The sequence below is a fragment of the Micrococcus sp. 140720015-1 genome (assembly GCF_053627595.1).
In genome coordinates this window covers 112538-225494 of record NZ_JBSEYC010000005.1, presented here as the reverse complement: position 1 = coordinate 225494, position 112957 = coordinate 112538, and the positions used below count along the sequence as shown (strand labels likewise).

The 112957-nt window shown below is 73.2% G+C and carries 103 protein-coding genes and 2 tRNA genes (2 of these 105 cut by a window edge); 35 read left to right on the top strand and 70 right to left on the bottom strand.

The annotated features are described in order from the left end of the window. On the bottom strand, positions 1 to 516 hold the start of the coding sequence (locus ACUXPL_RS10165) for an NAD(P)H-quinone dehydrogenase (RefSeq protein WP_454183655.1). 915 nt of this gene lie to the left of the window's left edge; only the first 516 of its 1431 coding nucleotides appear in the window; it begins with the start codon at positions 514 to 516; its stop codon lies off the left edge, out of view. 73 nt (positions 517 to 589) lie between these two features. Here ACUXPL_RS10165 and ACUXPL_RS10160 point away from each other — a divergent pair, with 73 nt between their 5' ends. The 6 genes from ACUXPL_RS10160 (at position 590) to ACUXPL_RS10135 (ending at position 6323) form a co-directional block, all read left to right on the top strand. After that, entirely contained in the window at positions 590 to 1435 is an 846-nt protein-coding gene (locus ACUXPL_RS10160; protein WP_454183653.1) for a purine-nucleoside phosphorylase, read from the top strand. Continuing rightward, on the top strand, positions 1435 to 3165 hold the full coding sequence (locus ACUXPL_RS10155) for a phospho-sugar mutase (RefSeq protein WP_454183651.1): 1731 nt from the start codon (positions 1435 to 1437) through the stop codon (positions 3163 to 3165). Before ACUXPL_RS10160 ends, ACUXPL_RS10155 begins: the two co-directional genes overlap by 1 nt. Before the next feature lie 20 nt (positions 3166 to 3185). Next, positions 3186 to 3875 carry a deoxyribose-phosphate aldolase gene (deoC, locus tag ACUXPL_RS10150; RefSeq protein WP_101962495.1) on the top strand — a complete coding sequence of 230 codons (690 nt, stop codon included), beginning with the start codon at positions 3186 to 3188 and terminating at the stop codon, positions 3873 to 3875. A gap of 58 nt (positions 3876 to 3933) precedes the next feature. Beyond that, a complete protein-coding gene (locus ACUXPL_RS10145) occupies positions 3934 to 4239 on the top strand; it encodes a hypothetical protein (RefSeq protein WP_454183649.1) in 306 nt (101 codons plus the stop codon). Between the two features lie 78 nt (positions 4240 to 4317). Beyond that, a complete protein-coding gene (locus tag ACUXPL_RS10140; protein WP_454183647.1) occupies positions 4318 to 5385 on the top strand; it encodes an acyltransferase family protein in 1068 nt (355 codons plus the stop codon). Next, positions 5382 to 6323 carry an arsenate-mycothiol transferase ArsC gene (locus ACUXPL_RS10135; protein ID WP_454183645.1) on the top strand — a complete coding sequence of 314 codons (942 nt, stop codon included), beginning with the start codon at positions 5382 to 5384 and terminating at the stop codon, positions 6321 to 6323. Before ACUXPL_RS10140 ends, ACUXPL_RS10135 begins: the two co-directional genes overlap by 4 nt. A 10-nt stretch (positions 6324 to 6333) precedes the next feature. On the opposite strand, the gene ACUXPL_RS10130 is transcribed toward ACUXPL_RS10135, so the two are convergent. Continuing rightward, positions 6334 to 7668 (bottom strand): O-antigen ligase family protein, encoded by a 1335-nt coding sequence (locus ACUXPL_RS10130; protein WP_454183643.1) that lies wholly within the window; start codon positions 7666 to 7668, stop codon positions 6334 to 6336. Positions 7669 to 7794: 126 nt separating this feature from the next. Between ACUXPL_RS10130 and ACUXPL_RS10125 the strand changes: the two genes are divergently transcribed. Then, entirely contained in the window at positions 7795 to 9186 is a 1392-nt protein-coding gene (locus ACUXPL_RS10125; RefSeq protein ID WP_454183641.1) for a polysaccharide biosynthesis tyrosine autokinase, read from the top strand. A 109-nt stretch (positions 9187 to 9295) separates the two neighbouring features. On the opposite strand, the gene ACUXPL_RS10120 is transcribed toward ACUXPL_RS10125, so the two are convergent. Next, entirely contained in the window at positions 9296 to 9856 is a 561-nt protein-coding gene (locus ACUXPL_RS10120; RefSeq protein ID WP_454183639.1) for a hypothetical protein, read from the bottom strand. A 308-nt stretch (positions 9857 to 10164) separates the two neighbouring features. On the opposite strand from ACUXPL_RS10120, the gene ACUXPL_RS10115 reads away from it, so the two are divergent. Both ACUXPL_RS10115 and ACUXPL_RS10110 read left to right on the top strand, forming a co-directional pair. Continuing rightward, entirely contained in the window at positions 10165 to 11052 is an 888-nt protein-coding gene (locus tag ACUXPL_RS10115; RefSeq protein ID WP_454183637.1) for a nucleotidyltransferase family protein, read from the top strand. Continuing rightward, the gene (locus ACUXPL_RS10110; RefSeq protein WP_454183635.1) at positions 11042 to 11374 is read left to right on the top strand and encodes a PqqD family protein; all 333 of its coding nucleotides are present in this window, start codon (positions 11042 to 11044) and stop codon (positions 11372 to 11374) included. The genes ACUXPL_RS10115 and ACUXPL_RS10110 overlap by 11 nt, the downstream gene beginning before the upstream one ends. A gap of 6 nt (positions 11375 to 11380) precedes the next feature. Here the strand turns inward: ACUXPL_RS10110 and mfd are convergent, their stop codons facing one another. Beyond that, entirely contained in the window at positions 11381 to 15037 is a 3657-nt protein-coding gene (gene mfd / locus ACUXPL_RS10105; protein ID WP_454183633.1) for a transcription-repair coupling factor, read from the bottom strand. Then, positions 15034 to 16098: a MauE/DoxX family redox-associated membrane protein gene (locus ACUXPL_RS10100; protein WP_454183631.1), complete on the bottom strand. Its 1065-nt coding sequence runs from the start codon at positions 16096 to 16098 to the stop codon at positions 15034 to 15036. Before ACUXPL_RS10100 ends, mfd begins: the two co-directional genes overlap by 4 nt. Positions 16099 to 16284: 186 nt before the next feature. Here ACUXPL_RS10100 and ACUXPL_RS10095 point away from each other — a divergent pair, with 186 nt between their 5' ends. Then, the gene (locus ACUXPL_RS10095; protein WP_454183629.1) at positions 16285 to 16812 is read left to right on the top strand and encodes a DUF2505 domain-containing protein; all 528 of its coding nucleotides are present in this window, start codon (positions 16285 to 16287) and stop codon (positions 16810 to 16812) included. Then, positions 16809 to 17471, top strand: a complete 663-nt coding sequence (locus ACUXPL_RS10090; RefSeq protein ID WP_454183627.1) for an arsenate-mycothiol transferase ArsC — start codon at positions 16809 to 16811, stop codon at positions 17469 to 17471. The genes ACUXPL_RS10095 and ACUXPL_RS10090 overlap by 4 nt, the downstream gene beginning before the upstream one ends. 47 nt (positions 17472 to 17518) lie before the next feature. On the opposite strand, the gene pth is transcribed toward ACUXPL_RS10090, so the two are convergent. The 3 genes from pth to ACUXPL_RS10075 all read right to left on the bottom strand — a co-directional run bounded on the left by pth (position 17519) and on the right by ACUXPL_RS10075 (position 20236). Further along, positions 17519 to 18094, bottom strand: coding sequence for an aminoacyl-tRNA hydrolase (gene pth, locus ACUXPL_RS10085; protein WP_454183625.1), 576 nt, complete (start codon positions 18092 to 18094; stop codon positions 17519 to 17521). Positions 18095 to 18101: 7 nt separating this feature from the next. Then, a complete protein-coding gene (locus ACUXPL_RS10080) occupies positions 18102 to 18740 on the bottom strand; it encodes a 50S ribosomal protein L25/general stress protein Ctc (protein ID WP_180537022.1) in 639 nt (212 codons plus the stop codon). Positions 18741 to 18925: 185 nt separating this feature from the next. Beyond that, complete coding sequence (locus tag ACUXPL_RS10075) at positions 18926 to 20236, bottom strand: O-antigen ligase family protein (RefSeq protein WP_454183622.1); 1311 nt, start codon at positions 20234 to 20236, stop codon at positions 18926 to 18928. A 169-nt stretch (positions 20237 to 20405) separates the two neighbouring features. Here ACUXPL_RS10075 and ACUXPL_RS10070 point away from each other — a divergent pair, with 169 nt between their 5' ends. Continuing rightward, on the top strand, positions 20406 to 21812 hold the full coding sequence (locus ACUXPL_RS10070; RefSeq protein WP_454183620.1) for a polysaccharide biosynthesis tyrosine autokinase: 1407 nt from the start codon (positions 20406 to 20408) through the stop codon (positions 21810 to 21812). A 164-nt stretch (positions 21813 to 21976) separates the two neighbouring features. On the opposite strand, the gene ACUXPL_RS10065 is transcribed toward ACUXPL_RS10070, so the two are convergent. The 5 genes from ACUXPL_RS10065 to ACUXPL_RS10045 form a co-directional block, all read right to left on the bottom strand. Further along, the gene (locus ACUXPL_RS10065; protein WP_454183618.1) at positions 21977 to 22735 is read right to left on the bottom strand and encodes a hypothetical protein; all 759 of its coding nucleotides are present in this window, start codon (positions 22733 to 22735) and stop codon (positions 21977 to 21979) included. 96 nt (positions 22736 to 22831) lie between these two features. Further along, entirely contained in the window at positions 22832 to 24265 is a 1434-nt protein-coding gene (locus tag ACUXPL_RS10060) for a sugar nucleotide-binding protein (protein WP_454183616.1), read from the bottom strand. Between the two features lie 13 nt (positions 24266 to 24278). Next, positions 24279 to 25274, bottom strand: coding sequence for a dTDP-glucose 4,6-dehydratase (gene rfbB, locus ACUXPL_RS10055; RefSeq protein ID WP_454183614.1), 996 nt, complete (start codon positions 25272 to 25274; stop codon positions 24279 to 24281). A 4-nt stretch (positions 25275 to 25278) separates the two neighbouring features. Continuing rightward, the gene (locus ACUXPL_RS10050) at positions 25279 to 25956 is read right to left on the bottom strand and encodes an alpha-1,2-fucosyltransferase (RefSeq protein WP_454183612.1); all 678 of its coding nucleotides are present in this window, start codon (positions 25954 to 25956) and stop codon (positions 25279 to 25281) included. A gap of 285 nt (positions 25957 to 26241) precedes the next feature. After that, positions 26242 to 27084 (bottom strand): alpha-1,2-fucosyltransferase, encoded by an 843-nt coding sequence (locus ACUXPL_RS10045; RefSeq protein ID WP_454183610.1) that lies wholly within the window; start codon positions 27082 to 27084, stop codon positions 26242 to 26244. A gap of 103 nt (positions 27085 to 27187) precedes the next feature. Between ACUXPL_RS10045 and ACUXPL_RS10040 the strand changes: the two genes are divergently transcribed. Both ACUXPL_RS10040 and ACUXPL_RS10035 read left to right on the top strand, forming a co-directional pair. Further along, positions 27188 to 28177: a hypothetical protein gene (locus ACUXPL_RS10040; protein ID WP_454183608.1), complete on the top strand. Its 990-nt coding sequence runs from the start codon at positions 27188 to 27190 to the stop codon at positions 28175 to 28177. A gap of 82 nt (positions 28178 to 28259) precedes the next feature. Further along, positions 28260 to 29198, top strand: coding sequence for a glycosyltransferase family 2 protein (locus tag ACUXPL_RS10035; protein WP_454183606.1), 939 nt, complete (start codon positions 28260 to 28262; stop codon positions 29196 to 29198). Between the two features lie 3 nt (positions 29199 to 29201). Here the strand turns inward: ACUXPL_RS10035 and galE are convergent, their stop codons facing one another. Genes galE through ACUXPL_RS10015 form a run of 4 tightly spaced genes read right to left on the bottom strand, consistent with a single transcriptional unit; the run spans position 29202 to position 32627 of the window. Then, entirely contained in the window at positions 29202 to 30170 is a 969-nt protein-coding gene (gene galE, locus ACUXPL_RS10030) for a UDP-glucose 4-epimerase GalE (RefSeq protein WP_454183604.1), read from the bottom strand. Next, on the bottom strand, positions 30167 to 31147 hold the full coding sequence (locus ACUXPL_RS10025; protein ID WP_454183602.1) for a glycosyltransferase family 2 protein: 981 nt from the start codon (positions 31145 to 31147) through the stop codon (positions 30167 to 30169). The genes galE and ACUXPL_RS10025 overlap by 4 nt, the downstream gene beginning before the upstream one ends. After that, positions 31144 to 31656, bottom strand: coding sequence for an acyltransferase (locus ACUXPL_RS10020; RefSeq protein WP_454183600.1), 513 nt, complete (start codon positions 31654 to 31656; stop codon positions 31144 to 31146). The genes ACUXPL_RS10025 and ACUXPL_RS10020 overlap by 4 nt, the downstream gene beginning before the upstream one ends. Then, entirely contained in the window at positions 31653 to 32627 is a 975-nt protein-coding gene (locus tag ACUXPL_RS10015) for a glycosyltransferase family 2 protein (RefSeq protein ID WP_454183598.1), read from the bottom strand. Before ACUXPL_RS10015 ends, ACUXPL_RS10020 begins: the two co-directional genes overlap by 4 nt. A 74-nt stretch (positions 32628 to 32701) precedes the next feature. On the opposite strand from ACUXPL_RS10015, the gene rfbA reads away from it, so the two are divergent. After that, the gene (gene rfbA / locus ACUXPL_RS10010) at positions 32702 to 33571 is read left to right on the top strand and encodes a glucose-1-phosphate thymidylyltransferase RfbA (RefSeq protein ID WP_396747616.1); all 870 of its coding nucleotides are present in this window, start codon (positions 32702 to 32704) and stop codon (positions 33569 to 33571) included. Further along, entirely contained in the window at positions 33568 to 34830 is a 1263-nt protein-coding gene (locus tag ACUXPL_RS10005; RefSeq protein ID WP_454183596.1) for a glycosyltransferase, read from the top strand. Before rfbA ends, ACUXPL_RS10005 begins: the two co-directional genes overlap by 4 nt. A gap of 97 nt (positions 34831 to 34927) precedes the next feature. Here ACUXPL_RS10005 and ACUXPL_RS10000 read toward each other — a convergent pair whose 3' ends face one another. From ACUXPL_RS10000 to ACUXPL_RS09955, 10 genes are read right to left on the bottom strand one after another with little or no spacing between them, the layout of a single operon-like run. After that, the gene (locus ACUXPL_RS10000; protein ID WP_454183594.1) at positions 34928 to 35650 is read right to left on the bottom strand and encodes a GDSL-type esterase/lipase family protein; all 723 of its coding nucleotides are present in this window, start codon (positions 35648 to 35650) and stop codon (positions 34928 to 34930) included. Beyond that, positions 35647 to 36768 (bottom strand): glycosyltransferase, encoded by a 1122-nt coding sequence (locus ACUXPL_RS09995; protein WP_454183592.1) that lies wholly within the window; start codon positions 36766 to 36768, stop codon positions 35647 to 35649. Before ACUXPL_RS09995 ends, ACUXPL_RS10000 begins: the two co-directional genes overlap by 4 nt. A gap of 9 nt (positions 36769 to 36777) precedes the next feature. Then, entirely contained in the window at positions 36778 to 37740 is a 963-nt protein-coding gene (locus ACUXPL_RS09990) for a glycosyltransferase family 2 protein (RefSeq protein WP_454183590.1), read from the bottom strand. A gap of 16 nt (positions 37741 to 37756) precedes the next feature. Beyond that, positions 37757 to 38794, bottom strand: coding sequence for a glycosyltransferase family 4 protein (locus ACUXPL_RS09985; RefSeq protein WP_454183588.1), 1038 nt, complete (start codon positions 38792 to 38794; stop codon positions 37757 to 37759). Continuing rightward, positions 38791 to 39927, bottom strand: coding sequence for a glycosyltransferase family 4 protein (locus tag ACUXPL_RS09980; RefSeq protein ID WP_454183586.1), 1137 nt, complete (start codon positions 39925 to 39927; stop codon positions 38791 to 38793). Before ACUXPL_RS09980 ends, ACUXPL_RS09985 begins: the two co-directional genes overlap by 4 nt. Further along, positions 39918 to 42161: an N-acetylneuraminate synthase family protein gene (locus ACUXPL_RS09975; RefSeq protein WP_454183584.1), complete on the bottom strand. Its 2244-nt coding sequence runs from the start codon at positions 42159 to 42161 to the stop codon at positions 39918 to 39920. The genes ACUXPL_RS09980 and ACUXPL_RS09975 overlap by 10 nt, the downstream gene beginning before the upstream one ends. Beyond that, positions 42158 to 42949 carry an acylneuraminate cytidylyltransferase family protein gene (locus ACUXPL_RS09970; RefSeq protein ID WP_454183582.1) on the bottom strand — a complete coding sequence of 264 codons (792 nt, stop codon included), beginning with the start codon at positions 42947 to 42949 and terminating at the stop codon, positions 42158 to 42160. The genes ACUXPL_RS09975 and ACUXPL_RS09970 overlap by 4 nt, the downstream gene beginning before the upstream one ends. Continuing rightward, a complete protein-coding gene (locus ACUXPL_RS09965; protein ID WP_454183580.1) occupies positions 42946 to 44067 on the bottom strand; it encodes an RNA-binding protein in 1122 nt (373 codons plus the stop codon). The genes ACUXPL_RS09970 and ACUXPL_RS09965 overlap by 4 nt, the downstream gene beginning before the upstream one ends. Next, the gene (locus ACUXPL_RS09960; RefSeq protein WP_454183578.1) at positions 44064 to 45125 is read right to left on the bottom strand and encodes a CgeB family protein; all 1062 of its coding nucleotides are present in this window, start codon (positions 45123 to 45125) and stop codon (positions 44064 to 44066) included. The genes ACUXPL_RS09965 and ACUXPL_RS09960 overlap by 4 nt, the downstream gene beginning before the upstream one ends. Further along, complete coding sequence (locus ACUXPL_RS09955) at positions 45122 to 46045, bottom strand: glycosyltransferase family 2 protein (protein ID WP_454183576.1); 924 nt, start codon at positions 46043 to 46045, stop codon at positions 45122 to 45124. The genes ACUXPL_RS09960 and ACUXPL_RS09955 overlap by 4 nt, the downstream gene beginning before the upstream one ends. A gap of 169 nt (positions 46046 to 46214) precedes the next feature. Here ACUXPL_RS09955 and ACUXPL_RS09950 point away from each other — a divergent pair, with 169 nt between their 5' ends. Beyond that, complete coding sequence (locus tag ACUXPL_RS09950) at positions 46215 to 47339, top strand: PqqD family peptide modification chaperone (RefSeq protein WP_454183574.1); 1125 nt, start codon at positions 46215 to 46217, stop codon at positions 47337 to 47339. Between the two features lie 51 nt (positions 47340 to 47390). Here ACUXPL_RS09950 and lepB read toward each other — a convergent pair whose 3' ends face one another. From lepB to rsmI, 12 genes are all read right to left on the bottom strand, one after another. Next, positions 47391 to 48143, bottom strand: coding sequence for a signal peptidase I (lepB, locus tag ACUXPL_RS09945; protein ID WP_454183572.1), 753 nt, complete (start codon positions 48141 to 48143; stop codon positions 47391 to 47393). Positions 48144 to 48145: 2 nt separating this feature from the next. Further along, on the bottom strand, positions 48146 to 49126 hold the full coding sequence (locus tag ACUXPL_RS09940; RefSeq protein WP_020627447.1) for a ribose-phosphate diphosphokinase: 981 nt from the start codon (positions 49124 to 49126) through the stop codon (positions 48146 to 48148). A gap of 118 nt (positions 49127 to 49244) precedes the next feature. Next, on the bottom strand, positions 49245 to 50738 hold the full coding sequence (gene glmU, locus ACUXPL_RS09935) for a bifunctional UDP-N-acetylglucosamine diphosphorylase/glucosamine-1-phosphate N-acetyltransferase GlmU (RefSeq protein ID WP_454183570.1): 1494 nt from the start codon (positions 50736 to 50738) through the stop codon (positions 49245 to 49247). Between the two features lie 37 nt (positions 50739 to 50775). After that, a tRNA-Gln gene (locus tag ACUXPL_RS09930) sits at positions 50776 to 50847 on the bottom strand. Between the two features lie 64 nt (positions 50848 to 50911). Then, on the bottom strand, positions 50912 to 52405 hold the full coding sequence (locus ACUXPL_RS09925) for a sugar transferase (RefSeq protein ID WP_454183568.1): 1494 nt from the start codon (positions 52403 to 52405) through the stop codon (positions 50912 to 50914). Between the two features lie 142 nt (positions 52406 to 52547). Then, complete coding sequence (locus ACUXPL_RS09920) at positions 52548 to 54389, bottom strand: ABC-F family ATP-binding cassette domain-containing protein (RefSeq protein ID WP_454183566.1); 1842 nt, start codon at positions 54387 to 54389, stop codon at positions 52548 to 52550. Between the two features lie 65 nt (positions 54390 to 54454). After that, the gene (locus ACUXPL_RS09915) at positions 54455 to 55423 is read right to left on the bottom strand and encodes a 4-(cytidine 5'-diphospho)-2-C-methyl-D-erythritol kinase (protein WP_454183564.1); all 969 of its coding nucleotides are present in this window, start codon (positions 55421 to 55423) and stop codon (positions 54455 to 54457) included. Next, complete coding sequence (gene rsmA, locus ACUXPL_RS09910; protein ID WP_454183562.1) at positions 55420 to 56343, bottom strand: 16S rRNA (adenine(1518)-N(6)/adenine(1519)-N(6))-dimethyltransferase RsmA; 924 nt, start codon at positions 56341 to 56343, stop codon at positions 55420 to 55422. Before rsmA ends, ACUXPL_RS09915 begins: the two co-directional genes overlap by 4 nt. A gap of 60 nt (positions 56344 to 56403) precedes the next feature. Continuing rightward, positions 56404 to 58224, bottom strand: a complete 1821-nt coding sequence (locus ACUXPL_RS09905) for an ABC transporter ATP-binding protein (protein WP_454183560.1) — start codon at positions 58222 to 58224, stop codon at positions 56404 to 56406. Between the two features lie 24 nt (positions 58225 to 58248). Further along, entirely contained in the window at positions 58249 to 59202 is a 954-nt protein-coding gene (locus tag ACUXPL_RS09900) for a TatD family hydrolase (protein ID WP_454183558.1), read from the bottom strand. A 120-nt stretch (positions 59203 to 59322) separates the two neighbouring features. Next, positions 59323 to 60810 carry an NAD-dependent succinate-semialdehyde dehydrogenase gene (locus ACUXPL_RS09895; protein ID WP_065573326.1) on the bottom strand — a complete coding sequence of 496 codons (1488 nt, stop codon included), beginning with the start codon at positions 60808 to 60810 and terminating at the stop codon, positions 59323 to 59325. A gap of 183 nt (positions 60811 to 60993) precedes the next feature. Beyond that, complete coding sequence (gene rsmI, locus ACUXPL_RS09890; protein ID WP_454183556.1) at positions 60994 to 61878, bottom strand: 16S rRNA (cytidine(1402)-2'-O)-methyltransferase; 885 nt, start codon at positions 61876 to 61878, stop codon at positions 60994 to 60996. Between the two features lie 67 nt (positions 61879 to 61945). Between rsmI and ACUXPL_RS09885 the strand changes: the two genes are divergently transcribed. From ACUXPL_RS09885 to ACUXPL_RS09875, 3 genes are all read left to right on the top strand, one after another. Further along, a complete protein-coding gene (locus ACUXPL_RS09885) occupies positions 61946 to 62818 on the top strand; it encodes a hypothetical protein (RefSeq protein ID WP_454183555.1) in 873 nt (290 codons plus the stop codon). A 54-nt stretch (positions 62819 to 62872) separates the two neighbouring features. Beyond that, complete coding sequence (locus tag ACUXPL_RS09880; protein ID WP_454183553.1) at positions 62873 to 64486, top strand: dolichyl-phosphate-mannose--protein mannosyltransferase; 1614 nt, start codon at positions 62873 to 62875, stop codon at positions 64484 to 64486. Between the two features lie 67 nt (positions 64487 to 64553). Further along, on the top strand, positions 64554 to 66392 hold the full coding sequence (locus ACUXPL_RS09875; RefSeq protein WP_454183551.1) for an AMP-dependent synthetase/ligase: 1839 nt from the start codon (positions 64554 to 64556) through the stop codon (positions 66390 to 66392). A 75-nt stretch (positions 66393 to 66467) separates the two neighbouring features. Here the strand turns inward: ACUXPL_RS09875 and ACUXPL_RS09870 are convergent, their stop codons facing one another. Genes ACUXPL_RS09870 through ACUXPL_RS09860 form a run of 3 tightly spaced genes read right to left on the bottom strand, consistent with a single transcriptional unit; the run spans position 66468 to position 69643 of the window. Continuing rightward, positions 66468 to 67688, bottom strand: a complete 1221-nt coding sequence (locus tag ACUXPL_RS09870) for a TIGR01906 family membrane protein (RefSeq protein ID WP_454183549.1) — start codon at positions 67686 to 67688, stop codon at positions 66468 to 66470. A 47-nt stretch (positions 67689 to 67735) separates the two neighbouring features. Next, positions 67736 to 69295, bottom strand: a complete 1560-nt coding sequence (gene ahcY, locus ACUXPL_RS09865) for an adenosylhomocysteinase (protein WP_225348319.1) — start codon at positions 69293 to 69295, stop codon at positions 67736 to 67738. A 45-nt stretch (positions 69296 to 69340) separates the two neighbouring features. Next, positions 69341 to 69643 (bottom strand): DUF3499 family protein, encoded by a 303-nt coding sequence (locus ACUXPL_RS09860; RefSeq protein ID WP_020628239.1) that lies wholly within the window; start codon positions 69641 to 69643, stop codon positions 69341 to 69343. A 62-nt stretch (positions 69644 to 69705) separates the two neighbouring features. Between ACUXPL_RS09860 and ACUXPL_RS09855 the strand changes: the two genes are divergently transcribed. Further along, complete coding sequence (locus tag ACUXPL_RS09855) at positions 69706 to 70251, top strand: hypothetical protein (RefSeq protein WP_406905739.1); 546 nt, start codon at positions 69706 to 69708, stop codon at positions 70249 to 70251. A 55-nt stretch (positions 70252 to 70306) separates the two neighbouring features. Here the strand turns inward: ACUXPL_RS09855 and ACUXPL_RS09850 are convergent, their stop codons facing one another. Beyond that, entirely contained in the window at positions 70307 to 70834 is a 528-nt protein-coding gene (locus ACUXPL_RS09850) for a WhiB family transcriptional regulator (RefSeq protein WP_454183546.1), read from the bottom strand. Between the two features lie 172 nt (positions 70835 to 71006). On the opposite strand from ACUXPL_RS09850, the gene ACUXPL_RS09845 reads away from it, so the two are divergent. Next, the gene (locus ACUXPL_RS09845) at positions 71007 to 71630 is read left to right on the top strand and encodes a hypothetical protein (protein ID WP_454183544.1); all 624 of its coding nucleotides are present in this window, start codon (positions 71007 to 71009) and stop codon (positions 71628 to 71630) included. A 27-nt stretch (positions 71631 to 71657) separates the two neighbouring features. Here the strand turns inward: ACUXPL_RS09845 and ACUXPL_RS09840 are convergent, their stop codons facing one another. Next, positions 71658 to 72218, bottom strand: coding sequence for a GtrA family protein (locus ACUXPL_RS09840; RefSeq protein WP_098093447.1), 561 nt, complete (start codon positions 72216 to 72218; stop codon positions 71658 to 71660). A 166-nt stretch (positions 72219 to 72384) separates the two neighbouring features. Between ACUXPL_RS09840 and ACUXPL_RS09835 the strand changes: the two genes are divergently transcribed. From ACUXPL_RS09835 to manA, 4 genes are read left to right on the top strand one after another with little or no spacing between them, the layout of a single operon-like run. Beyond that, positions 72385 to 73590, top strand: coding sequence for a 5-(carboxyamino)imidazole ribonucleotide synthase (locus ACUXPL_RS09835; RefSeq protein WP_454183542.1), 1206 nt, complete (start codon positions 72385 to 72387; stop codon positions 73588 to 73590). Beyond that, positions 73587 to 74144 carry a 5-(carboxyamino)imidazole ribonucleotide mutase gene (gene purE, locus ACUXPL_RS09830; RefSeq protein ID WP_002854497.1) on the top strand — a complete coding sequence of 186 codons (558 nt, stop codon included), beginning with the start codon at positions 73587 to 73589 and terminating at the stop codon, positions 74142 to 74144. The genes ACUXPL_RS09835 and purE overlap by 4 nt, the downstream gene beginning before the upstream one ends. After that, positions 74144 to 75757 carry an LCP family protein gene (locus ACUXPL_RS09825; RefSeq protein ID WP_454183541.1) on the top strand — a complete coding sequence of 538 codons (1614 nt, stop codon included), beginning with the start codon at positions 74144 to 74146 and terminating at the stop codon, positions 75755 to 75757. Before purE ends, ACUXPL_RS09825 begins: the two co-directional genes overlap by 1 nt. A 41-nt stretch (positions 75758 to 75798) precedes the next feature. Next, positions 75799 to 77043, top strand: a complete 1245-nt coding sequence (gene manA, locus ACUXPL_RS09820; protein ID WP_454183539.1) for a mannose-6-phosphate isomerase, class I — start codon at positions 75799 to 75801, stop codon at positions 77041 to 77043. Positions 77044 to 77066: 23 nt separating this feature from the next. Here manA and glpX read toward each other — a convergent pair whose 3' ends face one another. Beyond that, positions 77067 to 78089, bottom strand: a complete 1023-nt coding sequence (gene glpX / locus ACUXPL_RS09815) for a class II fructose-bisphosphatase (protein ID WP_144786304.1) — start codon at positions 78087 to 78089, stop codon at positions 77067 to 77069. 107 nt (positions 78090 to 78196) lie between these two features. Here glpX and ACUXPL_RS09810 point away from each other — a divergent pair, with 107 nt between their 5' ends. The 3 genes from ACUXPL_RS09810 to ACUXPL_RS09800 are packed head-to-tail and all read left to right on the top strand — an operon-like array spanning position 78197 to position 80932. After that, the gene (locus ACUXPL_RS09810) at positions 78197 to 78787 is read left to right on the top strand and encodes a DUF4245 domain-containing protein (protein WP_454183536.1); all 591 of its coding nucleotides are present in this window, start codon (positions 78197 to 78199) and stop codon (positions 78785 to 78787) included. Beyond that, complete coding sequence (locus ACUXPL_RS09805; protein ID WP_236252094.1) at positions 78784 to 79455, top strand: carbonic anhydrase; 672 nt, start codon at positions 78784 to 78786, stop codon at positions 79453 to 79455. The genes ACUXPL_RS09810 and ACUXPL_RS09805 overlap by 4 nt, the downstream gene beginning before the upstream one ends. Positions 79456 to 79510: 55 nt before the next feature. Beyond that, on the top strand, positions 79511 to 80932 hold the full coding sequence (locus ACUXPL_RS09800; protein ID WP_251650289.1) for a class II fumarate hydratase: 1422 nt from the start codon (positions 79511 to 79513) through the stop codon (positions 80930 to 80932). Between the two features lie 90 nt (positions 80933 to 81022). On the opposite strand, the gene ACUXPL_RS09795 is transcribed toward ACUXPL_RS09800, so the two are convergent. Both ACUXPL_RS09795 and ACUXPL_RS09790 read right to left on the bottom strand, forming a co-directional pair. Further along, complete coding sequence (locus tag ACUXPL_RS09795) at positions 81023 to 81526, bottom strand: prepilin peptidase (protein ID WP_454183534.1); 504 nt, start codon at positions 81524 to 81526, stop codon at positions 81023 to 81025. Positions 81527 to 81868: 342 nt separating this feature from the next. Continuing rightward, on the bottom strand, positions 81869 to 83317 hold the full coding sequence (locus tag ACUXPL_RS09790) for a PhoH family protein (RefSeq protein WP_454183532.1): 1449 nt from the start codon (positions 83315 to 83317) through the stop codon (positions 81869 to 81871). Positions 83318 to 83545: 228 nt separating this feature from the next. Between ACUXPL_RS09790 and ACUXPL_RS09785 the strand changes: the two genes are divergently transcribed. Then, a complete protein-coding gene (locus tag ACUXPL_RS09785; protein WP_454183735.1) occupies positions 83546 to 84187 on the top strand; it encodes a rhomboid family intramembrane serine protease in 642 nt (213 codons plus the stop codon). On the opposite strand, the gene ACUXPL_RS09780 is transcribed toward ACUXPL_RS09785, so the two are convergent. Next, complete coding sequence (locus ACUXPL_RS09780) at positions 84166 to 84939, bottom strand: isoprenyl transferase (protein WP_041105013.1); 774 nt, start codon at positions 84937 to 84939, stop codon at positions 84166 to 84168. The two genes, ACUXPL_RS09785 and ACUXPL_RS09780, sit on opposite strands and share 22 nt — an antisense overlap. 105 nt (positions 84940 to 85044) lie before the next feature. Between ACUXPL_RS09780 and trhA the strand changes: the two genes are divergently transcribed. Beyond that, positions 85045 to 85764, top strand: coding sequence for a PAQR family membrane homeostasis protein TrhA (gene trhA, locus ACUXPL_RS09775; protein WP_180536978.1), 720 nt, complete (start codon positions 85045 to 85047; stop codon positions 85762 to 85764). A 153-nt stretch (positions 85765 to 85917) separates the two neighbouring features. Here the strand turns inward: trhA and ACUXPL_RS09770 are convergent, their stop codons facing one another. Continuing rightward, on the bottom strand, positions 85918 to 86322 hold the full coding sequence (locus ACUXPL_RS09770) for a hypothetical protein (RefSeq protein ID WP_036339985.1): 405 nt from the start codon (positions 86320 to 86322) through the stop codon (positions 85918 to 85920). A gap of 48 nt (positions 86323 to 86370) precedes the next feature. After that, positions 86371 to 87363, bottom strand: coding sequence for a mycothiol conjugate amidase Mca (gene mca / locus ACUXPL_RS09765; protein ID WP_080694998.1), 993 nt, complete (start codon positions 87361 to 87363; stop codon positions 86371 to 86373). A gap of 117 nt (positions 87364 to 87480) precedes the next feature. On the opposite strand from mca, the gene ACUXPL_RS09760 reads away from it, so the two are divergent. From ACUXPL_RS09760 to ACUXPL_RS09750, 3 genes are all read left to right on the top strand, one after another. Then, positions 87481 to 87927: a DUF4307 domain-containing protein gene (locus ACUXPL_RS09760; RefSeq protein ID WP_454183529.1), complete on the top strand. Its 447-nt coding sequence runs from the start codon at positions 87481 to 87483 to the stop codon at positions 87925 to 87927. A 258-nt stretch (positions 87928 to 88185) separates the two neighbouring features. After that, positions 88186 to 88680, top strand: coding sequence for a transcription elongation factor GreA (greA, locus tag ACUXPL_RS09755; RefSeq protein WP_180536975.1), 495 nt, complete (start codon positions 88186 to 88188; stop codon positions 88678 to 88680). Between the two features lie 96 nt (positions 88681 to 88776). Further along, positions 88777 to 89415: a GPP34 family phosphoprotein gene (locus tag ACUXPL_RS09750; RefSeq protein WP_454183527.1), complete on the top strand. Its 639-nt coding sequence runs from the start codon at positions 88777 to 88779 to the stop codon at positions 89413 to 89415. Between the two features lie 10 nt (positions 89416 to 89425). Here ACUXPL_RS09750 and ilvA read toward each other — a convergent pair whose 3' ends face one another. From ilvA to ACUXPL_RS09650, 20 genes are all read right to left on the bottom strand, one after another. After that, a complete protein-coding gene (ilvA, locus tag ACUXPL_RS09745; protein ID WP_454183525.1) occupies positions 89426 to 90757 on the bottom strand; it encodes a threonine ammonia-lyase in 1332 nt (443 codons plus the stop codon). Next, positions 90757 to 91974, bottom strand: a complete 1218-nt coding sequence (locus tag ACUXPL_RS09740) for an AI-2E family transporter (RefSeq protein ID WP_454183523.1) — start codon at positions 91972 to 91974, stop codon at positions 90757 to 90759. The genes ilvA and ACUXPL_RS09740 overlap by 1 nt, the downstream gene beginning before the upstream one ends. Then, positions 91971 to 92942, bottom strand: a complete 972-nt coding sequence (locus ACUXPL_RS09735; RefSeq protein ID WP_454183521.1) for an aldose 1-epimerase family protein — start codon at positions 92940 to 92942, stop codon at positions 91971 to 91973. Before ACUXPL_RS09735 ends, ACUXPL_RS09740 begins: the two co-directional genes overlap by 4 nt. 123 nt (positions 92943 to 93065) lie before the next feature. After that, positions 93066 to 93938 (bottom strand): Bax inhibitor-1/YccA family protein, encoded by an 873-nt coding sequence (locus ACUXPL_RS09730; protein ID WP_180536971.1) that lies wholly within the window; start codon positions 93936 to 93938, stop codon positions 93066 to 93068. Positions 93939 to 94123: 185 nt separating this feature from the next. Next, positions 94124 to 94200, bottom strand: a tRNA-Leu gene (locus tag ACUXPL_RS09725). Between the two features lie 91 nt (positions 94201 to 94291). Then, positions 94292 to 95707, bottom strand: coding sequence for an NAD(P)/FAD-dependent oxidoreductase (locus ACUXPL_RS09720; RefSeq protein ID WP_454183519.1), 1416 nt, complete (start codon positions 95705 to 95707; stop codon positions 94292 to 94294). A 53-nt stretch (positions 95708 to 95760) separates the two neighbouring features. Further along, the gene (locus tag ACUXPL_RS09715; protein ID WP_454183517.1) at positions 95761 to 97359 is read right to left on the bottom strand and encodes a DUF501 domain-containing protein; all 1599 of its coding nucleotides are present in this window, start codon (positions 97357 to 97359) and stop codon (positions 95761 to 95763) included. A gap of 50 nt (positions 97360 to 97409) precedes the next feature. Continuing rightward, positions 97410 to 98228: an FtsB family cell division protein gene (locus ACUXPL_RS09710; RefSeq protein ID WP_454183515.1), complete on the bottom strand. Its 819-nt coding sequence runs from the start codon at positions 98226 to 98228 to the stop codon at positions 97410 to 97412. 135 nt (positions 98229 to 98363) lie between these two features. Next, positions 98364 to 99641 carry a phosphopyruvate hydratase gene (gene eno, locus ACUXPL_RS09705; RefSeq protein WP_454183513.1) on the bottom strand — a complete coding sequence of 426 codons (1278 nt, stop codon included), beginning with the start codon at positions 99639 to 99641 and terminating at the stop codon, positions 98364 to 98366. Positions 99642 to 99818: 177 nt separating this feature from the next. Beyond that, positions 99819 to 100625: a MazG nucleotide pyrophosphohydrolase domain-containing protein gene (locus tag ACUXPL_RS09700; protein WP_454183511.1), complete on the bottom strand. Its 807-nt coding sequence runs from the start codon at positions 100623 to 100625 to the stop codon at positions 99819 to 99821. A gap of 7 nt (positions 100626 to 100632) precedes the next feature. Further along, positions 100633 to 101844 (bottom strand): adenosine deaminase, encoded by a 1212-nt coding sequence (locus ACUXPL_RS09695; RefSeq protein ID WP_036336747.1) that lies wholly within the window; start codon positions 101842 to 101844, stop codon positions 100633 to 100635. Between the two features lie 24 nt (positions 101845 to 101868). Beyond that, positions 101869 to 102516: a DedA family protein gene (locus ACUXPL_RS09690; protein ID WP_036336738.1), complete on the bottom strand. Its 648-nt coding sequence runs from the start codon at positions 102514 to 102516 to the stop codon at positions 101869 to 101871. Positions 102517 to 102520: 4 nt separating this feature from the next. Next, positions 102521 to 103855, bottom strand: coding sequence for a thymidine phosphorylase (locus ACUXPL_RS09685; protein WP_454183509.1), 1335 nt, complete (start codon positions 103853 to 103855; stop codon positions 102521 to 102523). Between the two features lie 74 nt (positions 103856 to 103929). After that, positions 103930 to 104361 (bottom strand): cytidine deaminase, encoded by a 432-nt coding sequence (locus tag ACUXPL_RS09680; RefSeq protein ID WP_454183507.1) that lies wholly within the window; start codon positions 104359 to 104361, stop codon positions 103930 to 103932. Between the two features lie 2 nt (positions 104362 to 104363). Then, complete coding sequence (locus ACUXPL_RS09675) at positions 104364 to 105671, bottom strand: ABC transporter permease (RefSeq protein ID WP_070709655.1); 1308 nt, start codon at positions 105669 to 105671, stop codon at positions 104364 to 104366. Next, positions 105668 to 107083, bottom strand: coding sequence for an ABC transporter permease (locus ACUXPL_RS09670; protein WP_454183504.1), 1416 nt, complete (start codon positions 107081 to 107083; stop codon positions 105668 to 105670). The genes ACUXPL_RS09675 and ACUXPL_RS09670 overlap by 4 nt, the downstream gene beginning before the upstream one ends. After that, the gene (locus tag ACUXPL_RS09665; RefSeq protein ID WP_454183502.1) at positions 107080 to 108678 is read right to left on the bottom strand and encodes an ABC transporter ATP-binding protein; all 1599 of its coding nucleotides are present in this window, start codon (positions 108676 to 108678) and stop codon (positions 107080 to 107082) included. Before ACUXPL_RS09665 ends, ACUXPL_RS09670 begins: the two co-directional genes overlap by 4 nt. Before the next feature lie 126 nt (positions 108679 to 108804). Next, the gene (locus ACUXPL_RS09660) at positions 108805 to 109962 is read right to left on the bottom strand and encodes a BMP family lipoprotein (RefSeq protein ID WP_454183500.1); all 1158 of its coding nucleotides are present in this window, start codon (positions 109960 to 109962) and stop codon (positions 108805 to 108807) included. A 145-nt stretch (positions 109963 to 110107) separates the two neighbouring features. Beyond that, positions 110108 to 111364, bottom strand: a complete 1257-nt coding sequence (locus ACUXPL_RS09655; RefSeq protein WP_061866929.1) for an amidohydrolase — start codon at positions 111362 to 111364, stop codon at positions 110108 to 110110. A 61-nt stretch (positions 111365 to 111425) separates the two neighbouring features. Further along, positions 111426 to 112577 (bottom strand): mannose-1-phosphate guanylyltransferase, encoded by a 1152-nt coding sequence (locus ACUXPL_RS09650; protein WP_002856569.1) that lies wholly within the window; start codon positions 112575 to 112577, stop codon positions 111426 to 111428. A 247-nt stretch (positions 112578 to 112824) separates the two neighbouring features. Here ACUXPL_RS09650 and sdhC point away from each other — a divergent pair, with 247 nt between their 5' ends. Beyond that, positions 112825 to 112957 carry the beginning of a succinate dehydrogenase, cytochrome b556 subunit gene (gene sdhC, locus ACUXPL_RS09645; protein ID WP_010079344.1) on the top strand. The gene runs 272 nt beyond the window's last position, so 133 of the gene's 405 nt are visible here — the first part of the coding sequence; it begins with the start codon at positions 112825 to 112827; the stop codon falls past the right edge of the window.

Sequence of the window (112957 nt, the reverse complement as noted above, 5' to 3'; positions counted from 1 at the left end):
GATCCGCTCGCCGTCCGGGACGGCGGTGGGCAGCTCGCGGGGGCTCGCGCCGACGGCCACGAGGATCGCGTCCGAGGTGATGATCTCGGGCTCGGCGCCGGCGTCGGCGTCGTCGAGGGCGCGGACGGACACCTCGTGGGGGCCGACGACGCGGCCCACGCCGTCGATCACCCGGACGCCGACCCGCTCGAGGCCCGCGCGGATGTCCGAGGACTGCTCGTGGGCCAGGTTCAGGATGCGGCGGCCGACCTGGCCCATGTCCGCGTGGACGTCGGCCCCGCCGAGGTCGACGTCCAGGTCCACGGAGGCGCCCACGCGGCGCATCGAGTCGGCGGCGGCGATCAGCGTCTTGGAGGGGACCACATCCGTGAGGACGGCCGCGCCGCCCAACCCCTGGCGCTCGACCAGGGTCACGCGGGCGCCCAGCTTCGCGGCCACCATGGCGGCCTCGTAGCCGCCGGGGCCGCCGCCGATGATGGTCAGGGACGGGATGAAGGTGCTGTTTTCCTCGGTCACGGGCTCCATTGTGTCCGCCGCGGACGGGAAAGTCCTAGCCTGCGCCCACGGGACACCGCCTAGACTCCACGACGTGACCGACCAGACCAGCATCCCCTCCCCCGACTCCCCCCTGAGCGGCGACCATCCGGGCTTCGCCGAGGCCCGCGCGGCCGCCGACACCATCGCCCGGGCGACGGGTGTGGCGGAGCACCGCGTCGCCGTCGTCCTCGGCTCCGGCTGGGGCGAGGCCGCCGGCCTGATCGGCGACGAGGTCGCCGCCGTGCCGCTGGCCGAGGTGCCCGGCTTCCACGCCCCGAAGGTGCCCGGTCACAACGGGGTGATCCGCTCGGTCCGGCTGCCGGACGGCACGCACGCCCTCGTCTTCGGCTCGCGCACGCACTTCTACGAGTCCCGCGACGCCCAGGCCGTGGCGCACACCGTCCGCACCGCCGCTGCCGCCGGGGCGCGCACCGTGGTGCTGACCAACGGCTGCGGCGGCCTGGACCCGGAGATCGCCCCGGGCACCCCCGTCCTGATCGCGGACCACATCAACCTCACCGGCGCCACCCCGCTCGCCGGCGCCACGTTCGTGGACCTGACCGACCTCTACTCCCCGCGGCTGCGCGCGATCGCCCGCGAGGTGGACCCGTCCCTGCGCGAGGGCGTGTACGTCCAGTTCGCCGGCCCGCAGTACGAGACCCCCGCCGAGGTGCGGATGGCGCGCACCCTCGGCGGCGATCTCGTCGGCATGTCCACGGCGCTGGACGCGATCGCGGCTCGTCACGCCGGGCTGGAGGTGTTCGGCATCTCGCTGGTGACCAACCTCGGCGCCGGCATCTCGGAGACGCCGCTGTCCCACGCCGAGGTCGTCGAGGCCGGTCAGGCCGCCGGCCCGCGTATCGCGCGCCTGCTCGCGGACATCGTGGGGCGGCTCTGATGTCCGCGCATCCCCCGCATGACGACGTCGCCGCGCTCCCGGAGGACGTCCTCGGCCGGGCTGAGCGGTGGGCGGCGGAGGACCCCGATCCCGCGCACCGGGACACCCTGCGCGCCGAGCTCGACGCGGCCGCCGGCGTCGGCCCGGAGGCCGCGGCCGCCCGGGCGGTGCTCGCCGCCCGCTTCGCCGGGCCGCTCGCCTTCGGCACCGCCGGCCTGCGCGCCGAGGAGGGCCCGGGCGAGTCCCGCATGAACCGGCTCGTGGTGCGCCGCACCGCGGCGGGTCTGGCCGCCCACCTGTGGGACGGTGTCGGACGGGACGCGGCCCCGCCGCTGGCCGTCGTCGGGTACGACGCGCGGCGCGGCTCGGCCGCCTTCGCCGCGGACACGGCCGCCGTCCTGACGGCCGCGGGCGTGCAGACCGTCCTGCTGCCGGACCCGCTGCCGACGCCGGTGCTCGCCTTCGCGGTGCGCCATCTCAGCGCGGACGCGGGCGTGATGGTCACGGCCAGCCACAACCCGCCCGCGGACAACGGCTACAAGGTCTACCTCGGCGGGCGGCTCACGGACGAGGCGGGTCGGGGGGCGCAGATCGTCTCCCCCGCGGACGCGGAGATCGCCGCCCGCATCGACCACGCGGCGTGGGCCGCGGACATCCCGCTCGCCGACGACGGCTGGACCGTGGCCGGGCCGGACCTGCTGGAGGCCTACCGCGCGGCGGCCCTCGGCGTGCTCGACGACGACCGGCACGGCCACCGCGACCTGCGCGTGGTCTACACGCCCCTGCACGGGGTGGGCGGCGCCGTGGTCCCGGGCCTGCTCGAGGACGCCGGCTTCGGCCCCGTCCACGTGGTGGCCGAGCAGGCCGACCCGGACCCGGCCTTCCCCACGGTCACGTTCCCCAACCCGGAGGAGCCGGGGGCGATGGACCTCGCCCTCGCCCTGGCCGCCGAGGTGGACGCGGACCTGGTGATCGCCAACGACCCCGACGCCGACCGCCTGGCCCTGGCCGCGCCCGTCACCGACGCGGACGGCGTCCGCACGTGGCGGATGCTCTCGGGCGACGCCGTCGGGACGCTGCTGGGCGCGCACGCGATGCCGGCCCTGCACGCGGCGGGCCGCAGCGCCGCGAACTCCGTGGTCTCCTCCCCGCAGCTGGCCGCCCTGGCGGAGGCGAACGGGGTGACGCACCACGTCACGCTGACCGGCTTCAAGTGGATCTCCCGCGCCCCGGACCTCGGCTTCGGCTACGAGGAGGCCCTCGGCTACTGCGTGGACCCGGACATGGTGCGGGACAAGGACGGCATCACGGCCGCCCTCATGGCCGCGGAGCTGGCCGCCGCCCTCGCGGCGCAGGGACGCGGCCTGACGGACGCCCTGGCCGACGTCGACGCGGTCACCGGCGCCATGCCCAGCGCCCAGGTCTCGGTCCGCGTGGCGGACCTGTCCCTGATCGCCCGCACCATGACGGCCCTGCGTCAGCAGGCGCCGGCCACGCTCGCGGGCGAGCCGGTCACCGTGCGCCGGGACCTGGCCGCCGGCGGGGACGGGCTGCCGCCCACGGACGCGCTGCTGTTCGCCACCGACTCCGGCACCCGCGTGCTCGTGCGCCCCTCCGGCACCGAGCCGAAGCTCAAGTGCTACCTCGGCACCAGGGACGCCGACCCGGCCGCGGCCGCCGAGCGGCTCGAGGTGCTGCGCGCCGAGGTGACGGCCCTCGTGGGCGGCTGAGCCTCGGTAGGCTGGCGGACATGACCGTCTCCCTCACCACCGCCGAGCTGGCGAAGTACATCGACGCGACCGCCCTGAAGGCCGACACCTCGGAGGCGGACGTGCGCCGCCTCGTGGCCGAGTCCCGCGAGGCCGGGGTCAAGAGCGTGTGCATCAACCCCGTGTGGGTGCCGCTGGTGGCCGCCGAGCTCGCTGGCTCGGACGTGCTGACCTGCACCGTGATCGGCTTCCCCCTCGGCGCCAACGCCTCGGAGGTCAAGGCCTTCGAGGCCCGGCAGGCGATCGAGGCCGGCGCGGACGAGGTGGACATGGTCCTCGACGTCGCCGCGGCCCGTGCCGGGGACCGCGCCCGACTCGTCTCGGACGTCCGCGCCGTGGCCGAGGCCGCGCACGCGGACGGCCCCGCGGGCGACGGCGGGGCGCTGCTCAAGGTGATCGTGGAGACCGCCCTGCTGGACGACGACGCGATCGTCCTGGCCTGCGAGGCCGCGGTCGAGGCCGGGGCGGACTTCGTGAAGACCTCCACGGGCTTCTCCACCGCGGGCGCCACCGTCGAGCACGTCGCGCTGATGCGCCGCACCGTGGGCGAGGGCATCGGCGTGAAGGCCTCCGGCGGGGTGCGCACCCGCGCAGACGCCCTGGCGATGATCGAGGCCGGCGCCACCCGGATCGGGGCCAGCTCCGCGCTTGCTATCCTGGGATCCGACTGACTCGCATCACTTCGGCCGGGCGTCCGCCCCGGCCGGGACCGCACCGAAGGAGCATCACGTGATCCGCAACGGCAAGGCCATCGACCACTCCAACGTGGGCGGCGTCTGGGGTTCCCTGATCGCCTTCATCGTCGCCTTCGGCGCGTTCCTCGGCTGCCTCTACGCCATGGGGTTCTGGTCGCTCGAGTCGGTCTGGGTCCCCGGCCTGATCGCGCTGGCCCTGGCCACCGTGGCCTTCATGATCCCCAAGGCGTTCCTGGGTCGCAGCGACACCGTGGACACCACCGCCATCCACACCCGTCCCGCCGTCGAGCACGCCGCCACCGGCGCCCACGCCGTCGAGACCGGCGCCGCGCACCGCTGAGCCGTCCCGGAGCCGAGGATCGCTGACACCGGTCGTCCGGCCGCCGCGCGCCGAAGGGCGTCCACCCGCAACACGGGGGTGGACGCCCTTCGGCTTGTCTCCATCGCGGCGGTGGTGCTGGGTCACGCGTACCTGACGGACCTCACCTTCAGCCGGTACCTGGAGATCTGGCGGATGCCGCTGTTCTTCTTCCTCACCGGCTACTTCTGGACGCGTGGCCGCCCCTGGGCCACGGACGTGCGGGGCCGCTTCCGGAGCCTGATGGTGCCGTACCTGGTGTGGGCGGCGCTCATGTCCGTGGCCGCGTTCGCGTGGTTCGCCGACGACCCCGACCTCCTGCGGCGCCTGATGATCACCGGCTGGTACGGGGGCGCGGACCAGGAGCCCCCGTGGTGGGCGTTCTGGTTCATCTCCGTCCTGTTCTTCACCACGGTGCTGCGCCGATTCCTCGAGCGCTTCCCGTCCGCCGTCGCCTGGGCCGTGGGCCTGGCCGGGCTGGCGTGGGCCCACCTCGTGCCGGACTCCGCGATCGCCCGCACGCCGCTGGGCGTCGGGCTGGCCCTGCCGTGCCTGCTGTTCGTCCTCAGCGGCGAGACGTTCCGGCGCCGCGTCCAGCCGCACGTGCGGCGCCATCGGACGCTCATCGGCCTCGGCCTGGTGCTGCTCGGGCTGGTCGCGGTCCGGCTGGGACTGGAGCCGCCCAACATCAAGTTCGGCGGCTTCGGCACGCCGGTGCTCACCCCCGCCGTGGGCGTCCTGATGTCCGCGGGGATGGTGCTCGTGTTCGGTTCCACGGTGGAGGGACTGCTGCGCTCCTTCGCCCGACGCACCGGGACGGGTCAGGCCCTGCGCCGCGCCATCACCGCCCTGGTCCGGACGGGCACGGTGGTGGTGCTGCTGCACGGCTGGGTGCTGATGTGGATCATGCGCCACGGCGTGGAGGACAACGCCGCCAAGTTCGCCCTCGCGCTCGCCCTCAGCTGGCTGGCAGGCCTCGCCCTGCTCGCCACCCCCCTGTCCAAGCCGTTCACGGGGGCGCGCCGCCGTTGGCACCCGGTGCACCGCCTGCGACGCGTGGAGCCCCCGCACCCCGTCACGTCCGCGCTGCCGCGCGTCACGACCGCCTCGGAGAGGACACACCCATGAGCAGGGATCATCGCCCCCCGATCCGCAATCCGTTCCTGCCGCCGGCGCCGGAGGAGCCCGAGGTGCCCGCCCGCGACGGCGGCCACCCGACGGGTGACGGCGGTGGCGCCGGCGCCCCGGCGGCCCCCACGGCGCGGGAGGATCGCCTCGCCGAGTTCCGGCTCGGCCCGGCATTCCGCCCCCACCCGGCCGACCCCGCCGCGCCGCGGCAGCGTGCGACGCCGGCCGAGCGTGCGGTGGCTCCCGTGCCCGCCGCGGCCGCTGAGCCGGCCTCGCCTGCCTCACCGGCCGACCGTGCCCCCGGCCCCCTGCCGAGCGCCCGCGTCCTCGTCGTGTGCACGGGCAACATCTGCCGCTCCTCCTACGTGGAGTACGCGCTGCAGGCGCAGCTCAACGTCCTGCTCGGCGACCGAGCCCGCGCGGAGGTCACGAGCGCGGGCACGGAACCGAACCAGGCGCTGACCGTCCCCGGTCCGCTGCTCGACCTCGCGCCGAGCCGCCGAGTCCGCGCGGCGTTGACGCACCATCGACCGCAGCAGCTGACCGGGCGTTCGCTGGCGGGCCAGGACCTCGTCCTGACCGCGACGGACGACCACCTGGACGAGGTGCTGCGCGAGGACCCCGCGGCGGTGCGCCGGACCTTCACGATCCTCGGCATCGGCACCCTCCTGCGCGACCACGGCGAGGAGCTCGCCGATGCGGTCCCTGCCGGCGCGGGCGTCACCGCGCTCGTGACCGCGCTGGCCGAGCTGCGCTCCCGCCTGATCGTCCACGGGGAGCGGCCGGACGCGGATCTGCCGGACCCGTTCCGCGGCCCCGCCGAGGGCTACGCCGCGATGGCGCAGACCGCGCAGCCGATCGTCGAGCTGCTGGCGTGGGAGATCGCCCGGGCCCTGGACGGAGACCTCGTGGAGGACGAGGAGCCGACGGGCGCCTGACCGGCCGGCCTCAGAGATCGGGGACGGCGTGCCCGCCGGAGGACGGGGCGCGCTGCCCCCGGCGCGCCGCGGCCAGCACCCGACGACGGCGCCGCTCGAGCACCTCGCTCTCGAGCGGGGCGTCCCGCTCGTCCAGCCAGAGGGTCACGCCGGTGGCGACGACGAGCATGCCCGGGATCGTGATGAACACCTCGCCCAGCTGCGTCGCGGTGACGAACACGACGACGGCCGCCGCCTCCACCGCCACGCGCGAGGGGGTGCGCAGCCGGGCGCTGAACAGGCGCAGTCCGAAGAACGCGTAGGCGCCGAGGACGGCGAGGAGGAGCACGACGCCGCCCTCGGTGTAGAGGCCCGCATAGGAGTTGTGGTAGTGCCACGTGGCACCGCCGAAGTCCACGTACGCCGTGGTGAGGCCCCGGCCGTACCACGGTGTCTCCGCGACGCGCACGGCCGTCTCGGCCTGGATGTTCGAGCGCAGCCAGTCCGTGCCGGTGCGGTCCGCGAAGACGGCGATGCGGGCCAGGTTCTCCTCGGCGAACGCGACCGCCCAGGCGAGGACCGCCAGCAGGACCAGGCGCAGACCCGCCGCCAGCCGCGGCGTCAGCCAGAGCCACACGACGGCGCAGGCGAAGCCCGCCATGGAGGTGCGGGAGCCCGTGAGGACGACGCACACCGCGGCGGCGACGAGCAGGATCAGCTTCCACCGCCGCGTCCGCACCAGGGCGAGCGCCAGGACCGGCAGGGCCGCGTAGTAGAGGCCGGCCACGTTCTTGTCCGCGAGGACGCCGGTCAGGAAACTGCCGTAGGGCGCGGGGACGAGGCCGGCGTAGAAGAGGGGCACGTTCAGGGCCAGGGCGGCGCCGAGCCCGACGGCCAGCGAGCGCAGGCTGAGCCGGCCGCCGGCGATGCAGCCGACGAGCCCGACGAGGGCCGCCATCCGCACCCACCGGCGCAGCCACTCCAGGTCCGGGATGCCCTGGGACACGGAGACGATCGCGAGGAACAGCAGCACGGCGGCGGCGAGCACGGCGGTCAGCCCGAGGGCGGAGACATCGCGGCGGGACCGTCGGCACAGCGCCAGGGCCAGCAGCAGGAGCATGCCCGCCTCGTTCAGCGGGAGCGCCACGGGGCCGAGGGGGACGCCGAACGCCTCCATGGCCAGCAGGGCACCGAGCAGCAGTTCGGGGATGCGCAGGGGCTCGCGGGGGACCGCGGCGTCCTGGTCGGCCGACCACGCGGACGTACCGCGGGCGGCGGCGCGGGCGCGCCTCTCCCGCTCCGCCTGCAGGGCCACGTAGCGGGGGTCGGAGTGCCGCGGCCCGTGCGCGTCCTGCCCCACCGTCATGACCGCTCCTCCATCGACCTGCCGGGACGCATCTCCGCCCCACGCTCAGCGTAGACGAGTGCAATGGAATGGGCTGTACCGCTTGTTAGAGTGAGCTGAGTCGCTGCCCTTCGATCCTGGGACCCCATGAACGTCATCGATTTCCTCCGTGTGCTGCGCGCGAACCGCCTGGTGATCCTGGGGTGCGCCGCCCTGGGCCTGGCGATGGGCCTCCTCTATTCGCTGCTGCAGCCCACGCTGTACACCGCGACCTCGACCGCGTTCGTCACCGTGGAGGGGGAGGCGAGCATCTCCGGCGCCGAGACCGCCCAGACCCGCGCCCAGTCCTACATCCCGCTGATCAACAGCCGCACGGTCCGTGAGCGGATCGCGGCCGAGGGCTTGGACACCGCCGGCGCGACCATGAGCGCCGCCCTGGTGCCGAACTCGAACCTCATCACGGTGTCCGCCGTGGCCCCCGATGCGCAGCAGGCCGCCGCGCTGGCCAACGGGGCGCTCGTGGCGACCGCCGACGTGGCGAACAAGCTCGATCCGACGTCCAACGTCACGGTCACGGCCTTGGAGGACGCCCTCGCGCCGGCCGCCCCCTCGAGCCCGGACCACGTCCGCCACCTGCTGTACGGCCTGGGCGCAGGCCTCGTCCTCGGCCTGATCGTCGCGTTCCTGCGGCGGCTGCTGGACGTCAATGTGCGGACGACGACGGACGCCCAGGTGGCGGGCGGGGCGGGTCTGCTCGGCGCCATCCCCCTGGATCCCAGCATGAAGGCGGAACGCACGGCACCGAGGGCGCCCCTGTCCCCCCGCGCGTCGGAGGCGGTGCGCCAGCTGCGGACCAATCTGCGGTTCGCGGCGGTGGATGATCCGCCCCGCACCATCGCGTTCACCAGCTCCAACCCCGGCGAGGGCAAGTCGACGGTGATCGGCAACCTGGCCCTGACCGTGGCGGCCGCCGGCCAGCCGGTGATCCTCATCGACGCCGATCTGCGTCGCCCCCGTCAGGCAATGCAGTTCGGCGTCGACGGCCGTGTGGGCCTGTCCGAGGTCCTCAACGGGGACGTCGCCCTCCAGGACGTGCTGATCCCCGTGGGTGAGGACGGGCTGCTCCTCCTGCCGGCCGGCCGCACTCCCCCGAACCCGTCCGAGCAGCTCGGCTCCGAGCGGATGAGGGATCTACTCACCGCCCTCGCCGAGACGCACATGGTGCTCGTGGACGCCCCGCCCGTGCTGCCCGTCACGGACTCCACGCTGCTCGCCGCGGCGGTGGACGGCACCGTCCTGGTGGTCCGCCACGGCAAGACCCGCAAGGAGCACCTCGAGGTGGCCCGGGACATGCTCGCGGGCGTCAACGCCCGCGTGCTCGGCGTCGTGCTCAACGGCACCCCGGCCTCCGGTGTGGGCTCGGACTTCTACGGCGGGGGCTACGGCGCGGACGGCGGCAGCTACGACGTCTACTACCAGGCGCCCCGGGACGCCGCCGACGCCGCGGCCGGGACTACGGGCGACACATCGCGCGGTTGACCACGCGCCGCCCCGTGGCCAGGTTGTCGCATCGACGACGCAGGCCCGGAGGATGCAGAAGGGCCCCGCCTCTGACGAGGCGGGGCCCTTCGAGGTGGTGCTCCGACGATCAGCAGCCCGCCGTGGGCGGGGTGGTCTCGAAGCAGTTGCTGAAATCGACGACGCCGCCGTTGCACAGATCCGCGCCCTCGGGGGCGTCCTTCGGCAGGGCCAGCTGCAGCTTGCCCTTGACGCAGCCGGACTCCTGGGCCGAGTTGCCGGTGTTGTTCACCACGTAGTAATAGGTCTTGGACTCGCCCGGCTGCAGGAGCAGCTCGGGGTCCATGGCGGCCAGTCGCTTGCCTCCCCTGCACGGGCTGGCGGTGTAGAGACGCGCCTCGCCATTCCGGGTGGTGTGGCCCCCGAACACCACGGTCACCGTGCCCGGGTTGACGTACACGGCGGTCGGCGACGTGTTGGTGAAGGTGATGGTGAAGCCGTAGGCCTGCTTGATGCCATCGGGGTGGCCACCGCCCGGGAACTTCTCGGCGGTGCCCGAGGTCACGTCGACACAGCCGGTCGGGGAGGCGGCGGCGAACGGGGCGGCGGCGACGGCGGCGACCGCCGGAACCGACCACGCGATGCCGGCAGTCACCTTGCGGCGGGAGAGGGTGGAGGAGTTCTTCTGCATGGCTTCACTCGTTTCGAGTCGAGGTGTGGCTTTCGCGGCCGAACGGGTCAGGAGTCACGCGAGTGGACGGAGCGCCGCGGCCTTCTCGGGGAGCATCAGCTGTGGGGCTCCTCAGTTGATTCTAAACAGGCTGCACAGCCTAGCGCCAGTCCATTCGCATGTGCCTGAGGGGCGCCCGAGATGCCACCCCCGGAAACAAGCGGATTCCGTGCATCGACTCGCGAATGCACGCGAACTCCACTGAGGGCAAGCTGTGTACCAAGCACGGTCGACGGCGGCCCTCCTGTCGGTGGACTAAGCTCGCGGCCATGGGGGAACCAGCGACGGGACCGCGACCGGCCGCCCCGCCTTCCTTGGACCTCGAGGTCCGCGTCCGCCTCGCCCACGCCCGCATCGCGCATCTGCTGGACCGGGCCGGCATCCGCGGCCTGCACCTCAAGGGCTACGCCACCGAGCCCGGCGTCTACCCCGATCACCGCCGCAGTTCGGACGTGGACCTGCTGGTCCATCCGGCCGATGCCGCCGCCGTCACCGCGCTCCTGCGCTCCCACGGCTGGGAACCGGTCGCCACCTTCTCGGAGGGGTCGATCTTCCAGCACGCGGCCACGCTCTGGCACGACCAGCTGGGGTATGTGGACGTGCATCGGCTCTTCCCCGGCCTCGGCGCGACCCCCGAGGCGGCCTTCGACACCCTGTGGAGCGAGCACATCCACCTCGTGATCGCCGGCCGGCCCGTCCCGGTGCCGAGCCCGCGCCACCAGCGGCTCGTCGTGATCGTCCACGCGGCCCGCGACCCGTTCCGCGGTGGCCTCGACGTCCGGCACATCCGGGAATCCCTCCCCGCCGAGAGCTGGGCCGCCCTGCGCGAGGAAGCCCACCGGCTGGACGCGGGCGCGGCCTGGCACGTCGCCACGGGCGAGGCCGCCGACGGCGTCGACACCCGGCAGCTGGCCCTCTTCGCGGCGCTGCACGAGAGCCAGAGCGGTCTCGAGCTGTTCCGCACCCGGTGGCGGTCGGCCGCCACGGTGCGGGAGCGGGCCGTCCTCGTGGCCCGCACGATCCCGGTGAACCGCCCCCATCTGCAGATGCGCCTGGGCCGGCCGGTCACCCGTGCGGACCTGTGGCGCGAGCAGCGCGCCCGGCTCGGCGCACTCGCCGCATGGGCCTGGACGAGGGCGGTGCGCCGTGACCGTTGAGACCACCGAGGGCTGGGCGCTCGCCCCCGGCATCGCATGGGCCCGCATCGCCGGCGGCCAGGCCGCCGTCATGACGCTCGAGGCCGGTCAGCCGCTGCTGTTGGGCGCCTCGGGCGACGTGGTCTGGGACGTCCTCGTGGGCGGCCGCACCCCGGAGGACGACCTGGTCGCGGATCCGCCGGTGCCGCTGTCGACGACGGACGTGACGGTCCAGGTCGCGGAGGCGTTCGGCCTCGCCCCCGCCGACGTCGCGGCCGACGTCCACGCCTTCCTCGAGATGCTCGAGGCGCACGGCATCCTCGTCCGCGTGCGAACGGCCTGACCCGTCTCAGCCTTCCGGCGCGAAGACCGCGTCGACCACCTGCTGCGCCCACTCGAGCAGCGGGACGTCCACGAGGTCCTGACCCATGACCGGCTTGGTCTTGGGCCGCGGGATGAGGACGCCGTTCAGGGCCGGCTTGACCTGGGCGCCCTTGTACATGCGGGTCAGGCGCATCTGACGGGACTCCGGCAGGTCCGCGGCGGGGCCGAACTTCACGTTCTGCCCCAGCAGCATGACCTCGGTGACGCCCGCGGCCCGCGCCCGGTTGCGGAACCGGGCGACGGCGACGAGCGCCTTCACCGGATCCGGCAGCGGGCCGTAGCGGTCCTTGAGCTCCTCCACCACGGCGTCCACGGCGGCGTCGTCCGCGGCCTGGGCGAGGTTGCGGTACATCTCCAGGCGCAGCCGCTCCCCCGGCACGTAGTCGTGCGGCAGGTGGGCGTTGACCGGCAGCTCCACCTTCACCTCGGCGGGCGCGGTGTCCTCCTCGCCCTTGAAGTCGGCCACGGCCTCGCCCACCATCCGCAGGTAGAGGTCGAAGCCCACGCCGGCGATGTGCCCGGACTGCTCCCCGCCCAGCAGGTTGCCGGCGCCGCGGATCTCGAGGTCCTTCATGGCCAGCTGCATGCCCGCGCCGAGCTCGTTGTGGGTGGCCACGGCCTTGAGCCGTTCGAGGGCCACCTCGCCCAGGGGCTTCTGCGGGTCGTACAGGAAGTACGCGTACGCCCGCTCGCGGCCACGGCCCACGCGGCCGCGCAGCTGGTGCAGCTGCGAGAGGCCGTAGCGGTGGGCGTCCTCCACGATCAGGGTGTTGGCGTTGGCGATGTCCAGGCCGGTCTCGATGATCGTGGTGGAGACGAGCACGTCGAACTTCCGCTCCCAGAAGTCCACCATGATCTGCTCGAGCCGGGCCTCGCTCATCTTGCCGTGGGCGACGGCGATCCGCGCCTCCGGCACCAGCTCGGCGATGCGCTTGGCCACCTTGTCGATGGTGGTGACGCGGTTGTGCACGTAGAACACCTGGCCCTCGCGCATCAGCTCGCGGCGGATGGCGGCGGTGACCTGCTGGTCGGAGTACGGGCCCACCGAGGTGAGCACGGGGTGGCGCTCCTCCGGGGCGGTGGCCAGCGTGGAGGTCTCGCGGATGCCGGTGAGGGACATCTCCAGGGTGCGCGGGATGGGCGTGGCGGACATGGCGAGCACGTCCACGTTGGTGCGCATCTTCTTCAGCGCCTCCTTGTGCTCGACGCCGAAGCGCTGCTCCTCGTCCACGATCACCAGGCCCAGGTCCTTGAACTGCACCTGGTCGGAGAGTAGCCGGTGGGTGCCGATCACCACGTCCACCTCACCGTGGGCGAGCCCCTCGACGACCTCCTTGGACTCCTTGGCGGTCTGGAACCGGGAGAGTGCGGCCACCTTCACGGGGAAGCCGGCGAACCGGTCGGAGAACGTCTGGTGGTGCTGGCGGGCGAGCAGCGTCGTCGGGACGAGCACGGCCACCTGCTTGCCGTCCTGCACCGCCTTGAACGCGGCGCGCACGGCCACCTCGGTCTTGCCGAAGCCGACGTCGCCGGAGACGAGCCGGTCCATGGGGACGGCCGCCTCCATGTCCTTCTTGACGTCCTCGATGGTGGTCAGCTGGTCCGGCGTCTCGATGAACGGGAACGCCTCCTCCAGCTCGCCCTGCCACGGGGTGTCCGGGGCGAACGCGTGGCCGCGCGAGGCCATGCGGGCCGAGTACAGGCGGATGAGCTCGCCGGCGATCTCGCGGGTGGCGCGCTTGGCCTTGGACTTGGTCTGCGCCCAGTCCGAGCCGCCCATCTTGGACAGCGACGGCGTCTCCCCGCCCACGTAGGTGGAGATCAGGTCGAGCTGGTCGGTGGGCACGAACAGCCGGTCGCCGGGGGCGCCGCGCTTCGAGGGCGCGTACTCGAGCACGAGGTACTCGCGGTAGGACTCCTCGGCGCCGGGGGCGGTGCGCGGGCCGCCGGTGACCTTGCGGCGCTGCAGCTCCACGAAGCGGGCGATGCCGTGCTGGGAGTGCACCACGTGGTCACCGGGCTGCAGGGTCAGCGGGTCGACGGCGTTGCGCCGCTTCCGGGCCAGCCGCGCCCCGGGGGCGCGCGTGCCCGCGGTGCGGTGCCGGCCGAAGAGGTCGTGCTCCGTGATCAGGGCGATCTGCGCGTCCGGGATCGTGAAGCCGGAGCCGACGGGCGCCGTCGCGATGGAGACCTGCCCCGGGGCGAGGTCCGCGGGCAGGGGCCCGTCCACCACGGAGGCCGTGAGGCCGGCCTCCGCGTTGAGCTCGGCGAGACGGCGGGCGGAGCCGGGGCCGTCGGTGAGGACCACGGCATGCCACCCCTCCGCAAGCCGGACACGGGTGTGCGCGACCATGGCCTCGATGTCGCCCGAGAAGGTCTGCGGGACGCCGAGGGTGGCGCGCAGGGTGGCGGCGTCGGGCAGCAGCTCGGCGTCCGAGACCAGCGCGGTGACGGACCAGAACCCCTGGTCCTGCTCGAGGGCGGCCGCGCGGAGTTCGGCCACCGTGAGGAAGCCGCCCGCGGCGGACTGGTCCGCCCCGGCCACGTCCACCGGGGCGACCGCTCCCTGTGCGGCGCCGGCCCACGCGGCCTGGAGGAACTCCTCGTTGGTGGCCAGCAGGTCGTCGGCGCGGCCGCGCAGGCGCTCGGGCTCCACGAGGACGGTCAGCGACCCGGTGGGCAGCATGCGGGGCAGCGACGTCATGGCCTCGGCCAGCAGCGGGGAGAGGGACTCCATGCCCTCCACGGCCACACCCTCGGCGATGCGGTCCAGCATGTCCGCGGCGGCGGGCATGGCCGGGATCAGCTCCTTCGCGCGCCGGCGCACGTGGTCCGTGATCAGCAGCTCGCGGCACGGGGGCGCGTACAGCTCGGAGGGGTGGCCCGAGCCGTCCTCCGTGGTGTCCTCGAGGGAGCGCTGGTCCGCCACGGAGAACCAGCGCATCTGCTCCACCTCGTCGCCGAAGAACTCGATGCGCACGGGGTAGTCCTCGGTGGGCGGGAACACGTCGATCAGCCCGCCGCGCACGGCGAACTCGCCGCGACGGCTGACCATGTCCACGCGTGAGTAGGCGGCGTCCGCGAGCGCGGCCACCACGCCGTCGAAGTCCCGCTCCTCCCCCGTCCGCAGGGTCACGGGGCTCAGCTCGCCGAGCCCGGCCACGAGGGGCTGCAGCACGGCGCGCACGGGGGCGACGACGATGCGCAGCGGACCCTCCGCGTGCTCCTCGGGGTGGGCGAGGCGGCGCAGCACGGCCAGACGTGCGCCCACGGTGTCCGAGCGCGGGGACAGGCGCTCGTGGGGCAGCGTCTCCCAGGACGGGAACAGCGCGGCGGCACCGGCGGGGGCCCAGGCGGCCAGGTCGGTCACGAGGTCCTCGGCCTCGCGGGTGGTCGCGGTGACCACGAGGACGGCGGCGCGCTCGCCGTGGCCCTCGGCCAGCGCCTCGGCCAGGACGGTCAGCAGGGGCGCGCGAGCGCCGTCGGGCAGGCCGATCTCCAGTTCGACGCCCCGGGCCTCGAGCGGCCGGGCGGCGGAGGCGGCGGCCGCCTCGAGCGCGCGTTCGGCGCGCAGGCGCGGCAGCAGCGGGGCGAGGACGGGGGTGGTCTCAGGGACGCTCATGCGCGGACCTCCGGGGTGGCGGCGGAGCCGTCCGTGGCGGCGGGCAGTTCGGTGGTCATGATCTCCCGGATCTCTTCGAGGAAGGCGAGGACGTCGTTGGCGCCGCCCACCGGGCCGCCGGCGGTGAGCCGGTCCGTGCCGAGCAGCACCGCGGTGGGGAACGAGTGCAGACCGAGGGCCTGCGAGGCGGCGCCGGCCGGGTCGGCGAGCACGAGCGACGCGTCGACGGCGCCGCTGTGGATCGCCCCCTCGGCGCCGGGGGCGTGCTGGGGCATGAGGACCCGCAGCCGGACCGGCCCGAGCGCGTCCTTGAACTCGTCCAGCCGGTCGATCACCCGCGTACAGGAGCCGCACCCCGTGGACAGGCGCAGGGCCACCACGGCCCCGTCCGCGACCAGCCGGTGCAGACCGGTGTACTCGCCGTCCGCGACCACGACGGCGTCCGGGAACGGGTGGCGTTCGGGCTCGACGCCGTCAGCCGGGTCGACGGCGGCCGGGACCTCGGGCGTGGGCGTCGCCGCGGCGGCGTCGGGTGCGGCCGGGACGGACTCACGCCCGGCCAGGAACGCGGCGGTCGCGAACAGCACGGACACGAGCAGGGCCCACGCCCACGCGCCGGCGCCGAAGGCGGTGAGCGGCTGCCAGGCCAGGCCCGCGCCGTGCACCGCCAGCGAGACGATCCCCTCGGCCAGGGCCAGGACGGCGAGGGCCAGGAAGACGACGTTGCGGACCACGGTGGTGCGGGAGATCGGGGCGGCCGAGGCCTCGCCGAAGCAGCCGCACGAGACGCCGTCGTCCTGGGCCCGGACCACGAGCGCGAGGAAGGCGGCGAAGAGGGCCACGGCCACCAGGCCGACGACGGGACGCAGCAGGGTGAAGGGCTGCAGGAGGGCGGCGGCGAGCAGCAGCTCGAGCCAGGGGAACGCGCGCGCCAGGGCGGGGGCCGCGAACGGGCGGGGCACCCTGAGTCGGGTGAACGTGGCCTGCACGTCCTCGCCGGAACGGAGCTTCGCCGTCCCGCTCAGGAGCAGGATGAGGGCCACGGCCCAGAGTGCCGACATGGCGGACACACCTTCCAGGGGGGGTTCACGAGGGGTCGCGCGGCCGGTCCCGGCGCCGTGCACGGGACCCGGGTCGCGGAGGCCAGCATATAAGGTGAGCGATGGACGCCCATCGCCGTCGGCGAACCGGCGCCGGCCCTCTCGCGGCCCGCCGGGCGCGGCCCGACTTGACCCCGAGGAGACACCGTGGCCTTTTCCGCTCAGCAGTCCATCCCGCACCCGCCGGCGGCCGTGGCAGCCGCCCTGGCGTCCGAGGACTTCCACCGTTCCGTGGTCGAGTCCTTCAGCGGCTCCCTGGTCTCGTTCTCCGTGGAGGGCTCCCCGGAGGGCGCGATGACCGTCACCGCCGTGCGCTCCCTGCCCGCGGACCGGATCCCGGACCGTGTCCCGGACATGGCCCGCAAGCTCATCGGCTCCGCCCTCCAGGTGGAGCAGGTGGAGCGCTGGGACGCGCCCGCCGCGGACGGCTCCCGCGCCGGCACCACCACCATCACCGTGCCCTCCGCCAAGGCGACGGCGGACGGCGCCCTCCGCCTGACCGCCGCCGGTGAGGGTTCCCAGTTCTCCGTGGACGGCACCCTCGTCTGCCGGATCCCGCTGGTGGGCTCGAAGCTCGCGGCGAAGGCCGAGCCGATGGTGGGCAAGGTCGTCAATCACCAGGCCCGGGCGCTGTCCTCGTGGCTCGAGCGTGACGGCGGAGCCACGCGCGGTTGATCTCGTTCTCCCGTCGCCCGGCGCTGTCGAGCCCGTCTCCGCCGGCCCGGCGGGGACGTCGGGCGCTGCCGGCGCCGGACGCCGTGCTCATCGTGTGCACCGGCAACGTGTGCCGCTCGGCCTATGCGAGCCGGGCCCTGCAGGGCCGGCTGGCGGCTCTGGTCCCCGGCCGGGTGGAGGTCGGCAGCGCCGGCTCCCAGCCGAACCAGGCCCTGACGGTGCCGCCGCCGCTCGTGCGGCTCGGCGCCGAGGCCGGCGTCACCGGGCTGGAAGGCCACCGTCCCGCCGCGTTGCAGCCGTTCATGGTGGCGGAGGCGGATCTCGTCTTGGCCGCGGCTCAGGAGCACATGCGCTTCGCACTCCAAGAAGTGCCGCAGGCCGTCGCGCGGGTGTTCACCGTGCTGGAGCTCGCGGCGCTGGTCCGCGCGATGGACCAGCGGGACGGGCGGGACTGGATCCCCGCCGGTCGCGGAGTGCGTGCCTTCGCCGCCGAGGCGGCCCGCCACCGGGCCCTCGCGCGGTCGACCGCCCAGCCCCTCGACGTCATGGACCCGTTCCGCGGGCCGGTGGAGGGGTACGCGGAGATGATCCAGATCATGGATCCCGCCCTGGAGACCATCGCGGACGCCCTGGCCCGCGCCGTGAGCCTCGCGGACTGAGTGTGGGGTTGCGCCCCGCGCGTCGAGCACGTCGCGGGGCGGGAGGCTCAGTGGAACGTCTGCTGGGCGGCTTCGAGCCCGTCCGTGACGAGCTTCTCGACGGCGTCCGCCGCGCGGTCCACGTGCAGGGGCAGGACGTCCTGCTCGGGCTTGGTGAAGGGGCGCAGCACGAAGTCGGCCACGTCCATGCGGCCCGGGGGTCGGCCGATGCCGACGCGCACGCGGGCGTAGTCCTTCGTGCCGAGCGAGGCGGTGATGGACTTCAGGCCGTTGTGGCCGCCCTCTCCCCCGCCGCGCTTGAGACGCAGGGTGTCGAACGGGATGTCCAGCTCGTCATGGACCACCACGAGGTCCTCGTGGCCGATCCCGTAGAAGGACGCCAGCGCGGAGACGGGGCGTCCGGAGACGTTCATGTAGCCGGTGGACTTCGCGAGCACGACCCGCGGCCCCCCGATGCCGAGGCGACCCGTGGCCACCACGGCGCCGGCCCGGTGGCGGGTGAACCCGACCCCCATGCGGGAGGCGAGCTCATCCGCCACCATCTGGCCGACGTTGTGACGGGTGCGCTCGTACTCGGGCCCGGGATTGCCGAGCCCGACGATGAGCGTGGTCCCCGTCGTCATGGCGTGATCAGTCCTCGGAGCCCTCGGACTCGCCCTCGGCGGGCTCGCCCTCAGCGGACTCGGCGGCCTGCTCCTCCTGCACGGACTCGTCGCCGAGGTCCTGCTCGACGACCTCGCTGACGGTGGCGATGACGATGTCGTCCTCGAGCTGCAGGGTGGTGCCGGCGGGGACCTGCACGTCCGTGGCGTACACGTGGTCGCCGGCCTCGCGGCCCTCGATGGAGATGGTGACGGCCTCGGGCAGGTCGGTGGCCTCGGCCTCGACCGGCACGGTGACGTAGTCCAGCACGTACTCGTTGCCGGGGGCGACCTCGCCCTCGACCTGCACGGTGACCTCGACGATGACCTTCTCGCCGCGGCGGACCTCGATGAGGTCCAGGTGGTCCACGGTGTCCTTGATGGCGTGGCGCTGGATGTCCTTGGGCAGGACCAGGTGCTCCTCGCCGGCCTCGTTCACGACGGTGAGCAGGGCGTTGGGGTTCCGGACGGCCAGGGTGGTCTCCTGGGCCGGCAGCAGCAGGTGCACGGGCTCCTGGCCGTGGCCGTAGACGACGGCGGGGATCAGGCCGGCGCGGCGGGCCTGGCGGGCGGCACCCTTGCCGAAGTCGGTGCGGCGGGTGACCTTGATCTTGAGCTGGTCAGACATGATGCGTCCTCCTGTGGGGGTCTCGGCCGCGCAGCCGGGGGCGGCGCGGGATGCGGCCAGGAGGGGGCTTCAGTGCCGCAGCGAGTCAGCGTGCTGACGCGCGGCGGCGGCCTCGTCGATCACGGAGCGCGCGCTCCCTCGCCTGGGCAACCTGGACAGGATAGCACCGGTGATGCTCGTCGCGCTCAGCGGCCCGCTCGTCGGGACCGCTCCACGATGCGGTCCAGCTTGCGGCGGTGGGCCCGGTCCTTCGCGGGTGCGCCATGGGATTCGTCACTCTCCTGGGCGCTCAGCAGCAGGCCGCAGCCGAGGACGACGGCGCCGAAGATCGTGATGAATACCTCGCCCAGCTGAAGGGAGGTCACCAGGACGATGAGGGCGGCCCCCTCGACAGCCACGCGGGACGGCGAGCGGTGCGTCCGGGCGAAGGGTCGCAGGCACAGCCAGAGGTAGGCGCCGACCACGACGACCAGGAACGGCCAGCCGCCCTCCACGAGGAGCCCCAGGTAGGAGTTGTGGAAGAACATGGTCACGCCGTCCAGGTCCACGAATGCCGTGGAGAGTCCCTGGCCGAAGAAGGACGTGTCCGCGACCTTCTCCGCGGACGCCTCCTGGATCTGCGCACGGAACCAGTCCGTGCCCGTGCGGTCTCCGAAGATGCCGAGGTCGGCCAGGTTCTCCTCGGCCCAGCTGACGAACCAACCCATGACGACCGCCAGTGCGATACGCAGGACCCTCCCCAGGTACGGGCTCACGAGGATCCACACGACCGCGCAGAGCAGCGCGGCCATCGAGGTCCGCGAGCCGGTGAGGAAGGTCAGGGCGGAACCGGCACCCAGCACGAGGAGCTTCGGGCCCATGCGCTGCATGGTGGCCACCAGCAGCACGGGCAGGAGCGCGTAGAAGAGGCCGGAGACGTTCTTGTCCCCCAGGAACCCGGTGAGGTAGCCGCCGTAGGTGTCCGGGGCCAGTCCCGTGTAGAAGAGGGGCACGTTGATCAGTGCGCCGGCCGTCATCCCGTAGAGGACGCCCTTGATGTCGATCCGCTCGCTGGCGATGGCGTAGATCAGCAGGATCAGGAGCGTGATCCTGGTGGCGCGACGGGTGGGGTCGAGGTCGTTGTGCACGGTCACCGCGACGAGATACGCCACCAGGGCCAGTGCGACGAGAGCCAGCACGCCGTAGTGGGAGAGGTCCCGGCGGGGTTGCCGGAACGAAGCCAGGAGGATGAGCAGGATGGCGGAGAACTCCGCGAACGGGATCGGCAGGCCGGGAGCAGTGAACGCCTCCATCACCAGGCCGATGGCCAGCAGGGCCTCGAACAGCCGCGGCGAGGCCGACGTGACCAGCGGGTTCCACGGGGAGCGGGTCCACGCGGCCTGACCGTCCGGGACGAGACCGAGCGAGGCGTGATGCCTGGCCGGCCGGGCCTCGGGTGGCACAATGGCCCCCACAGCGCGGGCAGCCGTCCGGTCACGGGGCGTGCTCGAGCGCATGGTGCGGAACCTTTCATGGACGCCGGGCGATACTCGGCTCAGCGTAGCGCGGTGGCGGGCCTCATCCTCGGGGCCCTCAGAGCGCACGGTGGGTGTTGGTACCGTGGACCTGTGCGTTTCCTGGCCACAACGGCCCGCGCATCCCCGTCCATGACCCCCGAGGTGCTCCGTGACGATCGTCGACTTCTTCCGCCTTCTGCGCGCCAACCTCCTGCTGCTCCTGGCAGCAGCCCTCGTGGGAGGTCTGTTGGGTTGGGGCTATTCCGCACTGCAGCCCCGGATCTACGCATCCGAATCTCAGGGGTTCCTCGCCGCGCGGGCTGCAGATCAGAGCCTCATCACCAGCAACCTGCCCGCCGAGAGCCGGGCTCAGGCCTACGTCGCCCTGATCAACAGCCAGGCCGTGCGTGAACGCGTGGCACAGGGCACGGGGCAGGACGGCGACGGCTCGCTCTCCGCAGTGCTCGTTCCCGAGTCCAGCATGATCAAGGTGACCGCCACCTCGACGGACCCCGAGACCGCCGCGCAGCTCGCGAACAGCGCCCTGCAGGCGACGGCGGACGTGGCGGCGGACGTGGACAAGAACAGCCCGCTGGAGGTCGTGCCGCTGTCCGACGCCCGTGTGCCCTCTGCCCCCGTGAGCCCTGACACCCGGCGCAACGTCCTCTTGGGCGCGGTGGCCGGACTGGGTGCGGGACTCGCCATCGCCGTGCTCCGCCGCCTCCTCGACGTGAAGGTGCGCAGCCGCGCCGACGTGAAGGAGATCACCGGCGCCGGCGTGATCGGAGCCGTTCCGGAGAACGCGTCCCTGACCCGCACGGGCGAGGATGCCGTGGACCTCGACCCCCGGGCCGGCGAGGCCATCCGGGCGCTGCGCACCAACCTCAAGTTCGTCTCCGTCGACGAGCCGCCGCGCGTCGTCTCGTTCACGAGCGCGGACCCCTCCGAGGGCAAGTCGACCGTCGCGTCGAACCTGGCCCGCGCCCTGGCCCTGGCCGGCGAACGGGTGCTCGTGGTGGACGCCGACCTGCGGCGGCCCCGGCAGCACGACCTCTTCCAGGTGGCGGGCGACGTAGGCCTGTCCGAGGTGCTGGCCGGTGAGGTGCAGCCGGACGACGCCCTCGCGGCCACCGGCATCCCGAACCTCACGCTGCTCCCCGCCGGCCGGACGCCCCCGAACCCGTCAGAGTTGCTGGGCTCGAAGCGCATGCGGGCCCTGCTGAAGCTGGCGTCGGAGGACTTCCTCGTCATCGTCGACTCCCCTCCCCTGCTGCCCGTCACGGACGGCTCCCTCCTGGCCACGGCCGTGGACGGGACTGTGCTCGTGGTGCGTCAGGGGCGGACCCGCAAGGACCACCTCGAGGCGGCCGTAGAGAATCTCGCCGCGGTGGACGCGCATCTGCTGGGCGTCGTCATGAACGGCGTCGCGCGCTCCCAGCGCGGCGGCGGCTACTCCTACGGCTACGGGTACGAGAGCACGTACCACAAGTCCCACGAGAAGTACCTGAAGGGAACCGGCGCGGCCGGCAAAGGAGGAAAGAGGTCCCGTCGGGCCGCACGCGCGAAGAAGGGCTGACGCCAGTCCCCTCCACGCGCTGGGGCCCCGCACCTTCCGGTGCGGGGCCCCACTACGTCTGTGCGCGCCGGCCAGTGCTGGCGGCGGCCTCGTCGATCACGGCGCGCGCTCCCTCGCCTGGGCAACCCGGCAGGACAACACCTGAGCGACGGGGGCGGGTCGGCTCAGAGGCTGTGGCTCTGCACGTTCGCCGCGTCCTCGGCATCCGGCATGACTGCCGAACGCCCCTGGGCGCCGGGAACATATGCGGGACTCTCGCCTGCGCGGCGCTCGAAGTGCAGGGTCTGGGGCGACTGCGGGCCGTTGGGCCCGTCCGGATCCACGACGATCTCCCGGTACGCCCAGTAGTCCAGGGGCACGCACCTGCCCCCCTCCATCTGAGAGAAGCTGTTGGTGTACACATGGAAGTTCTCGAGGTAGAGCCGCCCGTCATCCTTGACGTTCTTCGGGTCGATGGTGCCGGTGTACGTCCAGGTGTAGGGGGTGTACATGAAACCGTCAGCCTTGGTCTGCGCGGCACCCCGCACGGGGCCTGACCACTGCGCGGAATGTTGGGTGCCTGTCCGCCAGGTGATTGGGTTCTGGAGCGCAGTATGAGTGCCGCGCACCCAGTAGACGAGCTTGGCGCCGCTGTAACTGGCGTCCTTGGAGACGTCGTAGAGGTAGAGCCCGAAGGGCGCACCATCGGGAGTGGTGCCCGGGTTGGAGGGCGCCGAAGTCACCTCAATGGAACGAGAGGTGCACCAGGTACCACTGGATCTGGCCTGCACCCAGCCGTTGATGCCGGGATCCTTGCGCAGCGAAGCGGCGAAGGACGGCGCCGCCGAGACCATGGCCACGGCGGGGACAGACCAGGCCAGACCGGTGGCGACGGCGCGCCGACTCGGGCCTGACGCGGTGGTGTGAGCAGAGCGAGCGTTCATGACGGGGCCTTTCAGGGAGACTACGTGTGCCCGATTCAGGAGGACTACGTGTGCCTGATGTATTTCTGCTGTGCAGACACGTCCGAGGGAAGAGTATCAGCAGGTGCCAGCCCTGAACTCCGTCAGATGGTCTCGCAGGCGTTCGCGCTGGTCCGGGGCGGTGTAGCCGACGGCGGCCAGGGGCCCGAGGTCGAGCGCGCTGTTCGTCGGCCGCGGGGCCACGCCCTCCTTGCCGGCCATGTACTCGGCGGTGGTCGTGGCGGAGACGCGTGCGGCGTCGTGGCCGGTGTCCTCGAAGACCCACCGGGCGACGTCGTGCCAGGTGACCACGTCACCGCTGTTGGTCATGTGGAACGTGCCCGTGGGCGCGTCCGTGGTGACCAGGTGCAGCAGGGCGTCGGCGAGGTCGTCGGCGAAGGTGAGGCGGCCGTGCTGGTCGTCGACGACGGCCGGGTCGATCCCGCGCTCGGCGAGGGACGCCATCGTGGCCACGAAGTTCTTCCCCTCCCCGATCACCCAGGAGGTGCGGACGATCCAGTGCCGCGGCGCGGTGCGCACCGCGGCCTCGCCGGCGGCCTTCGACTGGCCGTAGACGCCCAGCGGCGCGAGCGGGTGGTCCACCGGGTGCTCCTGCCCCACGGGGAGGGCGCCGTCGAACACGTAGTCCGTGGAGACGTGCGCCAGGGGCACGCCGGCCTCGGTGCAGCGGCGGGCGAGCTCGGCGACGGCGGTCGCATTGACGGCCCAGGCCTGGGCCCGGCCCTCGGGCGTCTCGGCGGCGTCCACCGCGGTCATGGCGGACGCGTTGACCACGGCGCGCAGGCCGCGGAAGTGCTCCCGCGGCCACGAGGCCGGATCGGTCATGTCCCACGTGTACCGGCCGTGGGCCTCCACGGGGATCCCGGCAGCCTCGGCGTGGGCCACCAGGGCGCGGCCGAGCTGGCCGCCGGCGCCGAGCACGAGGATCGGGGCGGGCGGCATGGGGGTGACGTCCGCGAGCATCGGGTGGGCGCGGTCCTTGTCCGAGAGCTCGGCGTCCTCGAGCGGGATGGGCCAGGCGATGGCGGCCGTCGGGTCCGCGAGGTTGAGGAACGTGTACTGGCCCTGCGCGTCGGCGGACCAGTGGTCGTTCACCAGGTAGGTGTAAGCCGTGTCCGGTTCGAGTGTCTGATAGGAGTTGCCCACCCCGCGCGGCACGAAGACGGCCTTCTCCGGGCCGAGCTCCACGGTGGCGACGGCGCCGAAGGACGGCCCCTCCCGCAGGTCCACCCAGGCACCGAAGATCCGGCCGTGGGCGACGGCCACGTACTTGTCCCACGGCTCGGCGTGGATGCCGCGGGTGGTGCCGACGGCGTCGTTGAACGAGATGTTGTTCTGCACCGGGGCGAGCGAGGCCAGGCGGGGGTGCTCGGCGGCGAGGGCGCGGATCTTCTCCTGCTGCCAGTTCTCCTTGAACCAGCCGCGGTTGTCCCCGTGGACGTCGAGGTCGAGGACGAGCAGACCGGGGATGGCGGTCTCGGTGATGCGCATCAGCGGTGCCTCCTCACTGGCCCTTGGCGCGGTACTTCGCTTCGACGGCGTCCTTGGCCGGGCGCCACCAGGCCTCGTTCTCGCGGTACCAGCGGACCGTGTCCGCCAGACCGGCGCGGAGGTCCGTGAACTGCGGCTCCCAGCCGAGTTCGGTGCGCAGGGCGGTGTTGTCGATCGCGTAGCGCAGGTCGTGGCCCGGGCGGTCGGCGACGAGGTCGTAGTCGTCCGCGGGGCGGTCGAAGAGCTCGAGGAGGATCTCCACGATCTCCCTGTTGTTCCTCTCGCCGTCCGAACCGATCAGGTACGTGCGGCCGATCTCGCCGCGTTCGAGGATGCGCAGCACGGCCGAGGAGTGGTCCTCCGTGTGGATCCAGTCCCGGACGTTGACGCCCTGGCCGTAGAGGCGGGGGCGGACGCCGTCGATCAGGTTGGTGATCTGGCGCGGGATGAACTTCTCGACGTGCTGGTACGGGCCGTAGTTGTTGGAGCAGTTGCTCAGCGTGGCCTGCACGCCGAAGGAGCGGACCCACGCGCGCACCAGGTGGTCCGAGCCGGCCTTCGAGGCCGAGTAGGGACTGGAGGGGTGGTACGGGGTGGTCTCGGTGAACTTCGCCGGGTCGCCGAGCTCGAGGTCGCCGTAGACCTCGTCCGTGGACACGTGGTGGAACCGCTTGCCGTGCTTGCGGACCGCCTCGAGGAGGACGAAGGTTCCGACGATGTTCGTCTGGATGAACGGGGACGGATCGTTCAGCGAATTGTCATTGTGGGACTCCGCCGCGTAGTGCACGACGGCGTCCGACTCGGCGACCAGGCGGTCCACCAGGGCCGCGTCGCAGATGTCCCCGACCTCGAGAATGACGCGGTCCTCGGGCAAGCCGGCGAGGTTCTCCCGGTTGCCGGCGTAGGTCAGCTTGTCCAGGACGACGACGTCGTGCCCGGTCTCGCGGACGACGTGGTGGACGAAGTTCGATCCGATGAACCCGGCGCCGCCGGTGACGAGGAGGTGCATGGGGTCAGGGTATCGGGGGAAGTCGCTCTTCCGCGGCCTCACGCATCGCCGAGAAGTCGCCTTCGATGACAGTCCAGCTGGGGGCCAGAAGATGGGAGCGACCGCCGTTTTCGGTCCGAGAGAAGAACCAGGGAGCGATCACCTGTCGTCCTGGATTGAGGACGTCGCCGATGTATCCGCCCCAATACGAGAAAGTGGAATTGGTGATGACGAGGCGCTTCGCGTGGATGATCGCCTTGAGGTCATGCGCGATGTCGCCGTCTTCATACTCCACCGGTGCGAACTCGGAGAGAAGGTCATTCACGTGGTCGCGACACCAGTCGAGGCCATCCGAGATGACGACGATGCGACCCACGGGCCCCTGCGTGCGCACGGCTTCTGCGAGAGCCGAACGCAGGTACTTCTCCTGGTCCATGCCGAATTGAGCCCGATGCCTTTCGACGCTGTAGTAGTCGCCTCGCCGAACATTGACGACGATCGCATCGTCGTAGGAATCCGTCGCCGGGGAGACTGCAGATCCTGGAAGGAGGTCCTGGCGGATGAAATCTCCAAGTAGGGGTGGCGCAAAGCGACCGGTTGATCGCTCCTCGTTTTCCCACGGGCGCACCCGCTGTGCAGTGAAGGGCACGTGAGACCGCCGCAGGAATCTCTTCTCGCGGAGACGTGGGAACAACTCGATCACGCCCACCCTGTTTTCGGGAAGCAAGACGAACCGGGGCTCCCCCAGAGAGGCCCCCTCGTACGCCCAGAGCCCCTGATAGAGGAGATTCCCCAGCCCCATCCACTCGGGAGCCCACGAGACGGGCGCCCCCCGTCGAACGGTTCGGAGAATGGACGCCTTTACGGCACCTATAGCATGCATGAGTTCAATCTAAGTCATGGTGCGGGGACAGTCCTGACCGCCGCTACGGTTTCGCTCCACCATGGGCGCAGACAGGCAGCAACGCCGAGCCCGTGCTGGACGACGTCAGATGAACGCGTCATCGGGGATCGCCTGCCATTGCGGGAGCAGCAAGGGAGACTCACCTCGCGCGTACAGCCGGTTGAAGTGCAGGGGTGCCTGGACGCTCTGCGGGCGGTCGCTGGGAGGCATTGCACTCGCCAGGTATCCACCCCAGTAGGAGAACGTCGAGTTCGCCAGGATCAGGTGCCGCCCGCCGGCGAGCTGTGCCAGATCACGGAACATGTCGTGTTCGCCCGGAATCGTCCCCACGTCCCCCCAGGTCGAGAGGAAGCCGAGGTTCTCGCGGCACCAGTCGACATCATCGGAGACGAGAATGATTCGACCTGCCTCGTCTCGAGGAATCTTCGCCACAGCGGCCCGGACGTACCCGGCGATGTCGAACCCGAAGTTGGCGCGGTGGACCGGATCGGAGTAGTAGTCCCCCCGACGCACGTTCACCACGACTGCCCCGCGGTCGACCTGCTTCAGACGCGCCTGAAATCCGTTGCTCGCCAACAGCCTCTCGCGCGTGAAGTCCAGGAGGTCACGAAAGAACCAGTCCTGGTAGGTCTGCTGGCCCCACTCGACCGTTCGCTCTTGCCGGAAGGACACATCCTCTTCCCGCACCGTGAGATCCCTGAGGGCAGGGAACTCTGTCAACCACGGCTCCATCTTGGGCTTGTAGCGCACCAGCCACGGACGTCCCGTTTCCCGGCGGCGCACCCAGGCCGTGGCCCACAGGTAGAGGAAGTTGCCGCCGTTCATCGGCTCTGCTCCCCAGATCACGGGAGGGTCGGCGCGGCGCACCGTGGCCAGCACGCCGGCAGCAATGTCTCGGGGCGTCCTCATCCTCATCAGGCTCCGCATCGGTGGCCTCCTCAATTCCGCCGCCACAACAGACGTACCCGATCTCAGCGTACTGGCCAGGCCCTCGTCCCCGACTGGATCGTGCGACGCCTAGGCTGGCCGTATGAGCGTCGACGTCCTCTACGTCCGTCCCGGCGGCAGCGGCTGGGGTCCCGTCGATGTCCTCGCGCGCCTGGCCGCCCGGCTGCTCGAGGGCCGCCTCGTCGAGGTCGAGGACCGCGGCGCCGCCTCCTGGGCCCAGCGCGCGTCCGTGCTCCTGCCGCGCGGCCGGCGGGCCCGCGGGCGCCGCCTCCTGGTGCTCGTCGGCAACCCCGCCGCCCTCGCCCTGGCCGCGCGCCGGGACCTGTGGTGGCCCGGGCACGAGTCCACGGCGGCCTGGATCGTCGACTCGTTCTGGACCGACCGGATCGCCAGGATCGCCCGGCACCGGCCCCACTTCGACCGACTGTTCGTGACGGACCCGGACCTCGTCGACGAGTGGGCTGCGCTGACCGGCCGCCCCGTGGACGCGCTGCCGTGGGGTTCGGACACCCTCGCCGTCGCCGCCGACGACGGCCCCCGCCCGGTCGACCTGCTGCGCCTGGGCCGCCAGCCGGAGGCCTGGGACGACGACGCCCGTACCGCCCGCGAGGCGCAGGACCACGGCCTCGTGTTCCGGGGCCGGCCGCCGTCGTCGCCGGATCCGCTGCAGAACCAGGAGGCCGTCCGCGCTGCGCTGGCGCAGGCGCGCCTCGTGCTCGCGTTCTCCAACCTCGTCAGCCCTGCGCCGTACACGCACCCGACCCGCGACTACCTCACGGGCCGGTGGACGGACGCCCTCGCGGCGGGATGCCGTGTGGCCGGCGTCGCCCCGCGGTCCGCGGCCACGCTCCTGTGGCCGGAGGCCACGCTCGAGGTCTCACCCGACTCCCGCGCCGAGGCCTGGCCCGTGCTCGCGGAGGCCGCCGCCGCCTGGACGCCGGAGCGGGCCGCCGAGCAGCGGCGCCGGGCCCGCCGGGAGCTGGACTGGCGGCTGCGCCTGCAGCGGCTCTGCACCGCGATGGGCTGGCCCCTCCCCCCGGCCCTCGACGCGGAGCTGGCCGCCCTGGACTGAACGCCGTCCGCCCCCGGACCGCCTTCCGACCCGGACCGCACCCGTCTGACCCTCCGACCCGCCGCACCCGACAGGAGACCCGATGCCCTCCCCCCTCGACCTCGCCCGCCAGGCCAAGCACCGCCTGTTCCTCCTCCGCCGGGCCCGGGAAGTGGTCCGGCAGGCCGCCGCCGTCCGCGGCTCGGAGCGGTTCGCCCGCGAGTACGCCCTCGCCTCGGCCGGGTTCGACCTGCCGGAGCTGCCGGCGATGTCCGGCCCGTGCGCCGTCGCGATGGTTCGCGACGAGGCGGACGTGATCGAGCGCTCCGTGCGCCACCTCGCGGACCAGGGGATCCCGCACATCGTCGTCGTGGACAACGGGTCGAAAGACGCGACGCCGGACATCCTGCGCCGACTGACCGAGGAGATCCCGGGGCTCGTCGTCGGCGCGGACCGGGAGCCGGCCTACGTGCAGTCCGCCAAGATGACCCGGCTGGCCGACCTGGCCTCCGCCGCCGGCGCCACGTGGGTGGTCCCGTTCGATGCGGACGAGCTCTGGTTCGGCGCCGAGGGCACGCTCGCCGAGGCCCTGGCCGCCACCGACGCACCCGTGCTGCACGCCGTCATGCACAACGCGTTCCCGGCGGCGGACGGCTCCGGCCCGCTGCTGGACACCACCGCGCACTTCAACGTCAAGGTCGCGTTCCGCCCGCGCTCTGGGGCCGTCGTCGAGATGGGCAACCACGAGGTCCTGCGCCCGGGCGTCCGCGCGGAGAGCCTGCGGATCCTGCACCTGCCGTGGCGCTCCTTCGAGCAGTTCGCCCGCAAGAGCCGCACCGGCGCGCAGGCGATCGCGCTCGCCGACACCCCCGAGGACAAGGCGTACCACTGGCGCCGGCTCGGGGCTCTCGACGACGACGCCCTGCGCGCCGCGTGGGAGGCCCTCCTGGCCGGGCAGCCGCTCACGGATGCGGCCTGGTACCCGCGCGGGGCACTGCGCCCGCTGCGCTCGGACGCCCCGACCCGCTGGGACGAGGTCTGAGCGTCAGCGCGTCTCGGGCGGCCGCCGAGCCTCCCACGCGGAGCGGACCATGTCCTCGACCGTGTGGCGGTTCTCCCACCCGAGGTCACGCGCGGCGAGGGAGCCGTCCGCCACGATGCGCGCGGGGTCCCCGGGGCGGCGCGGCTCCACGATCGGGTCGACGTCGCGCCCGGTGGCTCGACCGACGGCCTCCATGATCTGCCGGACCGACGTGCCGGCCCCGGAGCCGAGGTTGTAGACCGGGGCCAGGGCGTGGCCCTCCGCGAGCGCCCGGGCGGCGGCCACATGGGCCCGGGCGACGTCGGCCACGTGCACGTAGTCCCGCACGCACGTGCCATCCGGGGTGGGGTGGTCGGCACCGAACAGGCGCGGGCGGTCGCCGCGGTCCAGGGCCCGGAACACGAGCGGGAAGAGGTTGTGGGGGCTCGTGTCGGACAGCGCCGGATCCGCGGAGCCGACCACGTTGAAGTAGCGCAGGCTCGTGTGCCGGAGGCCCGTGGCCCGGCCCTGGTCCGCGAGCAGCCACTCCCCGATCAGCTTGCTCTCCCCGTAGGGGGACTCCGGGGCGGTCGCCGTCGCCTCCGTGACGCGTTCCACGTCCGGGGTGCCGTACACGGCCGCCGAGGAGGAGAAGACGACGGCGGGGACCTCGGCCCGCTCCATCGCCTCGAGCACGCCCAGGGTGCCGCGCACGTTCACGCGGTAGGCGTGCAGCGGCTCGCGGACGGACTCGCCCGCGAACTTGTACCCGGCCACGTGCACGACGCCGGCGGCGCCCACGCGCGTCAGGAACGCCGCCACCTGCCCGACGTCGCCGACGTCGGCCCGGAGCAGGGGCACGTCGGCGGGCACGAAGTCCGCGAACCCGGTCGAGAGGTCGTCGACGACGGCCACGTCCATGCCCGCCCCCTGCAGGGCGCGCACCACGTGGGCGCCGATATATCCGGCCCCGCCGGTCACCACCCAGGTCATGTGGTGCCCCGGCCGCGCCCCCGACGGAGCAGTCGTGTCCTCCGGCCCGACGGTGCCCAGCGGTATCGCACCATCCCCTCGAGGGCGCCGACATGAGCACCCACACGGGCGGACCAGGCGAGCTGTGCCCCCTCGTCACGCCGCGATGCCGGGAAGGCGGCCGCACCTCGCACCACCTCCAAAGCGGACCCCTTCAGACTGGGCCCTTGCATCGGGCTGTCACGATAGCGGGTCCACAGGTAGATGCGACCGCGCTGCTGGATGCGCTGCTGCCGGAACAGGCTTCGTGGTTCGGACTTGAGCCGATAGTGGACAACCGCCTGGGGCACACTCACCACCTGCATCCCGGCCTGCTGGGCCCGCCAGGCGAAGTCCGTCTCCTCCGCGCCACCCGGATACGAGGCGTCCATCCCCCCGAGGGCGAGGTACGCCGATCGGTGGATCGCGAAGTTGCCCCCGGCCACTGTCTGAAGATGGCCGGCGAAGCCGCCGGGGTTCTCTTTCACCGTCGTCGGGCGGGCGAGCTCGTCGACCTTGGGGTCCGGTCCGATCCGGTAGGCGGCGAGGACCTCGGGCGAGTTGAAGCGCCCGTGGTGGAGTGCACCGGTGGCGATTCGAGAGGGATCGTCCACGACGGCGTCGGTGAGGGATCGCACCCACGCGCGGCCCACGAGGTCATCAGCGTCGCAGAAGAGCAGGATCCTCCCCCGCGCTGCCCGAACCGCCACGTTGCGCCCGTGGGACGCGCTCGCCGGCCCCGAAGCGTCGACAACCCGCACGGTGAAGGGAACCGGCTCCTGCAACGCCGCCTCGCGCGTTCCGTCGGTGCTGCCGTTGTCCCCGATGACCACCTCAAAGGAGGGGGCATGCACCTGGGAGGCCAGCGCGCGCAGCTGCTCGGGGATCCACTGAGCAGCATCCTTCGCCGGGACGATCACACTGACGATCGGTGTACCTGCAGCCGCCGACTCGTTCATGTGCCGGCCTCCCCGTCCACATCGCGAACTCGTCGGGCGGGCACACCGGCGTACAGGCCATTCGGCTCGCAGTCTTTGGTGACGACGGCGCCGGCCGCGATGATGCACCCTGCACCGACTTTCAGTCCCGGAAGGATGATCGCGCCAGCCCCGATCCACGTGCCGTCGCCGACCACCACCGGCTCCGGCCCGCCTTTTCCGGCCCGCATCTCCGGCCCGCCGATCGAGTGCTTCGCGGTGATGATCATGGACCGCGGACCCATGTAGACGTTCCGCCCCAGGGCAACGGGGCCGTTGTCGATGAAGACCTCACGGTTGAGATAGCACCCCTCTTGCATGGTCAGCGCCGAGGGGTCCAGCACCCTCACCTCAGCGGAGAACCAGGATTCCCGGGCGCCCTGCAGGCCGAGCCGTGCGAGGAGGGCGGGACGCAGGCGGTTCGGGAGGACTTCGGAACGCGACGCGACAAGAAGGAGACGGCGAGCGGTGGCACCTCCGGGGATTTTCATGCGCGCTCCTCCCCCTGCCTCGTGATGGCCATGCCGACTCCTAGGGCGCTGGCCGGCCGGCGCTTCCACGGCACGTATACCTCGGCCTTGCCCCAAGCGTGGCCGGCCGCAGTGTTCAGGCGCATCCACACCCCGGGCCAGTCACGCGGTTTGCGACCGGCCGCCATGAGAGCAGCGCTACCGGCTGCGCGCGCCAGCTCCCCCCAGGGGCTGGGGAAATGCGAGCGAGCGTTCAGCCCATAACGGTCGGCAACCAGAGCATGGGCGTAGGCCGATCGTCGGGCCAGTCGGGTGCGGAAGCGCAGGTCCCATTTCCCACGGAAGGCGATACGCACCGCGGGGGCTTCATCCACCGCGATGCCCAGGCGGTGCGCCCTGACGCCGAAGTCGTTGTCCTCGTAGACCCCGCCCAGAGAGATGTCGAAGCCGCCGAGGCGTGTGTAGACGTCCCGGGTCGCACCGAAGTCCCCGCCCATCAGGACGGGGAATGCCTCGCGGAGGTCTCCGGGGATCATGTCCGTCCAGTCAGCCCTATCGCCCATCGCCGCACGGATGCCCTCCAGTCCTCCGGTCATGTCGGCATCGCTCATGAGCTGGGCTCCACCCGACCACAGGGGCGTGACAGAGAAGGCCCGCGCGCCGTTGCGCACCCACCACCGGGACACCACATCGTCCGCGTCGGCGAACATGAGGAAATCTGCGTGAGCATGCGCCGCCCCCACATTTCGTGCGAATCCCGGGCCTTGGTGCTCAGGTGCGCTCACAAGACGCAATGGGTATGAGACCTCCCGAGCCAGCCGGCGGACCACGGAGGCAGTTCCGTCGGTGGAGGCGTTGTCCACGACGACGACCTCGTAAGAAGGAGCTCCGCTCTGGGCATCCAGGGCCTCCAGCTGCAGAGGGAGGAAGCGCTCTGCGTTGAACGCGGGGATGATCACGCTGATTTCTGGCAGCGCGCTTGTCTGGCTCACAGCTCGATCCTATCCCGGTAGGGTGCCCGGTAGACACGCACTCACCGAGCGCTGAAGGGACGTCGAAGTCGAACATGAAAGGCATCATCCTGGCCGGCGGCACCGGCTCCCGGCTGCACCCCATCACCCATGGCATCTCGAAGCAGCTCGTGCCCGTCTATGACAAGCCGATGATCTACTACCCGCTGTCCACGCTGATCTTGGCGGGCATCAGCGACATCCTGGTCATCACCACCCCGCACGACGCGCAGCAGTTCCAGCGGCTCCTGGGCGACGGCTCTCAGTTCGGGATCTCGCTCAGCTACGTCCAGCAGCCCTCCCCCGACGGCCTGGCACAGGCGTTCATCCTCGGGGAGGACCACATCGGCGACGAGCATGTCGCGCTCGTCCTGGGGGACAACATCTTCTACGGCCCCGGCATGGGCCAGCAGCTGCGCCGTCACACCCAGGTCGACGGAGCCACCGTGTTCGGCTACTGGGTGGCGGACCCCAGCGCCTACGGCGTGGTGGAGTTCGACGACGCCGGCAAGGCCATCTCACTGGAGGAGAAGCCTCAGGAGCCCAAGAGCAACTACGCGGTGCCCGGGCTGTACTTCTACGACAACGACGTCGTCGAGATCGCGAAGGGCCTCAAGCCGTCGGCGCGCGGCGAGCTGGAGATCACCGACGTGAACCGCACCTACCTGGAACGCGGCAGCCTCAACGTGGAGGTCCTTCCCCGGGGCACCGCATGGCTGGACACCGGCACGTTCCACGACCTGAACGACGCGTCCAACTTCATCCGCACCATCGAGTCCCGTCAGGGCCTCAAGGTCGGCTCCCCCGAGGAGGTCGCCTGGCGCCAGGGCCTGCTCACCGACGACGAGCTGCGCCAGCGCGCTGAGCCGCTCGTGAAGTCGGGGTATGGGCGGTACCTCCTGGAGATGCTCGAGTCCGGGCGGTGAGCGCGCAGAACCGGGCCGGGCGGGGCCGGCCGGAGACCGCTCCCGAGCCGTCCAGCGGCGCGGGCGTCCGGCACGTCGCTTTCGCGTGCCGCTCCACGGCCCTGGCCGGAGGCATCACGACGGTCGTCGACGAGCTGGCGACTGAGTTCGTGCGGCGAGGCCTGACCGTCTCCTACCTGTCGATCCACCCGCCCGCCGGAGAGCCGCGCGTCCCTGGGCCGGTGTTCGAGGTCGACCGGCTCCGGCACTGGACCGCGGACCATCCCCTGGCAGCGGACCACCCGGGACCGCTCGGGGCGAAGCTGGCGGTCAAGACGGCTCTCACCCCGCTCTGGCGGCGGTGGCGGGCCCGGCGCCTGCGCCGGCACCTCGCGCGATTCGGCGGGGACACAGCGATCGTCTTCGCGAACCCCGACACGCTGACCTGCCTCAGCGAGGCCGGCCACGTCCGGCCCGAGGCAGACGCCCCGTTCCTCGTGGCCCACGTCCACACCAGTCCGGAGGGCCTGGAGCGGATGGGTTGGGACGTCCCCTTCCCGGCCCTCGACGTCGTCGATGCCGTGGTGGCCCTCCACCCGTCCTACATGCAGCCGATCGCTGACACGCAGGGCGTTCCTGTGGGCGCCATCCCGAACCCGAGCGGCACCGTACCCGCGGCCGCGCCGCGGGAGGACGCAGACGGCAGGAGGCGGATCGTCTCCTTCGGACGTCTGTCCGCCGAGAAGCGCGTCGACCTGACTATCCGGGCGTTCGACGCCCTCGCGGCGGACGTGCCCGACGTCGTGCTCGAGGTCTGGGGCACCGGGGACCAGGAGGAGGCCCTGGCCCGCCTGGCCGACGAGTCGGCCCACCGGGACCGTATCCGCTTCTGCGGCTGGTCCGACGACCCGGCGGCCGTGTTCACTGGCGCGACGCTCCACCTCGTCGCCTCCGACTTCGAGGGTCTCTCGATGTCGGCGGTCGAGGCGCTGCGTTGCGGCGTCCCGACGGCGGGGCGCCCCGTCTCGGCCGGGCTTGCCGAGCTCCTGGACCGGTGCGGGCTCGCCCTGCCGGGCGCCGAGCCCGCCGAGATGGCGGAGACCCTCCGTGCCCTCCTGGACAGCCCGGACCGGCTCGCCGGGCTCGTCGAGGCCTGCGGGCGCGTCGGCTCGGACTTCGAGCCTTCGATCGTCGCGGACATGTGGCTCGACCTTCTCGCCGCGCGGGACATCGCCGTCATCCCCCACGCCCGCCCCCGCACGGCGGCCGCGGCATCGTGAGCGATACCTGTATCAACTACCACGTACGCATCCGCGCACGGGCGGCACCCACTCCAACGCACCCGGCATGCGCCGCGTCGAGGTACGACCGTCTGCGTCAGGGGTCGGCGGCCAGCGAACGGGACACATCTGTGAGAGCGACGATTCGCTCCCGCATCGCTTCGTAGCCGCGTCCGGTGAGGTGGACTCCGTCACGACGGAGCATGCCCGGCGACGAGAGGGCCTCGGTCGGATCCCACCATTCGACCCCGGCGGCGTCTGCGGCCTCCTGCAGTACCGCATTCGCGGCCGCAGCTTCGTCTTCCATACCAACGAGCGGAGGAACACCGACGGCGAGGACACGCCCCGGGGTCGCCCTATAGAGTCGCTCAGCGTCCTGGCGCAACTGACTCAGTGGCGTCCCGGTCAGGACGTCATTCGTGCCAGCCAGCACAATCGTCGCCTGCCCCGGCATTGCCGTGCCGGCCACCCAGTGCTCAACTTCCGCCGTCAGCGCTCCGGCCTGCCCCCGCACGGCGACGGGCCGGTCGAGGATCTCACTCCATGGCCCGTACTGCGCATGGGAGTCGCCGACGAACACGACTGCAGCGCCTGGAAGCCCATCGAACTGCTCTGCCGCATACGTGTCATACGCCGGCCGGTGAGGCTCGACGATGCCTGCTTCCTGAGCCAAGGTGCGAATGCCCACTTGCCCCACGACCCACAGGAGGGCCACGACCAGCAATCCGTTGAGGACCGCAGAGGCCAACATCAGGTAGACCCCGGGCCCGTACTTCGCGTTCGTCCGACCCGCCCCGGGTCCGGGCTGTCCCGGGCTCACGGGTGCGCTACTTCGCCCAACAGGCCACGGATCCGCCGCCCGAACTCCACCTCGGAGAACCGCTCGGCGTGCGCCTGCATCGCCACCCGGTCCCAGTCGTGCGCCAGCAGACGTCCCACCCCCTCGGCGACCGCCTCCACCGTCGGCTCCTCGACGAACACCCCGTTGACGCCTTCCACGATGGTGTCCAGGTAGCCGCCGGCGCGCAGCGCCACGGTGGGCACGCCCCACGCGCTCGCCTCGAGCGGCGTGATGCCGAAGTCCTCGTGGCTCGTAGCGATCAGTGCCGTCGCGTGCGCGTACGCCCACCGCAGCTGCGCGTCGGTGAGGTCCTGGCCGAACACCACGTCCTCCCCCGCCATCGCCCGCAGCCGGGCCTCCTCCGGGCCCTTGCCGATCACCACGAGCGGCCGCCCCGCACGGGCCGCTGCCTCGATCGCCACGTCCACATGCTTGTACGGCATGAGACGGGCGACCGACAGCAGGAAGCCGTCCTCCGCCAGCCGCTCGGCACCGGGGATCGGCTCCTGCGGGCCATCCGTGCTCACGGAGTGCGGCGGGAACACGAGGTCCACGCCCTCGAGCCCGTAGACGTCTTCGATCCGATCCTTCACCACCGTGGAGTTGGCCACATAGCGCGATCGACGCCGGACGGCCGCGCGGTCCCACCTGCGCAGGCCCGGGCGCAACACGCGGGCGATTCGGCCCTTGATGCTGTTCCGACCGCCGTCGCCCAGATAGTCGTCCAGCAGGTACACCCAGCGCGCCGGGGTGTGGCAGTAGACGAGCGTGGCGCCGTCGTAGCGGAATCCATGCGCCCAGCCGGACGTCGAGACGACGGCGATCGGCTCCTTCACGTGCAACAGCGAGGAGGCCAGGGGCAACAGCGGCAGCGCCCTCCGCGGGTCCTTCCGCAGCACTCCCACCCGGTTGAGGGGCGAGGTGATGATGCGTGCGTCCTTGAACTCCGGGAAGGTCCCCTCGGGGTCGTAGAACGTCGTGTAAATGGGGGCATCTGGCCACATCCGATGCAGGGCGAGCACCACCCGCTCCGCCCCGCCCTTCTGGGTGAGATAGTCGTGGGCGATGGCGATCGTTGCGGGAGTCTGTTCCAACATCGTGTCCCCTCAGATGGCCCGCTGCGCGCGGTGGGGGCGGGCACGTCCGGCCTCGGCGGCACCCTCCACCTGGAGGGCGATGAGTCGACGGGCGAGCCCCCGGGGCAGGTGGTCCGCGACGGCGTCGATCAACGCACTGGAGCGCATGAGCGTGGCTTCGGTGGTGCCCAACGCCATCAGGCGCACGGCAGCACCCCACACGCCTCGCGGAGCACCGATGGTGCCGAGCGGTGCCGCCCCGTGCTTGCTCACGAACAGGTTCCGCGCGGCCGTGCCGTGCAGGGCCCGCACCGCCTTCGAGTGCGTCGTCACGGCGGCAGCGTGGTGCCGCGTCTCCAGCTCGGGGCGGATCACCACGGGATAGCCTGCCGCGTGAAGCCGGTAGCCGTAGTCGATGTCCTCCCACCCGTACTGTCGGTAGTCCGGGTCGTAGCCGCCGATCTGCTCGTGCAGGGCACGGGGGACGGACACGTTGCCCGCCCAGTGCCGCCACTGCCGATCCGCTGGCAGTGCATACGCGTGTTCGCGGTGCAGGACGTCCTGGGCGTCACCGTAGGCACGCTGATACGGGGTGGGCTCCAGCACGTTCACATAGAGTCCGATCGCCCCGCCGGGTCCGTCGTCATGCGCGGCCACGTGGTCCCGGATGTAGTGAGGCCCGGGCTCCAGGTCGTCGTCGGCCCGGATGAGGATGCGGCCGGACGTCGCGTCGGCACCTGCGTTGAGCGCGGCGACCCGTCCGCGGTTCTCGCCGAAGACGGTCCAGCTCAGGTCCAGGCCCGGGTGTTCCGCGGCCAACTGCGCGAGCACCGCCTCCGACCCGTCCACATCCCCGTCCACGACCACGTGGACCTCGAACGACGGGGCGTCCTGCTGCGCGGCGAGCGCGCCGATCAGGCGCGGCAGCCGCTGGGCGCCGCCCCGGCTGGGGACGATCACGCTGGCCTCGGGGGTCAGGGGCGTCTCGGTCATGAGTCCTCCGCGGGGGTCATAGGGACAGGTCATCCAGGAGCTCGGCGACGGCGGCGCGGCCGGCCTCGGGTGAGAACAGCGACTCCCAGCGGCGCCGCTGGGAGTGGGCCACCGCGCCCCGATCGACTGCGCGCGCGGCCCGCAAGCAGTCCGCGAGCGCGGCGGCGTCGCGCTGCGGAAAAACGAAGGGGTGCTCGCTGCCGACCACTTCGGGAACAGCTCCCGCATCGGAGGCCACCACCGGAACGCCCGCGGCCATCGCCTCGGCCGTCACCAGGCCGAAGACCTCGGCCCACTGCGACGGCACGGCCAGCACGTCCACGGAGGTCAGGAACTCGCCGGTGTCCTGCCAGCCGAGCACCTGGACGTCCTCACCGGCTGCCGTCAGGGCGGTGGCGAGTCGCTCGGTCTCGTCCTCCGCCACGAATCGGCTCTCCCCCGCGATGCGGAACACGAACGCCCCCGGGTCGGTTCTCCGCAGCAGCGCGGCGGCCTCCAGCAGGGTGACGATGCCCTTGTCCTCGGACAGCCGTCCGAGGAAGCCCACGGTCACCGGCTCATCGGCACCGCGGGCCGGACGTGTCTGCGGTGCCGTGGGGGCCGGGACCCAGTTGTGGAGCACGCGGGCCCCGCGGATGCGAGCCGCGGCGAATCGGGAGGGCACGAGGACCGCGAGCGCGCCGGGGCGCGCCAGGGCGGAGAACACGCGCAGAAGCGGCTTCTCGGGCACCTGGTGCAGGTGCACGATCCGGCGACGCCGACCGGCCAGTGCGGTGGCGGGCAGCAGCCCGTTGCACCACGCGACGTCGTCCCCGCCTCGGCCACGGTCCCAGGCCCGCAGAACCCGCAGGTACCCGACGCGTCCGGGCCCACCCATGCGGACCACGTCGAAGCCGTCCGCGGCGAGGCGATCGGCGGTCTCGGCCGGGTGCGCCGGGGCCACGACGCCCACGTCCCGCCCGAGCTCGCGCAGGGCCGTGGCGAGGTGGTGCAGCATCACCTCGCCGCCGCCCACCTCACCCTGGTTCGCCAGGATCCAGATGCGTCCGGTCATCCCGAGGTCTTCCCCACCCGGCGCCCGAGCACCTCGAGGGTCGCCTCGGCGGTCGCCCGGGCCATCGTCTCCACGTCGCCCACGCGCACCTCGCCCGGGCCCTCGGCGGCGGCGCGTACGACGGCGTCGGCGATGGCCTCCGGAGTGGTCTCGCGGACCAGGCGCTCGGGCGGCAGGATCTCCCCGTTGCCGCCCACGTCCGTGGCGACGGCGGGCAGGCCGGCGGCCGCGGCGTCGAGCAGGGTGTAGCTGAGGTTCTCCCATGCGGAGAGCTGCACCAGCACGTCATGCTCGGCCATGGTGCCCCACGGCTCCACGAAGCCGGGCAGGTCGACCGCGTCCGCGACACCGAGGTCCTCGGCCTGGGCGCGCAGCGCTGCCGCGAGCGGCCCGGTGCCGGCCATCGTCAACCGCGTCCCGGGGTCGCGCTCCAGCAGGGCGGGCAACGCGGCGATCAGCCGGTCGAGGTTCTTCTCGGGGGCCAGCCGGGACAGGGACAGGATCCGCAGCCCCTCCCCCGGTGCGCGCCGCTGCCCCGCGGCCGCGGCGCGCACCGCGGGCACGTCCACGCCGTTGCGCACCACGGTGAGGGGCGCCCCCGCACCCCATTTGCGTCGGAGCACGCCCGCGGTGGACTGCGCCACCGCGATCACGAGGTCCGTGCCGCGCAGCCGGCCGCGGTGCGCGGTGTTCTTCACCCGGGCCGCGGCGGCGCGGTTGTACAGCCCGTCGTCCGGGGCGATCCCGTGCTCGGTGCTCAGCAGCGCCGGTGCACCGGACCGCCGCAGGGCCCGCTCCGCGCCCAGTGCGGTGAAGGCCGCGAGGTCGGCGTAGGCCAGGTGCGTGTGGACCGCGGCCGGGCGCAGGGTGCGCACCGCCGTGCGGAGCGTGCGCACCGAGGCGGCCAGGCCGGCGTCGGGGCCGACGTCCCCGGTGAACACCGCCGCGCCCTGCTCGCGCAGGCGCTCGGCGAGCGGCCCCTCGGGGCAGAGCACCGCCAGACGCAGACCGGGCAGGCCCACGCGCGCGACGTCGAGGACGTGCCGCGCCACGCCGCCGAGGTCGGCGACGGGCACCACCCAGAGCGTCAGCGGGGCCGGGATGGTCGTCGCGGCCTCGGGGATCACAGCCACTGCTCCAGGCGGTCCAGGGCCGTCCAGAAGCCCTCGCCGTTGTTGATGTGGCCCTGCCAGATCTCCGGGATGAAGCTCACCCCGGGGGCCAGGCGGTCCAGCTGCTCGCACAGCACGGGCCAATCCACGTCGCCCTCGCCGATCTGCGGTCCCTCCCCGTCCACACCGGTGGCGTCCACGAGGTGCAGGTGGATGGTGTGCGGGGCCAGCTTCTCCACCATCTCCGAGAAGGGGATCCCCAGGAACGTGGCCGAGAGCTTGGAGTGGGAGATGTCCAGGCACAGGGGCACCCCCGTGGCCTCCACGAACGCCACGGTGTCGTCCGGGTCCATGAAGAGGTTGTGGTACTGCTGACCGCCCATCAGCCACGGGAACGGCGGCAGCGTCTGCGCGGCGATCCGGATGCCGGAGGTGTCCAGGCGCTGCACGGCCTCGGCGATGCGCTCGTACTTCGGCAGCCGCTCCTCCGGGCGGATGTGCCGGTCCAGGGTGAACCCGCCCATGGTGACGACCATGATGGGCTCCTCCTCGTTCGGGAACCAGCGCTTCAGGTCCCGGGTGATGTCGATCGTGCGCTGCACCTCGGCGATCGAGCGCTCCCATACGGCGTCGTCGTCGCTGGCCAGGTCCACGAGGAAGTCACCGGAGAAGATGTCCGGCAGGTGCGTGGTGAAGCCCATCGGCATGGGCTCGGTGAACACCGAGTCGATGTCGATCTCGAGGTCCTTGTAGGAGAAGTGGAACTCCAGGAAGTCCGGGGTGCAGTCCTTCGTCAGCGCCGCGACGTCGTGGTAGCGCACCGGCAGGCCCCAGGGGCGCCGGAACTGGAACTGGCGCCCGGTGGGCACCGTGTCCGTGAGGTCGCCGGCGAAGAAGAAGTCGCCCTCGGCCATCTCGCGGTGCAGGGTGCGGCCGACCAGGCGCGGCAGCTCATTGGGCTGCAGGCCGCGGCCCGGGGACTTCACGGTCACGTCGTCGGCGGTGATCGTGGCGCCGGCCTGCAGCGGACGGGCCGCCACCAGGGACTTGGCCAGGTTGATCCGGTTCATCGCCTCGCCCGTGGAGACCACGCGCTCGGTCCCGACGCCGATCGACTCCTCGATGTCCCGCGTCTGGCGGACCAGCTGCGCGAACTCCTCCGGCAGCAGGGAGACCTTGTGGTCGTTGCCCTCGAGCCCGCGGTCCACGGTGAAGTGCTTCTCGATGATCGCGGCGCCCCGGGCCACCGCGGCCAAGGCCACGTGGAAGCCACGCTCGTGCCCCGAGTAGCCCACCGGCGTCTGGGCGATCTCCGCGAGCCGGTCCAGGTAGGCCAGGTTCACGTCCTTGTAGGGGGCGGGGTAGGTGGACTGGGCGTGCAGCATCGCGAAGGGGACGCCGAAGGAGCGCACCAGGGCCGCCGCCTCGCGGATCTCCTCCTCCCGGGACATGCCGGTGGAGAGCACCATCGGCAGGCCGGAGGCGGCCGCGTCCCGCAGCAGACCGTGGTTCGTCAGGTCCGCGGAGGCGATCTTCACGCCGTCCACCGGGTACTCGCGCAGCACCCGCATGGACGGGGCGTCCCACGGGGTGCACATCAGGGCGACGCCGGCCTCCCGGACGTGGTCGAACACCCGCACCATGTCCTCGGCGGAGAGCGAGAACTTGGCCAGCTCGTCCAGGGTGCGCTGCGCGCCCAGGTCCTCGCCGGCGGTGGCCGCACCGGACTGCCGGTACAGGGCGTCCATGTCCCGCAGTTGGAACTTCACGGCGTCCGCGCCCGCCTCGACGGCCAGGTCCACGAGACGGCGGGCCAGGTCCACATCGCCCTGATGGTTGTTGCCGATCTCGGCGATCAGGAACGCCGGGTGGCCCTCCCCGATCCGGTGCCCGCCGATCCGCAGCTCCGCCTCCCGGTTGATCGCCAGGGCCGTCAGGCGGCCGCGCTCGTCCAGCAGCGGAAGGTGCAGCGCCCCGGTGGGCAGGGCCTCGCGCATCTCGGCCGGGGCGGCGCCCAGGGGCGCCGTGGCCGGGTCGCGATGGGCGACGTCGGCCGCGGCCACGTCCAGCGACGCCTCCGGATGCGCCACGAGCCAGCGGCGCACGTCCCCGTCCGTCAGGGAGCCGACGAGGAAGCCGTGGGAGTCCACCACGAACACGGTGCGCTCGCGGTTGTCGGTCATCTTCTGCAGGGCGACCAGGAGCGAGTCCTCGGGGAAGACGAGGTAGGGGGTAAGCCTGCGTTCGATGATCACAGCGTGCCTCCGGGGATGCGGTTCGGGCCGGTGGTGGGGGACTCGGCGGTGTGCGGGGCACCGAGGCCGGAGCGGTGCTGGAGGACCTTGTGGACGGCCAGGTACTGGTCCATCTGCTGCTCGGCCAGGGCGAAGTCGAGCTCGGTGTCGATGTCCACGCCCTCGAGGTCGTCGAGCTCCAGCAGGCCGATCCGGCCGCCGAGCCGGTTGTGCAGCCGGTCGTAGACCCAGGGGCGCGTCACGTAGAGGGACCCGTTCTCCCGGAACCGCAGGTCGGTGCGCGTCATGTCCTGCCGGCGCTTGCGCGCCGTGACGTCGAAGTCCGGGATCGGCTCCCCGTCGGGATCCTCGGGATGGCGCCACAGGAACGGGGACACCGGGACGACGCCGACCAGCGAGTCCACCCCCGTGTCCCGGAACTGCCGCACGGCGCGGTCCAGGGTGCCGGGCAGGCGCAGCGGGCTGGTGGCCTGGAGCAGCATCACGCCCTCGGGTTCGACGCCGGCCGCGCGCTCGGCCGCGAGCACGTGCTCGATCACGGGCTCGGTGGGGGTCGAGTCCTGGGCCAGGTGGGCCGGGCGCAGGCCCGGGACGTCCGCGCCGTAGCGGAGGGCGACCTCGGCGATCTCGGCCGAGTCCGTGGAGACCACCACGTGCAGGTCCTCCTCCGCTTCGAGGGCGGCCTGGATGGTCCAGGCCACCAGCGGGTGGCCGCCCAGGAGGCGGATGTTCTTGCCGGGCAGCCCCCGGGACCCGCCGCGCACGGGGATGACGCACAGGATGCTCACGCGGACTCCTTCCAGACGTGCTCGGCGATCGCGGCCGCGGGGTCCGCGGTCGGCGAGGCCAGGGGCGGGGTGGGCTCCGGGGTGCGGCCGGGCCGCCACCGGGTCATGCCGTAGCGCCGCCAGAACCCCTCGAGCCAGGCGGGCGGGTCCGGGTGGACGGCCCACGCGGGCCGGCCGGCCTGGGCTGCCTCGAGGATCCCGGTGGAGAAGACGGCGGCCACGGGCCCGCGGGTGGCGACGAGAGGCGCCCCGGCGTCGTCGATCCGCAGGCCGGCCCTGCGCCAGGCCGCGTGCTGGCCGCGGGAGAGACGGTCCCGTTCGGCCGGGTGGGGGCGGTAGGCGGCGCCGGTGGCCCGCACGTACTGTTCGGCGGCCGCGGCGAAGTCCCGGCGGGGCAGCTCGGCGCCGTGCAGCTGACCGAGGAACACCCCGGGGCCGTCGTCCCCGGTGCCCGCGAGCGCGGGCGCGGTCCGGCGGGCCTGCTCCAGCAGTGCCGAGCCCACCGGGACGGCCTCCACATCGGCGCGGCCCTGGGTCCACCAGTGCGCGTCCGCGCTCGTGAAGGCGTACAGGGTGGCGTCCTGCGGGACGGGCGGCGTGGACACGGCCAGCAGCCCGTGCTGGACGACGCCGACCCGCGCCCCCCGCTGCCGGGCCCAGCGCACGGCGGCGCGACCCGAGGGCAGGTACTCCCCCGCCACCAGGACGCGGCGGAGCCCGGACAGGCGCTCGCTCAGGACGTCGGCGGCGGCGGCGTGCTCTCGGTGGCCCGCGGCCCCGGGCAGGGCGGGTGCGTCACCGGCGGGCAGCACCCAGCCGACCCCGGCGGCGACCTCCGGCCGCGCGGTCGCCAGGGCGGCCACGGGCGAGGCCAGCGCGGCCAGCTGCGTGGGGCCGAAGGACTCGAGGGCGACGAGGGTGTGCACGTCCCCCGCCGGCAGGAGCAGGCGGGGAGCGCCGTCGCCGGTGGGCCGGCGGCGTGTCAGGGCCCCGACCACGCCGCGCACGGTCGAGCGCGCGGTGTCCGCGGCCCGCCGGGTCAGCGGCCACTGGGCGCGCTGCCACGCCTGCCAGCGCGGCAGGTCCTCGGCGCGCCAGAAGAGGGGCGCGTCGGTCATGCCCACCACCCCTGGGCCATGGCCGCCCGGTGCGCGAACGTGTGCTCCGCGTGCGACCGGCGGCGGCCGGCCTCCCGGATGCGCGCACCCCAGGCGGGGTCCGCGACGATCCGGCGGCCCAGCTCGATGAGGTGGTCCGCGTCCTCGAAGACGAGCACCTCCTCGTCCGGGAGGTAGAACTCGGCCACGTCGGCCCGATCGACGAGCTGGAGACCGCCCATGCCGGGCACCTCGAAGGTCCGCATCGCGTGGCCGGCCTGCAGGCCGTGGATGTTGATGGCGCCCGCGGCGGCCGCCTGCACGGCGTACGCCTCCTCGAGGGGGATGTCCCGTTCGGCCGGCAGGTCCGGCCGGGTCAGCTCCCACGTGCGCAGGCGGTCCACCGGGTGGTGGCTCCACTGCCGCCCGTAGGCGCGCACCGGCACCCCGGCCGCGGCCAGGCGCGAGAGCAGCTCCACGCGGTTCGGGTAGCGCGAGCCCACGAAGACCAGCTCGTCGCGCCGCGGCACCTGGGGCAGCGCCATCGCCGGGTCGAAACCGTTGGGCATGTAGTGGGCGTCCACGCCCTCGCCGGCCAGCAGCTCGGCCTCGGAGCGGGCGTAGCTGAGCACCGGCCCGACGGAGCGCAGGAACTCCATCGAGTAGTCGTGCCGCGCGAGGTCGTCGTACAGCCAGAGCATGCGGGGCAGGTCCGCCTCGAGGATCTCGGACCAGAAGTCCTCGCCCAGCGAGTCCCCCTTGATCACGAGCACGCGATCCGGCCGGGCCTCGCGCAACGCGGCCACGGCCCGCCCCGTGTCCCAGGCGACCCGCGCGGCCGTGCGGTCGACGCCCGCCTTCTGCGGCAGCTCGAGCAGCCCCTTGTTCCGCAGCTTCATGCCGAGCGTGGCGTAGGCGTCGTAACAGTGCACCGTGACGTCGAAGCCCTGGGCCGCCCACGCCGCCGCGATGGAGCGGTGGTAGCCATGGAACGCCGGCGAGACGAGGAACAGCCGTTCTGGGGAGCGGCCGCCCCGCGCGTCGGACGGCGCGGGCACGGTGTAGCCGGTGGCGCTCATCGGCGCCGCCCCTTCCAGACCAGCGCGTGCTCGTCCCGGAGCACGGCGCGGGCGTCCACGTCCACACCGCGGGCCTGCCGGAGCGCGTTCACGGCGAAGTTCGCCCCGGTGGCCGCGGTGAGCGCGGCCTTGAGGACCCGGGGGTGACCGAACTTCCGGGCGTAGCGGTAGCGGGAGTCCACCAGCCAGCCGCGCCGGCGCAGCGGGTCCGAGGAGCCGTGCAGCCCGTGCGGCACACGGACGGCCGGCACCACGATCGACGGCACGCCGCGCTCCCGTAGGCGGCGCTGCAGGTCGACCTCCTCGGAATTCATGAAGTACTCCTCGTCGAACCCGCCGACGGCGCGGACCTGCGCCATCGGCAGGAGCAGCACGGCGCCCATCACCCAGTCGACCGCCACGGGCGAGGCGGACCGGGCCGCCGCGATGTCGTGCCCCACGGCCTCGTGGAGCACGTCCAGGTGACGGAAGCGGGCCAGCGGGGTCAGCCACTCGACGGTCTGGTGCAGGACCGTGGGGAAGTGCCGACCGGACCACTGCGGCGTGCCGTCCTCGTTGACGACCTGCGGACTGACCACGGCCGGCTGGTACGGAGCGGCCGCGGCCACCAGCGCGTCGATCTGCGCCCCCGTGATCTCGGCGTCCGAGTTGAGGACCAGGGCCAGCTCAGTGGTGACCGCGGCCAGGCCGGTGTTCACGTTCGCCCCGAACCCGCCGTTGCGCTCGCGGCGCACCACGGTCAGACGCGGATCGTGCGCCTCGGGGTACGGGGTGGGCGAGGCGTCGTCCGAGATCACGACGGCGGCCAGCGCGTCCCCGGGATCGGCCAGCAGGCGGGCGACGAGCGCGAGGGTGGGGGCCGGATCGCCGTAGTGCGGGATCACCACGGTCACGGCCGTCGTGGGCGACTGCGCTGCCATGCGGGTTCCTCCCTCAGCTCGGATGAAGAGCGCGCCCAGCGCCCGATAAGCCTGTGTCGAGTATAGGGAAGGACTGGCGAGGACCCATGCAGGCCGGCGGGCGGCCCCGTGGCGTCGGCATGGTGCTCAGTACACTGACCGGACGGCCACGGGATGGAAGGGGTGAGCCATGCCCGGCACCCAGGGGGAGGACGAAGCCATGCGCGAGACCACCGCACTGCGCATCGGCACCGGTCTCGATGCCGTGACGGTCAGCGGCCTCACGGGAGACGAGCGGGCGGAGGTCGTCGAGTCCTGGGCCCGATGCGGTGTGGAGGCCGTGGAGCCGCCGGCCCGCGCGGATGCGCACCGCGACGCCGACGCCGCGCGTCCGTGGCTCCAGTGGCACGAGGACCTGGTGTTCCTGGCGACCTCACGGGCGATCGAGTCCGCCCGCGGCACCCACCTGCTGTTCCATGCCGCGTGCCTCGCCGCACCGGACACCGGGGCGGCGATGGTCCTGGTGGCGGCGTCCGGGACGGGCAAGACGACGGCCACGCACCGGCTGGGACCCCATTTCGCCTACCTCACCGACGAGACGGCGATCATCGCCCCGGACGGCCTGGCCGTCACCCCGTACCCCAAGCCGCTGTCCGTGCTGGGGTCACGGGGGGCGCGGCCGAAGACCCAGCGAGGCCCGGACGACCTGGGTCTCGGTCCGACCCTTCCCGACGCCCGGCTGGCCCGGATCGCCGTGCTCGACCGCGTGCGGGATCCGGCAGGCCCGGTGACGCCGCGGGCGGAGGCCATGGAACTCGTGGCGGCGCTCGAGGCGCTCGTCCCCCAGACGTCCTCCCTCGCCCGGCTCCCCCGCGGTCTCGTGACGCTCTGCCGCGTCCTCGACGCGGTCGGCGGCGCCCAACGCCTGGTCTACGCCGAAGCCGATGACCTGCGGGGCGTCGTCGACGACCTGCTGGCGGCCCCGCCCGCGTCCGTCACCCCCGCCTGGGAGGCGCTCACCGGCGAGGAGCTGCGGGCCTCGGCCGGTGCGGCGGGCCCGGGCGCGGTGGCCCGTTGCGCCGTCGACGACGGCATCCTGACCGACAGCGGCCGCCTGGTCCTGCTCGTCTCCGAACGGCTGGTCGTGCTCGATGGTGTGGGCCCGACCGTCTGGCTCCTGCTGGACGAGCCGCGGACGGCCGCCGACGTGGTGGCCCATCTCCGCGCCGAAGGGCCCGTGCCCGAGGACGCCGAGGCCCGGGTGCGGGAGGCGATGGACGCACTGATCACCGCGCAGCTGGCCACGACCGGCTGAGCCGGCCCGGAGGCGGCCGGCGCCTAGGGCGCCCCGCCCGCCGTCAGGAGATCAGTGCCCGCCCCAGTGCGTGGGCGGCCAGACGGTCACGAAGACCTCGCCGACGATGTCCTCGCGGGTGACGAAGCGGGCGCAGTCCCCGGCCTGGTCGGCGGGGATGCCGCGGCACGCGATCACGGAGTCGGCCGAGTTCGAGCGGTGGTCGCCGAGCACGAGCATCGAGTCCTCCGGCACGGTGACCGGGCCGAAGCAGCGCGCGGACATCACCTCGGACTCGCAGTCCAGCTCGTCCCGGATGAACGGCAGGTCGTTGTGGATGTACGGCTCGTCCAGGGGCTCCCCGTCCACCGTCACGGCACCCTCGGCGGTGCAGCACTCCACGGTCTGCCCCGCGGTGCCGACCACGCGCTTGACCAGCGCCTGCTCGTGCGAGCGGCCGATGCCGGTGAGGTCGCCGAACGTGCGGACGGCGTTCTCCACGGCCCCCTCCGACGACGCGGGGGCCGCCCAGTCCTCGTTCGCCGTGAAGACCACCACGTCCTGGGAGTCGGCCATCCCGTCCGGATAGGCGGTGCGGTTGACCAGCATGCGGTCCCCCACCTCGAGGGTGTTCTCCATCGAGCCGGACGGCACCGAGTACACCTTCACCCACAGGGCCTGCACCACGGCGACGACCGCGATGGCCACCACCACGTTCACCAGCAGGGAGGCCCAGAACGGCAGGCGCGGACGGCGAGGCTGCGGCGCGGCGCCCGCCTCGCCGTCGCCGTCGTCCCCGTGGGCCGGCTCGACGCGCTCGGCCATGGTCAGGCGACGCCGTCGAAGAGGCTGGTGACCGAGCCGTCCTCGAAGACCTCGCGGATCGCGCGGGCGATCAGCGGGGCGATCGAGAGCACGGTGAGGGTCTCGAAGCGCTTCTCCTCCGGGATGGGCAGGGTGTTGGTCACCACGACCTCGCGGGCACCGCACTCGCCGAGCCGCTGGGCGGCCGGGTCCGAGAACACCGCGTGCGTGGCGGCGATGATGACGTCCTTCGCGCCGGCGTCCTTGAGGATCTGCACGGCGCCGGCGATCGTGCCGCCGGTGTCGATCATGTCGTCGATCAGCACGCAGACGCGGCCCTCGACGTCCCCGACCACGGTCTTGGACTCGGCCTTGTTCGGAACGGTGAGGTCCCGGCTCTTGTGCACGAAGCCCAGCGGCACGCCGCCCAGGCGGTCCGCCCACTGCTCCGCCACGCGCACGCGGCCGGTGTCCGGGGAGACGACCGTGACCTCCTCGCCCTCCACGCTGGAGCGGATGTGGTCCGCCAGCAGCGGGATGGCGAACAGGTGGTCCACCGGGCCGTCGAAGAAGCCCTGGATCTGGGCGGTGTGCAGGTCCACGCTCATCACGCGGGAGGCGCCGGCGGTCTTGTACAGGTCCGCCACGAGGCGGGCCGAGATCGGCTCGCGGCCGCGGCCCTTCTTGTCCTGGCGGGCGTACGGGTAGAACGGCGAGACCACCGTGATGCGGCGGGCGGAGGCGCGTTTCATGGAGTCCACCATGATCAGCTGCTCCATGAGGTGGTTGTTCAGCGGCGCCGGGTGCGACTGGATGATGAACACGTCCTTGCCGCGCACCGACTCGCCCGAGCGCACGTAGATCTCGCCGTTGGCGAAGTCGTAGGCGCTCATGGGGAGCAGCTCGGTGCCCAGCTCCTCGGCGATCTCCTGCGCGAGCTCGGGGTGGGCGCGGCCCGTGGCCAGCACCAGTCGCTTGTCCTCGCTGCGGCTCAGCTCCGTCATGACGTCCTCAACATCCTTCGTCGTCTCGCGTTCCAGGACCGACAGCGGTGGGCGCCCGGCATCGGCGTCGGCCGCCCGTGGCGGCCCGGTCCTCGCACCCATCCTAGGGCGCGAGGGATCAGCCCTCGGCGTCCGCGACGGCCGCCCCGGCCGCCTCCGCGGCCTGCGCGGACGTGCTGCCGGGGCGCTTGGCGGGCACCCAGCCCTCGATGGTGCGCTGCGCCACGGCGTTCAGCGCCAGGGCACCGGCCGGGACGTCGTCGCGGACCACCGCGCCGGCACCGGTGTAGGCGCCGTCGCCCACCGAGACCGGGGCCGTGAACACCGTGTTCGAGCCGGTGCGCACGTGCGCGCCGATCACGGTGCGGTGCTTGGCGACGCCGTCGTAGTTGGCAGTGATGTTGCCGCAGCCGATGTTGGTGTACTCGCCGATCTCGGCGTCCCCGGCGTAGCCCAGGTGGGAGAGCTTGGCGCCGCGGCCCACGGTCACGTTCTTGGTCTCGTAGAACGCGCCGATCTTGCCACCCTCTCCCAACACCGTGCCCGGGCGCAGGTAGGTGAACGGGCCGACGGTCGCGCCCGCGCCGATCACGGCCTCCGTGGCGTCGGTGCGCTTCACCACGGCGCCCTCCCCCACCTGCGTGTCCGTGAGCGTGGAGTCCGGACCGACGACGGCGCCCGTGGCCACCGACGTCGCCCCGTGCAGCTGGGTGCCGGGCTTGAGCGTGACGTCCGAGTCGAGGGAGACGGTGACGTCCACCCACGTGGAGGACGGGTCGACGACCGTGACGCCCTCCTTCATCCAGCCGCGCAGCACGCGGTCGTTGAGCTGGCGGCCCAGGTCGGAGAGCTGACGGCGGTCGTTGGCGCCCTCGACCTCCCACACGTCGTCCGTGCCCACCGAGGCGACGCGGCCGCCCTCGGCGCGGGCCATGCCGAGCACGTCCGTGAGGTACTTCTCACCCTGCACGTTGTCCGTGGAGATCTCCGGCAGGGTGCGGCGCAGCAGGGCGGCGTCGAAGGCGTAGATGCCGGAGTTGACCTCGCGGATCGCCACGAAGGAGTCATCCCCCGTGGACTCGGCGTGGGCGAGGGCGTCCTTGTGCTCCATGATCCGCTCCACGAGGCCCTCGGCGTCGCGGACGATGCGGCCGTAGCCCGTGGCGTCCTCGAGGGTGGCGGTGAGCACGGTGACGGCGTTGCCGTCCGCCTCATGCTCCGCGACGAGGCGGGCGAGGGTCTCCGGGGTCAGCAGCGGGACGTCGCCGTAGGTCACCACGACGGTGCCCTCGAGGTCCGCGGGCAGGGCGGCCAGGCCCAGCTCGACGGCGCGGCCGGTGCCCGGCACGTCGTCCTGGTCGGCGATCGCCAGCGCGTCGATGCCCAGCTGGGCCGCCACCGTCTCGATGTGCTCGGCCACGCGGGCCCGCTCGTGCCGGACCACGGCCACGAGGTGCTCCGGCGCGAGTGACCAGGCCGCCGCGAGCGCGTGGCCCACGAGGGAGCGCCCCCCGATCGCGTGCATGATCTTCGGCGTCGTCGACTTCATGCGAGTGCCCTGGCCCGCGGCCAGGACGATCACGGCGGAGGGACGGGCGGACGGCTGGGACATGGGGGCTCCTGCACCGATGGGGGTCAGAGGACGGGGGTTCCGCCCCTAGGATTCGAACCTAGACCGCACGGCTCCAAAGGCCGGCGTGCTGCCATTACACCAGGGCGGAGCGCCGGACCCCAGGGGGCGGCGACGACGCCCCATTCTTCCACACAGGTCGCGCGGATCCGGGGTCAATAGGCGCCGTCGGCGGCGATCACGGCCTTGACGGTCCGCCCCAGGATCACGAGGTCGCCCAGGATGGACCAGTTCTCCACGTAGTAGAGGTCCAGGCGGACCGCCTCCTCCCACGGGAGGTCGGACCGGCCGGAGACCTGCCACAGGCCCGTGATGCCGGGCTGCACCAGGAAGCGGCGGTGCACGTACTGCTCGTAGGCCTCGACCTCGTGCGGCAGGTGGGGCCGCGGGCCCACGAGGGACATGTCCCCCCGCAGCACGTTCACGAGCTGGGGCAGCTCGTCGATGCTGGTGCGGCGGATGAGCTTGCCGACCCGGGTGATGCGCGGGTCGTCCTTCATCTTGAACAGGACGTCCGCATCCCCGCCGTCCGAGACGAGCCGCTGCCGGATCTCCTCGGCGTCCACCACCATCGAACGGAACTTGAGCATGGTGAACGGCCTGCCGCCGAGACCGATCCGCTCCTGCCGGAACAGCACCGGCCCGCCGTCCGTGGCCTTGACCGCGATCGCGACGGCGATCAGCAGCGGCGAGATGGCGATCAGGCCCAGACCCGACGCGACGACGTCGAACGCCCGCTTGGCGAACGCCTTGCCCTCGGAGAGGCGCGGGGTGGAGAGGTGGATGAGCGGCAGACCCGCGAGGGGCTGCGTGTGGAGGCGGGGTCCGGCGACGTCCACGAGGGCGGGCGCCATGATCAGGGAGACGCCGCGCTCCTGCAGCTCCCAGCCCAGGCGGCGGACGTCCCCGGGGACGAACGAGTGGCCCGAGGTGATCACCACGGCTTCGACGTCGCGCACCTCCACGAGGGCGACCACGTCCTCCACGGTGTCCAGGTCCGTGGAGACCGGTATCGGGAGGTAGTCCTCCTGCCGGGCCTTGTATCCGGGGAGAGCCGCCGCCACGGGGGCATAGCCGGCGCCGGCCTCGGAGTCGAGGGTCTGGAAGATGTGCCGGACCGCCTTCGGGCCGCCGACGAGCAGGAGCCGCCGCCGGAACCTGCCGTGGTGGCGCTGCCGCGCCACCCACCCGCGCACGAGGAACCGGCCCAGCAGGAGCAGGAGCACGCCCAGCGGCAGAGCCAGGCCCACGTAGCCGCGCGCCACTTCGAGACCTGCCGCATAGGCGAGGATCGCGACGGTGCCGAAGAGGTAGAGGGTGCCCTGCAGGACCCGCTTGTACTCCTCGCTGCCCACCCCCAGGATCCGAATGTCCCGCGAGCCCTGGATGCTCAGCGCGAGCACCCACGCCGCGCTCAGGGCGAGGCTGATGACGCTGTAGTCGACGAGTCCGGTGCCGGGGAGGGTGATGCGCCGCGGTCCGCCGAAGCGGAGCTGGGCCGAGACGAAGGTGGCGAGCAGGACCGCGACCACGTCCACGACCAGGACGAGCAGCGGAAGGCCTCGCTCCCAGGGCCGGCCCAGGACACGACCGCGGGCGGTCGAGCCCATGCGAAGCGTGGTCGACTCGTCACCGGGGCTCGCGAACACGCTCTGCTCCTCCGTCCTGACGCGGGGGGATGGTCCACGTCATGTGGGGTCGAGCACGTTGCTGTGCCCCGGCCCTCGATTATAGGACGGAAATTGTGAATTGCTGTGACGGCCGCCGCACCCTCCTGTGCGCGCCCGCCGGTCAGTCCCCTTCGGCGAGTTCAGCGGCCTGCAGCCACTCCTCCTCCAGGACGCCCAGCTGCGCGTCGAGGTCCTTCAGGTCGGCGGAGGCCGCGGTGAGGGCGTCGAAGTCCTGCGCCTGCCCCAGCTCGGCCATCCGCGCTTCGAGGCCGGACCTGCGGTCCCGGAGCCGGGTCATCTGCTTCTCGAGCCGGGCCATCTCCTTGCGGGCCAGCCGACGCTCCGCCTCGGTGGGTCCGGTGTCCTCCTCCGGTCCGCCCATGCCCGCGCACGTCCCGACGACGTCGTTGCGGCCTCGGGCCGCGCCGGGTCCCCGGGCCGGGCCGCCGGCGTCGTCCAGCGCGGCGCGCAGCTCGAGGTACTGGTCCACCCCGCCGGGCAGACCGCGGACCTTGCCGTCCCCGAGCAGGGCGACCTGGTGGTCGGTGACGCGCTCGAGCAGGTAACGGTCATGGGAGACCACCACCAGGGTCCCCGGCCACCCGTCCAGCACGTCCTCGACGGCGGCCAGGGTGTCCGTGTCCAGGTCGTTGGTCGGCTCGTCGAGCATGAGGACGTTGGGCTCACCCACGAGCAGGCGCAGCAGCTGCAGGCGCCGGCGCTCGCCGCCCGAGAGCTCCGAGACCTGAGTCCACTGCCGGGAGGTGCCGAAGCCGAGCATCTCGAGCAGCTGGCCGGAGGACATCTCGCGGTCACCGACCTGGAAGGACGAGCCTTCGCGGGCCATGACTTCGGCGACGCGCAGGTGGGCGACGTCGTCGAGCTCCTTCACGTCCTGGGTGAGGGTGGCCGAGACCACCGTCTTGCCGCGCTTCACCCGCCCCGAGTCCGGGGCGATGCGGCCGTCGAGCAGGCGCAGCAGGGTCGACTTGCCCGCACCGTTGACGCCGACCACGCCGAGCCGCTCGCCGGGCGCCAGGCGCAGGGTGACGTCGTCGAGGATCGCCTTCTCCCCCAGCGTCAGGCTCACGTGCTCGAGGTCGAGGACGTCCTTGCCGAGCCGGGCCGTGGCCATCTTCGCCAGGGACACCGAGTCGCGCGGGGCGGGGACGTCCTCGATGATGGCGTTGGCCGCCTCGATGCGGAACTTCGGCTTGGACGTGCGCGCCGGGGCGCCACGGCGCAGCCAGGCGAGCTCCTTCTTCACCAGCTGCTGACGCTTCTGCTCCGTCACCGCCGCCTGCCGGGAGCGCTCCGCGCGCGCGAGCATCCACGCGGCGTAGCCGCCGTCGAACGGGTCCACCGTGGCGTCGTGCACCTCCCACGTGCGCGTGCAGACCTCGTCGAGGAACCACCGGTCGTGGGTGACCACCACGAGGCCGCCGTCGGTGGGGCGCCAGCGCTGCTTCAGGTGGCGTGCGAGCCACGCGACGCCCTCCACGTCCAGGTGGTTGGTGGGCTCGTCGAGGAAGAGGACGTCGTCGTCCCCGGCGAGCAGACGGGCCAGGGCCACGCGACGGCGCTGGCCGCCGGAGAGGCCCCGCACGGACTGCTCGAGGTCGAAGCCGTCGAGGAGACCGCCCAGGACGTCCCGGACCTTGGGGTCTGAGGCCCACACGTGGTCGTCCACGTCCCCGACCACGGCCTGACGCACGGTGTGCTCCGGGTCGAGCCGGTCCTGCTGGTCCAGCACGCCCACGCGGACGCCGCCGCGGCGGGTGACGCGGCCCGTGTCGGGTTCCTGGAGGCCGGCGAGGATGCGCAGGAGCGTGGACTTGCCGTCGCCGTTGCGGCCCACGAGTCCGATCCGGTCCCCCTCATCCACGCCGAGGGAGAGGCCCTCGAGGACGGTGCGGGTGCCGAAGGCGATGCCGATGTTCTCGGCGCCGAGCAGGTGGGCCATGGAGGAGGTGGTCCTTTCCGGACGGAGGAGGGGTGGTCGGGTGCGGCGGGGGTGCCCGCCGGGTGTCACAGCACGTGGGCGCCGGGCACGGGGCCGTGGACGGGGAGGGCGCGCACGCCCGTGCGCTCCTCGATGGCCGAGGCCAGCCGCAGCGCGGAGGCCTCGTCCTGCGCCACGAAGAGCAGGGTGGGGCCGGAGCCGGAGACCATGCCGCGCAGCGCGCCTTCGTCCATACCGAGGTCGAGGACGTCCGAGAGCTCGGGGAACAGGACGACGGCCGGGGTCTGCAGGTCGTTGTCCATGGCGGTGGCGAGTTCGAGCGGATCGGCCGCGGTGAGGGCCCGCAGGACGGCCTCGTTCACCTCCGGACGCGTCGGCCCGTCGGACAGGTGGCCCTCCCGGCGCAGCTCGTCCAGGGTCTGGAACACCACGGGGGTGGACAGCCCGGCGTCCGCCGGGACGAGGACGAGGTGCACCGGAGTGCGGGCCGCGACGGGGGTCAGCTCCGCCCCGGTCCCGAGCCCGACGGCGGCGCCGCCCAGCACGCTGAAGGGCACGTCCGCGCCCAGCGGGGCGGCCAGCTCGGCGAGCTCGGCGCGGGTGTGTCCGGTCTCCCACAGGGCGCTGCACGCGAGCAGTGCGGCGGCCGCGTCGGCGGAGCCGCCGCCCATGCCGCCCGCGACCGGGACCTGCTTGGCGACCTCGAGGTGGACGCCGTGGGTGTCAGGATCCAGCGCGAGGGTGCGCCGCAGGTGTGCGGCGGCGCGGTGCGCGAGGTTGCGCTCGTCCCAGGGCACGTCCTGGGTGTCCACCAGACTGATGTGGCGGCCCGACGGGCCGACGGTGATCCTCCCGTCCGTGCGCGTGATCGCCGTGACGGTCTCCCGCAGGCTGACGGCGAGGTACACGGTGGCCACGGGGTGGTAGCCGTCCGCCCCGGGTGGTCCCACCCGCAGGGACAGGTTCACCTTGCCGGGGGCGCTGACCGTGACGTGCCGGGCCGTGGGGTCGAGGCCGAGGTCCTCCGTCGTCATGCGCTCACCTCCTCCGCCGCACGCCGCGGGCCGTGCTCGGCGATCCGCGCGAAGGCCGCGATGTCCAGGGCCTCGCCGCGGGCGCGCGGGTCCACGCCGGCGGCCACCAGGGCGTCCTCCGCCGCCTGCGGCGACCCCGCCCAGGAGGCGAGCGCGGCGCGCAGGGTCTTGCGGCGCTGGGCGAAGGCGGCGTCCACCACGGCGAAGACCTCCCGGCGGGGCGCGCCGCCCGCCGGCGGCTCACGCCGGGTGAAGGCGACCAGCCCGGAGTGGATGCGCGGAGCCGGCCAGAACACCTGGGTGCCGATGGTGCCCGCCTTGCGCACGTCCGCGTACCACGCCGCCTTGGCGGACGGCACGCCGTAGACCTTGGAGCCGGGCCCGGCCGCGAGACGGTCCGCGACCTCCTCCTGCACCATCACCAGGCCGTGCCGCAGCCCCGGCAGGACCGCGAGCGCGTGCAGCAGCACGGGCACGGCCACGTTGTAGGGCAGGTTCGCCACGAGCGCGGTGGGGCCGCCTGCGGCGGCGGCGGGCCGGACCTCAGCCAGGGCCTGCTCGCTCAGCGTCATGGCGTCCGCGTGCAGCACGGCGAGGGCGTCCTCCGCCCCGGGGCGGAACTCGGCGGCGGTGCGCGGCAGGCGGGCGGCGGTGACCGGGTCGATCTCGACGGCGGTGACGGCGGCGGCCGCGTCCAGCAGGCCGAGGGTGAGCGAGCCCAGACCGGGGCCGATCTCGAGCACGTGCTCGTCCGCGGTCACGCCCGCGGCCTGCACGATGCGCCGGATCGTGTTCGGGTCGATCACGAAGTTCTGGCCCCACTGCTTGGTGGGACGCAGGTCCAGCTCGGCGGCGATGCGCCGCACGTCCGCGGCGCTCAGCAGCGGGGCGGGGGCGGGGTTCGGGGAGGGCTGGACCATGCCCGCGAGTCTATCGGGGCGCCGGACAGGGTAACCGGGGCGCAGGGGCGCGGGCTCCGCTCAGGTGGAGAGGTCACCGAGCCGGACGAGCTCGCGGAACTCGGGGCTCGTCTCCTGCAGCCCGGCGAACGTGCCCTGGCCGATGATCCGCCCCTGGTCCATCAGCACGATCTGATCGCAGCGCTTGACCGTGGAGAGACGGTGGGCGACCACGATGACCGTGATCCGGCCGCGCAGCGACTCGATCACCTCGGTGACCCGGCGTTCCGTGAGGTTGTCGAGGGCCGACGTCGCCTCGTCGAGCACGAGGAGGCGGGGGCGCCGGAAGAGCGCGCGCGCGATGCCCAGGCGCTGGCGCTGGCCGCCGGAGACGCCCACGGCCCCTTCGCCGATCACGGTGTCCAGGCCGTCGGGGAGCTCGTCCAGCCACTGGCCCAGCTGGGCTTCGCGCAGCACGCGCTCCACCTCGGCCCGGTCCGCCGTCTGGGCGGCCTCGACGTCCAGGAGCACGTTGTGCAGCACCGTCCCGTTGACCACGGTGACGGACTGCGGGACGAACGCCACGTTGTCCCACCACCCCCGCGGGTTGGCCTCGAGCTCCACCCCGTCCACGTAGACCCCACCGCGCTGGGCGTGGTGGAAGCCGATGACCAGGTCCACCAGGGTGGTCTTGCCGGCACCGCTGCCGCCCACGAAGGCGTACGAGGAGCCGAAGGGGATGCGCAGGTCGATGTCGCGCAGGACCGGCTCGGTCTTGCCGGGGTAGGTGAAGGACGCGTTCCGCACCTCGATGGCCTCCTCGAACGTGACGCGCTCGTAGGGCCGGTCCGCCGCGTGCAGGACCGGCTGCGCGGCGGCGAGCTCCGCCGTCGTGCGCTCGAAGGCCGGCCAGGACGTGCGGATCTCGTTGGTGGTGGCCATGAGCGCCGCCATGGACGGCAGCACGCGGAAGCCGGCCATCGCGAGCAGGGCGAGCGAGCCGAACGCCTCCCCGCCGCGGCCCTGGAGGAAGGCCACGGCCACGAGCGCCGCGATGGCGGCCACGAAGGCGACCTCGAGCACGTAGCGCGGCATCATCGTGAGGATCATCTTGAGCCGCGTGGCTTCGGCGCTCTCCATGCGGGCGGCGCGGTACTCCTCCATGAAGGCCGAGTCGTTGCCGCGGATCTTCACGTCCTTGTAGTTCTCCAGGCCCTGCAGCGCCGCCGTGTTGGCCCGCTCCCCCGTGGTCACCAGGGTCCAGCCCAGGCGGGAGGCCGGGCGGCGGATCACGGTCTTGATCACCCAGGCGACGGCGAGGAAGTACAGGGCCATCCCGAGCCCCGTCAGCGGCATGGAGACGCCTACCACGACCGCCACCGCGACGAGCGTCACGGCCTCCGTGAGGAACGTGACGGACGCGTTCACCACGCCCGTGTAGGCCATGCTGGAGGTGCCGGTGACGTTGTTGACCAGGGTGCCGACCGTGCGCGTCAGGTGTAGGCCGTAGTCGGCCCGCAGGTAGTAGCGCAGCAGCGTGGCGGACGTGCGGATGAGGTTCTGGTTGGTGAACCCCATGGTCCACCAGCGGAACGCGAGCACCAGGATCGCCTTGAGCAGGAAGGCCAGCACGATCACGACGGCGAAGGCCACCGTCTGCTCCGGCACCGTCACGGCCCCCAACCGGGCCAGCAGCCCTTCGAGCGCCGGCGAGCCCAGCTCCCCCGAGGTCAGCAGGTTGACCAGCGGGAGGATCGAGGCGAGCGCCACCATCTCGAGGCCGGCCACGAGGACGGACCCGAGGACCACGAACACGAGGCGGATCCGCATGGGGCGGTCCACCAGGTACTGCGTTCCCTCGGGCAGCCGGGCTTTGAGGAGTCGGGTCAGCACGTCGCCCATCCTAGGGGCCGGGTCTGGATCGGCTTAGAACGAGCCGTACACCCGGGCGGTGTTCTCACTAACCGCGCGGGCGAGGGCGTCCACGCCGTCCCCGCGCGTCTCCGCCATGCCCCGCAGGGTCAGCGGGATCAGGTAGGGCGCGTTGGGGCGACCCCGATGCGGATGCGGTGTGAGGAAGGGCGCGTCCGTCTCCACGAGCAGCAGCTCGGCCGGGGCGCTCCGCAGCGCCTCGCGCAGCTCGTCGTTGGCCTTGAAGGTGACAGGACCGGCGAAGGACATGTGCCAGCCGTGCTCGGTGCACGTGCGGGCCAGATCGGGCCCGCCGGAGAAGCAGTGGAACACCACGTGCGGGGGCAGCCCGCCGTCGGCCGCCTCCTCGAGCAGGATCCGGACGACGTCGTCGTGCGCGTCCCGGTCGTGGATCTGCAGGGCTGTGCCGAGTTCGCGGGCGAGTCGGATGTGCCGGCGGAAGGACTCCTGCTGCGCCGCGTGGCCGGCCTCGTCCCGCGTCCGGAAGTAGTCGAGGCCCGTCTCGCCCACCGCGCGCACGCGGGGGTGACGGGCGAGCTCCGCGATCTGCGCGAACGCCTCCTCGAACTCGCCGCGCTCGGCCAGGCGGGCCGCGTCGTTGGGATGCAGCGCCACGGCGCCGAGCAGGCGGGGCTCGGCCTCGATCGCCGCGATCGTGAACCGGGCCGAGGCGACGTCGCAGCCCACCTGGACCGCGCCGACCACGCCCACGGCCTCCGCCGCGTCCATCGCCTGGTGGACGTCCACGCGGACCAGGCCGTCGCGGAAGTCGAGGTGCGTGTGGTTGTCCACGACGGGCACCGGCAGCGGCTCCGGTGCGGGCGGGTACTCGAGACGACGCTTGCGGCCCGACTTCTCCTCGCGGGCGTCCCGGCGCGGGCCGCCGTCGTCGTCCGGCTGCTGGGCGGGGGCGCGGTAGGCGAGCGGGGTCTCGGATGCGTGGGCCATGCACCCCACTCTAGGGAGCCGAGCCCGGGCCCCCCGACACGCCTCGGGGGCGGTATCGGGTGGTATCCGACGTGGATACCACCCGATACCGCCCCCGGAGGGAACGGCTCGGCGAAGAGGTCAGGCCTTCGCGGCCGCCCACGGGTCGGCGATGCCGATGTACTGCACCGAGGTGTACTCCTCGATGCCCTCGGCGCCGCCCTCGCGGCCCAGGCCCGACTGCTTCACGCCGCCGAACGGCGCGGCCGGGTTGGAGATGACGCCCACGTTGTAGCCCATGAGACCGAACTCGATGCTCTCGGCCACGCGGTACATGCGGGCCTGATCCTTCGTGAACACGTAGGAGGCGAGGCCGTACTCGGTGTCGTTGGCCATCTCGATGGCCTCCTCCTCGGAGGAGAAGGTCACGATCGGGGCCACCGGGCCGAAGATCTCCTGCTGGAGGATCGGGTTGCCCTTCTCCACCTTGATCGCGGTGGGCGCGTAGAAGTAGCCGTCGCCCTCGATCTTGTGGCCGCCGGTGAGCACCTCGCCGCCGGCCGCCACGGCGTCCTGGACGAGCTGGTCGATGTCGTCGCGCGCGCCCTCGTCCACGATCGGGCCGAGGGTGGACTCCGGGTCGGTGCCGCGCAGGGGCTTGAGCGCCTCGAGCTTGGCCACGAACTTCTGCGTGAACTCCTCGGCCACGTCCTCGTGCACGAGGAAGCGGTTGGCGGCGGTGCAGGCCTCGCCCATGTTGCGCATCTTCGCGGCGAAGGCGCCCTCGACGGCGGCGTCCAGGTCCGCGTCCTCGAAGACGATGAGCGGGGCGTTGCCGCCGAGCTCCATGGAGGTGCGCAGCACGTTGTCCGCCGCGTCCTTCATGAGGCGCACACCGACCGGCGTGGAACCGGTGAAGGACACCTTGCGCAGCCGCCGGTCCTGCAGGATCGGGCTGGAGATCGACGAGGCGGAGGAGCCCGCCACGACGTTGAGCACGCCCTTGGGCAGGCCGGCCTCCTGCATCACCTGCGCGAACAGCTGGGTGGTCAGCGGGGTCAGCTTGGCGGCCTTGAGGACCATGGTGCAGCCGGCGGCGACGGCGGGGCCCACCTTGCGGGTGGCCATGGCCAGCGGGAAGTTCCACGGGGTGATCAGCAGGCACGGGCCCACCGGGCGATGGTGCACCTGCATGCGCAGGGTGCCCTCGGGCACGGTCAGGGTGCGGCCGTAGTGGCGCCCGGCCTCCTCGGAGAACCAGCGCAGGAAGCCGTTGCCGTACGTGACCTCGCCGCGGGCCTCGGCGAGCGGCTTGCCCATCTCGAGGGTCATCAACAGCGCGAAGTCCTCGGCGCGCTCGTTGATCAGGTCGTAGGCGCGGCGCAGGATGTCGGCGCGCTCCTTGGCCGGGGTGCGGGCCCAGTCGGCCTGCGCGGCGCAGGCGGCGTCGAAGGCAGCCATGGCGTCGTCGGAGTTCGCGTCCTGCAGGCTCGCGATGACCTTGCCGGTGGCCGGGTCCTTCACGTCGAAGGTCTTGCCGGAGGAGGCATCGCGCCACTCGCCGTCGATCAGCAGGCCGGTGGGGACGGACTCCAGCAGCGCCTTCTCGCGCTCAGCGGTCACGGTCATGATGCACCTCTTTCGGGGTCGGTGGTCGGAGGCGGCACGCCCCGCGTCCCTCAGGGGAACGGGTGGACGGCCACGGGTATTCCGACGCCGTCCGGCGGCGGTCGGCAGCGGCTCCACGGCTGATCCTAGCCAGGCCCCGGGGCCGCGCCTCCGCGCGTGAGCATCTGTGTAGCCGGGGACGTGTCAGCCCCGGGCCGCGAGCACCGCCTGATAGAGCTCCCGGCTCCGCATCCCGTGGGCTCCGGCCACCGCCGCCACGGCCTCCTTCAACCGGGTGCCGGACTCCACCAGCACCGCCACCTCGGCGACGGCGTCTGCCTCGGACGCCTCGCCCTCGGCGCCGGGCGCGGCCGGCCCGATCACCAGCACGATCTCCCCGCGGATCCCCTCCCCGGCGTGCCGTTCGGCAGCCCAGGCATGCACCTCGGCCGCGGTGCCGCGCACCACCTCCTCGTGCAGCTTGGTGAGCTCGCGGGCCACGCACACCGGCCGCTCCGCGCCCAGGACCTCCACGACGACGGCCAGCGCGTCCGCCAGACGCTGCGGCGACTCGAAGGCGACCACGGTCCGCGCCTCGGTCAGCAGGGAGGTGAGCCATCGCCGTCGTTCCCCGTCCTTGCGGGGGACGAAGCCGTCGAAGGCGAACCGGTCCGTCGGCAGGCCGGACAGGGCGAGCGCGGTGGTCACGGCGGAGGGGCCGGGTGCGCAGGTCACGGGCAGCCCTGCGGACACCGCGGCCGCCACGAGCCGATAGCCCGGGTCCGAGACCGTGGGCATGCCCGCGTCCGAGACCACCGCCACCGTGGCACCGCCCCGCACCTGGTCCAGCAGCCCCTGGGTGGAGGCCGCCTCGTTGTGCTCGTGATGGGCCACCACCCTGCCCGTCGGGGTGACGCCCAGACCGGCGCACAGGCGCCGCGCGGTCCGGGTGTCCTCGGCGGCGATCACGTCCGCCTCCGCCAGCAGCTCGCGCAGGCGCGCGGACGCGTCCCCGAGGTTGCCGATGGGGGTGGCGGCCAGGACGATGCGGCCGGACGGGGACGGCAGATCAGTCGGTCTCGGGGTCATGTGTCAAGATCGTAGAGGCACCGCCCCGAGCCCGCCCGGGCCCACGCCTCTCCGGAAGGTCAGGACCATGCCCGTCGAGCCCCGCATCTGCATCACGTCCGGTGGCGACGAGATCCGCCTGCGCTCCTACATCAATCACGCGATCTACGCTCGAGAGCACGGGCTGGACTACCGGCTTGAGACGGGCATCGACCCGCATATCGTCACCAAGTTCGACTACAAGGTCGCCATCCTCCGCCGGCTGCTCCCGCGTTATGACTGGCTCGTGTGGATGGACGACGATGCCTTCTTCACCGACTTCGAGGCGGACAACCTCCGACGCCTGATCTCCGAGGCCGAACGTGACGACATCAGCCTGGTCATCGCCGAGGGGCCCACAGAGCCGAACGGGTTCTGGTCACGCATCAACACCGGGGTCATGCTGCTCCGGAACGACGAGACGGCGCGCACGATCGTGGAGTCGACCTCGACCGCGGACCTGGCCACGGTCCGGGCCTGGTGGGACGACGATCGCGACGGTCTCTTCACCCACGGCGACCAGGACCAGATGTGGTGGGCCATCCAGACGGGCGGGCACCCCGAGCGCGTCCGGGTCGTCGGCCACCGAGAGCTGAACTCGCGCGGGCACTACTACGAGGACTCCCTGACGGACGCGTTCGTCATGCACTTCACGGGTCATCCGGACAAGGAACTCGGCATCGCCCGCTTCGCCGACCGCTTCGACATCGGACAGGAGATCGTCCCTGAGCCGCTCCTGGACAAGTATCACGTCAGAGTGCGCAGCCCCCTGAGCGGCGCCCGCCGTGCCTGGCGGGAACGCTCGGTGGACACGCTGGCAGCGGTCAAGTTCCGGCTCCGCCCCCACAAGGACCGGATCCGGCACGTCGCAGGGTTCCTCCCGCCCGCCGTGCGCCGCCGGTGGCCGCTCGGCCACGTCTGAGAGCAGACCGCACGTCGAGGAGGCCTGCTCCACCCGCCCCCTAGCATGGAGCCCGTGCCCGCCACCGCCCTCGCCCCCCACCCCGCCGCCGTCGCGGTCGACGACGGCCCCTTCGGCGTCGCCGCCCTGCGCGCCCGCCTCGGAGTGGCCGCGGCACCCCTGACGCGGTGGCACTGGATCCTGCCGCTGCTGGTCACGGTGATCGCCGGCGTCCTGCGGTTCACGAACCTGGCCCACCCGGACCAGCTGATCTTCGACGAGACCTACTACCCCAAGGACGCCTACTCCCTCCTGGAGTCCGGCTACGAGCGGCGGTGGGCCGAGGACGTCAACGACGCGTTCGCGCGCGGCGAGGCGGAGCCGCTCGAGGGGGCCGCCTACGTGGTGCACCCGCCGCTGGGCAAGTGGCTGATCGGCCTGGGCATGCTCGCGTTCGGCCCGGACAACGGGGTGGGCTGGCGATTCAGCGCCGCGGTGGCCGGCACGCTGTCCGTCCTGCTGGTCGCCCTCGCCACGCAGCACCTGCTGCGCTCGGTGTCCCTGGGCGCGGTCGCCGGGCTGCTGCTGGCCGTGGAGGGCCACCACCTGGTGATGTCCCGCATCGGGCTGCTGGACATCTTCCTCTCGTTCTTCGTGCTCGCGGCCTTCGCCGCGCTGCTGGCGGACCGCGTGCACGGGCGGCGGCTGCTCGCGGAGCGGCTCGCCCACGACGTCGCCCGGCGGGGACGCGACGCCCTGGCCAGCGGGCCGTGGCTCGGCTGGCGCCCATGGCGACTGCTGGCGGGCGTGCTGCTGGGCGCCGGCTGCGCCGTGAAGCTCTCCGGGCTGGCGTTCATGGCGGCCTTCGGCCTGCTCACGGTCCTGTGGGACATGTCCGCGCGCCGGACCGCCGGGGTGCGGCGTTGGGCGTGGGCCGGCGTCGAGAAGGACGGCCTGTACGCGTTCGTGGCCGTGGTGGGCGGCGGCCTGGTCGCCTACCTGGCCTCGTGGACCGGCTGGTTCGTCACGGAGGGCGGCTACTACCGGGACTGGCACCGGGACAACCCTCCGGAGGGCCTGCTCGCCGGGCTGGTCCCCGGCCCGCTGCGCTCCCTGTGGCACTACCACGTGGAGTCCACGACCTTCCACCAGGGCCTCACCAGCCCCCACGACTACGCCGCCAACCCGTGGACCTGGCCGTTCATGGGCCGGCCCGTGAGCTACTACTACGAAGGAGCAGAGCCCGGCGAGGGGATCTGCCCGGCGGACGCCGCGGGCGCGTGCTCGTCGGCCATCACGGACATCGCCAACCCGTTCGTGTGGTGGACCGGCCTGGCCGCCGTCCTCGTGTGCGTGTGGCTGCTGGTGCACCACCGGGACTGGCGGGCCGGCGCCCTGCTCGGCGCCTACGCGGCCGGGCAGCTGGTGTGGTTCCTGTGGCCCGAGCGGACCATGTTCTTCTTCTACACGATCGCCTATGAGCCCTTCCTCGTGATGATGATCGCCCTGGCGCTCTCGCTGCTGCTCCGGCCGGGCCGCCGGCCCGGGCCCCGCTGGGGCTCGGCCCTGGTGCTGGCGTACGTGACGATCGCCGTCGCCGTGTCCCTGTTCTTCCTGCCCGTCTGGATCGGCGACGTCATCCCGTACGACCAGTGGCGCTGGCGGATGTGGTTCAGCAGCTGGATCTGACGGCCGCGTCCCGGGCGCGGGTGTGCCGACCGCGCGCCGCACGCCCGGAAATGGATACGCTCGGACCGTGCAGAACCAGAGCCCCGTCCATGAGTCCGCCACCGAGCTCGTCGGCATGCCGCCGGCGGACTCCACCATCACGGACCTGATCGTCGCCTCCTGTGCCGACCGGCCGGACGCCCCCGTGTACGCCGTGCGCAACGGCGCGGGCGGCTGGGTGGACGTCCACTTCACCGCGTTCCTCACCCAGGTGCGCGTCGTGGCGGCCGGCCTCATCGCCCGCGGCGTCCAGCCCGGGGACCGAGTGGGCCTGTTCTCCCCCACCTCCTACGCGTGGGCCGTCCTCGACCAGGCCGTGTGGTTCGCCGGCGCCGTGTCCGTGCCGATCTACGAGACCTCCTCCGCCCACCAGGTGGAGCACATCGTCACGGACTCGGGGCTGCGGGTGGTCGCCGTCGGCAGCGAGGAGCTCGGCGAGCGTGTCGCCGAGGCCGCCGGGCACGCGGGCGTGGACGTGGCGACGTTCCCGCTGACGGACGCCGGACTGGCGGAGCTGGCCGAGGCCGGCGCGTTCGTGTCGGACGACGCCGTCGAGCACGCCCGCTCCCTGGCGACCCTCGCCAGCCCCGCCTCGATCGTCTACACCTCCGGCACCACCGGCCGCCCGAAGGGCGCCGTGATCACGCACGGCAACTTCGTGGGCGCGGCCATCAACGTGCTGCACTTCGCGCGCGAGGTGGTCCAGTGGTCCCCGGAGACGACGACGTCGCGCACCCTGCTCTTCCTCCCGCTGGCCCACGTGCTCGCCCACGCCGTCCAGGTCATCTGCCTGTACGCCCGCATCCAGGTGGCCCACTCCGGTTCCCCGGCCACGCTGCTCGGCGACCTCGCCTCCTTCCACCCCACGTGGCTGCTGGCCGTGCCGCGCGTGTTCGAGAAGGTCGAGGCCGGCATCGAGGCCAAGGCCCAGAAGGGCGGCACCGGGCCGATCTACGCGGCCGCCAAGCGCACCGCCATCGAGTGGTCCACGGCCGTGGACGAGGCCGAGTTCGAGGACGGCCCCGGCCCCTCGGCCCTGCTGCGCGCCCGGCGTGCGCTGTTCGACCGGCTGGTCTACCGCAAGATCCGAGAGGCCCTCGGCGGCGAGGTGATCTCGTGCGTGTCCGGCGCGTCCGCCCTCTCCCCGGAGCTGGCGCACTTCTTCCGCGGCGCCGGCATCCCGATCGTGGAGGGCTACGGCCTCACGGAGACCACCGCGCCGGCCACCGTGAACATCCCCGGCGCGCACCGCGTGGGCACCGTGGGCCTGCCCGTGGCCGGGGTGACGGTGAAGATCGCCGAGGACGGCGAGATCCTCATCCGCGGCCCCGTGGTGTTCGACGGCTACCACGGCATGCCCAAGGCGTCGGCGGAGGCCATGGAGGACGACTTCTTCCGCACCGGGGACATCGGCGCGCTGGACGAGCACGGCTTCCTGCGGATCACCGGCCGCAAGAAGGACGTGATCATCACCGCCGGCGGCAAGAACGTGTACCCCACGCCCATGGAGGAGGCGCTGCGCCAGCACCGGCTCATCGAGCACGTCGTGGTGGTCGGGGAGAACCGCCCGTTCGTGGGCGCCCTCATCACCCTGGACGCCGAGGCCCTCACCCAGTGGGCCCTGGACCGCGAGCTCAGCCTCACGCCGGCCGAGGCCGCGACGGACCCCACCGTGCTGGCCTCGATCCAGGAGGCGGTGGACCAGGTCAACGCGGGCGTCTCCCGCGCCGAGTCCATCCGCCGCTTCCGCGTCCTGGACCACCCGTTCACCGAGGACTCCGGGCACGTCACCCAGTCCCAGAAGCTCAAGCGGACCCAGGTGATCGAGGACCACGCCGAGGACGTCGAGGCCCTCTACCGCCGCTGACCCCGCCCCCGGACGACGACGGGCCGGGAGGACGCCTCGTCCTCCCGGCCCGTTCCCCGTGCCGTCCGGCGGCGGTCAGCGCACCACGGCGTCGTCCTCCCGGGCCCACCGCAGGCGGGTGCGCAGCAGCTGCTCGCGGCGGTCCGCGCTCAGCTCACGACGGCGTCGCGTGGGCCACGTGACCACGAGCGTCACGAGGGACGCCAGCAGGGTCACCAGCCCGACCACCACGGCCGCGTCCACCCAGAACTGCTCGGGGTAGAGGCGGATGAGGGCGTCCCGCACGGAGAACGTCCACGTGCCGTCCGCGAAGAACAGCGAGTGGAACCCGGCGAAGAACGTCTCCCAGCCCAGCACCGCCATGACCGCGAGCGCGATCACCGCCAGCGGCAGCCACACGGCGCCGGCGAACAGGGCGCGGCGCACCCCGCCGGGGCTGGTGCGCAGCAGGGACGCGATGAGCAGGACGCACACCACCACGAGCACCACGAGCGCCGCGGTGGCGATCCACAGCACGGTCTTCACGTCCGTCATGTGGTCGACCTCGACCTCGGTGAACAGCGGCGCGCCCTGGTGCGTGAGGCTGCTGAGGTACCGCGGGCCGGCCAGGTTGGTCACGTAGTCCAGCCCGGCGGAGCCGTAGTGCATGCGGTCGGCGAGGGTGAAGCCGAACCGGTCCGCGGGGAACCCGGGCCGGTGGTACTCCAGCCACAGGAACACCGGGCTCGCCACGAGGCGGACGGCGGCCAGCAACAGGGCGAGCGGGGCGAGGATCGCCAGCAGCACCTGCGCCAGGCGCGGGCCCGCCTTGGGCAGGCGCGCGCGCTCCTCCGGCGTGGGCCCCTGCAGGGCCCCCGCCTGCGCCACGGGGGCGGCGGTGCCGTCCTCGGGGTAGCGGTCGACCGGGGCGGCTGCGCTCGACCCCGCCGGGCGGGCCCCGACGGCGGCGCTCAACGGGCCGAGCTCGTCGGCGCCGGGCAGCGGCCGGCGGTCGCCTTCGGGCACGGCCCGGGAGGCGACGATGTCGCGGTCAGCCTCCGGGGCCGGCCGGCCGGTGTCGCGTCGGTCCGCGGCCGCCGCGTCCCCGCCGCGCAGTGCGGCGAGGTCCTCGGGACTGAGCGCCGAGGTGTGCTGGGCGCCGCCGTCGTCGTCCCGGCCCAGGGCGGGCAGCGCCTGGGTGCGGTTCGGATCGTCGGCGGCGTCGTCCTCGACGAACGCGCCGTAGTCCAGCCCGGATTCGAAGTCCTCCGCCCCGGCGCGCTCGTCGCGCCCGCGGCCGGCCTGATGGGAAGCCATGCTCGTGCCTCTCTCGAGTGGGTCCGTCCGCCCGCGGGCGCCGGGGATCAGTAGCGGTAGTGGTCGGCCTTGTAGGGGCCGGCCACGTCGACGCCGAGGTACTCGGCCTGGGCCTTGGTCAGCTCGGTCAGCCCGACGCCGAGGGCGTCCAGGTGCAGGCGGGCGACCTTCTCGTCCAGCACCTTGGGCAGCGTGTAGACGCGCTTCTCGTAGTGCTCGCCGGTCAGGGCGCCGGTGCCCGTGGAGCCGCCGAAGAGCTCGATCTGCGCCATCACCTGGTTGGTGAAGGACGCGCTCATCACGAACGAGGGGTGGCCGGTGGCGTTGCCGAGGTTCAGCAGGCGACCCTCGGAGAGCACGATGATGCTGCGCTCGGCCTCCGTGCCGCCGTCCAGGGTCCACTCGTGGACCTGCGGCTTGATCTCCGTCTTCACGACGCCGGGGATGCGGGCCAGGCCGGCCATGTCGATCTCGTTGTCGAAGTGGCCGACGTTGCCCACGATGGCCTTGTCCTTCATGGCGGCCATGTGCTCGGCCATGATGATGTCCTTGCCGCCGGTGGTGGTGACGAAGATGTCGCCCTCGCCCACCACGTCCTCGAGGCGGGCCACCTGGTAGCCGTCCATCGCGGCCTGCAGCGCGCAGATCGGGTCGATCTCCGTGACGATCACGCGGGCGCCCTGGCCGCGCAGGGCCTCGGCGGCGCCCTTGCCGACGTCGCCGTAGCCGCAGACCACGGCCACCTTGCCGCCGATCAGCACGTCCGTGGCGCGCATGATGCCGTCCGGCAGGGAGTGGCGGATGCCGTACTTGTTGTCGAACTTGGACTTGGTCACGGCGTCGTTCACGTTGATCGCCGGGAAGAGCAGGCGGCCCTCCTGCGCCAGCTGGTAGAGGCGCAGCACGCCCGTGGTGGTCTCCTCGGAGACGCCGCGCAGGGTGCCGGCGGTCCGGGTCCAGTGCTGCGGGTCGCGGGCCAGCGAGCGGCGCAGCGTCTCGAGGATGATCCGGTACTCCTCGGGGTCGTCCTCGGTGGCGCTGGGCACGGCGCCCGCGGCCTCGAACTCGACGCCCTTGTGCACCAGCAGGGTGGCGTCGCCGCCGTCGTCCAGGATCATGTTGGGGCCGCGCTCCGGATCCTCGTCCGCGCCCGGCCAGGTGAGGATCTGCGAGGCGGTCCACCAGTAGTCCTCGAGGGACTCGTTCTTCCAGGCGAACACCGGCACGCCCTGCGGGTCCTCGGGGGTGCCCGAGCCCACGACGACGGCGGCGGCGGCCTCGTCCTGCGTGGAGAAGATGTTGCAGGAGGCCCACCGGACCTCGGCGCCGAGCGCGATGAGGGTCTCGATGAGCACGGCGGTCTGCACGGTCATGTGCAGGGAGCCGGCGATGCGGGCGCCCTTCAGCGGCTGGGCCTCCCCGTACTCCTCGCGCAGGGACATCAGCCCCGGCATCTCGTGCTCGGCCAGGCGGATCTGGTGGCGGCCCGCCTCGGCCAGGGACAGGTCCCGGACCGTGAAGTCGAACGAGGCACCGGGCACGGTGGTGCGGTTGGCGAAGGCCGGGTCGACGTCGGGGGTGCGGAACTCTGCGGAGGTCTCAGTCATGCCCTCCAGCCTAGCGAGGCCCCGGACGGCACGACACGTGCCGCGTCAGTCCCCGTCACGCACCACGCGCAGCCCGGGGCGGGCCGGCGGGACGGCCATGGGCCGGGTGGGGACCGTGCGCACGCCGCCGTCCGCGTCGACGGCCTCGTAGTGCTCGGGCAGCTCCAGCCGCAGCACCTCCCAGCCGCGCGGGGCCGTGGTGCGCCGAGCATGCTCGCCGCAGAGGTCGTACGTGTGCGGCTCCGCCCGGCGCGACAGGGGCCCGATGACCACCTGCGAGTCCGCGTAGTTGTACGTCAGCGTGGCCAGGGCAGGGCTCTGGCATCCGGTCTTGCTGCAGCGTCGCATGGGTCCCACGCCCGCCACCCTACTCGGCGGACGGTCCGGGGCGGTGGCCTACCATGGCGCGCATGACCGCGTCCGACTCCCCCGATCCCCTCGCCCCCCTGCCGTTCCGGGCGGGCGACGCCGCGGGGGCCGAGCCGGGCGTCGAGGGCGGCCCGGCCGAGGCCGGCGTCTCCTCCCCCGCGGGGCGCGGCGTCCGGGACCGCCGTGGCCGAGGGCTGCGGCATCCGCGCCCGTTCGGCGCGCGCTCGGAGCGGGGCCGGGGCGAGGCGCTGCTGACCGCCGTCGAGAAGGCGGTGGACCGGCTGGGTTCCCTGGACGCGCCCGGGCTGCGGCACGTGACCGCGCGGGTGGAGCGCATCCCGGACCGGCTCGACGAGCGGCTGCGCGAGCTGCACGCCGGCCAGGAACGGGATGAGGAGGCGCTGTTCGCGCGGGCCGAGCGGCAGGGCCGGGACGGGGTGCTGATCACCCTGTTCGAGCGGCCGCTGCGGGACGCGGCCGACCCGGCCGACCTCGAGGGGGCCGTCTACGGGGTGGCGCTGAGCCGTTGCGCCGACGCGCTGGGCGTGGACCCGCAGGTGCTCGACCCCAGCTGGGGCCGCGGCTGAGCCCGGACCGGGCGGTCCGCGCCGGGCACCGCGCCCGGCGGATGAGCGCGGTGCGTCAGGCGCGGGCGCGGCGCAGGCGGCGACGCTCGCGCTCGGAGAGCCCGCCCCAGATGCCGAAGCGCTCGTCGTTCGCCATGGCGTACTCCAGGCAGGCGTCCTTGACGGTGCAGGCCTCGCACACGCGCTTGGCGTCCCGCGTGGAGCCGCCCTTCTCCGGGAAGAACGCCTCGGGGTCCGTCTGCGCGCACAGGGCGTCCGCCTGCCAGGCCAGCTCGCCCTCGACGGGCTCGGTGGTCACGCCCGGGATGGCGGCCCAGTCCTGGGAGACGGGCACGGCCTCGACCGGACGCGCGTCACCGGGGAAGAGGGCGGTGACGGTGGCGGCCGGGGTGCCGGTCTCGCCGTCGAGGTCGTGGGCGGTGAGGAAGGCGGTCGCCTGGTCCTCGAGGCTCACGCCGGAGACGTCGACCTGCGGGTCGGCGGGGTCGAGGAACCAGTCGCTGGGGACGCTCCGCGGACGAGGCGCCGGCGCCTGCGCGGGATCGGCCCGGTGCGTGTCCTCGACTCGCTGGGTCTGCTCCATGTGTGACGCCTCTTCCCGGGATCGACGTGGCGGGTGTGGGCCGGTGTGATCATGCGGTCCGCGCGGGTGCCGGGCAAGCCGGCGGGCACCTCCTGGCGGGACCGTTGGCCCGGGTTCATTACATCGGTGTGATTCATGCCGAGTCAAACCGAACGGGTGCCACACTGGGCCCATGGTCTCCCTCTCCGCACCCCGGTCCACCGGCCCCCTCGTGCTCCGCCTCGCCTCCTCCCCGCGGCCCGCGCTCGTCCAGGAGCCGGGGGCCCCGGACGAGCCCGGTGCGGTGGACCAGCGCATCGAGCTCTCGGGTCGCGTGACCGTGAACTGGGCCGCCAAGTTCGCGGGCCTGCTCGGCGCCGAGGGCATCGGCGCGGGCGACGCCGTCGCCCTGGACCTGCCCGTCCACTGGCTGTCCCACGCCCTCGCCCTCGGGGCGCTCTGCGCCGAGGCCGAGCCCGCCCTCGAGGGCGACTCCCCCACCGCCGTCCTCACGGACCGGCCCGAGGCGTGGCCGGACCCGTCCGTGGCCGTGTTCGCCGTGGCCCTGCCGCGCGGCCTCGAGCCCGAGTTCGACGGCCCGGCCGCCGATCCGGCCGTCGTGGACGTGGCCGCCGAGATCCGCGCCCAGCCGGACGCCCTGCCCGGCCCCGTGGGCCACGTGCGGCCCGCGTCGATCCCGGCCGGGGCCGACGTCGCCCCGGACGACGACGGCCCGCGCCCCCGCCTGACGTGGGCGGGAGTGCGGGCCGCGCTGGAGGCGTGGGACGCGGGCCGGGCGGTGACCGTGCGCCCCTGACGGGGCGGCGGGGTCAGGCCGGGTCGCTCAGACCCCGGCGTCGGGGGCGCGGTGCCGGCCGTGCGGAGGCAGCTGGTCCTCGCGCAGCACGGGCATCTGACCGGTGATGATCGCGAGGTCGTTGGCGAAGCCGGGCTCCACGTCCAGCTTCTCCTTGAACACCCAGAACCGATAGGCGAAGTAGCGGAACACGGTGCCGAAGAAAAGGCCGATCACGTTGCCGGCGATGAACAGGCCGGTCGGGTCGGTCACGCCCATCAGGTACTGCGCGATCGCCACGCAGCCGGCCTGGATGCCCAGCCCGATCGCGTTCATGATCAGGAACATCACGAGCTCGCGCGTCTTGTTCGAGGAGCGCTTGTCCCGGAACGTCCAGTAGCGGTTGGCGACCCAGCTGAACAGGGTGGCGACGACGCCGCCCACGATCTTGGCCTTGACGTTCGACCCCTCGAGCGGGCCGGTCATCATCCACCAGAAGACGAGCGAGTCCACCACGAACGCGGCCGCACCGACGGTGCCGAACTTGGCCACCTCCCGCCACAGCAGGGAGACCATCCCGGTCAGGCGGCCCCAGAGATCGGACAGCATGGGCGTGGACTCCTCGGTTCGGGACGGGGGGGGGTGTGCACACGGGCCGGACCCGCGCAGGGCTGGGGAACACTGTAGCCGCGCCCCCGGCGCGCGACCTCCTCGGATCCGGCATCGGCCGCCCCTCCGTGACGGAGTTCTCAGCCGGTCCGACTACCCTGTCCGGGTGACTTCCCCTCGACTCGGTGTGATCGGTGGCGGGCAGCTGGCCCGCATGATGGCGGGCGCTGCCGCGGAGCTCGGCGTGCCCTTCCGCGTGCTCGCGGAGGCCCCGGACGCGTCAGCGGCCCAGGTCGCCCCCCACGTGGTCGGTGACCACGCGGACCTGGCGGACCTGAGGGCGTTCGCGGCCACGGTGGACGTGGTCACCTTCGACCACGAGCACGTGCCCACCGAGCACCTGCGGGCCCTGCAGGAGGCCGGCGTCGCCGTGCGCCCGGGCCCCGAGGCGCTGCAGCACGCACAGGACAAGCTGGTCATGCGCGCCGCCGTCGAGCGGCTGGGCCTGCCGAACCCGGCGTGGGCGCCGGTCGACGACCTCGAGGCCGTCCTCGCCTTCGGCGACGAGCATGGCTGGCCGATGATCCTCAAGACCGCCCGCGGCGGCTACGACGGGAAGGGCGTGCTCAAGCTCGACGACGCCGACGACGCCCGCGCCTCCGCCGCGGAGGGCACCCTGGCCGCGTGGCTCGGCGCCGGCATCACCCCGCTGCTGGCCGAGGCCCTCGTCCCCTTCGCCCGTGAGCTCTCCGCGCAGGTGGCGCGCACCCCCTCCGGTGAGGTGGCCGTCTACCCCGTCGTCGACTCGGTCCAGGTGGCCGGCGTGTGCGACCTCGTGGTCGCCCCGGCCCAGGACCTCGACCCGGCCGTCGCCGCGGCCGCGACCGCCGCGGCCGTCCGCCTCGCCGAGGAGCTGGACGTCACCGGCATGCTCGCGGTCGAGCTGTTCGAGACGCCGGGGGTCGGCCCCGGCTTCCAGGTGAACGAGCTGGCCATGCGCCCCCACAACTCCGGACACTGGTCCATGGACGGCGCCGTCACCGGCCAGTTCGAGCAGCACGTCCGCGCCGTGCTCGACCTGCCGCTGGGCGAGACGGCCCCCCGCGGGGCCGGCGTCGTGATGAAGAACGTCCTCGGCGGCGCCCGCGAGGACCTGCACGCCGGCAGCGTCGTGGCCCTGGCCGCCCACCCGCAGGCCAAGGTCCACCTCTACGGCAAGGACGTGCGCCCGGGCCGCAAGGTCGGTCACGTCAACGTCGTCGCGGACCACGGCCTCAGCCTCGAGGAGGCCGTGCGGACCGCCGAGTCCGCCGCCGCACTCCTGCGCGACGACGCCCCCACCACCGGCACCAAGACGGAGGCCCGCCCATGACCGCCACGCCCCAGACCCCCGCCCAGCCCCTGCAGGACGACGCCCCGGTCGTCTCCGTCGTGATGGGCTCCGACTCCGACTGGCCCGTGATGAGCGCGGCCGCCGAGGCCCTGCGCGAGCTTGACGTGCCCGTCGAGGTCGGCGTGGTCTCCGCGCACCGCATGCCCCACGAGATGGTGGAGTTCGGCGCCCGCGCGCACGAGCGCGGCATCCGCGTGATCGTGGCCGGCGCGGGCGGCGCGGCGCACCTGCCCGGGATGCTCGCCGCCGTCACCCCCCTGCCCGTGATCGGCGTGCCCGTGAAGCTCAAGAGCCTGGACGGGATGGACTCCCTGCTCTCGATCGTCCAGATGCCCGCCGGCGTGCCGGTGGCCACCGTCTCCATCGACGGTGCCCGCAACGCCGGCCTGCTGGCCGCCCGCATCCTCGCCTCGGCCGACACCGCGGAGGGCGACCGCCTGCGCGCCGCCCTCGCCGAGCACGCCGACGAGCTCAACGCCCAGGCCCGGGCCAAGGGGGCCCGCCTGCGCGAGCGGATGGCCGCCGACCGCTGATGTCGCCCGCCACCGGATCCGTGCCCGCCGGTCACGCGCAGCCCGACCCGCTCCGGGACCCGCGCGTCGCCTCCCCCACCGAGCGCACCCGCCGGGCGCTGATCCTCACCGCCCTGACCGTGCTGGTCCCCGGCGGCGCCCAGCTCGTGGCCGGCAGCCGCCGGCTCGGCCGCGTGGCGCTGGGGGTCACCGTCACCGTGTGGGCCGTGCTGCTCCTCGGGCTGCTGTGGTGGCTGGTCTCCCGCGCGAGCCTGATCTCGCTGATGGCCCGGGACGGCGTGCTGCTCGGACTGGCGGTGGTCCTGGCGGCGTTGGCGGTGGGCTGGGCGGTGCTGTGGGTGGACACGTTCCGGCTGATCCGGCTGCACCTGCTCGCCCCCGGCGCGCGGAAGATCACGGCGGCGGTCACCGCGCTCGCGCTCGTGCTCACCAGCGGCGCCCTGCTCTACGGCGGCTGGGCCGCGAACACGAGCCGCGGGGCGCTCGGCGAGGTCTTCCAGGAGGGGCCGGCCGTCCCGGAGGCTGAAGGCCGCTACAACATCCTGGTCCTGGGCGCGGACGCCGGCGAGGGCCGGCAGGGGCTGCGCCCGGACTCCATGCACGTGGTCTCCGTGGACGCCCGCACCGGCGCCATCGTGATGTTCTCCCTGCCCCGCAACCTGCAGAACGCGCCGTTCGTCGAGGGCTCCCCGCTGTGGGACGTGTACCCGAACGGCTTCGACTGCGGCGACGAGTGCATCCTCAACGCCCTCTACACGGACGTGGAGGAGCATCACGCAGACCTCTACCCGGACGCCGAACACCCCGGCGCCGAGGCCATGAAGGACGCCGCCGGCGGCATCCTCGGCCTGGACGTCTCCGGCTACGCCCTCATGGACATGGGCGGCTTCGCCCAGCTGATCGACGCCATGGGCGGAGTGGACGTCGTCAGCGGCGGCTACGTGGTGCACCGCGGCGTCCGGCCCGACGGCGTCTGGGGCAACATCTGGTGGGAGCCGGGCACCCACCACTTCAACGGCGACGACGCGCTCGCCTTCGCCCGCTCCCGGCACTGGTCCACCGACTACGCCCGCATCCGCCGGCAGCAGTGCATGCAGGCGGCGATGCTGGAGCAGTTCAGCCCCGCCACCGTGCTCACCCGCTTCGAGGGGATCCTCGCGGCAGGCCAGCAGATCGTGACCACCGACCTGCCGCAGTCCCAGCTCGGCACGTTCGTGGACCTCGCCGAGCGCTCGCGCGGCCAGAAGATGCGGCGGCTGACCATCGGCCCGCCCGACTTCGGCGACACGGGCACCCACTTCACCACCTACCCCGACTACGACCTCGTCCACCGCCGCGTGGACGAGATGCTGGCCGACGAGTCCGTGACCGCCGGGTCGGAGCCGACCGGCGCCCCGGCGACGCCGCTGCTCACCGTGCTGGCCGTCGTCGCGCAGGAGACGGAGGCCCCCGACGTCGACGAGGACGACCCGGCCACGTGGCCGGCCCCGCCGACCCGCTCCGACGGCGAGCCCTTCACCGCCGAGGACCTGATGACGGCCGAGGACCTGGGCCAGGAGGACGTGCTGAACCACGCGTCCTCGACGAACGGGCTGTGCGTCCCCGCCCCGTGAGGCGCGACGCGCGGGCCGACGGGCTGACCTAGGCTGGGCGCATGCACGTCCTGAAGCCCGTGATCCGTGACTACGCCTGGGGCTCCCCCACGCTCCTCGCCGACCTGCAGGGACGCGAGCCCACCGGCCGCCCCGAGGCCGAGCTGTGGCTGGGCGACCATCCGGGCGCCCCGTGCGTCGCCGTCGTGTCGGACGGCGCCCAGGTCGGCCTGGACGAGGTGGTGGCCGCGGACCCCGAGCACTGCCTCGGACCCGCCGCGCCGGAGGGCCGTCTGCCCTTCCTGATGAAGCTGCTCGCCGCGGGCGCCCCGCTGTCCATCCAGGCGCACCCCACCCTGGAGCAGGCCCGCGCGGGCCACGCCGCGGAGGAGGCGGCCGGCGTGCCGGTCGACGCCCCGCAGCGCAACTACAGGGACGCGAACCACAAGCCGGAGATGCTGCTCGCGCTGACCCCCTTCGCGGCGATGTGCGGCTTCCGCTCCCCCGAGGTCTCCTCGGACAGCTTCGAGGCCCTGGCCCGCGCCCTCACCGAGCGGGCGGACGGGGACACGTCCGCCGTCGCCGTCGCCGCCGCCCGGATCAGCCAGGCCCTCGCCGCCGGCGACCTCGAGGACGCGTTCACCTCGATCCTCGACCCGGACTCCGTGTGGGGCTCGCCCGGCGCCGTCGCGCAGGTCGTGGACGTGCTGCGGGCCGCGCCGGACCTGGCCGAGCGCGACCCCTCGCTGGCCACGGCCCTCGAGGTCGCCCAGCACCACCCGGACGACCCCGGCGTGGTGGTGGCCATCCTGCTCAACCGCGTGGACCTGGCCCCGGGTCAGGCCATCCATCTGCCCGCCGGCAACGTGCACGCGTACCTGCACGGGCTGGGCGTGGAGGTCATGGCGGCCTCGGACAACGTGCTGCGCGGCGGGCTCACCCCGAAGCACGTGGACGTGCCCGAGCTGCGCCGCGTGGTCACCTTCGAGGCGCTGCCGGTGCCCTCCACCGAGCCCGAGCGCGTGGCCGACTCCGTGGTGGCCTTCCGCCCGCCGTTCGAGGAGTTCGAGCTGCTCCAGGCCACGCTCGAGGACGACGCCGTCCGCGGACTCGACGTGCACGGGCCCGGGATCGCGGTGGTCACCCGCGGCACGGCGCGCCTGGCCCTGGCCGGCCAGGAGATCGAGCTGGGTCCGGGCGAGGCCGTGTTCCTGCCCGCCGCCGAGACGGCGTCCGGCCCGCTGGCCGTCCGCGCCGCGGCCGGCGCCCCGGCGACGGTGCACGTGGCCGGCCTGCCGCGGGGCTGAGCCCGGCAGGCCGGCCCGCGGGCTCAGCGGGCGTCGCGGTCCTCCAGCCACTTGGACCACTTCTTCACGTCGTGCTCGGCGTCCACGGTGCGGACCGTGCCGGACCACGAGCGCATCACGATGGACTGTGTGTGCACGCGGCCGTCGCCGAAGCGCACACCGCGCAGCAGGTCGCCGTCGGTGATGCCGGTGGCCGCGAAGTAGCAGTGGTCGGAGGTGACCAGCTCGTTCGTGGTCAGCACGGCGTCGAGGTCGAGGCCGGCGTCGAGGGCCTTCTGCTTCTCGGCGTCGTCGGTGGGGGCCAGGCGGCCCTGGATGATGCCGCCGGTCGCCTTGATCGCGCACGCGGTGACGATGCCCTCGGGGGTGCCGCCGATGCCCATCATCATGTCCACGCCGGTGTCCGGGCGGGCGGCGGCGATGGCGCCGGCGACGTCGCCGTCCAGGATGAACTTCACGCGGGCGCCGGCCTGACGGATCTCCTTGACTAGGCCCTCGTGGCGGGGGCGGTCCAGCACGCACACGGTCACCTGGGAGACGGGCTTGTCCAGGGCCTTGGCCACAAGGTTCACGTTCTGCTTCACCGGCAGGCGCATGTCCACGAAGTCGGCGGCCTCGGGGCCCACCACGAGCTTGTCCATGTAGAACACGGCCGACGGGTCGAACATGGTGCCGCGCTCGGCCACCGCGAAGACGGAGAGCGCGTTGTTGTAGCCCATGGCGGTCAGGCGGGTGCCGTCGATCGGGTCCACGGCCACGTCCACGGCGGCGCCGGAGCCGTCGCCGACCTGCTCGCCGTTGAACAGCATGGGCGCCTCGTCCTTCTCGCCCTCGCCGATCACCACGGTGCCGTCCATGGCCACGGTGTCCATGAACGCGCGCATCGCGTCCACCGCGGCGCCGTCCGCCTTGTTCTTGTCCCCGTAGCCCACCCAGGGGCTCGCGGCGATGGCCGCCGCCTCGGTCACCCGCACCAGCTCCATGGCCAGGTTGCGGTCCGGGACGTGGTTCTCGTAGCCGGTCTTCTCCGAGGACGCGCTGGTCATCGCTGCTCCGATCCTTGCTCGCGGCGCTCCGTCCGCACGGGACGGGGCGTGAGGGCGGCTCTGCCCCGGTCCTCATCCTACGGGGGCGGCCTCCCGCGGGTGGCACAATGCTGTCCGTGAGCTCCGCCGACCCCCACTCCCCCGCCCCCCGCCCCGTCCTGACCGCCAAGCAGGCGCAGCGGGCCCGGCAGCCGTGGATGGCCATGGTGCTCTCCCTGGTGGCTCTGCTGGCGATCGTGGCCGTGGTCCTCCTGCTCAACCCGGAGCCGCCGCAGCGGCCCCGGGAGGACCGCGTCGACGTCGCCGCCGAGGCCGCCACGGTCCCCCACGACGACGGCGACCTGCCGGCCCTGGCGCCCGAGGTGCCGGAGTCCTGGTACGCCAACTACGCCCGCCTGCAGAAGCTGGACGGCGTCTCCACGTGGGACGTCGGCTGGGTGGTCACGGACACGGTGTTCGCGGGCCTGCAGCAGGCCGAGGACGTCGACCCCACCTGGGTGGGCCTGCGGGTGGACCAGGTCCCGACGTCGGAGACGATCGAGATCGACGGGATCGCGTGGGACCTCCACGCCGATCCGAAGAAACCGGAGCGACGGCTCGTGGCGGAGGTGGACGGCAGCACCGTGGTGCTGACCACCACCGGCGACCACGCCGTCCTCGAAGACCTGGCGCACGGCGTCGCGAAGGAGACCCGATGACCCCCCACACCCGCCCCGAGACGACGCCGGCCCCCGACGTCGTCGTCCCCACCTCCGACCTGACCCCCGCGGAGGCGTGGGAGGTCCTCGTCGAGGGCAACCGCCGCTTCGTGGCGGGCGAGCCGAGCCACCCGAACCAGAATGCCGAGCGCCGCAGCGGGCTGACGGCCGGCCAGGCCCCGGTCGCCGTCATCTTCGGCTGCGCCGACTCGCGCCTGGCGGCCGAGATCATCTTCGACCTGGGCCTCGGCGACGTGTTCGTGGTGCGCACGGCCGGCCACGTGATCGACGACGCCGTGCTGGGCTCCATCGAGTACGGCGTGGACGTGCTGGAGATCCCGCTCGTCATCGTCCTGGGCCACAACTCGTGCGGCGCCGTCACGGCGACGGTCGAGTCCTACATCTCCGGCACCATGCCGCGCGGCTTCGTGCGCCCCCTCGTGGAGCGCATCATCCCGTCCGTGCTGGCCGGGCGCCGCCGCGGTCTGGAGGAGGTCGACGAGTTCGTGGCCGAGCACGTGGACCAGACCTGCGACCACCTCATGGAGACCTCGCAGTCCGTCCGCGCGGCCGTCGAGTCCGGGCGCACCGCCGTCGTCGGGCTCACCTACTCGCTGTCCGAGGGCACCGCGCGGCCGGGCCGCGTGCACGGCGACCTGGCGGTCTGACGACGACGGGCGTCCGGTGCGGCACCGGGCGCCCGCGCCGTCCTAGGATGTGACCATGACCGCAGAGAACACCGATCAGCAGTTCCGCATCGAGCACGACACCATGGGCGAGGTGAAGGTGCCGGTGGACGCCCTCTACCGTGCGCAGACCCAGCGCGCCGTGGAGAACTTCCCGATCTCCGGCAAGGGCCTGGAGCCCGCCCACATCCACGCCCTCGCGCAGGTCAAGAAGGCCGCGGCCAAGGCGAACGCCGAGCTGGGCATCCTCTCGCAGGAGCGCGCGGACGCCATCGTCGCCGCCGCGGACCAGGTCATCGCAGGCGACCACGACGACCAGTACCCGATCGACGTGTTCCAGACCGGCTCCGGCACCTCCTCGAACATGAACACCAACGAGGTGCTCGCCACCCTCGCCACCCGCGCCCTCCAGGAGGCCGGCTCCGAGGACGAGGTGCACCCCAACGACCACGTCAACGCCTCCCAGTCCTCGAACGACGTGTTCCCGACCTCCGTGCACGTGGCCGTCACCGCCGCCCTCGTGAACGACCTCGTCCCGGCGCTGGACCACCTGGCCGTCTCCCTCGAGAAGAAGGCGGAGGACTTCGCCGGCATCGTGAAGTCCGGCCGCACCCACCTCATGGACGCCACCCCGGTGACCCTGGGCCAGGAGTTCGGCGGCTACGCCGCGCAGGTCCGCTACGGCATCGAGCGCATCCAGTCCGCGCTGCCGCGCGTGGCCGAGGTCCCGCTCGGCGGCACCGCCGTGGGCACCGGCATCAACACGCCCCAGGGCTTCTCCGCCCGCGTGATCGAGCTGCTCGCCGAGGAGACCGGCCTGCCGCTGACCGAGGCCCGCAACCACTTCGAGGCCCAGGCCAACCGCGACGGCCTCGTGGAGGCCTCCGGCCAGCTGCGGAACATCGCGTACTCGATCATGAAGATCAACAACGACCTGCGCTGGATGGGCTCGGGCCCGAACACCGGCCTCGGCGAGATCGCCCTCCCGGACCTGCAGCCGGGCTCCTCGATCATGCCAGGCAAGGTCAACCCCGTGATCTGCGAGGCCGCGATCATGGTGTGCGCCCAGGTGATCGGCAACGACACCACCGTCGCCCTGTCCTCCACCAACGGCGCGTTCGAGCTCAACGTGGGCATCCCCGTGATGGCCGCCAACCTGCTCGAGTCCATCCGCCTGCTGGCCAACACGACGCGCGTCATGGCGGACAAGATGATCGACGGCATCGAGGCCAACGAGGAGCGCTGCGCCTTCCTCGCCGGCGCCTCCCCGTCCATCGTGACCCCGCTGAACAAGGTGATCGGCTACGAGGCCGCCGCCAAGATCGCCAAGCACTCCGTCGCGAACAAGATGACCGTGCGCGAGGCCGTCGTGGACCTCGGCTACGTCGAGCGCGGCGAGGTCACCGAGGAGCAGCTGGACAAGGCCCTGGACACCATGTCCATGACCCACCCGGAGTGATCCGGCGGACCGGGTGAGCGGTGCGACGCCGCCTCCTGGGCCACGACGTCGAGCGGCCGTCCTCCCGTGCGGAGGGCGGCCGCTCGTCGTTCACGCCAGCACCAGCACCCCGGCGGCCGCCGCCACCATCGCCGGTCCGAACGGCAGCGCCGTCCGCCCCGTCTCCCGGCCCGCGAGCACCAGCACACCCGCCGCCACTCCGCCGAGCAGGATCGCGCCCACCCCGGCGGCGAGCACCGCCGTCGGGCCGAGGACCCCCGTGTACACGCCCAGCCCGCCGGCGAGCTTCACGTCCCCCATCCCGAGGCCGCCGCGGCTGAGCACGTGCAGCGCGAGCATGGCCACGGTGTAGCCGAGACCGCCCAGCAGGCTGCAGAGGGCCAGGTCACCCCGGCCCGCCAGCAGCGCTCCCCCGGTCATCACCACCAGCCCGCCCAGCGCCAGCCGCAGCGTCCATCGGTTCGGCAGCCGATGGTCCCGCAGGTCCGTGCGCACGAGCACGCCCGAGCACACCGCGAACCACGCCAGCCCCAGGGTCCACAGCACCGCCGTCGCCGGCGCACCGTGCGTCCACGCCCATCCCACCCCGCTCATGCGCCCAGCCTAGGCCGGGCGGCGCGCCCGCCGGGCCGTCGTCCACAGGCGATCAGGCCACCTCGCGTTCACGGTCCGGCCACCCGGTGTTCTGCCGACAGCGCAACCGGGGCCGCCCATTGCGACGACCCCTGGCACGGGTCTACTCTGAAGTCACGAGCTTCCAGCCGTCTCATGGACGTACGGGGCTCACACAGACCCCATGGCCTCAATCCCGTTTCAAGGGGCCATGGTGGCGGGCTTCCTCGGTCCCCCATCCCCCCTCCGCGGGGCCGAGCACCCCCGCCGGGGGCCGCTGCTTCGGCAGCGGCCCCTTTTTCATGCCCGACCCCGCCGCCCGGCTCAGGCCTGGCCCTCCTCCAGCAGGTCTGTGACCAGCGCGGCGATCGGCGAGCGCTCGGAACGGGTCAGCGTCACGTGCCCGAACAGCGGGTGGCCCTTGAGGCGCTCCACCACGGCCGCGATGCCGTCGTGCCGACCCACGCGCAGGTTGTCCCGCTGGGCGACGTCGTGGGTCAGCACCACCTTCGAGTTGCGGCCCATCCGGCTCAGCACCGTGAGCAGCACGTTCCGCTCGAGCGACTGCGCCTCGTCCACGATCACCCACGCATCGTGCAGCGAGCGGCCGCGGATGTGCGTCAGCGGCAGGATCTCCAGCATCCCGCGGTCCACCACCTCGTCCACCACGGACGGGGAGACGAGCGCGCCCAGGGTGTCGAAGACGGCCTGCGCCCACGGGCCCATCTTGTCGCCCTCGGAGCCGGGCAGGTAGCCCAGGTCCTGGCCGCCGACGGCGTACAGCGGACGGAACACGACCACCCTGCGGTGCTCGCGGCGCTCCATGACGGCGTCGAGGCCCGCGCACAGCGCCAGCGCGGACTTGCCGGTGCCCGCGCGGCCGCCGAGGGAGACGATGCCCACGCTCGGATCCGTCAGCAGCTCGATGGCCAGCCGCTGCTCGGCGGAGCGGCCGTGCAGGCCGAATACGTCGCGGTCCCCGCGCACCAGGCAGGCTCGGCCGCCCTCGCCGACCCGGGCCAGAGCGGAGCCCCGGGGCGCGGTGAGCACCAGCCCCGTGTTGACCGGCAGGCGGTCCGCCTCGGCCGGGGCCTCCTCCGGCCCGGCCTCGACGCCCGTGCCGGTCAGGGTCCCCAGCGGGACGCCGGCCAGGTCGACCTCGCCGTCGTCGTAGAGGGCGTCCAGCCGCTCCTGCGCCACGCTGAGGGAGACGGTGCCGCGCCAGCCCGAGTCACGCACGAGCTCGTGGCGGTACTCGTCCGCGGCGAGGCCCATGGCCGCCGCCTTCACACGCATCGGCAGGTCCTTGGACACGACCGTGACCGTGGCGCCCTCGTCCGCGAGCGCCTTCGCGACGGCGAGGATGCGGGAGTCGTTGTCCGTGCCGCGGATGCCCAGGGGCAGCACGTCCACGGACACGTGGTTCAGTTCGATCCGCAGCGTGCCGCCCTCGGGGGTGATCGGCACGGGCTGGTCCAGCGCGCCGTGGCGGCCGCGCAGGTCGTCGAGCAGGCGCAGGGCCGTGCGTGCGTAGTAGCCGAGGTCGGGGTCGGCGCGCTTGGCCTCGAGCTCCGAGACCACCACGAGCGGCAGGACCACCTCGTGCTCGGCGAAGTGCAGCAGGGCGCGCGGGTCCGAGAGCAGCACGGACGTGTCCACCACGTAGGTCCGCAGGCCGGTCGCCTCCGCCGGCCCCGCCTCGGCGCGCGTCTGGCCCGGCCGGCTCGGCGGCTCCTGCCGGGTCTGCGCGTGCTCCACGAGCTCTGCCACCATGTCTGCCTCCTGTGCCGGTGAACCATGCGGGCGGGGGTCCGCCCACGGGCCACGCTAGGAAGCGGCGTCGTCCGCCGGGGCCCGGCACGGTGAACCCGGGATGAAGTCGCGGTGACGGTCCGTCCGGGCCCCGCCACGGCCCCCGACGTCCCGCGCTCCCTACACTGGAGACGCGCCGCCGACGTCCCGGCGGCCGCCCGCTCCCCGTCCCCAGGAGGGCCCTTGAGCATGCACCGCCCGTCCCCCGGCCTGCCCGATCTGCCGGTCGGCCCGGCCCCCGCCCCGACCCTGGCCGAGCGCGCCGGCGGCCGCCTGCTGGGCGCCGTCGCGCCCACCGCCGTGCTGATCGCGACCATGTGGATCGCGCAGTTCGTGCTGATCTTCCTCGGCCGGGTGATCATCCCCGGCGTGGGCCTGATCCCGCGACGCCTCGACGGCCTGGACGGGGTCCTGTTCTCCCCCGTGCTGCACGCTGGCTGGGCCCACCTGATCGGCAACACGACGGCGCTGCTCGTCCTCGGTCCGCTGGCCGCCCTGGTCTCGCGCCGGCCGGTGGCCCTGCTCGTCTGCGCCTGGCTGAGCTCGGGCCTGTTGACCTGGCTGATCGGCACCCCGGGCGTGCACATCGGCGCCTCCGGGATCGTGTACGTGCTGATCGCGTTCCTGATCGTCTACGGGATCGCGGTGCGCCGATTCGGGGCAGTCGTCGTCTCCGTGCTCGTCGCGCTCACGCACCTGGGCTCGAGCCTGATCGGCCTGCTGCCGGCCCCCGGCATCTCGTGGACCGGCCACCTGGCCGGGGCCGTCGTCGGGGTGCTGCTGGGCCTGTGGTGGGGCCGCGCCGACCGTCAGGTGCCGAACCGGCGCTGACGGCTGCCGTAGTCGCGCAGGGCGCGCAGGAAGTCGACCTTGCGGAACGCGGGCCACATGGCCTCGCAGAAGTAGAACTCCGAGTACGCGGACTGCCAGAGCAGGAACCCGGAGAGCCGCTGCTCCCCGGACGTGCGGATGACCAGGTCCGGGTCCGGCTGGCCGCGCGTGTAGAGCCGGTCCGCGATCTGCTCGACGGTGACGGACTCGGCCACCTCCGCCGCGCTGTGGCCCAGGGCGTGCTCGTCCCGCAGCAGCTCGCGCACGGCGTCGAGGATCTCCTGGCGGCCCCCGTAGCCCACGGCCACGTTCACGTGCACGCCGTCGTGGCCCTTGGTCTGCTCGGCCACCTCGGCGAGCCGTCGCGCCATGGGCTCGGGGAGCAGGTCCACCGCGCCGACCGGCTGCACGCACACGGGGGCGCGGCCCTCGGCCGGCTGGGCGAGGCGCTCCGCCGTCGTCTGGATGATCTCCAGGAGCGGGGCGAGCTCCTCCGCCGGGCGCCGGAGGTTCTCGGTGGAGAGCATGTAGAGCGTGACCACGGGGATGCCGGCCTCGTCGCACCAGCCGATGAAGTCGAGGATGCGCTCGGCGCCGGCCTGGTGGCCCTGCTGCGTGGACGCCCCGAACGCGCGGGCCCAGCGACGGTTGCCGTCCACCAGCACGCCGATGTGCCTGGGCAGGCGCTCCGGGTCCAGGCCGCGCGTCAGCCGCCGCTCGTACAGGCGGTAGAAGGCCTCGGGTCGACCCACGGCGCGCTCCCCTCTCGGACGGTCCTGCGAGCCTCCAGGATACGCGCGCGGCACACAGCGACCATCCCGTGCCCCGGTCCCGGCCCGACCGGCGACAATGGACGCATGGACCCTGTGACACCCCTCCGCGACGCCGACGCCGCCCGCCGCCTGCGCTGGCGCATCGAGCGCATCCGCGACCCCGACCATCCGCTGTACAAGCCCCGACTGCGCGGCTGGACCCACGCGGTCATGGCGCCGCTGACGCTCGCGGCCGGCATCGTGCTCATCGTGCTCGCGCCGACCGCGACGCTGCGGTGGGCCAGCGCGGTCTACGCCGTGACGGGCCTGCTGCTGTTCGCGGTCTCGGCGACGTACCACCTGGTGCAGTGGAACGAGGTGGTCTCCCGTGTCCTCAAGCGGCTGGACCACACGAACATCATGCTGGTCATCGCCGGCACCTACACGCCGCTCTCCCTGGCCCTGCTGGCTCCGGACCGGGCGCGTGTGCTGCTCACCCTGGTGTGGGTGGGGGCCGTGGCCGGCGTCGCGTTCCGGGTGCTGTGGACGGATGCCCCGCGCTGGCTCTACACGCCGGTGTACGTGGTGCTCGGGCTGGCGGCGCTGCTGTACCTGGGCGACTTCTTCGCCGCGGATGCGGCGGCGGGGTGGCTGATCGTGGCCGGCGGCATCGCGTACATCACGGGCGCGGTCTGCTACGCGCTGCAGGCCCCCACGATCCACCGCGAGTGGTTCGGCTTCCACGAGCTGTTCCACGCCTTCACGGTGGCCGGCTTCGTGTGCCACGCCGTCGCCATCTACCGGGCGGTGCTCGTCGTCGCCTGATCGTGGCAGGGACGGGGGTCTGCCGCCCGCCGGGCAGCGCCGAGGCCCGCAGACGCGCCGCTACGTCCATCCCGTCGCGGCGCGTCTGCGGGCCTCAAGGGTTCGGGCGTGGAGTCTCGGGCGGCGCCTGAGCGTGCACGGGCCCGACGACGGTCAGTCGCGTCCGGTGTCCGGGGCCTGGGGCTCCGGGGCCGGCTCCTGGAGGTAGCCGGGGTACTTCTCCTGCAGGCGGCGCAGCCGGTCCTCGGAGTCCGCGTCCAGGTGCTCGCCGCCCGCGCGGACCTCGTCCGGCAGGTGCTGCTGATGGCGCTCCACGAGCATGGCCTCGGCCTCCGGGGAACGCTGCTGGACGCGGCGCACCGAGCGGACCATGACGCGGAAGACGATGATCGCCATGACCACCATGAGCGCGGTGAACAGGAACCCCTCGATGCCGGGGGTGACCTCCGCCTCCTCGAGCCCGGGGCGCAGCGTCGGCTCCGGGACGGCGGGCACCGGCGCGGGGCTCGCGGCCGCGAGCGCGGTGAGGACGAGGGGAAGGCCAGACAGGGGTGTCACGCCGCCCCACTCTACCGGCCCCGGCCGCACGGCCCGAGCCGGGACGACTCAGCGCAGGCCGGCGAAGAGGTCGTGCTCCGGCAGCTCGGAGGGCACGCGCGAGTCGATCAGCGCGAAGTCCTCCCACGGCCAGGCGCGCCGCTGCAGGTCGTGGGGGGCGTCGAAGAACATGCCGTCGGGGTCGATCTGCGTGCGGTGCGCCCGCAGGGCGGCGTCGCGCTCGTCGAGGAAGCCGGTGACGTCCACCTGGGTGGTGACGTCGTGGTCCGCGGTGACCCACGGCGGGATGACCTCCGGGTCGGGCACGTCCTCCCCGGCTTCGCGGCGGCGCAGCACCTCGCGCATCGCGTCCATCGCGTCGAACATCATCAGGCGTCGGGCGAACGGCACGTCCTCGCCGTCGGCCTCGGCCACCGCGGCCATCGTGCGGAACTTGCGCGGGTTGAACCCGCAGTCGTAGTAGACCTTCGAGACCTCCCACGCGGGCCCGGCCTCGGGGTACTCGTCCGCGAGGCCCGCGGCCCGGTAGGCCTCCATCGTCACGGCGTGGGCCTGCAGGTGGTCCGGGTGCGGGTAGCCGCCGACCTCATCGTAGGAGATGAGCACGTGCGGGCGGAACCGGCGCACGAGCGAGATCAGCGGGGTCGCCGCATCCTGGAGCGGGACCTCGGCGAAGCAGTTCGCCGGGAGGGCGGGCAGCGGATCCCCCTCGGGCAGTCCCGAGTCGAGGAAGCCGAGCCAGGCGTGCCGGATGCCGAGGATGCCCGCGGCCTCGGCCATCTCCTCGCGGCGCACGGCCGCGATGTCCCGGTCGGCCCGGGTGGTGTCCCCGAACGACGGGTTGAGCAGGGTGCCGGCCTCGCCGCCCGTGCACGTGACGACCATGACCTCGGCCCCGGCCGCCGCGTAGGCGGCCATCGTGCCGGCCCCCTTCGAGGACTCGTCGTCCGGGTGGGCGTGCACCGCCATGAGACGCAGCCCGGTGGAGGGCGGCAGGGCGGTGCCTGCGGCCGGCTGGGCCTGGGGGGTCTGATCGGTCACGGGGATCGCACACTCCTGTCCGGATGGCGGAGCCGCCGCGGGGGCGGCGGCGTGGGGGGGGTCGAGGCCGACGTCGTCATCGGCCTCCGGCGGCGGGCAGCGGCTAGGGTGGAGGGGATGTCTCACCACGCCCCCGCGGTCCGCGCGCAGGACCCCACATTAGCCAACCGGTACGGCACGGACCACACGCGTCCGGGCCGTCGTCGGCTGTGGGCGGGCCTCGGCGGTCTCGGGCTGGTCGCGGCCGTGCTGCTGTCCGTGTGGATCGGCCTGAACATGTCCGTGGGCGCCATCGAGTACAAGGACGTCGGCTTCACCATCGAGGACGACGGCCACGCGACCGTCACCTTCCAGGCCTCCGTCCCGGAGGGCGTGCAGGCCGAGTGCGATGTGCTCGTCACCGACTCCCACGCCGCCCCCGTCGGGTTCCGCACCGTCCGCCTGGAGACTCTGCCGGCCGACCGGCGGGACTCCCCCTCGGACGCGCAGCAGCGCTACACCGTGGACGTGCGCACCGTGGTGCGGGGCGACTCCGGCGTCGTCGAGACCTGCCGCAAGGTCTGAGCCCTCCCGGCCCGCTCCGCCCTGGGCGTAGCGGCCGCCTTTGGTGTGACGCACACCGCCCGGATAGACTCGTCGGAGCATTCCCGCCCCGCCGGTGAGTCAGGCAGGCGTCGCACGGAGCCCTCGGGTCACGCGCGTCCTCCTGATCGGCGGGGTCTTTCGCATGCGGGCGCGTCCGCCGGACGCGGATCGCGCACCGGACCCGGTGCGCCGCGCCCCGGACTCCGCATCACCCGAGACAGAAAGGCGGAACAGAGCATGACCACCAGCCAGTCCGACGCCCCGTGGCTGACCCAGGAGGCGTACGACCGCCTCTCCAAGGAGCTCGAGCACATCTCCGGCCCCGGCCGCCAGGAGATCATCGAGCGCATCGAGGCCGCCCGCGATGAGGGCGACCTCAAGGAGAACGGCGGCTACCACGCCGCCCGCGAGGAGCAGTCCAAGAACGAGGGCCGCATCGCCGAGCTGAAGCACCTGCTCGAGACCGCCCGCGTGGGCGAGGCCGCCGAGAACGACGGCGCCGTGCACCCGGGCGCCGTGGTGACCGCCGTCGTCGCCGGCGACGAGATGACCTTCCTCTTCGGCAACCGCGAGATCGCCGCGGACGACGAGTCGCTCGAGGTCTACTCCGAGCGCTCCCCGCTCGGTGAGGCCATCAACGGCGCCAAGAAGGGCGACAAGGTCTCCTACACCGCCCCGAACGGCAAGGACATCAAGGTCGAGATCAAGGACGTCCAGCCCTACTCCGGCTGACCCTCCCCGGCCCCGACGACGGCCGCGGTCCCCTCGAGGGGCCGCGGCCGTCGTCCGTCCCGGGTCCCACCGCGCCCCCGTTGCTACTCTGGCCCCATGCTGACCGTCGAGAAGGCGCACCTGCTGCTCACCCGCGAGGACGGGCGCTCCGAGAGCCCCTCCCACCACCGCGTGGCCCTCGCGGCCGCCGCGCTGGCCGACCACCGCTCCGCCGGGATCGTGACCCTCGAGGACGTCCCCGTGGACCGGGCCCGCGTGCTCGTGACCGCGGCCGGCACCACCGGCGACCCCGTCCTGGACTCCTCCCTCGGACAGGTCGACGCCCTGGCCGGCCGACCGCTCGTGTCCACTGTGGCGGCCGGGAAGCCGGACCTGCGCAAGGCCGTCGTCGCCCATCTGACCGAAACCGGTCGCCTCACCGAGCGCAAGGCCTTCCTGGCCACCCGGCACGTCCCCCGCGGCACCGAGCGCGCCGAGCTGCTCGCGCACCTGGCCGCCGTGGTCCTCGACGAGGCCGAGCCCTCCGACGAGGACGTGCTCCTGCTCGGCGTGCTGCAGCACCTCAACCTCGCCCGACGCCTCCTGCCGGGCGCCCACGAGCGCTACGACCGCCGCGAGATGGTCCGCCGCATCGAGACGCTCACGCGCGAGGACCTCCTGGTCCAGGCCGTGCGCCGCGCGGTGGGCGGGACCTCCGGCACCGTCACCGCGGCCGCCGCCGGCTCCGCGGCCTGAGCCGGCCCGGTCAGGGCAGCGGGGCCGGGCTGTAGCCGGCCGCGCGCAGCGCCTCCAGGACCTGGGCGGAGTGCTCGGCGCCGCGGGTCTCCATGTCGATCGTGATGTGCACGCCGCCCATGGACAGCTCCGGGCCGACGCGGGTGTGGTCCACGCGCACCACGTTGGCGTCCGTGTCCGCGATGATCCGTGAGATCGTGGCCAGCTCGCCCGGGCGGTCCCGCAGCGGGATGCGCACAGTCATGTAGCGCCCCGCGGCCGACAGTCCGGCCTGGATGGACTTCAGCATGAGCATGGGATCGATGTTCCCGCCGGAGAGGATCACGGCGGTGGTGCCGAGCTCGAAGCCTAGGTCCGCCGTGCGGCCCGCCAGCAGGGCGGCCACCCCGACGGCGCCCGCCGGCTCCACCACGAGCTTGGAGCGCTCGAGGAGGTGCACGAGGGCCGCCGCGATCTCGTCGTCCGTGACGGTCACGACGGCGTCCACCAGCTCGGCGGCGATCCGCAGCGGCAGGGCCCCGGGCTTGCCGACGGCGATGCCGTCCGCGATGGTGGACACGCTCTCCAGCACCTGGACGCGGCCCTCCTCGAGGGAGCCGGGGAACGCGGCGGCGGTGGCCGCCTGCACGCCGATGACGCGCACCGTGCGCCCACGACGCCGGGCGGCCTCCTTGAGGGCCACGGCCGTGCCGGCGATGAGCCCCCCGCCGCCGATGCCCATGATCACGGTGTCCACGTCCGGCAGCACGTCGAGGATCTCGAGGCCGACGGTGCCCTGGCCCGCGATGACGGCCGGGTCGTCGAACGGCGGGATGAACACGGCACCGGTCTCCGTGGCCCACCGCTGCGCCTCGGCGAGGGACTCGTCCACGGTGGAGCCGTGCAGGACGACCTCGGCGCCGTGGTCCCGGGTGGCCTGCAGCTTGGGCAGGGCCACGCCGTGGGGCATGAAGATGCGGGCGCGGATGCCGAGCTTGGCGGCGGCGAGGGCGACGCCCTGGGCGTGGTTGCCGGCCGAGGCGGCCACGACGCCGCGGCCGCGCTCCTCCTCGCTCAGCTGCGCCATCCGCACGTAGGCGCCGCGGACCTTGAACGAGCCGGCCCGCTGCAGGTTCTCGCACTTCAGGTGCACGTCCGTGCCCACGGCCCGGGAGAGCGCCCGGGAGTGCTGCAGCGGGGAGAGCTCGGCGATCCCGCGCAGCGTCTCGCGCGCCCGCTCGATCTCCTCGAGGGTGACGGGCAGCGCCGTCGGGGCCGGTGGGCCGCCGGCGGGCCGCACCCACCGGGGCGACGGCGTCGGGACGGTCCGGTCCGGGGTGTCCGTGGCCTGCGCCGCGCCCATCAGGCGTCGTCCCCGTGCCGGGTGCCCGCGTCGGCCTCGGAGGCGAGGGCGGCGTCGTCGTGCGTCGAGGGGCGGTCCCGGTGGGAGCCGGCCGTCTCGTCCTCCGCGCCGCCCGGTTCGAGGGCGTGGTCCGTCCGCTCCGTGAGCTCCTCGGGGGTGTCGGCGGTGAGGGCGCGGACGAAGCTGTTCACGAAGGCCAGCACCGGCACGGCGAACACGGCGCCCGCCAGACCGAGGACGGTGGAGCCGGCGGCGACGGCCAGGAACACGGCCAGCGGGTGCAGCGCGACGGCCTTGCCCATCACGAGCGGCTGCAGGACGTTCGACTCGATCTGCTGCACGAGCAGCACCACGCCCAGCATGAGCAGCGCGTTGACCAGGCCGTTGGACATCAGCGCCAGGAGCACCGCCATCGCGCCGGTCAGGGTGGCGCCGATCATCGGGATGAACGAGGCCAGGAACACGAGCACGGCCAGCGGGATGGCCAGCGGCACGCCCAGGATCAGGGCGCCGATGCCGATGCCGACGGCGTCGATGAACGCCACGAAGATCTGGACCCGCACGTAGGAGCCGAGCGAGTGCCAGCCCGAGCGGCCCGCGCGGCCCACGGTGGCCCGGTGCGCCTTCGGCACGAAGATCAGGAGGAAGCGCCAGATGCGGTCGCCGTCGTAGAGGAAGAAGATCAGGGAGAACAGGGCGATGAACAAGCCCGCGCCGATGTTGACGGCCGTGGAGCCGAACGAGACGGCGCTGTTCATGAGCGTGGCGGAGTTGTCCCGCAGCGTCTGCCACAGGCCCTCCAGCCCGGCACCGGAACGGGGGATCTCCACGCCCACGCCGGCCAGCCAGGCGATCGCGTCGTCGACGGCCTGGCCCAGCTGATCGCCCAGTTGGGCGAAGCCCTGGACGATCTGCTGACCGGCGAGCCCCATGAGGCCCACCACGACGACGACCAGCAGCAGCACGCACAGCAAGGCGGCCGCGACGCCCGGCACCCGGATGCGCCGCATCGCCTGGAACACCGGGGCCAGCAGGGTGGCCAGCAGCGCGGCCACGAGGATCGGGATCACCACGAGGCTCACGAAGCCCAGCAGGTACACCACGACGCCGATGCCGATGACGACGGCCACCAGCCGCCAGGACCAGGCCGCGGCCACCGTCAGCCCGTAGGGCACGTCCTTGTTGATCTTGGTCTGGGCCGCCAGGGTCGAGCTCACGCGCGATCCTCCTCGTGTGGGTGGTCGGGGACATGGGGGGTCAGACCCCACTGGGCGCTCCAGCGGGCGTGCGGGGCGAGCCGGTGCAGGCCCTCCCCCGAGTTCAGGGCGTCCGCGGGAGCGGTGAGCGGCTCCACCGCGAGCGCCGTGTCACGGCCGGGCAGCCGGTCCGTGACGAAGACGTGAGTGTAGGCGAACGCGTGGTCGGACCACAGGGTCACGGCCCGGCCGTCCCCGGCGAGCAGGGTCTGGCGGTGCCGGCCGTCGGCGTCCGGGGTCAGGCCGGTGAGGCACACGTCCAGGGCGTCCTCGCCCACGGCCCGGCCGCGGCGGAAGTCCAGGTCCGTGCCGTCCACCGGCAGGGTCTCCACGGGGATGAGGTCCTCCCCCGTGCGGATCCAGGCGTCCGCGGGCACGCGCAGGCTCAGCTCCGCCGTCGGGACGTCCCCGATCCGCAGGAACGGGTGGGCGCCGACCGCCACGGGCACGGTGGCGTCCGTGTGGTTCTGCACCTCGGCGGTGACGGTGAGGCCGCCGTCCGCCTCGAGCTCGTAGGTGACGCGGTGGGTGAGCCGGAACGGCCAGCCGTGCTGGGGGTGGATCTCACCGCGCAGGGTCACCGCGTGGGCGGAGCGCGTCTCGGTGACGAAGTGGGTGTTGCGCAGCAGGCCGTGGCTGGCGTGGCCGCGCGCGGGTTCGGTGACGTCCAGGCGCTGCTCGACGCCGTCCAGGATCCAGCGGGCACCGGCGACACGGTTCGGCCACGGGCTCATCTGGATGCCGTTGGCGGCGGGCGGGACCACGTCCGGGCCGTACGGCTCGGTGAGGTCCACGCCGGCCACGCGGTACCGGCGCAGGGCACCGGCCAGGCCGACGACGACGGCCTCCGCGGACCCGCGGTGCAGGCGGTGCTGGGTGCCGGTGGCGTCCGGGGCCCCGAAGGCGGGCAGGTCGCTGGTCTCGGTCACGGGACCTCCTGGGTGGCGGCGAGGGACCCCCTCAATCTACGCCCTCGCGGACGCAGACCGCCCCGGCCTGTGCAGGACCGGGGCGGCGGTGCGGGGTCTCCGTGCGGGGACGGGACGGACGGGTCAGTCGTCGCTGCGCAGGATGGCGACGATGCGCAGGATCTCGATGTACAGCCAGACCAGGGTCACGGTCAGGCCGAACGCGACGGACCAGGAGTACTTCTGCGGGGCGCCGTTCTTCACGCCCACGGCGGCCATCTCGAAGTCCATGGTCAGCGAGTACGCGGCGAGCAGCACGGCGATCGCGCCGATGATCAGGCCGAGGCCGCCGGTGCGCAGGTTCGCGATGCCCGTCCAGGTCAGGACCAGGTTGACGAGCATGAACACGAGGTAGCCCAGCATGGCCGTCATGACGATCTTGGTCATGCGCGGGGTGGGGCGGAACTTGCCCGAGGTGTACAGGGCCAACATCACCGCGAACACGGAGAAGGTGCCGAGCACGGCCTGCACCACGATGCCCGGGTAGGACGCCTCGAACACGGCGGAGATGCCGCCGAGGAACAGGCCCTCGGCCAGGGCGTAGAGCATGATCAGCACGGGCGAGGGCTCGCGCTTGAACGAGTTGACCAGGCCGAGGACGAGGCCGGCGATCGCGCCGACGATCATCAGGCCCGGCGAGAACCAGCCGACGGCACCGGCCACGACGACCAGCACGAGCATGAGGCCGGTCTTGCCGACGACGTCGTTGTAGGTCATCCGGCCGGTGTGCTCCGGGCCGGCGGCGGGGGCGCGGAAGGCGTCCTCCATGGACTGCTGGTGGGCGTAGTCCTGCGCGGCCTGGCCGGCGCCGAACGCCTGGGCCCGGCCGGAGGGGTCCTGCTGGCCGTAGGGGGACTGCGCGGACTGCGTCCCGCCCTGGTACCAGCCGGGCTGCGCCTGTCCGCCGCCCTGCATCTGCTGCTGGAAGTTCTGAGAGTTCATGACCGGATTCGCCACGGCTCGCTCCTTCGGGTCGAGTCGGCCCGGTCGCACGCCGCCGCAGTGAGCCGCGCTCGTGCCCCGGGGTTCCCGCACCATCCTATCGGGACGCGTGCATCCGCGCGCGGGGCCGGAGCGTGGATCCGCGCCGGTTCACCGGCTGTTCACGGTGGGCGCAGAAGCCAGGCGCGCGGGGAGACGCGTGGTGCCCCCGGCGGGAGTCGAACCCGCAACACGCCGATTTTAAGTCGGCCGCCTCTGCCAGTTGGGCCACGGGGGCGTGGCGGGCCCGTGGACGCGGGCCCGGGTGCGGACGACGCCGGCCCCGTCCGATGCGCTCGGACGGGGCCGGCGGCCCGCTGGCTGCAGGATCAGCCCTTCGAGGACTCGAGGGCCTGCTGCCGCTCGAAGCGGCCGGGCTCGAGCTCGACGCCGGCGGCGCGGCGGAACGGGTTGAACGGGGTGTCCAGGCCCTCCACCGAGGTGGAGTCGCGGCCGAACAGGGTCTCGGCGACCCAGCCGGACAGGATGCGGAAGCGACGGTCCAGGGTGGGCATCGCGTAGGCGTGGTAGCCGCGGTGCGCCAGGAAGGCGGCGGGGCCGGCGATCTTCACGCCGAGCGGGTTGCCGACACCCTTGAAGAAGCCCAGGCCGGCGACGGCGCCGAGCGACTTGTGCACGTACTCCTGCACCTCGCCCTCACCGTGGCGGACGGCCATGTAGTTGGCGGCCAGCTGCTTGGCCTGACGGCCGGCGTGCTGGGCGTTCGGGACGCAGAACCCGCCGGGGCCCGCGCCGGTCAGGTCCGGGACGGCGCAGACGTCGCCGCAGCCCCAGGCGCCCTCGAGCACGCCGTTCTCCCCGTCCTTGACCTGGAGGGTGGGGGTGACCTCGATGCGGCCACGCTCCTCGACCGGGAAGTCGGTCTGCTTGGCGACGGCGTTGGCAGCCACGCCCGCGGTCCACACGAGGGTGTCGGCCCCGAACTTCTCCTTCTCGGACTTGTCCTTCATGTCCACGAGGGTCATGATCCCGTCCGTGGCGTCGCCCAGCGAGGTGTTGAGCAGGACCTCGATGCCGCGGTCCTTCAGGTGCTCCACCACGCCGACGGCCTGGTCCTCGCCGACCTCGGGCATGATGCGGCCCATCGCCTCGACGAGCACGATGCGGACCTCGGACTGGGACAGGCGCGGCTCACGGGCGACGGCGGTGCGGATGAGGTGCTCCATCTCGCCCACGGTCTCGATGCCGGCGAAGCCGCCGCCGACCACCACGAAGGTCAGGGCGCGGCGACGGGCCTCGGCGTCCACCATGAGGGAGGCGGCGTCCAGGCGCTCCAGGATCTGGTTGCGCAGCGCCACGGCCTCCTCCACGGTCTTCAGACCGATGCCGTGCTCGCCCAGGCCCTTGATCGGGAAGACGCGGGTGGTGGCGCCGGCGGTCATGGCGATGTCCTGGTAGGGCAGCTCGAACTCGTGGCCGTCCTCGCCGCGCACGGTGGCCACGCGGCGGGCGTGCTCCACCTTCACGACGGTGCCGCGCAGGACCTCGGCGTCCTTGAGATGGGTGGCGTGGTCCACGACGACGTTGCGCCCCTCGATGTGGCCGCCGACGACCTCGGGCAGGAACGGCTGGTACGTCATGTACGGCAGCGGGTCCACGACGGTCACGACGCCGCCGCGGTCCTTGACCTTGGTCTGCAGCTCCTTCGCGAGCTGGAAACCGGCGTAGCCGCCGCCGACGATCAGCAGGCGCGGCTTGGGAGACAGTTCAGGAGTGAGAGACATACCGCCAGTCTACGCACGCGCGGGCCCGGCCCCTCCATCTTCTGCCGTCGTGGTCAGGACCGCAGCGAGAGCACGATCCCGTCCAGGATGTCGTGCTCGCTCGCCCAGGCCTCGGTGACGCCCGCGACCTCGGCCACCCGCTCCAGGACGGTGCTCCACAGCAGCGCGCCCGCACCGATCACGTCCACCCGTCCGGGGTGCATGAACCCCCGCTCGGCGCGTTCGGCCCGGGTCGCCGCCACGAGGCCCTCCGCCGCCGCGCGGAACTCCGCGATCGGCAGGCGCGCACCGTGGATGGCCTCGGGCTCGTACGTGCTGAGCCCGAGGGCCTCGGCGGTCACGGTGGTCACCGAGCCGGCCACGCCGACCACGCGCGCCACGCGTTCCAGCGGCAGGCGGGCGGCGGCGTCGTCGAGGAGGCGGCGGGCGTCCGCGCGGGCCGCGGCGACCTCGTCCGACGTCGGGGGGTCGGAGCGCAGATGACGCTCGGTGAACCGCACGCAGCCCATGTCCAGGCTGACCGCGCCCACGACCTTGCCCGCGGGCGTGCCAACCACCAGCTCGGTGGAGCCGCCGCCGAGGTCCACGACGAGCACGAGGTCCTCCGGGCCCAGGTCCGCGGTCTCGACGGCGGAGACGGCGCCCGTGAAGGACAGGGCGGCCTCCTCGGCGCCCGAGACGACCTCCGGCTCGACGCCGAGCCGCTCCCGGACGCCGTCGACGAACGCGGCCCGGTTGGAGACGTCCCGGCTGGCGGAGGTGGCCACGAACCGGACCCGGCCGGCGTGGTGGCGCTGGACCAGGCGGGCGTACTCGTCCACCGCCGCGAAGGTGCGCTCCAGCGCGGCGTCGGAGAACGCGCCGGTGGCGTCCACGCCCTCGCCCAGGCGCACCACGCGCATCTCGCGCACGACGTCGGCCAGCGGCGCCGCCGGGTCGGCCCCGGCGCCGGTGGTCTCGTCCGTCCCGGCCGGCCGGGAGATCAGCAGGCGGATGGAGTTCGTGCCGCAGTCCACGCCGGCCACCGTGACCTCCTTGAGCGCGGCGACGCGCTCGAGGTGCTTCACGTGCCGGGACAGGTCCTTCGTGGGCACCGCCGCGGCCTCGTCCCACGCGCCCTCGCACGCGCAGACCTCGGGCGTCCACCACGGGGCCACCAGGGCGATCGCCTCGTCACCGAGCGGGTTCACCCCCGGCCCGGCCGCGAGCGCGTGGCCCACGAGGGCGTGCAGGCACTTCACACGCTCGGGCATGCCGCCGGCCGAGACCCCGGCGGTCTCCGGGACGGGCCCCGTGCCGGCCTCGACCCCGACCCGGTCCCGCTCGGCGATGTAGGCCTCATGCGCGGCGCGGTGCGCGGCCGCGAGCGCGGGGTCCTGGGCGAGGCGGTCGTTCATGCGCGCCATCTCCCCGTCCGCCTCCACCCGCGAGACCGCCGCCGTCAGCACGGGGTGCGTCAGGTAGAAGGTCGTGGGGAACGGGATGCCGTTGGAGAGGCGCGGCGCGGTGGTCGCCACGAGGGGGTTGCCGCACACGCAGCGGGCGCCGATCTCCACGACGTCCCGGACCGGGCGGCCGAGCTGGCGGGACAGGGTGTCCAGGTCCTGCTCGGTGACGGTGCGGTCCTGGGCGGGGCGGGGGCTGACGGTCATGGTGTCCTCGGGGGTGCGGGGGTGATGCGGGCGGGGGCGGGACGCGGGGTTCACTCGAGCCCGGCGCGGACGGCCGAGTCCCACAGGCCCTCGGCCCACGGCAGGCGGGTGTTGACGACCTCGTCCGCGCCGGCGGCGGGCGTGTCCTCGGCCTCGGTGTCGGTCTCGGTCTCGGAAGGTCGTCCCGTCACGGAGTACAGGGTCTCCCCCGGCATGACCAGCTCGAGGCGCTCGCGCGCCTGCTGGGTCACGTAGGCGGGATCGTCCCACAGCTGGATCCGCCGCTCGTAGTCCTCGCGCTGGGCCTGCATGGTGGCGATCTCCTCGCGCGCAGCCGAGATCTCCAGCTGCTGGTTCAGGAACGCGCGCAGCGTGGGCGCCACCAGGACGGCGGCCACCAGCAGCACGGCGACGACGATGAGCGAGCGGCCCGTGATCTGCCGGGCCGGCACCGGCTCCGGCAGCGGGGCCCGACGGCGGGCGGCCGTGGCGGCGGCGGATGCGGCGCGGCGGGGGGCGGGCCGGGGCCGACGCCCGGCCGGGCGGGCCGGTGCCGTCCGGCGCGGGGGTGCCGACGGGGACGCGGGGGCGGCGGTGTCCTCGGCGGGGGCCGTGTCGGCCCGGTCTGCGTCCGGGTGCCCGTCCAGGTGTCCGGGGTGACCGAACTGGCGGCGCTCCTGGACGCTCTGCAGGTCGATGACCTCCGCATCCGTCGCCGCGGGCACCGGGGTGGGGGCCGCAGGGGTCGGCGTGGGCGCGCCCGCCTCCGGGGAGGCCGTCGTCGGGGCCGCCGGGGCCGCGACGGCGGTCCGGCGCGGGGCGCCCGTCGTCGGGTCGACACGGGGCACGCGGGGGCGGCGCGGACTCATCGCGGACTCCTTCGGACGCGTGGTGGGGACCCTCACAGCCTACTGCCCGCCCCTGGCAGGATCCTGGCCCCCCGGGACGGACGCGGGCCCGCCCGGAGGGATCCGGGCGGGCCCGCGCGTCGTCGTCGGGGACGGTCAGCCGCGGAAGCGCGGGAAGGCGGAGCGGCCCGCGTAGACGGCGGCGTCGTCCAGGTCCTCCTCGATGCGCAGCAGCTGGTTGTACTTGGCCACGCGGTCCGAGCGAGCCGGGGCGCCGGTCTTGATCTGGCCGGCGTTGGTGGCCACCGCGAGGTCCGCGATGAACGTGTCCTCGGTCTCGCCCGAGCGGTGCGAGATCATGCAGTGGAACATGTGGCGCTGGGCCAGGGCGATCGCGTCGAAGGTCTCGGTCAGGGAGCCGATCTGGTTGACCTTCACGAGCAGGGCGTTGCCGGCCTTCTCGTCGATGCCGCGCTGCAGCCGCTCCACGTTGGTGACGAACAGGTCGTCGCCCACCAGCTGGACGCGATCGCCCAGCTGCGCGGTCAGGTGCTGCCAGCCGTCCCAGTCGTCCTCGTCGAGCGGGTCCTCGATGGAGACGATCGGGTAGTTGTCCACCAGCTCGGTGTAGTAGGCGGCCATCTCCTCGGCGGAGCGCTGCTGGCCCTCGAAGGCGTAGGAGCCCTTGTCGAAGAACTCGGAGGAGGCGACGTCCAGCGCCAGCGCGATGTCCTCGCCCAGGCGGTAGCCGGCCTTCGTCACGGCCTCGGCGATGAGGTCCAGGGCGGCGCGGTTGGACTCCAGGGACGGGGCGAACCCGCCCTCGTCGCCCAGGCCGGTGGACAGGCCCTTTTCCTGCAGCACGGTCTTCAGGGCGTGGTAGACCTCGGTGCCCCAGCGCAGGGCCTCGCGGAAGGACGGGGCGCCGATCGGAGCGATCATGAACTCCTGGATGTCCACGTTGGAGTCCGCGTGGGCGCCGCCGTTGAGGATGTTCATCATCGGCACGGGCAGCACGTGGGCGTTCGGGCCGCCCAGGTACTTGTAGAGCATGAGGTCGGAGGCCTGCGCGGCGGCCGCGGCGACGGCCATGGACACGCCCAGGATCGCGTTCGCGCCCAGCTTGCCCTTGTTGGGGGTGCCGTCCAGGTCCCGCATCGTGCGGTCCACGGCGCGCTGGTCCGCGGCGAACTCGCCCTCGAGCTCCTCGGCGATGCCCTCGACGGCGGCGACGGCGTCCAGCACGCCCTTGCCGCCGTAGCGCTTCTTGTCCCCGTCACGGCGCTCGACCGCCTCGAACTCGCCGGTGGACGCGCCCGAGGGCACGGCCGCGCGGCCCAGGGAGCCGTCGGTCAGCAGCACCTCCACCTCGACGGTGGGGTTGCCGCGCGAGTCGAGGATCTCGCGAGCGTGGATGGCGTCGATCAGGGCCATGGACGGGTCTCCTTCAATCGAAGTCGGAAGTCGTGCCCGCGGCGTGGACACGGCCTCAGCCTAGCGGGGACCTCAGGTTCCGGTCGGCCGCGCGCCGGCGACAAGACCGCCGTTCCCCCCTGCTGCGATGTCGCTGGGGCGCGGTCGGGGCTGCGGCCGGGCCGCAGCCGCCCCGCGTCAGCCGGACGGATGCAGCGCCGACCAGTCCCCCGCACGCACCCGCGCCACCGTGGTGCGCAGGGCCCGTTCGGGGTCCAGCCCCGCCGCCCGGGCCCGGCGCACCAGCGCGAACAGCTCCGCCCCGAGCGCGGTCTCGTCCGGCCACACCGCCACCGGACGCTCCCCCGCCTCCGCGACCGGCGCCGGGACGTGCGCGGCGAGCGGGTCCGGCTCCTGCCGGGCCGCGCGGTCGACCACCTTCGCGGCGGCGGCCAGCGCCGGCAGCCGGGCCGGGATGTCGCCGACGTCGAGGCCCGGGCCGGTGCCGCCGTCGTCGTGGGCCCGGGCGGCGGACGAGAGCCCCGCGGCGGCCCGCTCCTGCGCCTTGACCCGCTCCCAGGCCAGCTCGACGGCCTCGGGCGTGACGGCGGCGAGCTCCTCGGCCGGGCGCAGGCCCCCCTCGGGGGTGAGCACGAGCGGGTTGCGCCGGATCATCTTGGCGGTGAGGGCGTCGGCGGCGTCGTCCAGGCGGAACCCGGCCGTCTCCGCCGGGGCGCCCGGTGCCCGGGAGACGGCGGCGTGCAGGACCACCTGGAACAGGACGTCCCCGAGCTCGGCGGCCAGGGCGGGGTACGCGCCGTCGGCCCGACGCGTGGGCACGTCGGCCCATGCGGCGTCGTCGCGGGACTCGATCTCCGCCACCGCCTCGTACGCCTCCTCCACGAGGTACTCGGCGAGGTCGGCGTGGGTGAGCGCGGCCGTCCACGGGCAGTGGTCGCGCAGGGCCTCGACCACCGCCACCAGACGGTCCACACTCGCGCTCACGGGCGGATCAGTCGTCCTCGTCCTCGTCGTCCAGCTCCTCGAGGACCGGGCCGACGGCGTCGCCGGAGATGACCTCGCCCCAGCCGGCCACGAGGATCTCGGCGAGGTCCTCGCGCTCGTCCACGGACAGGAAGGCGGCCTCGGCGGCGTTGAGCTGCAGGTCCAGCAGCTCGGAGAGCGAGTAGCCGAAGGTCTCGGCGAGCAGGTAGAGCTCGTCGGTCAGGGACACGTCCGAGACGAGCCGGTTGTCCGTGTTCACGGTGACGCGGAAGCCGAGCTGCACGAGCAGGTCGATGGGATGGCCCGCGATGCCCGCCGCGGCGTCCACCGCGCCGGTCTGCAGGTTCGAGGACGGGCAGACCTCGAGGGCGATCTGCCGGTCCCGCACCCACGCGGCGGTCTCGCCCAGGTCCACGAGGCCGGTCAGCTCGTCCAGCTGCTCGCCGTCCTCGTCTACGCCGCCGTACTCCACCGAGATGTCCTCGGCCAGGCGCACGCCGTGGCCCAGACGCAGGGCGCGGCCGTCCACGAGGGCCGAGCGGACGGAGTCCAGGCCGTCACCCTCGCCCGCGTGCACGGTGACGGGCAGGTGGTGGGCGGCCAGCCACGTGAAGGTGTCGGCGAAGCGGGAGGGCGGGAACCCGGCCTCGGCGCCCGCGATGTCGAAGCCCACGACGCCGGCCTCGCGGTGGCGCACGGCCAGCTCGGCGATCTCCTGGGCCCGGTCGGCGTGCCGCATCGCGGTGACCAGCTGGCCCACGCGGATCACGTGGCCCGCGGCGTCGGCGGCCTCGACCGCCTCGTCCAGGCCGGCCTGCACGGCCTCGACGGCCTCGTCCAGGCTCAGCCCGCCGGCCAGGTGCTGCTCGGGGGCCCAGCGGATCTCGCCGTAGACGACGCCGTCGGCGACCAGGTCCTCGACGAACTCGCGGGCCACGCGGCGCAGCTGCTCGCGGGTCTGCATCACGGCGGTGGTCAGGGCGAAGACCTGCAGGTACTTCTCGAGGGACTCGCCGTTGGCGTGCTCGGCGATCCACTCGGCCAGGCCCTCGACGGTGTCCGCGGGGACCTCGACGCCTGCCTCGCGGGCCAGGTCGAGGACGGTGCCCACGCGCAGGCCGCCGTCGAGGTGGTCGTGGAGGGAGACCTTGGGCAGGACGGCCAGGTCGACCTCGAGCGGGGAGGGGGATGCGGTGTCCGGAAGCTGCGTCGTCGTCACGGGCGTCACTCTACGGCAGGGCGCTCAGCGCAGGGCCTCCTGCTCGGCCAGGGTGAGGCCCTTCACCCCGGCGCCCAGCCGGCGGCGCAGCAGGGCCTTGAGCAGACGGTCCAGCAGCAGGCCCACGAGCGCGGCACCCGTCACGGAGACGGCGATCTGCAGCACCGGGTTCTCCAGCCAGCCCGCGGTCAGGCGCGCGATCATGATCGAGTACGCGGCCCAACTGGCCGTGGAGAGCAGGTCCAGCGCCACGAACCGCACCGGCGGATAGCGGGTGGCGCCGGCCGTGAGGTTCAGGGCCACGCGGCCGCCGGGGATGAACCGGGCGGTGAACAGCAGCAGCGCGCCGTGACTGTGCAGGTGGTGGCGGGCGACCTCGACCGTGGCCCGCACCCGCCGCAGCCGCATCCACCGGAACCGCTCCACGCCCACGGCACGGCCGATCGCGTACGCGGCCACGTCCCCCAGGAACGCGCCCGCGAAGCCGACCCCCCACAGCGCCCACAGGGAGAACGGATGCCCGTCGCGGACGATCGCACCGAGGGCCACCAGCACCGACTCCGACGGGAAGATCGGCACGATGCCGTCGAGCAGGCACAGCAGCAGCGTCAGCGGCAGGACCCACCACTGCGCGGAGGCGTGGAGGATCGCCCCCTCGAGCCACGCGAGCATCCGGTCAGCCGATCCGGTCCAGGATCACGGAACGCTCGCGCAGGGTCCGGGCGGCGACGTCGTCGAGCTCGTCGACGGTCCAGCCGCCGGCGAGCGCGGCCCTCGCCCGCTCGAAGCGCTCCGGCGTGTCCGTGTGCAGGGTCAGCACCTTCTGGCCCCGAGCCACGCGCTCGCCGGGGCGCACGTGCACCTCGACGCCGGCCGCGGCCTGGACGGCCTGGCCCTGCCGCTCCCGCCCGGCGCCGAGGCGCCACGCGGCCAGGCCCACGGCCATCGCGTCCAGCTCGGTCAGGACGCCGTCCGTCTCCGCGACGACGTCCTCGGTATGGGCCGCCGTCGGGAGGGCCGCGCGCGGGTCGCCGCCCTGGGCCTCGATCATCCGGTTCCACACGTCCATCGCCCGGCCGTTGGCCAGGTGCTCGGCCGGGTCCACGTCCGTGACCCCGGCGCCGGCGAGCATCGCGGCGGCGAGCGCCACGGTGAGCTCCACGACGTCGGCCGGGCCGCCGCCGGCGAGCACCTCCACCGACTCGCGGACCTCGAGGGCGTTGCCGGCCGTCCGGCCCAGGGGCACGGACATGTCCGTGAGCAACGCCGAGGTGTCCACCCCGGCGTCCCGGCCGAGGTCCACCATGGTCCGGGCCAGCTCGCGGGCGGACGCCTCGTCCTTCATGAACGCGCCCGAGCCGCACTTGACGTCCAGCACGAGGGCGCCGGTGCCCTCGGCGATCTTCTTGGACATGATCGAGGAGGCGATCAGCGGGATGGCCTCCACCGTGCCCGTGACGTCGCGCAGGGCGTACAGGCGCTTGTCCGCCGGGGCCAGGCCGGAGCCGGCGGCGCAGATCACGGCGCCCACCTCGGAGAGCTGGCGCAGCATCGCCTCGTTGCTGAGGTCGGCCCGCCACCCGGGGATCGCCTCGAGCTTGTCCAGGGTGCCGCCGGTGTGGCCGAGGCCGCGGCCGGACAGCTGCGGCACCGCCACTCCGAAGGAGGCCACGAGGGGGGCCAGCGGCAGGGTGATCTTGTCCCCCACACCGCCGGTGGAGTGCTTGTCCGCGGTGGCCAGGGGGCGGCCGTCCGGGGTGGTGAGCCCGCCGAAGTCCATGCGCTCGCCCGAGGCGATCATCGCGTCCGTCCAGCGGGCGATCTCGGCGCGGTCCATGCCGTTGAGCAGGATCGCCATGGCCAGGGCGGACATCTGCTCGTCCGCCACCACGCCGCGGGTGTACGCGTCCACCACCCAGTCGATCTGCTCGGGGGACAGCGTCCCCCGGTCCCGCTTGGTGCGGATCACCTCGACGGCGTCGAAGGGCTCGGCCTGCGGCTGCGCGGTCATGGGGTTCTCCTCGGGGGGCGGCTGCGACGGTCAGCCTCCGACTCTAGCGAGCGGGCCCGGGAGCGCGCCGCAGGTCAGGGACGGTCCGCCCGCTCCAGGTCGGCCGGGCCGAAGGCGTCCGGCAGCACCGCGTCGATCCCCCGCTCCCCCGCCGGGGTGAGCAGCACGAGCCCGGGGGCGCGGAACTCGTACAGCAGCTGGCGGCACCGCCCGCAGGGCATGGTCAGCACGCCCGCGCCGTCCACGCACACGAACGCCGCCAGTCGGCCGCCCCCGCCCATGCGCAGGTCGGCCAGCAGCGCGCACTCGGCGCACAGCGTCAGCCCGTAGGACGCGTTCTCGATGTTGCAGCCCGAGACGAGGCGGCCGTCGTCGGTGAGCGCGGCGGCGCCCACCCGGAACCCCGAGTAGGGCACGTAGGCGTGCTCCGTGGCGGCCAGGGCCGCGGCCCGCAGCCGGTCCCAGTCCACGCGCGGCGTCGTCGTCGTGTGCAGCCCGTCCGCCACGGCTACTCCTTCACGTACGGCACGCCCGAGGCGGCCGGGCCGCGCGAGCGACCTACGAGACCGGCCACGGCGAACACCGTGACGAGGTACGGGAGCATCGCCATGAACTGGCTCGGCACCGGGGTGCCGAGGATCGCCAGGACGTACTGCATGTTGGTGGCGAAGCCGAACAGCAGCGCCGCGAAGAACGCGCCGATCGGGTTCCACCGGCCGAAGATCACGGCCGCGAGCGCGATGAAGCCCTGGCCCGCCGTCATCTCCTTGGAGAAGGACGACGCGGAGACGAGCGTGAAGAACGCCCCGCCCATGCCGGCCACCGCACCGCCGAGCAGGACGGCGGCGTACCGCGTGCGGTTCACGTCGATGCCCACGGTGTCCGCGGCCTTGGGATGCTCACCCACGGCGCGCACGCGCAGGCCCCAGCGGGTGCGGAACAGGGCGAACCACAGCGCGATCACGAGCAGGTACATCGCGTAGCCCAGGATCGTCTGGTCGAACAGGATGGGCCCGAGCACGGGGATGTCCGCCAGGCCCGGGATCCGCAGGTTCGGGAAGTGCGGCGGCGCGTTGAGCTCGGTGTCCCCGCCCGTGAGGACGGTGGAGTACAGGAAGCTCGTCAGGCCGGCCACGAGCACGTTGAGCACGACGCCGACGATCACCTGGTTGACCAGGTACTTGATCGAGAACACGGCGAGCAGCCAGGACACGAGGACGCCGGCCACGATCGCGGCGGCCAAGCCCGCCCAGGGCGAGCCGGTGGCGGTGCCGACGACGGCGGCCGTGAACGCGCCCGCCAGCAGCTGACCCTCGATCGCGATGTTCACCACGCCCGAGCGCTCGGCCAGGATGCCGGCCATCGAGCCGAAGATCAGCGGGACGGCCAGCGCGAACGAGCCGGCGATCAGGCCGGTGAGGAACACGGTGGTGTTGTCCGCCGAGCCGATCACCCAGATGAGGAACGCGGCCACGAAGGCGACGGCGAACAGGGCCGCGGCCCAGCCGGGGGTGCGCCCCGAGCGCAGGGTCGCCAGCCAGGCCACCGCGGTCAGCACCGCCATGAGCCCGACGAGCAGCCAGCCCCCCAGCACGGGGTCGGCGGTCAGGTCCGGGAGCACGACGGTGTCGGACGCGTGGGAGAGCCGGAAGGTCGCTGTCGCTTCGGGGGCGCCGAGGGCGAAGACGGCCAGGGCCAGCAGGGTCAGGATCGTCAGGGCGATCGGGGTGGTCCAGTGCCGGACCACGACCCGGGCGGGCTCGGCGGCCTCGGGGCGGACGACGTCGGCGTGGGGCCGGGCGGCGGTCGCGCTCATCGGGCGTCCCCCTTCTGCTCGTGCGGGCGGTGGGTCGGGGCCGTGTCCGTGGGCTGGGTGGGCGGGGCCTGCGGGTCCGCGACGGCGGTGGCCGCGGCCGCCTGGACGCCCGTGGACGGGGCGGCGGCGTGGCCGCCGGCGCCGGTCACCGCGGCGCCGGCCACGGCGGGCTGGGTCACGGGGTCGGCGGCGCGGCGGGCACGGGCGGCGCCCGGGGCGGGCAGTCGGAAGATGGCGCGGACCAGCGGCGGGGCCGCGATGAGCAGCACGATCACGGACTGCACCACGAGGACGATGTCGACCGGCACCCCGGTCTCGGTCTGCATGGTCACGCCGCCGGCGCGCAGGGCGCCGAAGAGCAGGCCCGCGAACAGCACGCCCACCGGGTGGGACCGGCCGAGCAGGGCCACCGTGATCGCGTCGAAGCCGAAGGACCCGGCCACGGAGGTGTTCAGCGTGCTCTCCGTGCCGGCCACGTGGGTGGCGCCGGCCAGGCCGGCGAGGCCGCCGGAGATCGCCATGGCAGCCAGGTAGGAGCCCTTGACGGAGATGCCGGCCGTGCGGGCGGCGTCCGGGTTGGCGCCCACGGCCCGCAGGCGGAAGCCGAGGGTGGAGCGCTGCATGAGCCACCACGTGAAGAGCACGGCCAGCAGGGCGACGAAGAAGCCCCAGTGCAGCCGGAAGTCGGTCCCCAGCAGCCGCGGGAACATGGCGGAGCGGTCCAGCGGCGCGGAGACGGGGTTCGTGGTGCCGGGCGCCCGCAGGACGGGGGTGTTCAGCAGGTACGCGAGCAGGTTCACCGCCACGTAGTTGAGCATGATCGTGAGGATCACCTCGTGCGCGCCCGTCCAGGCCTTGAGCACGCCGACGACGGAGCCCCACAGCACGCCGCCGAGCACGCCCATCACGACGACGAGCAGCAGGTGCACGCCGGCCGGCAGGTGCAGGTGCACGCCGAACCACGTGGCGAACATGGCGCCGAAGATGAACTGGCCCTGGCCGCCGATGTTGAACAGGCCCGCCCGGAAGGCGATGGCGATGCCCAGCGAGATGATGATCAGCGGGGTGGCCACGGTGAGGGTCTCGGTGAGCGGGTAGAGCATGCCCGTCGCGTCCGAGGCCCGGTAGTTGAAGACGGCCCCGCGGAACAGGGCCGCGAAGGCGCCGGCGAACGCGGCCCAGGCGGCGGCAAGCAGGTCGCCCGGGCGGGCGAAGAAGTAGCCGGCGGCGTCGCGGACGTCCTCGTCCGCGGCGATGATCAGCAGGCCGGAGATCAGCAGGGACAGCAGGATCGCCAGGACGGTGACCGTGCCGTTGCCCGAGAGGATCCGGCGCAGGGCGGAGTCGGCGGGGGCGGGCCGGGCGCGGGGGTCGGACGCGGGGGCCGGGCGCTGCGGGGCGGCGGTGCTCACGGGCGCTCTCCTTCCGTGGTGGGGTGGGCGGCGGGCGCCGCGCCGGCGGTGCCGGGCGTGCCCGCGGCGACGTCCGTGCCGGAGGCGAGGGCCGCGTCGTCGGGGGTCTGGCCGGCCATCATGAGGCCGAGCGTCTCGCGCGAGGTGTCCCCCGGCACGATGCCGACGATCCGCCCGTGGTACATCACGGCGATCCGGTCGGCCAGCTCGAGGACCTCGTCCAGCTCGGTGGAGACGATCAGCACGGGGGTGCCGGCGTTGCGCTCGGCGATGATCCGGTCGTGCAGGAACTCGATCGAGCCGACGTCCACGCCGCGCGTGGGCTGCGAGGCGATGAACAGGCGCAGCCCGTCCACGAGCTCGCGGGCCATGACGACCTTCTGCTGGTTGCCTCCCGAGAGGGAGGAGACCGGCAGGTCCACGCCCTGGGTGCGGACGTCGAACTCGGCCACGCGGCGCTCGGCGAGCGCCCGCACCGCGGCGGGGCGCATCTGCACGGCATTGCCGGCCGGGGCGACGTCGTACCGGTTGAGCACCATGTTCTCCGCCACGGAGAACGGGCCGACCAGCCCGTCCGTGGAGCGGTCCTCGGGCACGAAGCCGACGCCGGCGCGGATGATCTGGCGGGTGGACCGGCCGATCAGCTCCCGGCCGTCCAGGGTGACGGAGCCGGTGGCCTTGACCAGGCCCATGATGGCCTCGGTCAGCTCGGTCTGCCCGTTGCCCTGCACACCGGCCACGGCGAGGACCTCGCCCTGGCGGACGGCGAAGGACACGGCGTCCAGCAGCACCTGGCCCGTGGGCGAGACGACGGAGAGGTCCTCGACGCGGAACGTCTCCTCCCCCAGGGTCGGGGCCGTCTTGCGCCGCTCGAGGACGACGTTCCGGCCCACCATGAGGGCGGCCAGCTCGGCGGCCTCGGCGGAGGGGTCCGCCGTGCCGGCCACGCGGCCGCGGCGCAGCACGGTGATGTCGTCCGAGACGGCCTTGACCTCGCGCAGCTTGTGGGAGATGAACACGATCGCCGTGCCGTCCGCCCGCAGCTGCCGGATGATGCCGAGCAGCTCGTCGGTCTCCTGGGGGGTGAGCACGGCGGTCGGCTCGTCCAGGATGAGGATGCGCGCGTCGCGGACGAGGGCCTTGATGATCTCGACGCGCTGCTGCACGCCCACGGGCAGGTCCTCGACGACGGCGTCCGGGTCCACGTCGAAGCCGTACTGGGCGGAGATCTCCCGGATGCGCCGGCGGGTGGCCTCGAGGTCGAGCACGCCCAGGGCGCGGGTGTGCTCGTCGCCGAGGGCCACGTTCTCGGCCACCGTGAAGACGGGCACGAGCATGAAGTGCTGGTGCACCATGCCGATGCCCGCGCGCATGGCCTCGCCGGGACCGGAGAACCGGACGGGCTCGCCGTCGAGCAGGATCTCCCCCTCGGTGGGCTCGTAGAGCCCGAAGAGGACGTTCATCAGGGTGGACTTGCCGGCGCCGTTCTCGCCGAGGAGGGTGTGCACCCGCCCCGACTCCACGGTCAGGTTCACGTCCTCGTTCGCGGCGAACGAGCCGAAGCGCTTGGTGATCCCGCGCAGTTCGAGCCTCATCGAGGGCCTTCCGTCTGGTCGATGCTCGTGGTGCCGCGCTCGGCGGCGGGGGCGGGCCTGGCGCCCGCGCGCCGCGGGGCCGGTCCGGAGGGGTCCGGGCCGGCCCTGCGGCGGTGGCGAGGCGGGTCAGGCCTCCGGGGAGTACTCCGAGCCGACGTTCAGCTCGCCCGAGACGATCTTGGCCTCGAGGTCCTTGAGCTCGTCCTTGAGCTCCTGCGGCACCGTGTCCTCGAAGTCGTGGAACGGGGCCAGCTCGACACCCTTGTTCTCCAGCGTGCCCACGTAGGGCTCGGCCGAGAACTCGTCCTTCAGGTCCGCGGCGATCACGTCGGAGACGGACTGGCCCATGTTCTTCTTCACCGAGGTGAGGATCAGGTTGCCGTCCTTGGTGGACTCGTAGCCGTCCGAGTCCGGCCAGATGACCTTGACGTCCTTGCCGCCCTGGTTCGCCTCGCGGACGGCGTCCAGGGTGCCCAGGCCCACGGGGCCGGCCACCGGCATCACGATGTCCGCACCCTCGTTGATGAAGTTGGCGGTGTTCGTCTTGCCGCTGGCCACGTTCTCGAAGTCGCCCGTGAAGGAGCCGGTCTTCGCGTCCTTGTCCCAGCCCAGGACCTTGACGTCCTTGTCCTTGACCTCGTTGTAGTGCTCCACGCCGCGGGCGAAGCCGTCCATGAAGATGGTGACGGTGGGCAACTCGGCCCCTCCGTAGGTGGCCACGGTGCCGGTCTCGGTGGTGCCCGCGGCCAGGTAGCCGGCCAGGAACGCCGCCTGCGCCGTGTCGTAGGTGAGCTTCTGCACGTTGTCGGTGAAGTCGCCGTCGACGACGTCCACGCCGAAGAAGTGGGTGTCGGTGTGCTGCGCGGCGATCGGCTTCATGGTGTCGCCGAGGAGGAAGCCCACCCCGATGACGGCGTCGCAGTCGGCGTTGACCATGGCGGTCACGTTCGGGGTGTACTCGCTGGGCTCGTTCGACTCGGCCTCGCTGGTGGTGATGCCGTAGGACTTCTCGGCGGCCTTGAGGCCCTCGTAGGAGGACTGGTTGAAGGAGCGGTCGTCGAAGCCGCCCTCGTCCGAGACGATGCAGGCCTTGTAGTCCTTGTTGTCCGAGCCGACGCCGTCCACGGTGGCGATGGCCTCGCTCTCGGCGGCGCCGGAGCCCGAGGCCTCCGACTGCTCCGGCGGGGCGCCGCACGCGGTCAGCAGCAGGCCGGAGACGCCGAGCGCGGCGGCGGGGAGCAGGAGACGACGACGGCGCGCGGCCGACGGGGTGGCGATGCCCATGGGGGTCCTCATTTCGGAAGGCACGGTGCGAGGTCCGCGGCCGCTGGCCGCGGAAAGACGGGGCCCGTGCGGGTGGCCCCGTCCGGATGAGCGCGAGTCTACCGAACGGTTGGCCCGTCCCCTCCGGCGGGGGCGGGCGGCGGGATCAGTGGTGGTCCTCGCCCGTGAGCACCTGCAGCGCGGCGGCGGTGAAGACCCGCATGCCCACGCCGATGGCCCGCTCGTCCGGCGCGTAGTCCCCGCGGTGCAGATCGTAGATGGGGCCACCCGGGGACCGGGTGCCGAGGCGCAGCATGGAGCCGGGCACCTTCTGGGTCATCCAGGCGAAGTCCTCGCCGCCCATCGACTGCGGGGTCAGGACGATCGCCCGCGAGCCGAGCTCCCGCCGCGCCGCGGTCTCGATCAGCGCCGTCTCGCCCTCGGTGTTGTGCACCGGCGGGACGCCGCGCACGTGCTCGAGCTGCACGTGCACGCCGTACGGCGCGGCAACCTGCCGGACCACCTCGTCGAGCAGCGCACCGGCCTCCTCCCACACGTCCGCGTCGAGGCAGCGCATGGTCCCGGCCAGGTAGCCGGTGTTGTCGATCGCGTTGGGCGCGCTGCCGGCGGCGATCTGCCCCCACACCACGGAGACGGCCGAGCGCACGTCGATCCGCCGGGAGAGCACGGCGGGCACGTTCACGGCGATCTGGGACAGGGCGAAGACCATGTCCTCGGTGAGGTGGGGCCGCGAGGTGTGCCCCCCGCGTCCGGTGAGGGTGATCCGGATCGTGTCCGCCGCCGAGGTGATGGCGCCGATGCGGGTGCCGATCGAGCCGACATCGACCTGGGGGTCGCAGTGCGCCGCCAGGATGCGGGGCACGTCGTCGAGGATCCCCTGGCGCAGCACGGCCAGGGAGCCGCCGGGCAGCCGCTCCTCCGCGGGCTGGAAGATGACGCGGACCGTGCCGTGGACCCGCTCGCCGGCCGCGCGCAGGTCGGCGTCGGCGGTGGCCCCGCGGAGGATGCGGCCGAGGGCGACGGCCACGCCCGCCATGACGGCGGTGTGCATGTCGTGGCCGCACGCGTGCGCGACGCCGTCATTGACGGACACGTAGGGCAGGCCGGTCTCCTCCTCGACCGGCAGCGCGTCGATGTCCGCGCGCAGGGCCAGCACCACCGGCCCCTCCCCGACGTCCACGTAGGCGCCCGTGGACTCCATCCGCACGGGCGAGAGCCCATAGCCGGAGAGCAGCTCCACGATGCGGTCGGTGGTGCGGTACTCCTCATAGGAGAGCTCGGGATGCCGGTGCAGGTCCCGGCGGAAGGACACGATCTCGTCCTCGAGCTCGGCCACCACGGGGCCCACCGAGGGGACGGAGGTCGGACGGGGCCCGGTCAGCACGGAGTCGGAGGTGGTCATGGCCCAGCACCCTACTCCGGGGGTGCCGGTCGGTGCGGGCCGGACCCGGCGCAGGACGCGGTCAGAGGACCTCGTCCACGCCCTCCGCCTTGAGCGCCTCGACGGCCTTCTTGACCTCCTGGGCGTGCTCCGTGGTGGTGACCAGCAGCGCGTCCTCGGTGTCCACCACGACGACGTCCTCGATGCCGATCAGCGCGATGACGCGCTTCGTGTCCGTCACCACGACGCCGGACGCGTCGTCCGAGTACACGCGCGGCGTGTCGCCGATCACCGTGATGCCGGAGGCGTCCTTGACCGGGTTCAGGCGGGCGATCGCCGCGAAGTCCCCCACGTCGTCCCACGTGAAGGAGCCGGGGATCACGGCCACGTCGCCGACGGCGGCGGCGGGCTCGGCCACGGCGTAGTCGATGGCGGTCTTCGTCAGCTCGGGCCACACCCGGGCCATGACCTCGTCCCGCTCCGGCGTCTCCCACGCGCGGGCGATCTCCATCAGGCCGGCGTGCAGCGCGGGCTCGTTCTCCTCGAGGTGGGCCAGCATGAGGCCCACGGGCGCCACGAACATGCCCGCGTTCCAGAGGTAGCGGCCGGACTTCACGTACTGCTGGGCGACCTTCAGGTCCGGCTTCTCCACGAACGCGGCGACGTCGTGCGCGTCCGGGGCGCCGGCCACGCGGAGGCGGCGGCCCCGGCGGATGTAGCCGAAGCCCGTGGCCGCGTGCGTGGGCTCGATGCCGATGGTCACGATCCGGCCCGTGGCCGCCGTCTCGACGGCCTGCCGCACCGCGTCCTGGAAGACCTCCACCGGGGAGATCACCTGATCCGCCGCGAACGAGCCCATGATCGTGTCCGGGTCGCGCAGGGAGAGGATCGCCGCGGCCAGGCCGATGGCGGCCGCGGAGTCCTTCGGCGAGGGCTCGAGCACCAGATCCGTCTCCGCCAGGGCCGGCAGCTGCGTGCACACCGCCTCCCGGTGGGCCTCCCCGGTCACCACGAGCATGCCCGCGGCCAGGGGCGCCAGACGGTCCCACGTGGCACGGATCAGGGTCTGGCCCGAGCCGGTGAGGTCGTGGAGGAACTTCGGCGCGGCGGCCCGAGAGAGGGGCCACAGGCGGGTGCCCACGCCCCCGGCGGGGATCACGGCGTGGAAGCGGGACAGGGCCGTGCCCGGCGCGGCCTCGCGCGGGGCATCGGTCAGGTTCGGATCGGTGCTCACCGGGCCAGACTACGGAACCGTCCGGACGGGGGACCACTCGACGCGTCCCAGGTGGGGCACAGCCCAGACCGAGCAGGACGGCGGCGGGGCGCCGCGCGCGTCACAGTGGCCGCCCCGGTCCCCGATCGGGCACGGAGGCGCGGGAAGGGTCTACCCTAGGCGGAGGAATCCACTCGCACACGCCCCTGCCCGTCGTCGTCCCACGGCGGAGGACCGGGATCGTGCATTCCCCCTGGAGGTATCAACCGTGTCTAGCGCCACTGCGCAGGCCCCGGCCAAGAACGGCCGCGGAACCCTGTACCGGGGCCACGGCGGCATGTGGTCCTGGGTGGGCCACCGCGTCACCGGCGTCGTCATCTTCTTCTACCTGCTCGTCCACG

What these genes read in the sequence shown, in the direction of transcription:
- ACUXPL_RS10155 (WP_454183651.1), top strand. Translation starts at nt 1,435, where the DNA reads ATGTCCGCGCATCCCCCGCATGACGACGTCGCCGCGCTCCCGGAGGAC.
- deoC (WP_101962495.1), top strand. Translation starts at nt 3,186, where the DNA reads ATGACCGTCTCCCTCACCACCGCCGAGCTGGCGAAGTACATCGACGCG.
- ACUXPL_RS10135 (WP_454183645.1), top strand. Translation starts at nt 5,382, where the DNA reads ATGAGCAGGGATCATCGCCCCCCGATCCGCAATCCGTTCCTGCCGCCG.
- ACUXPL_RS10130 (WP_454183643.1), bottom strand. Translation starts at nt 7,668, where the DNA reads ATGACGGTGGGGCAGGACGCGCACGGGCCGCGGCACTCCGACCCCCGC.
- ACUXPL_RS10125 (WP_454183641.1), top strand. Translation starts at nt 7,795, where the DNA reads ATGAACGTCATCGATTTCCTCCGTGTGCTGCGCGCGAACCGCCTGGTG.
- ACUXPL_RS10120 (WP_454183639.1), bottom strand. Translation starts at nt 9,856, where the DNA reads ATGCAGAAGAACTCCTCCACCCTCTCCCGCCGCAAGGTGACTGCCGGC.
- ACUXPL_RS10115 (WP_454183637.1), top strand. Translation starts at nt 10,165, where the DNA reads ATGGGGGAACCAGCGACGGGACCGCGACCGGCCGCCCCGCCTTCCTTG.
- mfd (WP_454183633.1), bottom strand. Translation starts at nt 15,037, where the DNA reads ATGAGCGTCCCTGAGACCACCCCCGTCCTCGCCCCGCTGCTGCCGCGC.
- ACUXPL_RS10100 (WP_454183631.1), bottom strand. Translation starts at nt 16,098, where the DNA reads ATGTCGGCACTCTGGGCCGTGGCCCTCATCCTGCTCCTGAGCGGGACG.
- pth (WP_454183625.1), bottom strand. Translation starts at nt 18,094, where the DNA reads ATGACGACGGGGACCACGCTCATCGTCGGGCTCGGCAATCCCGGGCCC.
- ACUXPL_RS10080 (WP_180537022.1), bottom strand. Translation starts at nt 18,740, where the DNA reads ATGTCTGACCAGCTCAAGATCAAGGTCACCCGCCGCACCGACTTCGGC.
- ACUXPL_RS10075 (WP_454183622.1), bottom strand. Translation starts at nt 20,236, where the DNA reads ATGCGCTCGAGCACGCCCCGTGACCGGACGGCTGCCCGCGCTGTGGGG.
- ACUXPL_RS10065 (WP_454183618.1), bottom strand. Translation starts at nt 22,735, where the DNA reads ATGAACGCTCGCTCTGCTCACACCACCGCGTCAGGCCCGAGTCGGCGC.
- ACUXPL_RS10060 (WP_454183616.1), bottom strand. Translation starts at nt 24,265, where the DNA reads ATGCGCATCACCGAGACCGCCATCCCCGGTCTGCTCGTCCTCGACCTC.
- rfbB (WP_454183614.1), bottom strand. Translation starts at nt 25,274, where the DNA reads ATGCACCTCCTCGTCACCGGCGGCGCCGGGTTCATCGGATCGAACTTC.
- ACUXPL_RS10045 (WP_454183610.1), bottom strand. Translation starts at nt 27,084, where the DNA reads ATGCGGAGCCTGATGAGGATGAGGACGCCCCGAGACATTGCTGCCGGC.
- ACUXPL_RS10040 (WP_454183608.1), top strand. Translation starts at nt 27,188, where the DNA reads ATGAGCGTCGACGTCCTCTACGTCCGTCCCGGCGGCAGCGGCTGGGGT.
- ACUXPL_RS10035 (WP_454183606.1), top strand. Translation starts at nt 28,260, where the DNA reads ATGCCCTCCCCCCTCGACCTCGCCCGCCAGGCCAAGCACCGCCTGTTC.
- galE (WP_454183604.1), bottom strand. Translation starts at nt 30,170, where the DNA reads ATGACCTGGGTGGTGACCGGCGGGGCCGGATATATCGGCGCCCACGTG.
- ACUXPL_RS10025 (WP_454183602.1), bottom strand. Translation starts at nt 31,147, where the DNA reads ATGAACGAGTCGGCGGCTGCAGGTACACCGATCGTCAGTGTGATCGTC.
- ACUXPL_RS10020 (WP_454183600.1), bottom strand. Translation starts at nt 31,656, where the DNA reads ATGAAAATCCCCGGAGGTGCCACCGCTCGCCGTCTCCTTCTTGTCGCG.
- rfbA (WP_396747616.1), top strand. Translation starts at nt 32,702, where the DNA reads ATGAAAGGCATCATCCTGGCCGGCGGCACCGGCTCCCGGCTGCACCCC.
- ACUXPL_RS09995 (WP_454183592.1), bottom strand. Translation starts at nt 36,768, where the DNA reads ATGTTGGAACAGACTCCCGCAACGATCGCCATCGCCCACGACTATCTC.
- ACUXPL_RS09990 (WP_454183590.1), bottom strand. Translation starts at nt 37,740, where the DNA reads ATGACCGAGACGCCCCTGACCCCCGAGGCCAGCGTGATCGTCCCCAGC.
- ACUXPL_RS09985 (WP_454183588.1), bottom strand. Translation starts at nt 38,794, where the DNA reads ATGACCGGACGCATCTGGATCCTGGCGAACCAGGGTGAGGTGGGCGGC.
- ACUXPL_RS09965 (WP_454183580.1), bottom strand. Translation starts at nt 44,067, where the DNA reads ATGACCGACGCGCCCCTCTTCTGGCGCGCCGAGGACCTGCCGCGCTGG.
- ACUXPL_RS09960 (WP_454183578.1), bottom strand. Translation starts at nt 45,125, where the DNA reads ATGAGCGCCACCGGCTACACCGTGCCCGCGCCGTCCGACGCGCGGGGC.
- ACUXPL_RS09955 (WP_454183576.1), bottom strand. Translation starts at nt 46,045, where the DNA reads ATGGCAGCGCAGTCGCCCACGACGGCCGTGACCGTGGTGATCCCGCAC.
- ACUXPL_RS09950 (WP_454183574.1), top strand. Translation starts at nt 46,215, where the DNA reads ATGCCCGGCACCCAGGGGGAGGACGAAGCCATGCGCGAGACCACCGCA.
- lepB (WP_454183572.1), bottom strand. Translation starts at nt 48,143, where the DNA reads ATGGCCGAGCGCGTCGAGCCGGCCCACGGGGACGACGGCGACGGCGAG.
- ACUXPL_RS09940 (WP_020627447.1), bottom strand. Translation starts at nt 49,126, where the DNA reads ATGACGGAGCTGAGCCGCAGCGAGGACAAGCGACTGGTGCTGGCCACG.
- glmU (WP_454183570.1), bottom strand. Translation starts at nt 50,738, where the DNA reads ATGTCCCAGCCGTCCGCCCGTCCCTCCGCCGTGATCGTCCTGGCCGCG.
- ACUXPL_RS09920 (WP_454183566.1), bottom strand. Translation starts at nt 54,389, where the DNA reads ATGGCCCACCTGCTCGGCGCCGAGAACATCGGCATCGCCTTCGGCACC.
- ACUXPL_RS09915 (WP_454183564.1), bottom strand. Translation starts at nt 55,423, where the DNA reads ATGACGACGGAGGACCTCGGCCTCGACCCCACGGCCCGGCACGTCACG.
- rsmA (WP_454183562.1), bottom strand. Translation starts at nt 56,343, where the DNA reads ATGGTCCAGCCCTCCCCGAACCCCGCCCCCGCCCCGCTGCTGAGCGCC.
- ACUXPL_RS09905 (WP_454183560.1), bottom strand. Translation starts at nt 58,224, where the DNA reads ATGGGCGACGTGCTGACCCGACTCCTCAAAGCCCGGCTGCCCGAGGGA.
- ACUXPL_RS09900 (WP_454183558.1), bottom strand. Translation starts at nt 59,202, where the DNA reads ATGGCCCACGCATCCGAGACCCCGCTCGCCTACCGCGCCCCCGCCCAG.
- ACUXPL_RS09895 (WP_065573326.1), bottom strand. Translation starts at nt 60,810, where the DNA reads ATGACCGTGACCGCTGAGCGCGAGAAGGCGCTGCTGGAGTCCGTCCCC.
- rsmI (WP_454183556.1), bottom strand. Translation starts at nt 61,878, where the DNA reads ATGACCCCGAGACCGACTGATCTGCCGTCCCCGTCCGGCCGCATCGTC.
- ACUXPL_RS09885 (WP_454183555.1), top strand. Translation starts at nt 61,946, where the DNA reads ATGCCCGTCGAGCCCCGCATCTGCATCACGTCCGGTGGCGACGAGATC.
- ACUXPL_RS09870 (WP_454183549.1), bottom strand. Translation starts at nt 67,688, where the DNA reads ATGGCTTCCCATCAGGCCGGCCGCGGGCGCGACGAGCGCGCCGGGGCG.
- ahcY (WP_225348319.1), bottom strand. Translation starts at nt 69,295, where the DNA reads ATGACTGAGACCTCCGCAGAGTTCCGCACCCCCGACGTCGACCCGGCC.
- ACUXPL_RS09860 (WP_020628239.1), bottom strand. Translation starts at nt 69,643, where the DNA reads ATGCGACGCTGCAGCAAGACCGGATGCCAGAGCCCTGCCCTGGCCACG.
- ACUXPL_RS09855 (WP_406905739.1), top strand. Translation starts at nt 69,706, where the DNA reads ATGACCGCGTCCGACTCCCCCGATCCCCTCGCCCCCCTGCCGTTCCGG.
- ACUXPL_RS09850 (WP_454183546.1), bottom strand. Translation starts at nt 70,834, where the DNA reads ATGGAGCAGACCCAGCGAGTCGAGGACACGCACCGGGCCGATCCCGCG.
- ACUXPL_RS09845 (WP_454183544.1), top strand. Translation starts at nt 71,007, where the DNA reads ATGGTCTCCCTCTCCGCACCCCGGTCCACCGGCCCCCTCGTGCTCCGC.
- ACUXPL_RS09840 (WP_098093447.1), bottom strand. Translation starts at nt 72,218, where the DNA reads ATGCTGTCCGATCTCTGGGGCCGCCTGACCGGGATGGTCTCCCTGCTG.
- purE (WP_002854497.1), top strand. Translation starts at nt 73,587, where the DNA reads ATGACCGCCACGCCCCAGACCCCCGCCCAGCCCCTGCAGGACGACGCC.
- ACUXPL_RS09825 (WP_454183541.1), top strand. Translation starts at nt 74,144, where the DNA reads ATGTCGCCCGCCACCGGATCCGTGCCCGCCGGTCACGCGCAGCCCGAC.
- manA (WP_454183539.1), top strand. Translation starts at nt 75,799, where the DNA reads ATGCACGTCCTGAAGCCCGTGATCCGTGACTACGCCTGGGGCTCCCCC.
- glpX (WP_144786304.1), bottom strand. Translation starts at nt 78,089, where the DNA reads ATGACCAGCGCGTCCTCGGAGAAGACCGGCTACGAGAACCACGTCCCG.
- ACUXPL_RS09810 (WP_454183536.1), top strand. Translation starts at nt 78,197, where the DNA reads ATGCTGTCCGTGAGCTCCGCCGACCCCCACTCCCCCGCCCCCCGCCCC.
- ACUXPL_RS09805 (WP_236252094.1), top strand. Translation starts at nt 78,784, where the DNA reads ATGACCCCCCACACCCGCCCCGAGACGACGCCGGCCCCCGACGTCGTC.
- ACUXPL_RS09800 (WP_251650289.1), top strand. Translation starts at nt 79,511, where the DNA reads ATGACCGCAGAGAACACCGATCAGCAGTTCCGCATCGAGCACGACACC.
- ACUXPL_RS09795 (WP_454183534.1), bottom strand. Translation starts at nt 81,526, where the DNA reads ATGAGCGGGGTGGGATGGGCGTGGACGCACGGTGCGCCGGCGACGGCG.
- ACUXPL_RS09790 (WP_454183532.1), bottom strand. Translation starts at nt 83,317, where the DNA reads ATGGTGGCAGAGCTCGTGGAGCACGCGCAGACCCGGCAGGAGCCGCCG.
- ACUXPL_RS09785 (WP_454183735.1), top strand. Translation starts at nt 83,546, where the DNA reads ATGCACCGCCCGTCCCCCGGCCTGCCCGATCTGCCGGTCGGCCCGGCC.
- trhA (WP_180536978.1), top strand. Translation starts at nt 85,045, where the DNA reads ATGGACCCTGTGACACCCCTCCGCGACGCCGACGCCGCCCGCCGCCTG.
- ACUXPL_RS09760 (WP_454183529.1), top strand. Translation starts at nt 87,481, where the DNA reads ATGTCTCACCACGCCCCCGCGGTCCGCGCGCAGGACCCCACATTAGCC.
- greA (WP_180536975.1), top strand. Translation starts at nt 88,186, where the DNA reads ATGACCACCAGCCAGTCCGACGCCCCGTGGCTGACCCAGGAGGCGTAC.
- ACUXPL_RS09750 (WP_454183527.1), top strand. Translation starts at nt 88,777, where the DNA reads ATGCTGACCGTCGAGAAGGCGCACCTGCTGCTCACCCGCGAGGACGGG.
- ilvA (WP_454183525.1), bottom strand. Translation starts at nt 90,757, where the DNA reads ATGGGCGCGGCGCAGGCCACGGACACCCCGGACCGGACCGTCCCGACG.
- ACUXPL_RS09720 (WP_454183519.1), bottom strand. Translation starts at nt 95,707, where the DNA reads ATGTCTCTCACTCCTGAACTGTCTCCCAAGCCGCGCCTGCTGATCGTC.
- ACUXPL_RS09715 (WP_454183517.1), bottom strand. Translation starts at nt 97,359, where the DNA reads ATGACCGTCAGCCCCCGCCCCGCCCAGGACCGCACCGTCACCGAGCAG.
- ACUXPL_RS09710 (WP_454183515.1), bottom strand. Translation starts at nt 98,228, where the DNA reads ATGAGTCCGCGCCGCCCCCGCGTGCCCCGTGTCGACCCGACGACGGGC.
- eno (WP_454183513.1), bottom strand. Translation starts at nt 99,641, where the DNA reads ATGGCCCTGATCGACGCCATCCACGCTCGCGAGATCCTCGACTCGCGC.
- ACUXPL_RS09690 (WP_036336738.1), bottom strand. Translation starts at nt 102,516, where the DNA reads ATGCTCGCGTGGCTCGAGGGGGCGATCCTCCACGCCTCCGCGCAGTGG.
- ACUXPL_RS09685 (WP_454183509.1), bottom strand. Translation starts at nt 103,855, where the DNA reads ATGACCGCGCAGCCGCAGGCCGAGCCCTTCGACGCCGTCGAGGTGATC.
- ACUXPL_RS09675 (WP_070709655.1), bottom strand. Translation starts at nt 105,671, where the DNA reads ATGAGCGCGACCGCCGCCCGGCCCCACGCCGACGTCGTCCGCCCCGAG.
- ACUXPL_RS09665 (WP_454183502.1), bottom strand. Translation starts at nt 108,678, where the DNA reads ATGAGGCTCGAACTGCGCGGGATCACCAAGCGCTTCGGCTCGTTCGCC.
- ACUXPL_RS09660 (WP_454183500.1), bottom strand. Translation starts at nt 109,962, where the DNA reads ATGGGCATCGCCACCCCGTCGGCCGCGCGCCGTCGTCGTCTCCTGCTC.
- ACUXPL_RS09655 (WP_061866929.1), bottom strand. Translation starts at nt 111,364, where the DNA reads ATGACCACCTCCGACTCCGTGCTGACCGGGCCCCGTCCGACCTCCGTC.